The 115,343-nt window shown below is 28.3% G+C and carries 98 protein-coding genes, 18 tRNA genes and 1 other RNA gene (2 of these 117 cut by a window edge); 107 read left to right on the top strand and 10 right to left on the bottom strand.

The window, feature by feature from the left end:
* Together ESOMN_RS03350 and ESOMN_RS03345 are read right to left on the bottom strand one after the other, a co-directional pair.
* A protein-coding gene (locus tag ESOMN_RS03350; protein WP_024863535.1) for an IS3 family transposase crosses the window boundary here: on the bottom strand, window positions 1-535 show its 5' portion. The gene continues 146 nt to the left of window position 1, outside the view; the window shows 535 of its 681 coding nt (coding positions 1-535); the start codon lies at window positions 533-535; the stop codon falls past the left edge of the window.
* Entirely contained in the window at window positions 535-810 is a 276-nt protein-coding gene (locus tag ESOMN_RS03345; RefSeq protein ID WP_024863534.1) for a hypothetical protein, read from the bottom strand. Before ESOMN_RS03345 ends, ESOMN_RS03350 begins: the two co-directional genes overlap by 1 nt.
* 169 nt (window positions 811-979) lie before the next feature.
* Between ESOMN_RS03345 and ESOMN_RS03340 the strand changes: the two genes are divergently transcribed.
* From ESOMN_RS03340 to ESOMN_RS03205, 28 genes are all read left to right on the top strand, one after another.
* The gene (locus ESOMN_RS03340) at window positions 980-1,231 is read left to right on the top strand and encodes a hypothetical protein (RefSeq protein ID WP_024863533.1); all 252 of its coding nucleotides are present in this window, start codon (window positions 980-982) and stop codon (window positions 1,229-1,231) included.
* A 52-nt stretch (window positions 1,232-1,283) separates the two neighbouring features.
* Complete coding sequence (locus ESOMN_RS03335; protein ID WP_198511460.1) at window positions 1,284-3,881, top strand: PTS transporter subunit EIIC; 2,598 nt, start codon at window positions 1,284-1,286, stop codon at window positions 3,879-3,881.
* Between the two features lie 66 nt (window positions 3,882-3,947).
* Window positions 3,948-4,354: a transfer-messenger RNA gene (gene ssrA, locus ESOMN_RS03330) on the top strand.
* Window positions 4,355-4,499: 145 nt separating this feature from the next.
* The gene (locus ESOMN_RS03325) at window positions 4,500-5,009 is read left to right on the top strand and encodes a hypothetical protein (protein WP_024863531.1); all 510 of its coding nucleotides are present in this window, start codon (window positions 4,500-4,502) and stop codon (window positions 5,007-5,009) included.
* A 104-nt stretch (window positions 5,010-5,113) separates the two neighbouring features.
* Complete coding sequence (mgtE, locus tag ESOMN_RS03320) at window positions 5,114-6,523, top strand: magnesium transporter (protein ID WP_024863530.1); 1,410 nt, start codon at window positions 5,114-5,116, stop codon at window positions 6,521-6,523.
* A 10-nt stretch (window positions 6,524-6,533) separates the two neighbouring features.
* Complete coding sequence (gene trmB, locus ESOMN_RS03315) at window positions 6,534-7,202, top strand: tRNA (guanosine(46)-N7)-methyltransferase TrmB (protein WP_024863529.1); 669 nt, start codon at window positions 6,534-6,536, stop codon at window positions 7,200-7,202.
* Between the two features lie 25 nt (window positions 7,203-7,227).
* Window positions 7,228-7,626 (top strand): cytidine deaminase, encoded by a 399-nt coding sequence (gene cdd / locus ESOMN_RS03310; RefSeq protein WP_198511459.1) that lies wholly within the window; start codon window positions 7,228-7,230, stop codon window positions 7,624-7,626.
* A 59-nt stretch (window positions 7,627-7,685) separates the two neighbouring features.
* On the top strand, window positions 7,686-8,639 hold the full coding sequence (tsaD, locus tag ESOMN_RS03305) for a tRNA (adenosine(37)-N6)-threonylcarbamoyltransferase complex transferase subunit TsaD (RefSeq protein ID WP_024863527.1): 954 nt from the start codon (window positions 7,686-7,688) through the stop codon (window positions 8,637-8,639).
* 90 nt (window positions 8,640-8,729) lie between these two features.
* Window positions 8,730-9,506, top strand: coding sequence for a MurR/RpiR family transcriptional regulator (locus ESOMN_RS03300; protein ID WP_024863526.1), 777 nt, complete (start codon window positions 8,730-8,732; stop codon window positions 9,504-9,506).
* Window positions 9,507-9,605: 99 nt separating this feature from the next.
* Window positions 9,606-10,706 carry an alpha/beta hydrolase family protein gene (locus ESOMN_RS03295; protein WP_024863525.1) on the top strand — a complete coding sequence of 367 codons (1,101 nt, stop codon included), beginning with the start codon at window positions 9,606-9,608 and terminating at the stop codon, window positions 10,704-10,706.
* A gap of 24 nt (window positions 10,707-10,730) precedes the next feature.
* A complete protein-coding gene (locus tag ESOMN_RS03290; RefSeq protein ID WP_024863524.1) occupies window positions 10,731-11,576 on the top strand; it encodes a Cof-type HAD-IIB family hydrolase in 846 nt (281 codons plus the stop codon).
* 2 nt (window positions 11,577-11,578) lie between these two features.
* Complete coding sequence (gene asnS / locus ESOMN_RS03285; RefSeq protein WP_024863523.1) at window positions 11,579-12,946, top strand: asparagine--tRNA ligase; 1,368 nt, start codon at window positions 11,579-11,581, stop codon at window positions 12,944-12,946.
* A gap of 87 nt (window positions 12,947-13,033) precedes the next feature.
* Window positions 13,034-13,993, top strand: coding sequence for a glycosyltransferase family A protein (locus ESOMN_RS03280; RefSeq protein WP_024863522.1), 960 nt, complete (start codon window positions 13,034-13,036; stop codon window positions 13,991-13,993).
* Window positions 13,994-14,010: 17 nt separating this feature from the next.
* Window positions 14,011-14,904 (top strand): RDD family protein, encoded by an 894-nt coding sequence (locus ESOMN_RS03275; protein ID WP_024863521.1) that lies wholly within the window; start codon window positions 14,011-14,013, stop codon window positions 14,902-14,904.
* A complete protein-coding gene (locus ESOMN_RS03270; protein ID WP_024863520.1) occupies window positions 14,897-17,077 on the top strand; it encodes an ATP-dependent helicase in 2,181 nt (726 codons plus the stop codon). The genes ESOMN_RS03275 and ESOMN_RS03270 overlap by 8 nt, the downstream gene beginning before the upstream one ends.
* A 91-nt stretch (window positions 17,078-17,168) precedes the next feature.
* Window positions 17,169-17,438 carry an HPr family phosphocarrier protein gene (locus tag ESOMN_RS03265; protein WP_024863519.1) on the top strand — a complete coding sequence of 90 codons (270 nt, stop codon included), beginning with the start codon at window positions 17,169-17,171 and terminating at the stop codon, window positions 17,436-17,438.
* Window positions 17,439-17,520: 82 nt separating this feature from the next.
* Window positions 17,521-18,180, top strand: a complete 660-nt coding sequence (locus ESOMN_RS03260; protein ID WP_024863518.1) for a phosphoenolpyruvate-utilizing N-terminal domain-containing protein — start codon at window positions 17,521-17,523, stop codon at window positions 18,178-18,180.
* A gap of 40 nt (window positions 18,181-18,220) precedes the next feature.
* Window positions 18,221-19,213: a CPBP family intramembrane glutamic endopeptidase gene (locus tag ESOMN_RS03255; RefSeq protein ID WP_024863517.1), complete on the top strand. Its 993-nt coding sequence runs from the start codon at window positions 18,221-18,223 to the stop codon at window positions 19,211-19,213.
* An 11-nt stretch (window positions 19,214-19,224) separates the two neighbouring features.
* Window positions 19,225-20,142 (top strand): RluA family pseudouridine synthase, encoded by a 918-nt coding sequence (locus tag ESOMN_RS03250; RefSeq protein ID WP_024863516.1) that lies wholly within the window; start codon window positions 19,225-19,227, stop codon window positions 20,140-20,142.
* 21 nt (window positions 20,143-20,163) lie between these two features.
* Window positions 20,164-22,188 (top strand): hypothetical protein, encoded by a 2,025-nt coding sequence (locus ESOMN_RS03245; RefSeq protein WP_051445520.1) that lies wholly within the window; start codon window positions 20,164-20,166, stop codon window positions 22,186-22,188.
* Window positions 22,189-22,425: 237 nt separating this feature from the next.
* Window positions 22,426-23,577: a TSUP family transporter gene (locus ESOMN_RS03240; RefSeq protein WP_024863515.1), complete on the top strand. Its 1,152-nt coding sequence runs from the start codon at window positions 22,426-22,428 to the stop codon at window positions 23,575-23,577.
* A 15-nt stretch (window positions 23,578-23,592) separates the two neighbouring features.
* Window positions 23,593-24,780: a glycine C-acetyltransferase gene (locus tag ESOMN_RS03235; protein ID WP_024863514.1), complete on the top strand. Its 1,188-nt coding sequence runs from the start codon at window positions 23,593-23,595 to the stop codon at window positions 24,778-24,780.
* Between the two features lie 20 nt (window positions 24,781-24,800).
* A complete protein-coding gene (locus ESOMN_RS03230; protein ID WP_024863513.1) occupies window positions 24,801-25,766 on the top strand; it encodes an NAD-dependent epimerase/dehydratase family protein in 966 nt (321 codons plus the stop codon).
* Window positions 25,767-25,997: 231 nt separating this feature from the next.
* A complete protein-coding gene (gene ligA, locus ESOMN_RS03225; protein WP_024863512.1) occupies window positions 25,998-28,019 on the top strand; it encodes an NAD-dependent DNA ligase LigA in 2,022 nt (673 codons plus the stop codon).
* On the top strand, window positions 28,006-28,308 hold the full coding sequence (gene gatC, locus ESOMN_RS03220) for an Asp-tRNA(Asn)/Glu-tRNA(Gln) amidotransferase subunit GatC (protein WP_034942382.1): 303 nt from the start codon (window positions 28,006-28,008) through the stop codon (window positions 28,306-28,308). The genes ligA and gatC overlap by 14 nt, the downstream gene beginning before the upstream one ends.
* Window positions 28,308-29,753: an amidase family protein gene (locus ESOMN_RS03215; RefSeq protein WP_034942380.1), complete on the top strand. Its 1,446-nt coding sequence runs from the start codon at window positions 28,308-28,310 to the stop codon at window positions 29,751-29,753. Before gatC ends, ESOMN_RS03215 begins: the two co-directional genes overlap by 1 nt.
* Window position 29,754: 1 nt before the next feature.
* Window positions 29,755-31,194 (top strand): Asp-tRNA(Asn)/Glu-tRNA(Gln) amidotransferase subunit GatB, encoded by a 1,440-nt coding sequence (gatB, locus tag ESOMN_RS03210; protein ID WP_024863509.1) that lies wholly within the window; start codon window positions 29,755-29,757, stop codon window positions 31,192-31,194.
* A gap of 8 nt (window positions 31,195-31,202) precedes the next feature.
* Window positions 31,203-32,240, top strand: coding sequence for a hypothetical protein (locus tag ESOMN_RS03205; protein WP_024863508.1), 1,038 nt, complete (start codon window positions 31,203-31,205; stop codon window positions 32,238-32,240).
* Window positions 32,241-32,270: 30 nt separating this feature from the next.
* On the opposite strand, the gene ESOMN_RS03200 is transcribed toward ESOMN_RS03205, so the two are convergent.
* On the bottom strand, window positions 32,271-33,017 hold the full coding sequence (locus ESOMN_RS03200; RefSeq protein WP_024863507.1) for a potassium channel family protein: 747 nt from the start codon (window positions 33,015-33,017) through the stop codon (window positions 32,271-32,273).
* Window positions 33,018-33,108: 91 nt separating this feature from the next.
* On the opposite strand from ESOMN_RS03200, the gene ESOMN_RS03195 reads away from it, so the two are divergent.
* The 9 genes from ESOMN_RS03195 (at window position 33,109) to ESOMN_RS03155 (ending at window position 37,754) form a co-directional block, all read left to right on the top strand.
* On the top strand, window positions 33,109-34,785 hold the full coding sequence (locus ESOMN_RS03195; RefSeq protein ID WP_024863506.1) for a potassium transporter TrkG: 1,677 nt from the start codon (window positions 33,109-33,111) through the stop codon (window positions 34,783-34,785).
* A gap of 8 nt (window positions 34,786-34,793) precedes the next feature.
* Window positions 34,794-35,645 carry a bifunctional 5,10-methylenetetrahydrofolate dehydrogenase/5,10-methenyltetrahydrofolate cyclohydrolase gene (locus tag ESOMN_RS03190; protein ID WP_024863505.1) on the top strand — a complete coding sequence of 284 codons (852 nt, stop codon included), beginning with the start codon at window positions 34,794-34,796 and terminating at the stop codon, window positions 35,643-35,645.
* Window positions 35,646-35,716: 71 nt separating this feature from the next.
* Complete coding sequence (locus tag ESOMN_RS03185) at window positions 35,717-36,337, top strand: tetraspanin family protein (protein WP_024863504.1); 621 nt, start codon at window positions 35,717-35,719, stop codon at window positions 36,335-36,337.
* Window positions 36,338-36,471: 134 nt separating this feature from the next.
* Window positions 36,472-36,547 (top strand) — tRNA-Asn (locus tag ESOMN_RS03180).
* 9 nt (window positions 36,548-36,556) lie between these two features.
* Window positions 36,557-36,632 (top strand) — tRNA-Glu (locus tag ESOMN_RS03175).
* A gap of 8 nt (window positions 36,633-36,640) precedes the next feature.
* Window positions 36,641-36,716: transfer RNA gene (locus ESOMN_RS03170), tRNA-Val, on the top strand.
* 21 nt (window positions 36,717-36,737) lie between these two features.
* Window positions 36,738-36,813: transfer RNA gene (locus ESOMN_RS03165), tRNA-Thr, on the top strand.
* A gap of 52 nt (window positions 36,814-36,865) precedes the next feature.
* Window positions 36,866-36,941: transfer RNA gene (locus ESOMN_RS03160), tRNA-Thr, on the top strand.
* Window positions 36,942-37,118: 177 nt separating this feature from the next.
* The gene (locus tag ESOMN_RS03155; protein ID WP_024863503.1) at window positions 37,119-37,754 is read left to right on the top strand and encodes a hypothetical protein; all 636 of its coding nucleotides are present in this window, start codon (window positions 37,119-37,121) and stop codon (window positions 37,752-37,754) included.
* Between the two features lie 242 nt (window positions 37,755-37,996).
* Here ESOMN_RS03155 and ESOMN_RS03150 read toward each other — a convergent pair whose 3' ends face one another.
* The 3 genes from ESOMN_RS03150 to ESOMN_RS03140 are packed head-to-tail and all read right to left on the bottom strand — an operon-like array spanning window position 37,997 to window position 40,525.
* The gene (locus tag ESOMN_RS03150) at window positions 37,997-38,896 is read right to left on the bottom strand and encodes a hypothetical protein (RefSeq protein ID WP_024863502.1); all 900 of its coding nucleotides are present in this window, start codon (window positions 38,894-38,896) and stop codon (window positions 37,997-37,999) included.
* A 13-nt stretch (window positions 38,897-38,909) separates the two neighbouring features.
* Entirely contained in the window at window positions 38,910-39,815 is a 906-nt protein-coding gene (locus ESOMN_RS03145) for an ABC transporter permease subunit (RefSeq protein ID WP_024863501.1), read from the bottom strand.
* A complete protein-coding gene (locus ESOMN_RS03140) occupies window positions 39,815-40,525 on the bottom strand; it encodes an ABC transporter ATP-binding protein (RefSeq protein ID WP_024863500.1) in 711 nt (236 codons plus the stop codon). The genes ESOMN_RS03145 and ESOMN_RS03140 overlap by 1 nt, the downstream gene beginning before the upstream one ends.
* 110 nt (window positions 40,526-40,635) lie before the next feature.
* On the opposite strand from ESOMN_RS03140, the gene ESOMN_RS03135 reads away from it, so the two are divergent.
* From ESOMN_RS03135 to potCD, 22 genes are all read left to right on the top strand, one after another.
* Entirely contained in the window at window positions 40,636-41,820 is a 1,185-nt protein-coding gene (locus tag ESOMN_RS03135) for a hypothetical protein (protein WP_024863499.1), read from the top strand.
* A gap of 576 nt (window positions 41,821-42,396) precedes the next feature.
* Entirely contained in the window at window positions 42,397-43,716 is a 1,320-nt protein-coding gene (locus ESOMN_RS03130; protein WP_024863498.1) for a BspA family leucine-rich repeat surface protein, read from the top strand.
* A 214-nt stretch (window positions 43,717-43,930) separates the two neighbouring features.
* A tRNA-Lys gene (locus ESOMN_RS03125) sits at window positions 43,931-44,006 on the top strand.
* A 3-nt stretch (window positions 44,007-44,009) separates the two neighbouring features.
* Window positions 44,010-44,093: transfer RNA gene (locus tag ESOMN_RS03120), tRNA-Leu, on the top strand.
* A 352-nt stretch (window positions 44,094-44,445) separates the two neighbouring features.
* Window positions 44,446-45,276 carry a DNA adenine methylase gene (locus ESOMN_RS03115; protein WP_024863497.1) on the top strand — a complete coding sequence of 277 codons (831 nt, stop codon included), beginning with the start codon at window positions 44,446-44,448 and terminating at the stop codon, window positions 45,274-45,276.
* 2 nt (window positions 45,277-45,278) lie between these two features.
* Complete coding sequence (locus ESOMN_RS03110; protein WP_024863496.1) at window positions 45,279-46,856, top strand: ATP-binding protein; 1,578 nt, start codon at window positions 45,279-45,281, stop codon at window positions 46,854-46,856.
* Entirely contained in the window at window positions 46,856-48,151 is a 1,296-nt protein-coding gene (locus ESOMN_RS03105; protein ID WP_024863495.1) for a Z1 domain-containing protein, read from the top strand. The genes ESOMN_RS03110 and ESOMN_RS03105 overlap by 1 nt, the downstream gene beginning before the upstream one ends.
* A complete protein-coding gene (locus tag ESOMN_RS03100) occupies window positions 48,144-48,902 on the top strand; it encodes a hypothetical protein (RefSeq protein ID WP_024863494.1) in 759 nt (252 codons plus the stop codon). The genes ESOMN_RS03105 and ESOMN_RS03100 overlap by 8 nt, the downstream gene beginning before the upstream one ends.
* A 255-nt stretch (window positions 48,903-49,157) precedes the next feature.
* Window positions 49,158-50,006 carry a Cof-type HAD-IIB family hydrolase gene (locus tag ESOMN_RS03095; protein ID WP_024863493.1) on the top strand — a complete coding sequence of 283 codons (849 nt, stop codon included), beginning with the start codon at window positions 49,158-49,160 and terminating at the stop codon, window positions 50,004-50,006.
* An 11-nt stretch (window positions 50,007-50,017) separates the two neighbouring features.
* Window positions 50,018-50,329, top strand: a complete 312-nt coding sequence (trxA, locus tag ESOMN_RS03090; protein WP_034942378.1) for a thioredoxin — start codon at window positions 50,018-50,020, stop codon at window positions 50,327-50,329.
* 239 nt (window positions 50,330-50,568) lie between these two features.
* The gene (locus tag ESOMN_RS03085; RefSeq protein WP_024863491.1) at window positions 50,569-51,894 is read left to right on the top strand and encodes a DUF2130 domain-containing protein; all 1,326 of its coding nucleotides are present in this window, start codon (window positions 50,569-50,571) and stop codon (window positions 51,892-51,894) included.
* Window positions 51,878-52,141 carry a KTSC domain-containing protein gene (locus ESOMN_RS03080; RefSeq protein WP_024863490.1) on the top strand — a complete coding sequence of 88 codons (264 nt, stop codon included), beginning with the start codon at window positions 51,878-51,880 and terminating at the stop codon, window positions 52,139-52,141. The genes ESOMN_RS03085 and ESOMN_RS03080 overlap by 17 nt, the downstream gene beginning before the upstream one ends.
* A complete protein-coding gene (locus ESOMN_RS03075; protein WP_024863489.1) occupies window positions 52,134-54,023 on the top strand; it encodes a hypothetical protein in 1,890 nt (629 codons plus the stop codon). Before ESOMN_RS03080 ends, ESOMN_RS03075 begins: the two co-directional genes overlap by 8 nt.
* 48 nt (window positions 54,024-54,071) lie before the next feature.
* The gene (locus tag ESOMN_RS03070; RefSeq protein WP_024863488.1) at window positions 54,072-54,899 is read left to right on the top strand and encodes a Cof-type HAD-IIB family hydrolase; all 828 of its coding nucleotides are present in this window, start codon (window positions 54,072-54,074) and stop codon (window positions 54,897-54,899) included.
* Window positions 54,900-54,935: 36 nt separating this feature from the next.
* On the top strand, window positions 54,936-55,748 hold the full coding sequence (locus ESOMN_RS03065; protein WP_034942374.1) for a Cof-type HAD-IIB family hydrolase: 813 nt from the start codon (window positions 54,936-54,938) through the stop codon (window positions 55,746-55,748).
* Window positions 55,749-55,956: 208 nt separating this feature from the next.
* A complete protein-coding gene (locus tag ESOMN_RS03060; RefSeq protein WP_024863487.1) occupies window positions 55,957-56,712 on the top strand; it encodes a MurR/RpiR family transcriptional regulator in 756 nt (251 codons plus the stop codon).
* 100 nt (window positions 56,713-56,812) lie between these two features.
* On the top strand, window positions 56,813-58,822 hold the full coding sequence (locus ESOMN_RS03055; RefSeq protein WP_024863486.1) for a PTS transporter subunit EIIC: 2,010 nt from the start codon (window positions 56,813-56,815) through the stop codon (window positions 58,820-58,822).
* Complete coding sequence (locus ESOMN_RS03870; protein ID WP_024863485.1) at window positions 58,812-60,203, top strand: glycoside hydrolase family 1 protein; 1,392 nt, start codon at window positions 58,812-58,814, stop codon at window positions 60,201-60,203. The genes ESOMN_RS03055 and ESOMN_RS03870 overlap by 11 nt, the downstream gene beginning before the upstream one ends.
* Window positions 60,204-60,206: 3 nt before the next feature.
* Window positions 60,207-61,652: a glycoside hydrolase family 1 protein gene (locus ESOMN_RS03865; protein ID WP_024863484.1), complete on the top strand. Its 1,446-nt coding sequence runs from the start codon at window positions 60,207-60,209 to the stop codon at window positions 61,650-61,652.
* Window positions 61,653-62,089: 437 nt separating this feature from the next.
* Window positions 62,090-63,145: a spermidine/putrescine ABC transporter ATP-binding protein gene (gene potA / locus ESOMN_RS03040; protein ID WP_024863483.1), complete on the top strand. Its 1,056-nt coding sequence runs from the start codon at window positions 62,090-62,092 to the stop codon at window positions 63,143-63,145.
* Between the two features lie 27 nt (window positions 63,146-63,172).
* A complete protein-coding gene (gene potB / locus ESOMN_RS03035) occupies window positions 63,173-64,162 on the top strand; it encodes a spermidine/putrescine ABC transporter permease (protein WP_024863482.1) in 990 nt (329 codons plus the stop codon).
* Window positions 64,123-67,149, top strand: coding sequence for a spermidine/putrescine ABC transporter permease/substrate-binding protein (gene potCD / locus ESOMN_RS03030; protein ID WP_024863481.1), 3,027 nt, complete (start codon window positions 64,123-64,125; stop codon window positions 67,147-67,149). Before potB ends, potCD begins: the two co-directional genes overlap by 40 nt.
* 622 nt (window positions 67,150-67,771) lie before the next feature.
* Here the strand turns inward: potCD and ESOMN_RS03025 are convergent.
* Complete coding sequence (locus tag ESOMN_RS03025; RefSeq protein ID WP_024863480.1) at window positions 67,772-68,851, bottom strand: hypothetical protein; 1,080 nt, start codon at window positions 68,849-68,851, stop codon at window positions 67,772-67,774.
* Between the two features lie 317 nt (window positions 68,852-69,168).
* Between ESOMN_RS03025 and ESOMN_RS03020 the strand changes: the two genes are divergently transcribed.
* The 3 genes from ESOMN_RS03020 (at window position 69,169) to ESOMN_RS03010 (ending at window position 70,798) form a co-directional block, all read left to right on the top strand.
* Window positions 69,169-69,489: a PadR family transcriptional regulator gene (locus ESOMN_RS03020; RefSeq protein ID WP_024863479.1), complete on the top strand. Its 321-nt coding sequence runs from the start codon at window positions 69,169-69,171 to the stop codon at window positions 69,487-69,489.
* On the top strand, window positions 69,482-70,651 hold the full coding sequence (locus ESOMN_RS03015) for a DUF1700 domain-containing protein (RefSeq protein WP_024863478.1): 1,170 nt from the start codon (window positions 69,482-69,484) through the stop codon (window positions 70,649-70,651). Before ESOMN_RS03020 ends, ESOMN_RS03015 begins: the two co-directional genes overlap by 8 nt.
* Before the next feature lie 72 nt (window positions 70,652-70,723).
* Window positions 70,724-70,798 (top strand) — tRNA-Cys (locus ESOMN_RS03010).
* 62 nt (window positions 70,799-70,860) lie between these two features.
* Here ESOMN_RS03010 and ESOMN_RS03005 read toward each other — a convergent pair.
* On the bottom strand, window positions 70,861-71,742 hold the full coding sequence (locus ESOMN_RS03005) for a lipoprotein (protein ID WP_024863477.1): 882 nt from the start codon (window positions 71,740-71,742) through the stop codon (window positions 70,861-70,863).
* Between the two features lie 446 nt (window positions 71,743-72,188).
* On the opposite strand from ESOMN_RS03005, the gene ESOMN_RS03000 reads away from it, so the two are divergent.
* The 32 genes from ESOMN_RS03000 (at window position 72,189) to ESOMN_RS02845 (ending at window position 98,189) form a co-directional block, all read left to right on the top strand.
* A tRNA-Arg gene (locus ESOMN_RS03000) sits at window positions 72,189-72,265 on the top strand.
* 53 nt (window positions 72,266-72,318) lie between these two features.
* A tRNA-Pro gene (locus ESOMN_RS02995) sits at window positions 72,319-72,395 on the top strand.
* A gap of 5 nt (window positions 72,396-72,400) precedes the next feature.
* Window positions 72,401-72,476 (top strand) — tRNA-Ala (locus ESOMN_RS02990).
* A gap of 10 nt (window positions 72,477-72,486) precedes the next feature.
* Window positions 72,487-72,563 (top strand) — tRNA-Met (locus tag ESOMN_RS02985).
* Window positions 72,564-72,578: 15 nt separating this feature from the next.
* Window positions 72,579-72,655 (top strand) — tRNA-Ile (locus ESOMN_RS02980).
* Window positions 72,656-72,700: 45 nt separating this feature from the next.
* A tRNA-Ser gene (locus tag ESOMN_RS02975) sits at window positions 72,701-72,793 on the top strand.
* Window positions 72,794-72,812: 19 nt separating this feature from the next.
* A tRNA-Met gene (locus ESOMN_RS02970) sits at window positions 72,813-72,888 on the top strand.
* Window position 72,889: 1 nt separating this feature from the next.
* Window positions 72,890-72,966, top strand: a tRNA-Asp gene (locus ESOMN_RS02965).
* A gap of 10 nt (window positions 72,967-72,976) precedes the next feature.
* Window positions 72,977-73,052, top strand: a tRNA-Phe gene (locus tag ESOMN_RS02960).
* Between the two features lie 237 nt (window positions 73,053-73,289).
* On the top strand, window positions 73,290-74,204 hold the full coding sequence (locus ESOMN_RS02955; RefSeq protein ID WP_024863476.1) for a lipoprotein: 915 nt from the start codon (window positions 73,290-73,292) through the stop codon (window positions 74,202-74,204).
* 94 nt (window positions 74,205-74,298) lie between these two features.
* Window positions 74,299-75,018: a glucosamine-6-phosphate deaminase gene (nagB, locus tag ESOMN_RS02950; RefSeq protein ID WP_034942369.1), complete on the top strand. Its 720-nt coding sequence runs from the start codon at window positions 74,299-74,301 to the stop codon at window positions 75,016-75,018.
* 106 nt (window positions 75,019-75,124) lie between these two features.
* On the top strand, window positions 75,125-75,871 hold the full coding sequence (gene tpiA / locus ESOMN_RS02945) for a triose-phosphate isomerase (RefSeq protein WP_024863475.1): 747 nt from the start codon (window positions 75,125-75,127) through the stop codon (window positions 75,869-75,871).
* Between the two features lie 4 nt (window positions 75,872-75,875).
* Complete coding sequence (locus ESOMN_RS02940; RefSeq protein ID WP_034942366.1) at window positions 75,876-76,706, top strand: Cof-type HAD-IIB family hydrolase; 831 nt, start codon at window positions 75,876-75,878, stop codon at window positions 76,704-76,706.
* Between the two features lie 13 nt (window positions 76,707-76,719).
* Window positions 76,720-78,315, top strand: coding sequence for a 2,3-bisphosphoglycerate-independent phosphoglycerate mutase (gene gpmI / locus ESOMN_RS02935; RefSeq protein WP_024863473.1), 1,596 nt, complete (start codon window positions 76,720-76,722; stop codon window positions 78,313-78,315).
* A 411-nt stretch (window positions 78,316-78,726) separates the two neighbouring features.
* Complete coding sequence (gene mgtA / locus ESOMN_RS02930) at window positions 78,727-81,549, top strand: magnesium-translocating P-type ATPase (protein WP_024863472.1); 2,823 nt, start codon at window positions 78,727-78,729, stop codon at window positions 81,547-81,549.
* 24 nt (window positions 81,550-81,573) lie between these two features.
* Window positions 81,574-81,990, top strand: coding sequence for a tRNA (adenosine(37)-N6)-threonylcarbamoyltransferase complex ATPase subunit type 1 TsaE (tsaE, locus tag ESOMN_RS02925; RefSeq protein ID WP_024863471.1), 417 nt, complete (start codon window positions 81,574-81,576; stop codon window positions 81,988-81,990).
* A 1-nt stretch (window position 81,991) separates the two neighbouring features.
* Window positions 81,992-82,561: a tRNA (adenosine(37)-N6)-threonylcarbamoyltransferase complex dimerization subunit type 1 TsaB gene (gene tsaB, locus ESOMN_RS02920; RefSeq protein ID WP_024863470.1), complete on the top strand. Its 570-nt coding sequence runs from the start codon at window positions 81,992-81,994 to the stop codon at window positions 82,559-82,561.
* A 53-nt stretch (window positions 82,562-82,614) separates the two neighbouring features.
* A tRNA-Ser gene (locus tag ESOMN_RS02915) sits at window positions 82,615-82,705 on the top strand.
* 98 nt (window positions 82,706-82,803) lie between these two features.
* The gene (locus ESOMN_RS02910) at window positions 82,804-83,460 is read left to right on the top strand and encodes a hypothetical protein (protein WP_024863469.1); all 657 of its coding nucleotides are present in this window, start codon (window positions 82,804-82,806) and stop codon (window positions 83,458-83,460) included.
* Window positions 83,461-83,486: 26 nt separating this feature from the next.
* The gene (gene proS, locus ESOMN_RS02905) at window positions 83,487-84,908 is read left to right on the top strand and encodes a proline--tRNA ligase (protein WP_024863468.1); all 1,422 of its coding nucleotides are present in this window, start codon (window positions 83,487-83,489) and stop codon (window positions 84,906-84,908) included.
* Window positions 84,909-84,933: 25 nt separating this feature from the next.
* Window positions 84,934-85,587, top strand: a complete 654-nt coding sequence (locus ESOMN_RS02900) for a ribonuclease H1 domain-containing protein (protein ID WP_024863467.1) — start codon at window positions 84,934-84,936, stop codon at window positions 85,585-85,587.
* Window positions 85,588-85,589: 2 nt separating this feature from the next.
* Window positions 85,590-86,522: an alpha/beta fold hydrolase gene (locus tag ESOMN_RS02895; protein ID WP_024863466.1), complete on the top strand. Its 933-nt coding sequence runs from the start codon at window positions 85,590-85,592 to the stop codon at window positions 86,520-86,522.
* Window positions 86,523-86,539: 17 nt separating this feature from the next.
* A complete protein-coding gene (lepA, locus tag ESOMN_RS02890) occupies window positions 86,540-88,342 on the top strand; it encodes a translation elongation factor 4 (protein WP_024863465.1) in 1,803 nt (600 codons plus the stop codon).
* A 101-nt stretch (window positions 88,343-88,443) separates the two neighbouring features.
* Window positions 88,444-89,247, top strand: a complete 804-nt coding sequence (locus ESOMN_RS02885; RefSeq protein WP_024863464.1) for a hypothetical protein — start codon at window positions 88,444-88,446, stop codon at window positions 89,245-89,247.
* A gap of 75 nt (window positions 89,248-89,322) precedes the next feature.
* The gene (gene typA, locus ESOMN_RS02880; RefSeq protein ID WP_034942361.1) at window positions 89,323-91,164 is read left to right on the top strand and encodes a translational GTPase TypA; all 1,842 of its coding nucleotides are present in this window, start codon (window positions 89,323-89,325) and stop codon (window positions 91,162-91,164) included.
* Window positions 91,165-91,263: 99 nt separating this feature from the next.
* A complete protein-coding gene (gene eno, locus ESOMN_RS02875; protein WP_024863463.1) occupies window positions 91,264-92,625 on the top strand; it encodes a phosphopyruvate hydratase in 1,362 nt (453 codons plus the stop codon).
* Window positions 92,626-92,697: 72 nt separating this feature from the next.
* Complete coding sequence (locus ESOMN_RS02870; protein ID WP_024863462.1) at window positions 92,698-93,546, top strand: phosphatase PAP2 family protein; 849 nt, start codon at window positions 92,698-92,700, stop codon at window positions 93,544-93,546.
* A gap of 2 nt (window positions 93,547-93,548) precedes the next feature.
* On the top strand, window positions 93,549-93,983 hold the full coding sequence (gene ruvX / locus ESOMN_RS02865) for a Holliday junction resolvase RuvX (RefSeq protein ID WP_024863461.1): 435 nt from the start codon (window positions 93,549-93,551) through the stop codon (window positions 93,981-93,983).
* Between the two features lie 35 nt (window positions 93,984-94,018).
* Window positions 94,019-94,591 (top strand): hypoxanthine phosphoribosyltransferase, encoded by a 573-nt coding sequence (gene hpt, locus ESOMN_RS02860; protein WP_024863460.1) that lies wholly within the window; start codon window positions 94,019-94,021, stop codon window positions 94,589-94,591.
* 109 nt (window positions 94,592-94,700) lie between these two features.
* Window positions 94,701-95,675, top strand: coding sequence for a 6-phosphofructokinase (pfkA, locus tag ESOMN_RS02855; RefSeq protein WP_024863459.1), 975 nt, complete (start codon window positions 94,701-94,703; stop codon window positions 95,673-95,675).
* 42 nt (window positions 95,676-95,717) lie between these two features.
* The gene (gene pyk, locus ESOMN_RS02850; RefSeq protein WP_024863458.1) at window positions 95,718-97,154 is read left to right on the top strand and encodes a pyruvate kinase; all 1,437 of its coding nucleotides are present in this window, start codon (window positions 95,718-95,720) and stop codon (window positions 97,152-97,154) included.
* Window positions 97,155-97,214: 60 nt separating this feature from the next.
* Entirely contained in the window at window positions 97,215-98,189 is a 975-nt protein-coding gene (locus ESOMN_RS02845; protein WP_024863457.1) for a nicotinamide mononucleotide transporter, read from the top strand.
* Here the strand turns inward: ESOMN_RS02845 and coaBC are convergent.
* Window positions 98,186-99,361, bottom strand: coding sequence for a bifunctional phosphopantothenoylcysteine decarboxylase/phosphopantothenate--cysteine ligase CoaBC (gene coaBC / locus ESOMN_RS02840; protein WP_024863456.1), 1,176 nt, complete (start codon window positions 99,359-99,361; stop codon window positions 98,186-98,188). The two genes, ESOMN_RS02845 and coaBC, sit on opposite strands and share 4 nt — an antisense overlap.
* A gap of 143 nt (window positions 99,362-99,504) precedes the next feature.
* Between coaBC and ESOMN_RS02835 the strand changes: the two genes are divergently transcribed.
* From ESOMN_RS02835 to ESOMN_RS02790, 10 genes are read left to right on the top strand one after another with little or no spacing between them, the layout of a single operon-like run.
* Window positions 99,505-100,983: an FAD-dependent oxidoreductase gene (locus ESOMN_RS02835; protein ID WP_024863455.1), complete on the top strand. Its 1,479-nt coding sequence runs from the start codon at window positions 99,505-99,507 to the stop codon at window positions 100,981-100,983.
* A complete protein-coding gene (locus ESOMN_RS02830) occupies window positions 100,983-101,984 on the top strand; it encodes a lipoate--protein ligase (RefSeq protein WP_034942355.1) in 1,002 nt (333 codons plus the stop codon). The genes ESOMN_RS02835 and ESOMN_RS02830 overlap by 1 nt, the downstream gene beginning before the upstream one ends.
* Before the next feature lie 12 nt (window positions 101,985-101,996).
* Window positions 101,997-103,109, top strand: a complete 1,113-nt coding sequence (gene pdhA / locus ESOMN_RS02825) for a pyruvate dehydrogenase (acetyl-transferring) E1 component subunit alpha (protein ID WP_024863453.1) — start codon at window positions 101,997-101,999, stop codon at window positions 103,107-103,109.
* Complete coding sequence (locus tag ESOMN_RS02820) at window positions 103,109-104,098, top strand: alpha-ketoacid dehydrogenase subunit beta (RefSeq protein ID WP_024863452.1); 990 nt, start codon at window positions 103,109-103,111, stop codon at window positions 104,096-104,098. The genes pdhA and ESOMN_RS02820 overlap by 1 nt, the downstream gene beginning before the upstream one ends.
* 18 nt (window positions 104,099-104,116) lie before the next feature.
* Window positions 104,117-105,442 (top strand): dihydrolipoamide acetyltransferase family protein, encoded by a 1,326-nt coding sequence (locus tag ESOMN_RS02815; RefSeq protein WP_024863451.1) that lies wholly within the window; start codon window positions 104,117-104,119, stop codon window positions 105,440-105,442.
* Between the two features lie 19 nt (window positions 105,443-105,461).
* Window positions 105,462-107,285, top strand: a complete 1,824-nt coding sequence (gene lpdA, locus ESOMN_RS02810) for a dihydrolipoyl dehydrogenase (RefSeq protein WP_024863450.1) — start codon at window positions 105,462-105,464, stop codon at window positions 107,283-107,285.
* 12 nt (window positions 107,286-107,297) lie between these two features.
* Complete coding sequence (gene pta / locus ESOMN_RS02805) at window positions 107,298-108,269, top strand: phosphate acetyltransferase (protein WP_024863449.1); 972 nt, start codon at window positions 107,298-107,300, stop codon at window positions 108,267-108,269.
* Window positions 108,269-109,456, top strand: coding sequence for an acetate kinase (locus tag ESOMN_RS02800; RefSeq protein WP_024863448.1), 1,188 nt, complete (start codon window positions 108,269-108,271; stop codon window positions 109,454-109,456). The genes pta and ESOMN_RS02800 overlap by 1 nt, the downstream gene beginning before the upstream one ends.
* A gap of 12 nt (window positions 109,457-109,468) precedes the next feature.
* Window positions 109,469-110,473 (top strand): NAD(P)-dependent oxidoreductase, encoded by a 1,005-nt coding sequence (locus tag ESOMN_RS02795; RefSeq protein WP_024863447.1) that lies wholly within the window; start codon window positions 109,469-109,471, stop codon window positions 110,471-110,473.
* A 23-nt stretch (window positions 110,474-110,496) separates the two neighbouring features.
* On the top strand, window positions 110,497-111,696 hold the full coding sequence (locus ESOMN_RS02790; protein WP_024863446.1) for an AEC family transporter: 1,200 nt from the start codon (window positions 110,497-110,499) through the stop codon (window positions 111,694-111,696).
* A 47-nt stretch (window positions 111,697-111,743) separates the two neighbouring features.
* On the opposite strand, the gene ESOMN_RS02785 is transcribed toward ESOMN_RS02790, so the two are convergent.
* Complete coding sequence (locus tag ESOMN_RS02785) at window positions 111,744-112,466, bottom strand: type III pantothenate kinase (RefSeq protein ID WP_024863445.1); 723 nt, start codon at window positions 112,464-112,466, stop codon at window positions 111,744-111,746.
* A gap of 62 nt (window positions 112,467-112,528) precedes the next feature.
* Here ESOMN_RS02785 and coaD point away from each other — a divergent pair, with 62 nt between their 5' ends.
* From coaD to ESOMN_RS02770, 3 genes are all read left to right on the top strand, one after another.
* Window positions 112,529-112,945, top strand: a complete 417-nt coding sequence (gene coaD / locus ESOMN_RS02780) for a pantetheine-phosphate adenylyltransferase (protein WP_024863444.1) — start codon at window positions 112,529-112,531, stop codon at window positions 112,943-112,945.
* A gap of 269 nt (window positions 112,946-113,214) precedes the next feature.
* The gene (gene thrS / locus ESOMN_RS02775) at window positions 113,215-115,152 is read left to right on the top strand and encodes a threonine--tRNA ligase (protein ID WP_024863443.1); all 1,938 of its coding nucleotides are present in this window, start codon (window positions 113,215-113,217) and stop codon (window positions 115,150-115,152) included.
* A gap of 114 nt (window positions 115,153-115,266) precedes the next feature.
* Window positions 115,267-115,343, top strand: the 5' portion of a protein-coding gene (locus tag ESOMN_RS02770; RefSeq protein WP_024863442.1) for a glycoside hydrolase family 1 protein. It continues 1,336 nt past the right edge of the window; the window shows 77 of its 1,413 coding nt (coding positions 1-77); it begins with the start codon at window positions 115,267-115,269; the stop codon falls past the right edge of the window.

Below are 115,343 nucleotides of genomic sequence, written 5' to 3'. Positions count from 1 at the left end.
TAATAGCTCCGTTTAAATTATCTAAAACCAATTTAAGATCATTAATTTTAGAAATTTCAGCATGCACAATTTCTTTTGTATGCCCATCAATTATTGTAGATTGATAAAATCTTTTAGTTCCTCATATGTGGTAAGTAACATCAGTGTATAAAACTGAAAATCTAGTTTGAACTTGATTAAATTTTCTTTGAATTAAATCCGGATAAGCATCAATATAACTTTCCATCACTTTATGAATTAAAGTTTTTTTAATCATTTTTTGAACATATTGAGCACGAATACCGTAAGTATTCATTATTCTAAGAATCTTTTTGTGGTTAATTATTATTCCTTTTTGCCTAAGTTCTTTATCTATTTCCTGATAACCAAACTGTTTTAAATTTTCATTAAAAACTTTTTTAATTTCTTGTAAAGCAAATTTATCTTTTTCTTGTAAATTAACGTGTTTATATTTATCTCAATATGATTTTTTCAACTCTAAAATCTTTATCATCAAGATTAAACTATAGTTTTTAAGATTTTCTTTAATAAACATTATTTTAAACCTTCTTGGTTTGCCAAGAATTCCATGAACTTTTTTAGAATTTCGTACCTCTCTTTATAATTTTTTTCAGTATTTTTTTGTCTACCTTTTTTATTTTTGATAGCAATTTGATGATTTTTGTATTTATATCTTCATGTTCCGATAGTGTTATTTGTTATCCCATATTTTTCTGCTGTTATTTTATTTCCGTATTTTCTGCTAGACTCCAAAACTTCGTTAATAAAACTATCTGTGTATTTGTTAAATTTTTGCCCTTTACTAACCATAATAAAAGAACCCCTTTCTTTAAAGTATTATACAAATTTTTTATTTGTACTTACTTTTCGGGGTTCACTCTATTTAAACCACATTTTTTTATTTGCCTAATTTTTATTTATATTTATCGCATGAATATTTTTAAATAAATTATAATAATAAAGTTAGGGGGGTTTTGTCGTGTTTTTATCTAGCTTGAATGTCAATCAAAATATTGGATTAATTATAATGATTATTGGAATCATTCTTTGTGCAATTTTTACATTTTTACATTTTTATTTTAAGAATAAAACGAGTAGATCAAAATTCGGAACAACGAATAGAGAATCTCAATCAGTTTGAGAATTCACTAAGAAAAACTTTTTTGTTTTCGTTGCTTTGTTTTCGGTTGTTTTTATAATTTCTGGAATAGCCATGATGATCACTGGTTAGGTGCGACAGAATTTCTATAACAAAAATTTGTAAATTTTTGAAAGGAGAACTTATGGCTCACTTATCCGTAAGAAAAGATAGTGAAAGTAGTTTAGCATCTACAGAGCATAAAGACCACAAACCTGGAAAAGTTAAACATTTTTTCAAAGGTATTATGCCAACACTATCGAAATTAAGTAAAGCTTTTTTATTGCCAATCGCTTTACTACCAATCGCCGGAGTATTCTTGGGTGTGGGAGCAGCAATCGCAAATGCTGCTGATTCACAAACAGCTTTATGATATTTTGGTACAGTTTTAAATAAAATGGGGGATGTATGCTTTGGTAACCTTCCTATTCTATTCACCATGTCAGTTGCTATGGCATATACAAAAGACGCTGGAGTTGCAGCATTAACTGCAGTTGTTGGTTTCTTGGTTATGAATGGAATGCAAGCAGCATTATTGGGTGTAGGAACACCCGATCAATATGGTAACCCAACATGAACTTTATTGTTTCACAAAGATATTCCAAATGGTTTAATAACTTCAAATATTGGGGTTAATTCACTAAACACAGGAGTTTTTGCCGGAATCTTTGTTGGTGCTATTGCTGCTGGGGTTTACAATAAATTCCATAAAACACAATTACCCCAAGCAATTTCTTTTTTCAGTGGAACAAAATTAGTTCCAATTATAACTTTCTTTGCGGTTATTCCGTTATCATTTATTTTTATGATTTTATGACCATGAATTGGTAAAGGTTTAGCAACATTTGGAACTGAATCTGGAAAATTACCAATGGGATTGGATTCTTTTGTATTCGAAATTGCAGAACGTTCATTAGTTCCTTTTGGGTTACATCATGTATTTTACGCTCCATTGTGATGAACTAATGCCGGTGGTTCAATTTCTCAAACATTTAACAATGCAAATGATGTTTGATCAGCTGATCTTAATGCGATGTTTAATGGAATTAAGGGTACTCAATGACTTACTAATTGAATAGGATCTCATTCTGAATGAGCATCAACATATTCAGTTACACTAGATCAAACAGGATGAAATAATTTATACCAATCAATATCAAATAATCCAAGTAAAGATGTTCAAGACCTTTGAGCAGCAATGGGTGATCAAACAATGATGGCTAAAACATTAGCTAATTTAAAAGTTATTAACTTTACTGATTTACAGGATTTGGGATTAAACTTAGGTCGTTTCCAATCTGGTAAATTTGGATTTATGTTATTAGGATTGCCAATGGCAGCATTAGCAATGTGATTAACAGTTCCAAAACAAAATCGTAAACAAGTAATGGGAATTTATATTTCAGCTGCGTTCACTTGTTTCTTAACAGGTATCACAGAACCAATTGAATATACTTTCTTATTCTTAGCACCATGATTATTCTATGGTGTACATATGCCTTTAGCTGCTGTTTCATTCTTGTTAGCGGGAATGTTACATACTCACGTTTCGATGACAGTTTCTGGAGGATTTATTGATTACATCGTATTTGGTGTTATTCCTTACTTCTCAGGAGCAGTTTCAGGATCAGATGGATGATTATCAATGTTCGGAGTTCTATTTGTATCAGTTGGAATGGGACCAATATACTTCTTTGCATTTTACTTTGCAGTAAAATACGGAAAAGTTATGGTTCCAGGACGTGATACCTCAACAGATGGAGCAGACGCAAAATTATTTACAAAAGACGATTACAAAGCTCAACATGGTCAAAACCGTGATGGTTCACCTCTGGAATCTAATTCATACACATCTTCAAAAAGCGCTGTTGAAACAGCAAGATATGATAAAGCAGCAAAAATTATTCACTTCTTAGGTGGACAAACAAATGTTGTTGATGTTGATGCTTGTGCATCAAGGTTACGTGTAACAGTTAAAGATTCTTCGATTGTAAATAAAGATGGAATTATGTCACTTGGTGGTTCTACAGGAGCACTAATTAGAGGAACAAGCGTTCAAGTTATCTATGGTGGAGAACAAGAAGCAATTAAACCTCGTATGATTGAAATTTTATCAATTCAAAGAAAACAAGCAAAAATGGGTGTTTCTGCAGTTTCAAACTCAAATACACCAATTGCATCAACTACACCTAGTTTAAAAGTTATGTTAGTTGATGAAAACATGATGGTTGATTGTCCAAAATGTGGAGAAAAATTCCAAGTTGAATTAATCAATGATCATATGAAACAAAAATCAGTCACTAAAAAACCAACCGCTAAAAAGATTGTTGCTAAAAAAGAAACAACAAAACCAGTTGTTAAAAAAGCCGTTGCAAAACCAGTTGCTAAAAAAGAAACAACAAAACCAGTTGCTAAAAAAACTGCTGCAAAACCAGTAGATGCACACAAAGAATCTGCAGATTTTCTAAAAAACGTAGAAGCTAAATATAAAAAAGAATTAGCTGCTAAAAAACCAGTTAAATCAGCAGACAAAAATATGTCATCTGCACAACGTGCTAAAGTAGATGGATCTGATTCAATTACTGAAGCTCGCTCTGAATTACAAAAACACGCAAATCAATTACGTAAAGTGGCTAAAGATCGTAAGATTAAAGTTAAAAATGTAAACTTACGTGATATGACTAAAAAAGAATTAATTACTTATATGCAAACAATTGCAAACACTATTAATTCTGCAAAATAGTTATTTAAAATCAATCTAGAAATAGATTGATTTTTTTATGTTAAAAAAGATTTATAATAAATATATGGGGGTGTCCTGGTTTCGACAGGATACGTTCAATTCGTAACTGCAGTGGTTTTGCAAACCTTAATGCCAGGTCTAATTAAACGCAGACAAAAAAGAAGAAAACTTTGAAATGCCAGCATTTATGTTCAATAAAGAATTTGCTGGAGCTGCAGCTTTTGCTGCTTAATTAACTTAAGTTAATTGCATTCAACTATCGTTAGTATTACAAGCTTTACTAATTGATTGACTATACCAAGTTTGTTAGGTAATTATTATCGTGATTTATAATTATTGAATCTCTATTACGAACGGTAGATAAACCTTTAGTTAAATTTAGTTTATTTATCGAGTTAGAAAATTAACTAAACTTGTAGACGTTGCGAAAAGATATATCTTGGACGCGAGTTCGATTCTCGCCATCTCCACCATTTATTTAAACTTTCTAAAACCTCGTATTTTACGAGGTTTTTTGTATCTTGGATATTTTTTGTTTGCAATACCTTTCTAAAATATGTATATTAATAGAGTTATAAAAAATGACAACATTTTTAAATACAAGAGGTATAAATATTTATGAAAAAAATTAAGTATTGAATATTGTCTTTAGACTTTATTAGTATTATTTTTGGTTTAGGAGGAATAATTTGCGGGATTTTAAGTGTTCTTGCTTTAAACTCATTCTGATCTCCAGACAAACATATTAGAGAGTCTGACTCATTTATGTTTTCGATTGCTACAGTAAGTTTAGACGTAGTTAGTGTTATTGCAGCTCTAGCTGCATTCTTAATCGGAAGAGCTGTCTACATCAAAGAGAAAAAGGCGGGTCATGTTTTAGATCCACGAATTGAAAAGTTAGAACAAAAAACTATTGTTGCCGATTTAATTAGTTTTATTTTAGGTTTAATCGGATTAATTTTTGGAATCATGAGTATTGTGTGACTATTGCCAACATTCTTAAATGAAAAACTATCTTATGATATAACAATTGCTTCGGTTGTCTTCGACTTTTTAAGTTCGCTATCAGTTGGAGTTGCAATTTATTTCTTTGTTAATATTAAAAAAATTAACGTTGCAGAGCATTAGTTTGGACTAATGCTTTTTTATTGCTTGCTTAATATAAATATTAATCTCGTAATCTTTATTAAGAAGTTTGATAAAATATATTTATTAAATTATAGAGGTATAAAATGGTCGATTTAAACGAACTCAAAATAAAATTAATAACTTTAGCAGAAACAAATGATTTAAAAGGAACACGAAAAATGGTTGAAGAAAACCAACCAATTGATTTTGCCGAAATTTTAAGTGAATTAGAACCAAAAATGATAGTACGCATTTTTAGAATGTTAGATTCAGAAGAAGCTGCCGAAATTTTTACATATTTAAAACCTGAATTTCAAGAAATTATTATTTCAGCATTTTCAAGTGGAGAAATTAAAGAAATAGTTGATGAGCTTTACAGTGACGACTTGATTGATGTCATTGATGAAATGCCTGCTGAAATTGTTAAAAAGATTTTAAAATCAACCACCCCAGAACAAAGAGCTGAATTAAATAGTATTTTAAAATATGAAGAAGAAACAGCTGGTGGTATCATGACTGTCAACTTTATCGAAATAAAACAAACTTGAACAGTTGAAGAAGCAATTGAAAACATTCGTAAAGTCCATGAAGATTTTGAAACAGTTGATGTTTTATATGTTGTTGATGATTTTGGTGTTGTTAAAGGATGATTAGAATTTAAAGAGTTAGTTTTTAATAGTTCAAAGGCAAAAATTGATAAAATAATGAATCCAAACGTTGTTACTGTAAGTATTGACACCGATCAAGAAAAAGTTGGTCAGATAATCAAAAGATATGATTTAAATACAATCCCAGTTATTGATAAAAAAAATAAAATGGTAGGCATTATTACTGTTGATGATGTTCTTGATGTAATTGAAAAAGAAACAACCGAAGATATTGCTAAATTTGCGGGAATTCAAAAAATTGAAGATGAATATTTTGAAACAGGAATATTTAAAATGATTCGTTCAAGATCGATTTGATTATTAGCAATGTTATTATTAGGGACTATAGGTCAAATTTTAATAATTATTTTCTTTAATATTTATGGAATTAATGAATCAACAATGGACCCTAAAGCCTTTTATGGAATCATGATGTTATCACCGCTTGTGATTGTGTTGGCTGCGATTATTGGAATTAGTGGCAATCAATCAGCGACGATGATGGTGAGATCACTAGCGCTTCACGAAATTAAAAGAGAAGATATTGGTAAAATTTTGCTAAAAGAATTTTTGGTTTCATTATTAATAGCTTTAATCTTAGTTCTTATTAATATTCTTCGTTTAATAATTGTTTATTCAATTCAATTCGAAGGATTAAATCATTCATCGATTTGATCAGCAATTGGTTCAAGTTCAGTTGCTATCATTTTAACAATTATTTTTGCAAATTTAATTGGATGTTTATTGCCGATTGCTGCAAAAAAAATTAAATTAGATCCTGCTATAGTTGCCTCACCATTAGTTACAACAGTTCTGGATATTTTAACCATTGGTGTCTTTTTCGGAATCGGATTAGCACTATACTAGAAAGAAAATTATGCGATTACGAAACAAACCTTGAACCGAAAAGTTTTTAGAAATTAATAAAGATAAATTAATTAATTGAACTGAAGAAAATAAAATAAGTAGTCAAGCATTTTTTAATAATAACAAACCAATACATTTAGAAATTGGTTGTGGTAAAGGTAATTTTATCTCGACTTTAGCAATCAATAATTCTAATATTAACTTTATTGGCATGGAAAAAGAGAGAACTGTTGTGGGTGTTGCATTAAAGAAAGCAATCAATATTTTTCAAGAAGCAAATTTAACAATGACAAATTTAAAATTTCTTAATAAGTTTGCAGAAAAATTAACAGATATGTTTGAACCAAAATCTATTGATCAAATATATTTAAATTTTTCTGATCCTTGACCAAAATCTAAACACGCTAAAAAAAGATTAACTAATGTAACTTTTTTAGATCTTTACAAAGTTATTTTAAAACCCGGTGGTGAAATTCATATGAAAACCGATAATGATGGTTTGTTTATTTCAACATTAGAACAACTAGAATTAAGACCTGAATGAATAATTATGCAAAAAACAACTGATTTATACGATAACCCCGAAATGTTAGAAGGTAATATTCCAACTGAGTATGAAACAAGATTTAATAACATGGGAAAAAATATTAATAAAGTTATTTTTAAGCAAAATAGTTAAGTAAATAATCTTATAATCTATGTGTATGGATAAAAAAGAAATATTCGATGAATTATTAAACTTAGCTAAACAGTCTTACTCGCCTTATTCACATTTTCGAGTAAGTTGTATTTTATTTTTAAAAAATCATCAAAAAATCAAAGGCGTAAATGTTGAAAATGCAGCTTATAGCCCAACTATTTGTGCTGAAAGAACTGCCTTATCTCAATTAATAACTCAAGGTTATAATTGTGATGATATTGAGGTTGTAGCTTTGTATACAGATGCTACTCAATTTGGTTCACCTTGTGGGGTTTGTCGCCAAGTGATGAGTGAGTTATTAAATGAAAATCAAAAAGTTTGAATTTTTAGCAAAAAAGGTTTTGCTAGTGAACATCAAGTTAAAGAATTTCTTCCTTATGCTTTTGGCAAGAATGAACTTTAATAAATAAAAAAATGTTTTAAAAAACATTTTTTTATTTTAAAAATTTAAGAGGAGTAACTATGAAGATATTAGCGATTGAATCAAGTTGTGATGAATTTTCAATTTCTATAATTGAAGAAGATAAAATTTTATGTAATATAATCTCTTCACAAATTAAAGATCATCAAGTTTATGGCGGTGTAGTCCCTGAATTGGCTGCTCGATTGCATTTACAAAACATGCATATTGTTTTACAAAGTGCTTTAAAAGAAACTGAGACAACAATCGAATCTATTGATTATGTGGCTTATACAGAAAAACCGGGTTTAATCGGTTCATTAATAGTTGGTAAAACGGTAGCTGAAGCCATCGCTCTATATATTGATAAACCTTTATTGCCTTTGCATCACATTGAAGGACATATATTTGGAGCTTCAATTAATCACAAGTTTGTTTATCCGGTTTTAGCGTTGGTTGTTAGTGGAGGACACACACAAATTGAATTAGTTCATAGTCCTAATGAATTTGAAATTATTGGCACAACACAAGATGATGCGATCGGAGAGTGTTATGACAAAGTAGCAAGAGTTTTGGGAATGGGATATCCAGGGGGACCATTAATTGACAAATTAGCTCAAACAGGAAACAGTAGCAAATATTTATTGCCGATTGCAAAAAATGATAATTCATTTGACTTTTCTTACTCTGGTTTAAAAACTGCTGCAATTAATCTAATTCATAACGCAGAACAAAAACATGAAAAATTAGAACTTAAAGATTTTTGTGCTACATTTCAATTTGCAGCAACAAGTATTTTAAAAATTAAATTAGAAAAGGCTGTTCAAAAATTTAAACCGCTAACTTTAACAGTTGCGGGTGGTGTTAGTGCTAATAGCTCAATTCGTAAATTAATAATGGAAATTGGAAACACTTATAATTTGAATACAATTATTCCAGATTTAGAATATTGCACGGATAATGCAGCTATGATAGCGAAGTTAGCTAGAGAAAAATTAATTAATCAAAATCATTAAGAAAATGGAAATTTTTTAAAATTTTATTGGTGATTTTTTCCAAACTCTTATGCTTTGTGCTATTCTTATATGTAAGAATAGGGTGAATTTATGAGATCATTTTTAGCTAAATTGGCAACTATAGATGAAAAAACTTTAACAAGCAGAGAACTGCAAATTGTTAGTTATGTTAAGTCTAATTTACAAACAATTGTTGCAAATAATATGAAAATCGAAAAATTAGCTCAAGAAGTAGGCACTGGTTATAGTGCCATTTATGGTTTGTTAAATAAACTTAATATCAAGGGTTATAGAGATTTTTCAATTTCTCTTGCAAATGACGCTGATTCAGCAGAAATTGAAGTAGCCAAAGATGATGAAAATGTTGTTAATAAATATATTTCAATAATTAAACAAAACTATTCATTAATTGAAAAACGTTCACTATTTGAATCCTTAAAATTAATTAAAAATGCTCCAAGAATTTTTGTGACTTATTGAGAAAACGTTTTAAGAGGTCCAGCAATGGAGTTAGAAAATTTCTTTTTTGAACAAAACCTATCAGTTGTTCTTTTAGATTCTGATTGAGACACGATTAATCAAAGAGTTGATCGCATTCAGAAAAATGATTTATTTATTTTTCTAACTAAATATGGAACTTCAAAACACTTAGAAAGAATTATCGAAAAAATTAAGTATCACGGAGGAAAAATTATTTTTGTTTCTGGAAGAATGCCAACTACAATGGTTTCAAGAATGACAGATTCTGTTCACACATTAATTATTGATAGTCCTAACACTGATATCAATACATTAATTTCTAAAACATTACCATTTCACTATTTCAATGATTTATTAATTTATCATTTTTTACACGCTAACAAATAAATATTAAAAACACCAATATAAATTGGTGTTTTTAATAAGTGAATAATAAGTGAAGTTTAAAAAATATAATATGATAAAAGAAAAGAAAGGCTAATTTCTATGAAGAAAAAAAGAAATATTTTTAAAAAAATTAATATCTTTTTTCAACACTTTTACAAGTATATGGAAACACCTTTTTCTTTGGGGAATAACAAATCACATATTTACATGTATCCTGAACTAAGAAAAATGAATAAGATTATGTCAAATTTTTATCGTCATAAAGATTTACAAATAATTGCTTTTGATAATTTAGTTCCATTCAAATTTGAAACAGAAGATGGTGTTGTAATTGACGCTATGGAATACATCACAGATCCTAAATCAGATAAGTGAATTATTTCTTCACATTGATTTGCAGGCAATAAATATTGAGCACTTTATTGAGCTAAACCTTTCATTGTTCTTGGCTATAATATTTTAGTTTATGATTTTCGAAATCATGGTGCAAGCGAAAAAAGTGATGTCACAATGGGACTTAAAGAATCTTATGATTTATTAGGTGCAATGAATTGATTAAAAAATAATAAAAAGTATAAAACTTTAGGTTTAATGGGTGTTAGCATGGGCGCATTTACTACTAATTATGTTTTAGCTAAACACCATGATAAGCTAGCTGATTATAAAGTTAAATTTGCAATCTCTGATGTTACATATGGTTCAATATCTACACTTTTGGCTCACGTAAGAAACACAAGATTTAAGCATTCTTTATGAAAGAAAAGTACAATTAAAGTTGTTAATGCTATCATTAAGTCTCAATCAGAAGTAACAAATTGTGACTGAAGAGATATTGATATTTTTAAATATTACGAAAAAGAAAATGTCCCAGCTAAAGTTCCAACCTTTTTTAGCGCAGGAGCAAATGATAAAGTTGTTCCGTTTGCTGATACATATCGGATTTTTGTTTTGAGATCCCAAAAAAATCATGACGATGAAATTTTGGTTTATGATTGATCGGCACACACATTAGCATTAAAAAGTCATCACAATAAACAAATTTATCATTGATTAAAATTTGAAAATAAAATTATTAAAAATGATATAGCTACAAAAAAAGCTTTAGAGTTTTTTGGTATTAGTGAAGAATTCATGAAGAAAAATCCTGAAGAAAAAAAAGAAATTTATACTTTACATTTTAATAGCAGCGAAAGCAAATAAGAAGTTGAAAGAGGAAAACCATAAATGCTTAAAAATATTAGATTAGTTGTCACAGATTTAGATGGAACAGTTTTAGAACATGGAAAAATAGCGAATCATAACGATTTAGACACACTTTTAAAGTTAGAAAAAAAAGGCATTGCTTTAACAATTGCGACAGGGCAAAATTGATCAAATGCAGTTACTAAAGCTCATATTTTTGAAATTCAAAACGGAGTTGATTATATTATTTGTAATAATGGAGCCTACATTTCAAAAGTTAGTAAATATGAACCTATTTGTGTAATTAAAATTGAAAATAATTTAGTGCAAAAGGTTTATAATAAGTGTACAGAAATGAACATAACTTTTTTTGCTTATTACAAAGAAAACAGACATATGTATTGAAACGGAGTTCCGTTAACATGCGAATCTTTAAATGCTAGAAATTGAACTGATAAATTCATTTTAAATGATATTTCCCAAATTGAAAATTTTGATTATGATAGTGTTTTTCAAATTATGATCTTTGTCCCAGACCAAGAAGTTAATTCTTTTGAACAATGATTTAAAGAAGAAGGTTTAGATCAAGAACTATTGTCAATGTCTAACAACATTGAATCAATGCCAATTTATGAGTTTACAAATATTAAAACCAACAAAGGTGTTGCTGTTAGAAATTTAGCTAAATTATTAAAAATAGATCTTAATGATGTGATTACATTTGGTGATAATTTAAATGACATGGAAATGATTAAAGATATGCCACATTCAGTTGCTGTAGGTAATGCTGTACCAAAAATTAAAGAAGCCGCAACTTATATTACTGATACAAACAAAAACGGTGGTGTAAGTAAATTTATTAATGAACATATTTTAGGAGGTAAATAATTATGAAAGATTTAACAAATATTTTTAAATCTTATCAAAACATGGAAGGCGCAGAAGTAACTTTTATAGCAAGGGTAAGATCCAATAGGCAAGGTAAGGTTGTTTCGTTCATGGTTTTAAATGATGGAACCACTTTTAAAGATGTTCAAGTTGTTTATAAATCTGATATTATTGGTTTTAATGATGCTCAAGAAGCAAGAGTATCATCGATTGTAGAAGTTGTGGGTAAAATAATTAATACTCCTGGTAAACCTCAACCTTTTGAAATCGTTGCAAGTAAAATAATACTTTTAGACCAAGCAATTGAAGAATATCCATTACAAAAAAAGGAACACAGTCCCGAATTTTTACGTGAAATTGCTCACTTACGAGCAAGAACAAAAACTTTAAGTGCTGTTTTTAAAATTAGATCTACTTTAGCTTTTGCAATTCACAAATTCTTTAATGAGCAAGGATTTGTGTATGTTAATACCCCAATAATTACTAGTAATGATGCAGAAGGTGCAGGAGAAGAATTTGTTGTAACGACTTTAGAAGATACTAACTATGAAGAAGATTTTTTTGGTAAAAAAGCTAATTTAACAGTTTCTGGTCAATTACATGCCGAAGCTTTAGCGCAAGCATTTAAAAAAGTTTATACTTTTGGACCTACTTTTAGAGCAGAAGAATCTTACACTTCTAAGCATGCTGCAGAATTTTGAATGATTGAACCAGAAGTTGCTTTTAATTCTTTAACAGACAACATTCTACTGATTGAAAAAATGTTGAAATCAATTGTTGGTTATGTACTTGAAAAATGTTTTGATGAATTACAATTTTTAGATAATAATTTGGAAAAGGGTTTAATTGAAAAAATTCAAGGAATAACAAGTTCTAATTTCAAAACACTTACTTATAGTGAAGCGATTGAAATTTTGAAAAAAGCTGTTGAACAAGGTGTTGCTTTTGAACAAAAAAATATTCATTTTGGTTTAGACTTAGGAACTGAACATGAAAGATATATTTGCGAGGTCGTTAACAAGTGTCCAACATTTGTAACTAATTACCCAAAAGATATTAAAGCTTTTTATATGAAACAAAATGATGACAACAAAACAGTAGCAGCCGTAGATTTATTAGTGCCAGGAATCGGGGAACTTATTGGTGGAAGTGAACGTGAATCTGATTATGACAAATTAGTGAAACGTTGTGAAGAAATAAAAATTCCTGTTGACAAACTTGAATGATACTTAAATTTAAGACAGTATGGATATTATAAATCGGCTGGTTTCGGATTAGGTTTTGAAAGACTAGTAATGTATATTACCGGAATTACTAATATTCGTGATGTTATTTCATATCCAAGAACACCAAAAAATTTATTATTTTAAGAAGAAATGCACTTTAGTGTATTTCTTTTTTTATATACTTTTATGGTGTAAAATTATAAAAGAACTAAGCCCCTAAGGAGAATTAAAATGTTAATTTCGTTTATTATTTTATCGGCAGGACGAGAAGAAAGAATTTTCAAAACTATCAACTCTTTAAAAAGACAATCTAATCTTGATTATGAACTGATTGTTATTAATGATGATCCATATGTTGAGAAAGAATCTTTGGATTTTTTGCGTGACCAATTTGAACAAAACGACAATATGCTTTTAGTTTTTAATAATAAATCTCAAGGTGCTTCAACTAATTGAAATACAGCTTTACAATTAGCCCAAGGCGAATATATTACATTCATTAAAGAAGGTGACATTTTAGAACCTAATTTTGTAGAAACAATTAATAAAAATTTAAAATCTGTACAAACTAAAATTGATATTATTCAATATAAACAAATGTGAAGCGGATTACATGAAGGTGTCACTGAATGCTTTTTAGAAGATAGTAAAATTTACAACTTGGGAGAATCAAAAGAAGTCTTTGCTTACATAAACCAAAATATCTATGGTAAACTTTTTAGATTAAATTATTTAAAAGATTTTAGAATTACTTTTAGAAGTTCTGTACGTTTTGACAGTTTATTTTTGTTTAAAGCATTAGGGCATGCTCGTACTTTTTTACAAATTCCTGAAGTTATTTCATCACACAGAATGGGGATCTTAAAATATTCAGCATTTGATTTGGTTAATCAATGACCGCACATTCTAAATTACTATCGAAGAATCGGGACATATAAGGAATTGCGCGATGAATTAAATTATGCTTATACTCGTGAATTAACTTACGACTTTTTATCACTTGTTTCTAAATTTGAAAACAAGCAATTATATAAAAAAGCTTTAAAATACGTTAATTCTAAAATGGAAAATAAATTGGAACAATTCGCTAAAAGCAATAAGAGCTTTTTAAAATCTTCAGATTATAAGTTTGTTAAATATATTAATGAATTTGAATCTTTTATTGCTAATGAACTTAAACATAATAAATAGAAAGAAGGTAAAGTTTAATGAGCAAAGTAAAAGTTAATAATTCAAATAGTTCTCTGACAACTTTGCCTAGGCTTTCTAAAAACAATCAAATTATTGATAACCCTGAAAAACATTATCGTCTAGCGAGCATTTATAAAGTAATGTTTGCTAGACTTTTTGACTTGTTATTATCCGCAATTCCTGGAATTGTTATTAATATTGTTTTAATGCAAAGAGATGAGTTTATTGGTAATTGGGGAATGTTGATTGGAATTATTATTGCAACATTTTGTTGAGTAATAATTTATTTTGTAGTTATGCCTTGATTTCTAAAGGGGCAAACATTAGGGAAATTACTTTTTAATATCCGTTTAATGAAAAAGGGTGAAAATAAAAAAGTAACTTTATTGGCTTTATTTTTGCGTGAAGCTTATTTTAATGTTGTTCCTTGATTGATTGTCGTTATAGCTCAAATTGTTTCTGTAATTTTGATGTCTAATTTTCAAACTGACGAAGTTTCTAAATCACCCGGTTTAATTCCTGCAATAATTATTGTTAATATTTCTAATCTTATTTATGCATTATGAATGGGTATTGTCGCTTTAACGATTAAAGTTCAAGCAGATCATCAAGCTGGTATAGATATGAAATTAGGATTATATGTGGTAGATAAGCTAGCTATTGAAGATGAAATTAAAATCGTTAGAGAAGATTCTAAAATGAGTAGAAAGCAAAAACATGTTTCTTTAGCTGAACAACCAGGTAATTTTGATCAAGATATGATTAATGATTTATACATCTCTGAAAGTGATGAACCACTTTCTTCAATTTATGTAGAAGAGTCTCAACACTTAGAAAATTTTCAAATCGAACAAGAACGTAAAAAATTTCTTGAGCAAAAAAATAGAAAAGATGAGGACAAGGATGAATAATTTGTTAGAAGGACTAAACGAAAACCAATTAAAAGCAGTTATGACAAATGATCGACCTTTAAGAATTATTGCCGGAGCAGGTTCTGGCAAAACTAAAGTTATTACAACAAAAATTGCTTATTTAATTAATGATTTAAAAATCCCTTCTTGAAAAATTCTTGCTGTAACATTTACAAATAAAGCAGCCAAAGAAATGAAAGATCGTGTTCAAAAAATTTTGAGCAATAATGAGGATAGATTGTTTATTTCAACATTTCACTCTTTTTGTACTCGTGTTTTAAGAGAAGATTTTATAAGTGCGAATTTAGAAAAAAATTTCTTAATTATTGATACTAACGATCAACAACAAATTATCAAAAAAATTATTAAAGAATTAAATTTAAACCAAGATCAAGATAATCGTAAACTTCAACGTTTTATTATTTCTAGAATTAGTTATTGAAAAAACCATTTAATTTCTCCGCAAGAAGCTCGAGATGAAGTGTTTGACCCAAATGAAAGAAATGCAGTAAAAGTTTATAGAGTTTATCAAGAAACACTTTTAACTAACAATCAAGTAGATTTTGATGATTTACAAGTCAAAGTTTATCAAATGTTTAATAATAACCCTGAAGTTTTAGAAAAATGAAGATCAAGGTTTGAATATGTTATGGTCGATGAATTTCAAGATACTAACGAATTACAATTTGATTTAATTAAATTTTTGACAAAAAATAAAAATAATTTAACTGTTGTTGGAGATCCTGATCAAACAATTTATTCCTGAAGAGGTGCTCAAGTAAATATTATTTTAAATTTTGAGAAATCTTATAAAAATGCTTTGACTGTCGTTTTGGATAGAAATTACCGTTCGACCCAACAAATTTTAGATCTTGCTAATAGTTTTATTTCACATAACAAAAATCGCGAAGAAAAAAATATTTATACTGACAATACTAATGGAGAAATTGTTGAAGTCAAAGAAGTTGCAACAAGATATATGGAAGCAAAAAGCGTTGGAGCTGAAATTCAAGAATTAATTAAAAGTAAAAAATATAATTACAATGATATTTTTGTTCTTTATCGAATGAATGCTTGATCACAAGAATTTGAAAAAGTTTTTGCAAATTTAAAAATACCTTTCCAATTAATTGGAGGAATTAAATTTAGAGAACGTAAAGTTATTAAAGATGCGATGGCTTTCTTAAAAGTTATTGCAGTTAAAGATAATTTATCTATGGAAAGAATTTTACATTTAACTCCTAAAGTTGGTGAAGTAACAATTGAAAAAATTATTTCATTAGCAAATGAACATCATTTAAATATTTTAGATTTAATAATAAATGAAGATCAATCTCTAATAAATTCTATAACTAAAAATTTGGATAAACTGCGTACAGTTTTGATTGAAGCACTCAAACTTTATAAACTTAATAGTTCATTAGAAGAGCTATTGAAATTTGTTTTGGTAGAATCAGGTTACGAAAATAAAGTTTTATTGTTAGATGATGATAAGGATGACATAAAAAACATTTATGCATTTTATGATCAATTAAACAAATTTGATTTAGATTTTAATTCAGAAACATTTGGGGAAGAAAATAAATTGTTAGCTTTTTTACAAGAGGAAGCTTTACTTTCTGAAGAAGAAGATGATTTACAACCAAATAAAGTAACTCTTTTAACAATTCATGCAGCAAAAGGTTTAGAAAGTAAAGTCGTTTTTATAGCTGGTTTAAATAGAGATGTTTTTCCAAGTAAATTATCAATGTTTACAATTGCTCAATTAGAAGAAGAGCGAAGAGCTTTATATGTAGCTTTAACCAGAGCAAAAGAAAAACTTTACATTTCTTATGTTAAAGGTGAGTTTTCTTATATTTCTCAAGGCGAACTTGGACCTTCTAAGTTTATCGGTGAATTAAACAAAAATCTTTATAGTTTGGAAACAAATATTTTTGTACACGGTGATGGAGTTATTACCTCTAATAAAACAATTGTTAGTTCTCGATTTGAAAATTTTAATAAAAACGATAGCTCTAAAGATTATCAAAAAGGAGACATGGTTTCGCATATGATTTTTGGGGATGGTGTTGTTGTTAAAATTGTTGATCAACAATTGCAAATAGCTTTTAATAATCCTAAATTCGGAGTTATGTTGATAGCTTCTTCTAATCCCGTGTTAAAGAAAAAATAGAAATAAATAAAACATAAATAAATTAATATTTTTTATTAAAACAGGTTTGTTTGTTATAAAATTATTAAGTATTAACTAAGGAGAAAAAATTATGGCAAAATTTACTGCAGTAATTACTGATAAAGTAGGATTACATGCTAGACCGGCTTCTGTATTAGCAAAGGAAGCTTCTAAATATTCATCAGATATCAAAATATTATCAGATGGTAAAACAGGAAATCTAAAATCAATTATGAACGTAATGGCAATGGCTATTAAAACCGGAACAGAAGTTACAATCGAAGCAACTGGTTCTGATGCTGATGCAGCATTGGCAGGAATCAAAGAAGCAATGATTAACGCTGCTTTAATCCAAGGATAGTTCAAATACATTCTAACAACTTCTCTGGAAGTTGTTTTTTTATCATTATGATAAAATATTATTAAATTAAAAGAGGTGTCGTATGTTTTCAAAAATAATAGGTCTATGTCTAAATGAAGGAGTAGGATCAGGTTTAACTTTTAAGCCTAGAATAATTTCAAAAGTAGAAACAGACATAGATGCAGACAAAGAATTATCACAATATATTAAAGCCATTGACACAATTAAATCTAATATTGCCAATTCTAATGAATACCAAAGTGGTGATCAAGAATCTAAAGACATTTTGATGGTTTTAGAAAATGAAGCTTTAACAGCAGATATTAAAAAATTAATTAAAAGTCAAAAACAAAGTGCTTCGCAAGCAACTAAGTATGTTGCTGATAAATTTTTTAAAGCTTTTAATATTATTGATACTAAAGAATCAAAAAAATTTGCTGATGAAGTTTCTTTTGCTGCGAGTTTAATAATTTCTGAATTAAGTGACCTACAAGCAGGTGTTTCTAGTTCACTAACATCAAATGATTTAGTTCTTTTAATTGAAGACATGAAATTTGAAAATTTAGAGTTAATAAAAAACAAAAAAGTTAATGCTATCATTCTTAAAGAAAACGTTGATAACGAAGATTTATTAAAAGAAATTCATAAAATTAAAAAACCATTTGTTGTTTTGGGCAAAAAATTTATTTATGTGCAGGAAAACACAAATGTTGCTGTTGTTGATGGGTCGGTAGCTTTATAAAAAGTTTTAGACTTTTTTTATATTAAGAGAAAGGAGTAGTATGACAAACATTATTGCAAAAACAAAGTTTCTAATTTCTAAATTACAAATTAAAGAAAATGAACAAAACAAAAATTTTGAGTTTTTATTTAAAGTTTATAATCCTAAAACTGATGGAATCATTTTTTTATTAACTGCTTTAATAATTCCTTTTACATCATTATTAATTTTTAGGTTTGCCGCAGGAATGGGTTATACAGACCCGGGTTCGCAAACAGATAGTTATTTAACAATGGGGCATATGTTAGTAACACTTGTTTCTGCGATTGCTGGTTTAATCATTTTTTTGCAAAGAGATTCTAAACTATTTATAAAATCAGGTTTAATAATTTTTTATTTATTTGAAATTGTTCCTGTGTTATCTGCATTGATTGGCTCGTTTATTTTATCTTTAATATACGGAACTGATGTTAAAGATAGTGCTGTAGCTAACATTATTGGTCTTTGATTTCAAATTATCGGAGAAATTTTTATCATAATTTGAGCTATTCAAAAAACGACAGATTTGAAAGAGCGCATTATTTCAACTTTTAAAAATGATTGAAAGCGTTTGTTATTAATTACAATAATTGGAATTATTACAATTGTTGGTATTTGTATTTTTCTTTGAAATGTATTGTTTACAACTGAAAAATCAAATAATCAAAATCAATTAGAAAGTCTTTTAAAATCTCCTAATTTAGCTATAAGAGTGTCATATACCTTGACATTATTTGTTTTAACGGTTTTGATTGCTCCATTAGCAGAAGAATTAACTTCACGACATGCTTGATATGTTGGAACAGGAAATCGAACAGTTGGTTGGCTCACATCGGCATTATTTTTTGGAATGATACATGTTAGTTCCGGAGATATTCAAAACATTGGTAACTATCTAATTGCTGGTTTGATTTTGTCTTCAATTTTTAATATTTCAAGAGGTAATGTGACTTATAGTTGACTAGTGCATGCCGGTTACAATTTAATAGCATTAATCTTAATTTTAGTTCAATAGGGGAGAACGATATGACAAAATTTGAAATCAACAATAATGATAATAACCAAAGTTTATTTAAGTTTGTGAAAAAGTCTTTTTCAACAACACCACTTTCTGTAATTTACAAATGGTTTAGGAAAGGTGATATTAAAATTAATGGAAAAAGAATTAAAGACCAAAAATTTTTATTAACTACAGGTGATTTAGTTGAAGTTTATGACACCAACAAACCGGTTGTTAGAGATGAATTTAAATATGTTGATTGACAGGGAATGATGGTCGCATATGAAGATGAGAATATCTTTATAATTAATAAAGCACCAGACATAGAAATGCATTCTCCAGTTAATGTCTCATTAGATGATATGGTTAAATCATATTTATATGATCATGAAGAATATAATCCAGAAGTTGAAAATTCTTTTGTTGTTTCTCATGTTCACCGATTAGATAAATTAACTTCAGGACTAGTTATTTATGCAAAAAATAAAGTTAGCTTAGATGTAATGCTGGCTGCTATTCAAAACAAAAACGCAATTGAAAAATATTACATTGCTAAAGTTTCTAAAAAATTTAACAATGATTTTAAAACTAAAGGTTGAATTAAATATGATCAGGAAAAACAAATTTCCATTTTTACTGAAGAAGACAAAAGTGAGCATAAAAATTTTAAATACTGCGAAACAGAATTTAAAATTTTATTAAAACAAGAAGAATTTAATATTGTTGAAGCTAAGTTATTAACAGGAAGAAAACATCAAATCAGAGCGACTCTTGCTTATTATGGTTTTCCAATTATTAATGATTTCCGTTATGGGGGTAAAAAAATTAACAATGAAAAAATGATTTTTTTGTCAGCATATAAACTTATATTTAAAAATTTGCCAGAGCCTTTAGAATATCTCAATGGTGAGAAAATAATTTTAGATTTAAATATTGAAAATTAAAATATAAAAAAGGAGGTACCTATGAAAGTTTCTGCGCGTCAAGGTGTAATTACAGCTTTAGTGGGAGTAATGATTTCCATATTTGGTGCGATTATTCAATTTTTAATGATTTATTGAATATTAAATGCTTATGGTACTGAGTTTAACGGGTTTGTCAGAATTGCAACAGCTCTTTCAATTTTAGGTGGTTCCACTGAAGGTGCATTAGGAATTACAACAGTAGTTATGCTAATGAAACCGATGGCTAACAATGATTGAATTGAAGCTAATGAAATTTTTTCAACAGCTAAAAAGAAATATAAAAAAGGAATGGTCACAGGGACTTTGTTGGTTTCTTTAGTTGCTTTAGTTTACCCTTTAGAATTAGCGTTAGCTCCAGTTATTCTAAATGGGGATCCTCTTAAATGAGGAATCCAAATCAGTAATGCCGCAAATGAAGGTGTTAATTTAGTTCCGATTTGACAATTAATTGGACTAATTTTTATTTTGGGATCTAAACAAATTCTTACAGCTGGTTTCTTTGGTATTTATGAAAATGTTTTAATGGCAGATCAAAAAAATATGGTTAGAAAAGTAGCGGTTTTACTAGCTGATACGATTGTTTATGGGACGCTGTTTTATTTGATGAATTTATCGATTGATAATGTCAATTACATGGCGCCCATTGTTCCATTTTTAATTTTGTTAATTTATGCTCCAATTCGTGGTTTTGCGATGAAAATTTACGTCAAAAGGTATTATCCTTTGTTGAAATTTTACCCCGATTTTAATTCGTACACTTTGTTGCGATCAACTACAAAAATGTGAAGAGCTAATTTGGGTAAAAGTGTTTTAATGAATATTGATTTAATTGTTTTATTTGTGGTTTTGGGAACATCTGGTTTGCGTACTACATCGATGCTTTCTTTATATTTAATTATTGGAGTTAATTTACGATTGATTCTTACTAATTTAATTGTTTCTTTTAGAGAGTATTTTATTGGAATAATTGCTAAAGATGGTAGATTATCTTGAGAATCATATTCAAAATATGAATTGTACACTTTTGTAATTGCTGCTTTTTCATTTATTATAATGAGCATCGTGGCTCCATATATTGTTACAGGACTTTATGGAGATGTTGTTGCCAATGACTTATCCAATTTACAAACAAACATATTAAATGCCCGTGATAGTAGTAAAGATTTATCAATTTCATTGTTTGAATTAAATGCACAAAAGGAAGCTTTCAAATTTATTTTTTCTGATCCTACTTTTTCTTCTCTATATGGAGCTGGAACTGCTTTCATTTTGTTGTTTGAAGGTCAATTAACATTAATTCAAGCCAAAAGAAGATTTGGAGATGTTGCTAGAACAATTAATTGAAGCGCTATAATTTATGTTTTGCTACAAGTTATTTCAACATTAACAGTTGTTCTAATAAAAGAAAATAATACTCATTATATTAAAAATGTAATTTTAGTTTTCTACATCCTTAAGTTAAGCTGCATGACATTTATTTATATATATATGTGACAGTACACTTGAAAAAGAGTTACATATAACTCAACTTTCAAATATTCTTTTACTAATATAATGTCATTAACTTTACCAATTGGGGTGGCAGTTATTGTTAATATGCTGCTTATTGTTCCTAAATTTCCGCTAAATGTAATGATAAGTGGAGAAACAATTCAGATAACGCTAGTTACAATTCCTTTATTGTTAGGGATGCTTACAACAGTTTCATTTTTAGGAATTGGAGCAACTTTGATTTTGCCGATTATTTTAAGACCTTCAGTAGGTTTGTCAATTTTGATTTTGCTTCCAATAATAAAACAATTAGTTAATAAAAGTAAAGAAAAGTCTAAATTGAAAAGATTGCAAACCGAAAATCTTAACATTAAACAGATTGTCGGTGATCAAAAAGAAACAATGTTAAAAGCGATTAATGGATTTGATGAAATTAATGATTCAGTAATTGATGAAAAGGAGTTTTTTAAAAAGTATCAATCAACAGAAAAACCGAAAATTTTTAAAGTTAAAGGTGTAAAAAAAATTGATTAAGATACCAAAAATGAAAGATAATAAGTAACTAATTAAAAGTTCATAGCACCAGTTTAAACTGGTGCTTTTAATTTGGTCAAGTAATGGTCAACAAAAATTATAACTAATTTAAAATTCCAAAAAATGGTTTTTTTATATGTCATTTCTTTCAAAGCAGTTATAATAGTAATTAGGAATATTTTCCAATTTGAAAAATTAAAAGGGAAATTATTCTAAAAGGAAATAAAGGTTTTATCTATGTTCAAAACATTTAAAAAAGCAGAAGCAACTTCTCAGAACTTAGACAATCTTCTAACAAAAGAAGACGCTAAAAAGAGAATGTTTAAATGACTAACTATGCTTGGTATTGCTCTAGCAGCAACAATTGGCGCAATGTTAATACAATTTTTAGTTATTATGCCTAAAAAAGGCGAACACTTAGATTTAGACACAAAAGATGGTGTGTTTTCACTAGCTATGGCTATTATATTGTTTATTGCCGGAACTGCCGTTAGTGTTATATTTATCGTTACTTCTTCAAAGGTTAAATACAATGATGAAGGAATTAACACAAAATGAGCAATTGCTGCTGGTGTAACCGCAGGATTCACTGACACTATCTCGGTTGGTTCTTTTGGAGTTGCAACTGCTATATTGAAAAAAAGTAAAACAATTAAAGATGACACAAAATTACCAGGAACTTTGAATGTTGCTTTCGTACTAAGTGGAACTCTAGAAGCTTCTTTATTTATTGGAACAATTAAAGTTGATATGCTAACAATTTTATTATTGCTAGTAGCAATTCTTATTGGGACTTTTGTTGGTTCATGATTTGTTACCAAAATCAACAAAGCACTTGTTGTAAAAGGTTTTATGGGTATAGCACTATTTATAGTTGGAATCTTGATGATTCTTGCTCACCCACAAGTTAATGTGTTTGGTGATTTAGGAGCAACATCAGGATTGACAGGTTGGAGATTAGGATTAGGAATTGTTGGATTTCTTTTATTAGGAATGATTCAGTCATTTGGAATTGGATTATTTGCACCAGCTATTGCTGTTCTATCATTTTTAGGAATGAAACAAGAAGCAATCTTACCAATTATGTCATGTGGATCAGCTTTAAGCATGATGCCTGCAGCTTTCAACTTTGTAAGAACCAAAAAATATAATCAATTAACAGGAAGTTTAATGCATATTTGATCTGTTTTAGGATTATTGGCTGCATTCTTGATAGTTTTTGCAGGACTTAAATCAATTCCTGGAATGGGTGATTTCGCTCCAAATACTACAACTCCATATTTTGAAGTTGTATTAAAATGAATTGCAATTCCTGTAATTTTCTATGTATCAATTACATTATTGTGAGAATTCTATCAAGCATTAAAAGCTGAAAAAACCAAAAAATAAAGAAAGGAATATAAAATGAAACTATACGAGAGATTAGTAAATGAATTGAAATCGGCTAAAGAAAGAAAAGTTTACAACGACATTAAATTGTTAGAAAGCAAGCAAAGCGATAAGATTAAAATCAATGGCAAAGATTTTCTAAATATGTGTTCAAACAATTATTTAGGATATGCCGGTGACAAAATTGTCGGCGATGCTGCAAAGAAATCAATTGATAAATATGGTTTTGGTCCAGGAGCTGTTAGAACTATTTCAGGAAGTTTTACAATTCACGACGAATTTGAAAAAGCACTTGCTAAATTCAAAGGTTTTGAAGCAACATTACTTGTTCAAAGTGGATTTCAAGCAAACACAGGATTAATTCCAACAATTACAACAGCTGCTGATTTAATTATTTCTGATGAATTAAATCATGCATCAATTATTGATGGTGTACGTTTGTCAAAGGCTCAACGTGCTGTTTTTAAACACATGGATACCGTTGATCTTGAAAGAGTTTTAAAAGAAAACAAAGACAAAATTCAAGGAAACATTTTTATTGTTACTGATGGTGTTTTCTCAATGGATGGAGATATTGCTCCACTTGATAAAATTAATAAATTAGCAAAACAATATGGTGCTTACACAATTGTTGATGATGCTCACGGAGAAGGTGTTATTGGTCCAAAAGGTCGTGGATCAGTTGCTCACTTCAATTTAGAAGGGCAAATTGATATTGAAACAGGCACACTTTCTAAAGCTTTTGGTTTAGTTGGTGGATTCATTAGCGGGAAAAAAGAATTGATTGAATATTTAAAACAAAATTCACGTGTATTTAAGTTCTCGTCATCACTACCACAAAGTTTTGCTGAAGCTGGATTAGCTGTTTTGAATGACTTAGAAAATGACGGAAAGCGTTTAGAAAAATTGTGAAATAACACTAAATACATTCAAGAAAAATTTAAAAAAGCAGGTCATTCAATTGGAACAACTCAAACTCCTATTACACCATTTATGGTTGGAGATGAAGCAACAACAACTGATTTAGCTAAAAAATTATTTGAAAATGATATTTTGGCTTCACCAATTATTTTTCCATCAGTTCCTACGGGGAAAGGCCGTATTCGTTTAATGATTTCTTCATTGCATACTAAAGAAGAGTTAGACCATGTATATAACGTGATTACAACCGAATATAAAAAATTAATTCAAAATAAAAAATAAAAATAGAAAAGAGGTAACTTATGAAAAAAGTATTAGTTACAGGTTCATTAGGTCAAATCGGTTCAGAATTAGTTACAAGGTTAAGAAAAGATTTAGGATTAAACAATGTTATAGCAACTGACTTAAGAAAAATAGAAGGTAGTCCTATTGTTGAAGAAGGTGTATTTGAAACATTAGATGTAATGGACCAAGAAGCATTCTTAAAAATGGCAAAAAAACATAAACCCGATATGATTGTTCACTTAGCGGCATTATTGTCAGCAACAACTGAAAAAAATCCTAAATTAGGATGAAAATTAAATATGGATGGTTTAATTAATGCATTAGATGTTGCAAAAGAAATTGGTGCAGGGTTATTTGCACCATCATCAGTTGCAGCATTTGGACCAGATGTGGATTTCCAAAATACACCTCAAGACACATTTATGCATCCAACTTCAATGTATGGTGTAACAAAAGTCGCTGGAGAATTATTGATGAATTATTATTACACTAAATATGGCGTAGATACTAGATCGGTGCGTTTCCCAGGATTAATGTCATACAAAACTGAGCCAGGTGGAGGAACATCTGATTATAACGTAGATATGTATTATCAAGCTTTATTAAAAGGTGAATATGAATGTTATTTAAAAGCCGGAACTTACATGGATATGATGTACATTGATGATGCAATTGACGCAATTGTTAATTTAATTAATGCAGATTCTAAAAAATTGAAACATCGCAATGCATTCAACTTAGCACCATTTACTGCTGAACCAGAAATGCTTGCAACTTCAATTAGAAAACATATTCCTAACTTTAAATTAAATTATAAAATTGATCCAGTTCGTCAAGCTATTGCAGATTCATGACCAGATCATATGGATGATTCAGCAGCTCGTGAAGAATGAGGATTTAAAGCTAAATACTCACTTGATGACATTACCGAAGTTTTACTAAGAGAATTGACAATTAAATTTAAAAAACAAGGTAAACTTTAATCTTAAAATATTTCCATTCAAAAATAAGTTTAAATAATTTGCATAACACCTAAGGATAATTATTCTTGGGTGTTTTTTTATTTTAATATAGTCAAAATTCAAAATATTATAATTTTAAGAAGATTTAACTGCTTTTGGACACTTGAATATTCTAACCTTCTTATTTATTATTTGTCTTTATTCAAATAACTAAAAAAGTTATAATTATTTAAGAAATGAAAAGGTGTCAATATGGATTTGAATAACGTTAAAAATTTAATTAATGAACTAAGATCCAAATTGAATAAATGAGGTCATGAATATTATGTTCTTGACCAACCTTCAGTAGATGATTTAGAATACGATCAAACAATGCATAAATTGATTCAACTTGAACATGATTATCCCGAATTAGTTACTTTAGATTCACCAACTCAAAAGATTGGTGGCAGAATTAGTGAAAAATTCGAGAAATACATTCACAAAAAACCAATGCTTTCGCTTGGGGATGTTTTTTCTTATGATGAAATTTTAAATTTTAATAAACAAGTTGCAAAAGAAACGGGTACAGAACAAAATGCTTATTTTGCTGAATTGAAAATAGATGGGTTATCAATTTCGTTACACTATGAAAATGGTTTTTTAATTGATGCAGTAACTAGGGGCGATGGTGTTGTTGGAGAAAACGTGACCGCAAATGTAAAAACAATAAAATCAATCCCATTATCAATACCTGATAAAAGAAGAACAGAGGTTCGTGGAGAAATTTTTTTATCTAAAAAAGAATTTGAAAAGATTAATAACGAAAAATTAATTGCAGGTGAACCACTTTTTGCTAACCCTCGAAATGCGGCAGCAGGAACTCTAAGACAATTGGATTCAGCTGTTGTTGCAAAACGCAATTTAGATGCCTATCTTTATTATTATTTATGTGAAGAAAACTTAACAATAAAATCCCAAACAGAGGCTCTTGAGTATTTAAAATATTTGGGCTTCAAAACAAATAGCGAAAGTATATTATGTAACAATTTATTTGAATTAGAAAATTATATAAATGAATACACAGAAAAAAGAACGCAATTACCTTACGAAATTGATGGCATAGTTTTAAAAATTAATGATTTTAATTTATACGAAAAAATTGGTTATACCGCTAAAACGCCAAAATGAGCAATTGCATATAAATTTCCAGCAGAAATTAAATCAACTAAATTACTAAACATTTTTCCAACCGTTGGAAGAACTGGAAAAATAACTTTTAATGCTCAATTAGAACCTGTAAAAATAGCAGGAACAATTGTTAGCGCTGCAACATTAAATAATGCAGAATGAATCGAAGCAAAAGACTTGCGAATTGGAGCAACTGTTAAAATTAAAAAAGCCGGAGATATTATCCCTGAGGTTATAGCAATTATCAATAATAATGATTTTAACAATCTACCCAAATGAAAAAAACCAAGCAAATGCCCTAATTGTGACAACTTACTTGAAAAAAGCGATGGTGAAGTTGATCAATTTTGTGTTAATTTTTCGTGTCCTGCTCAAATAACAAGATCATTAGAACATTATGCCAGCAGAGCAGCTACGAACATTGTTGGTCTTGGTGAAGCTATTGTACAAAAGTTTTTTGAAGAAGGTATTTTGCGTTCAGTTGCTGATATTTATAAACTTGAACAACATAAAGATAAAATTTTAAACCTTGAAAGCTTTGGCGAAAAAAGTTATCAAAACTTGATTGATTCAATTGAAAAATCTAAGACCAATTCTTTAGAAAAAGTTTTATTTGGTCTAGGTATTAGACATGTCGGCGCTAAAACAGCAAAAATTTTAGCTTCAAGATTTGGTGATATTGATAAGCTAGCAAAAAGTAGTTTTGAAGAGCTTGCTAATATTGATTCAATTGGTATTGTTTTGGCACAATCACTTTTGGATTGATTTGCAATCAATAGCAATTTACAATTAATTGAAAATCTTAAAAAATATGGAGTAAATTTAACCTTTACAGGACCCAAAGTAAATACTGATAACGAAATTAATAATAAAACATTTGTAATCACAGGAACACTAAGCAAATCGCGTGATTATTTCAAAGATATAATTGAAATGAACGGTGGAAAAACATCTTCAGCTGTTTCTAAAAAGACAGATTTTTTGTTAATGGGAACTGACGCAGGAACCAAAGAACAAAAAGCAATCTCGTTAGGTGTTAAAATTATTGGAGAAAAAGAATTAGAAGAAATGTTAGGAGAAAAAAATAGTTATGAACGATATTAATAATATTAACGATGAGCTGATTAAGGAATTAGCTTCCGATATCATGTTAGAACTTTCGCAAGGGGAAATTAATGAAATTATTGAAGCAGAAGAATCAATTATTAAACGTTTTAAACAAGTAACTTCAATTAATACTGATAACATAGAACCATTAAACTACCCTTTTGAAAATTCTCATGTTTTTTTACGTGAAGATGAAGATTTTTATACTAACTCACAAGAAGATCTTTTAAACAATGCTCCAACTGTTGACGGTGATTTTATTACGATTGTGAAGGTGATTAAATAATGAATATTAGAAATATGAGTATTGTTGAACTTCATGAAGCATTAAAGAACAAAAAAATAACAGTTACAGAAATTGCTCAACAAGTCATAGAATTTTCAAAAAAGGATTTAGATTCTAATTTTATGATTACATTGCCAGAAAAAGAAATTATGAAACAAGCTGAGGAGTTAAACAAAAATTTTGATGATAACAACTTTTTATATGGAATTCCTTATATGGCTAAAGATAATTTTGCAACCAAAGGGATTAGAACAACTGCTTCCACAAAAATTTTAGATAATTTCGTTCCAACATATGATGCAACTTTAATTGAAAAATTAAATAAAAATAAAACATTAATGTCAGGTAAAGTTGCTTTAGATGAATTGGGTTTAGGAGGAACTGGTTTACATTCCGCTTATGGCGAATTAGTTAATCCTCGTGATAGTAAAAGATTGTTAGGAGGATCATCTTCTGGTTCTGTTTATGCAGTTACTAAAGGATATGTTCCTTTTGCAACAGGAACTGATACAGGTGATTCAATTCGTAAACCAGCATCTTTTAATGGAATTGTTGGTTTCAAACCTACTTATGGTGCTTTATCAAGATACGGAATTTTTCCTTATGCTCCTAGTTTGGATCATGCCGGATTTTTTACAAGAAATGTTGATGATATGGCAATCGTTTTTGAAAAAACAGTTGGTTTTGATCCAAAAGATTTTACATCAATAAAAATTAATGATGAAATTTTTTATGCTAAAATTAACGATTTAAGTGCTACAACTACATTTGCTTACATTAAAGAAGTTCAAGAAAATTTACCTGAACCATTAAAAACACATTATGAAAGTTTTTACAATAAATTAAGTGCTCAAGGTTACCAAGTTTCGGAAATAAATTTTAGAAGAGACTTACTAGATGTTCTAGCGCCAGTTTATATGATGATTTCATTCCCGGAAGCTGTTTCAACAATTTCTAATTTAGATGGAATTAATTTTGGATTGAGAGAACCTGGTGATGATTTTACAGAAATAATGACTAAAACAAGATCGAAATATCTTGGCGACGTAGTAAAACGTCGTTTCGTTATTGGTTCATTAAATTTAAAAAAGGAAAATCAAGAATTATATATGAACAAAGCTAAAAAAGTACGTCGTTTAATTGTTGAAGAAATTAGTAAAATCTATAAAAATTTTGACGTTTTAATCATTCCTTCGGCTATTGGCATTGCCCCATTAATTGAAGTAGCAACAGAATTCGAAGATGATTCTAAGCAATTTTTAGAAGACATTTTAACTTTAGCTAATTTCTCAGGAATGCCTTCAATAACAATTCCTTTTGTTGAAGAACAATCAATGCCAATTGGAATAAATTTAAACACTGCTCCAGGTCAAGATTTAAAGGTTTTACAAGCGGCTAAAGTTTGTGAAAACATTATTGGAATCAAAAATAAGGTGGTGAATTAAAATGAATAATTTTGAAATTATTATTGGAATTGAAAACCACGTTGAATTGAAAACAAAATCAAAAATGTTTGCGCCAGCACCAGTTGTTTATGGAGCGAAACCTAATACAATGATTTCCGAAGTTGACATGGGTTATCCCGGAGCAATGCCAACAGTTAATAAAAAAGGTGTAGAGTTAGCTATCTTAGCAGCTCATGCTTTCAAAATGGAAATTGACCCATTATTAAAGTTTGATCGTAAAAATTATTTTTATCCAGATCTGGTTAAAGGATTTCAAATAACTCAACAATTTCATCCAATTGGAAAAAATGGAAGTATTGAAATTGAATTAAGCAATCATCAAAAAAAGATAATTAATATTGAAAGAATTCACATTGAAGAAGACACAGCAAAGCAAAATCATAAAGGTGATTTAACTTACATTGACTATAATCGTAGTGGTGTTGGTTTAATTGAAATTGTTAGTCATCCTGAAATTAGAAGCGCAGAAGAAGCGTGTGCTTATGTTGAAAAAATTCGTGAAATTTTATTATTTTTAGGAGTTTCGGATGTCAAAATGAACGAAGGTTCATTGCGTTGTGATGTAAATGTTTCAATTCGTCCATTTGGTGCTACAACATATTCAAATCGTGTGGAAGTTAAGAATTTAAATTCTATTGCAAATGTTAAAAAAGCAATCGATTTTGAAGTAGCTCGTCATTCAAAAATTTTATTGAGTGGTGAAATTGTTCAACAAGAAACTAGAAGATTCGATGAAAATCTTCAAGAAACAGTAGTAATGCGTAGTAAAGAAGACTCAATTGATTATCGTTATTTTGCCGAACCCAATATTGCCCCTATTCAATTGGATTTAAAATGAGTAGCAAATGTAATTAAGAATTCTCCAGAATTAGCCGAAAGTAAAAGAGCAAGATACATCAATGAATATCACATTAGTTTAGTTGACACTAATATTATTTTAAGTAATTTAGAATTAACAAACTTTTTTGAAAAAACAATTAAATTAACTAAGTCAATCTCTAAAGTTGTGAATTATCTAGTTGGTGATATTCAATCAGAATTAAACAAAGCTAACAAAGAAATTTATGAAACTAATTTAACTCCTCAAAATTTAGCAGAAATGATTAATTTAATCGAAGAAGGAACAATTTCTTCGAAGCATGCTAAAACAATTTTGCCAATAATTATTACAAGTGCAAATAAATCACCATTGATGATTGCCGAAGAATTAAACCTAAAGGTTATTTCTGATATTCCCACAATCACCAGTTACTTAAATAAAATAATTAACGATAATTTAGAGTTAATCAAACAATATGATGAACGTCCAGAACGTGTAACTAAAACTATCATGGGACAATTAATGAAAGAAACAGGTGGGAATGTTAACCCCGACATTGCAATGAATCAAATAATTAGAATTATAAAAAATAGACGTTAGAGGTTATTATGAAGGCGTGAACATTTATTGGTAATGATGATGAAATTTTGAGCAATGATTCACAAAATTGAAAAGAAATTGATATTGCTGATAAATTTAAAGCTAAAATATTAAATGAAAAAAAGATTGTTAACGATCTTTCTCAGGAAATTAAGAAAAAAGCTCTACTTATAAGAAGTTCTTTTTTTGAAGACAATCTTAGACAAATCATACATGATATTATAAGCAAAAAACTTATTAAATTAAATAAAGCTAAATTTAGAATCAATAATAATGGTAAAAACGAAATGGACTATAAAGCAACATTTGTTGATGTGAATGAAGAGGATAAAACAGAATTTCATAATCTTTTTACTAATTACAATATTTTAAGTTTTTATTTAACAAGTTATATAAACTTAATAGGGTGATCTACTAATGAAATTATTCAAGTTTCTAAACTTTCAAATTCAGATTCTGAAAATATTTTATTCAAAAAAATATTAATTGAAAATATTAATATGGTTTATGATCAAATTAAAAAAATGTTTTATTTTTTTGCTTATTCTGATTGGCTAAGTGAAAAAATTTCTACTAATATAAGCAAGAATATTTTAAACAAACAGGAAAAATGAATGCACAAATTTATGGAATTTTTTGATTTAGATGATTCAAAATCATTAGAAGAAAATATCTGATTTTTTGATTTAGCTAGAAATGTTATTCAACATAGAGATAAGGTTAATTCTTTTGAAGGTAGTCAAACTCAGTATACACCATCAATAAAAAATAGCCATAAATTGCAAATTGATTTTCAAAATCAAAAAAATAACAAATTATCATTTTATTTAAAAAATTCAGATAGATTAATTTTAATTTCAGATTCATTTGACTCCAAAACTTTTCTTGATAAGATTTTGGGTGAAGAAGCGGTAACGTCTATAAACTTTAAATGAATGCATTTCGATGTTTTTAATTTATCAATAGAAGCATTAAAATATATTGATATTTTTTTTAAAAAGTTAGAATTTAAAATACATAGAAAGTACATAAAATACTTTTTTTAAACAAAATAAAAGATGGGGTTAACTCATCTTTTATTTTGTTGTTGGTTCTTTTAAAGTGTTTTCTTCGCTGATTAATGTAGTCAATTCACTAATCTTTCCTTGGATTTTAAACACTAAATCATTAATAACTGTGGTTCTGGCAAAAATAACAATTGCGTCCCCTTCTTTAATAATTGTGTAGGCATCTGGTAATAAGATTTTACCTTTACGTTTAATTTGAATAATATTATAATCTTTAGTTCCTGTTAATCCTGATTCTTGGATAGTTTTATCCAAAATTTCTGGATTTAAAGCATTGATGGTTGTTGACATAAAATCTTCATCAATCGATTGTACATCAATATCAGCATCAATGTCAAAAACTGAGCGAATTCCAACGATTTTTCCTGAAATTGCATCAGGAATAATAATTTGATTTTCTTTTAATCCTAAGGCTGTTAGGACACGTTTATGTTTACTGTCGCGAGCTTTAACAATAATATTTACACAACCTAAATCAATTAAATTTAAAACTGTCATCATTGAAGCTTCAATGTTCGAACCAAAACCAACAATGACTCCATCATATTGATTGATACCATTATTTTTTAAAGCTGATTTATTGGTCGAGTCTAAAATAATTGAGTCAACTGATTCATATTCAGAAAGATATAATTCTAAACGATCAGCATCAGTATCAAAAACTGTCACTTGTTGTCTTTTCTCAACAAGGGTGTTTAAAACAGCTAAACTGAAGTTAGAAGCACCAATAATTGCAAAACTTTTTTTCTTGGCCATAGTATGACTCCTTTTTATTTACTCCTTAAATTATATCAAGTAAAAAGCTATTTATTGTATAATATAATGTGATTTTAGAAAGGGTGATTCGATGTCTAAAAACGAAATGAAAAGCAATCCATTAAGTAATCAATCACCCAATAGTGATCATACTTATACTCCTGATCACGATGAAAATAAGAACCGCAAATTTAATGAAAAATTATTTTTGAAAATGAAAAAATTATGACCTTTATCAAAAATTTCTGGTCGTATTTTTTTAATTTATCTTTTAGTTGTTTTACTTGGGGGATTGTTATTATCAATTCCGGGAGTTGTTGTTAATGATAATTTTCATTGAAGTTTTTTAACAGGAATTTTTACAGCATCTTCAGCTTTTAGCGATACCGGAATTAATATTGCGGATGTTTCTCATGACTATTCATTTTGAGGACAATTGTTGTGCGCGATTATGATTGAAATCGGGGGAATTGGAATTTTAACTTTTAAGATTGTTTTGTTCTTGGCCATTAATAAACGCATTTCCTTAAACGATACACAAACAGCACAATCAGAACGTGGTTCTTCAACAACGGCTTATACAATCGAATTAATTCGTGATGGTTTTATTTGATTAACAATCGTTCAAATTTCAGCAGCTATTGTTTTATTTTTTGCGTTCTTTTTTCAAGAACCTGGAACAATAACTCAAAATATGGTTGATATCGGTGGTGGTCAATACGAAAACACTGCTTTAAACACCGTTTCACCATTTCATGATTTCAAACTATCATTATGATTTGCTATATTTCATTCAACTAGTGCGATTAATAATGCCGGGTTTGATATTATCTCTTCTGGTTCATTGCAACCATATAACGTTCAAGGACACTATTCTTATTTAATTCAAGTTGTATTTTTAATGGAGTGAATACTTGGAGGTTTAGGTTACCCAACTTTCCATGATATTAAACGTAAAATTCGCGCTAGAAGAGCTGGATATTCTGTTAAGTTTAGTTTATTCGCTAAACTAAACTTTTGAGTTTATTCTTTCTTTTTAATCGCTGGGCCATTAATGGTTTTTGGTACAGAAATGATAAACCAAGATCAATCGATGATTTTTAATTATTACCAATATGAAACTGGAGCATTTGGAGTTACTAGTAATGTAGAAATTTTGAGTGCTAAACCAATGGGTGTCGCCATTATGGATATTATTTTTAATACAACTGCTTGTCGAAACGCAGGATTTTCAACAGTGCCAATTAATGATTTTAACGCTGGATCTAAAACTATTATGTCGGCATTAATGTTTATTGGTTCGGCTCCATCATCAACGGCTGGAGGGATTAGAACTACAACGTTCGCAATTATTATGTTGGCTACTTGAGCTATTATTCGTAATAACCGTCAAACAACTGCTTTCAAAAAAACTATTCCTGAAATAACCGTAAAACGTGCATTTGCTGTATTCTTTATTTCAGCAACACTAGTTATAATTTCAATTATTGCTATATATTCAGATTCCGCAAAAGTCTTGTCCCCAACTCAAACTGGTGATACTAGTGTGGTACAAATTTTAACATTAATTACAAGTGCTTTCGGAACCGTAGGGATGAATCCGTTCACTGGAGAGCAAATGGTTGCTTTTGGAGCACTTTCAAAAATTGTTATGATTATGATGATGTTTTTAGGACAATTAGGAATTTCTAATACTTTATTAGTTTTTGTTAAACCATCCACTAAGAAAATGTATGGATATCTTGAAGAAGATGTTGTGATTGGGTAGGTGACAAAATGATTATTTTAGATGGTAAAAAAGTTGCGCTTCAAAAACGTAAAGAATTAAAATTACAAATCGAAGAACAAATTAAACATAGACATCGTAAACCTAAATTAGTAGTAATTTTGGTTGGTGATAATCCTTCGAGTTTAGTTTATGTTGAACATAAAATGAAAACCGCGCAAAAAGTCGGAATCGAAAGTAAAACTTTACATTTTCCTGAAAATATTGCTCATGATGAATTATACAAACAAATAAATTATTTAAACAAAGATGATAATGTCGATGGTATTTTATTGCAATTACCTTTGCCTGCAAGATTTGTTGAAGAAGAGTACCTTCAAGCAATTGTTCCAGAAAAAGATGTCGATGGTTTTCACTACAAAAATCAAGGCAGAATGCTTCAAAATTATAATGCTACTTATCCTTGCACTCCGTTAGGAGTTATTAATTTATTAAAAGCTTATGAAATTAATTTAAAAGGTAAAAATGCAGTTGTTGTTGGGACATCAAACATCGTTGGTAAACCTTTAGGAATAATGCTATTAAATGCTGGAGCTACGGTTACTTTTTGTAATCAAGACACTCAAGATATTAAATTACACACCTCTCAAGCAGATTTGCTTATTTCTGCTACTGGTCAAAAATTTATTATAACTAAGGATATGGTTAAATCAAATGCAATTGTTGTTGATATAGGGATTATTCGAGATCTTGAAAACAATAAATTAGTTGGTGATGTTGATTATCAAAACGTTGCTCCAATGACAAGTTACATCACCCCAGTACCAGGTGGAGTCGGACCCATGACAGTAATTTCACTAATGGAAAACACTTTTAAGTTATATTTAGAACATCAAAAATAAAATTTTCTTTCAAAATTTTATTTTTTTATTCTTAAACATATAGCATATAATTACTTTAACGAGGTGTTAATATGAATAACTTTAAACAAAAATATAAATTTAGTCCAACATTTAAGATTGGATCAATGCTAATTCTAATTTTTTCTGGAATAGCTATTGCCGGAGGTTTTGCGCTCTTTATTTTCGGAATTTCTTGAGTTTTTATGGGAGTTTACAGTGGTGAAACAGTATCAGACAACCATGTAACTTGAGGAATCACAATGATGGTATTAGGTATGTATGTAATGTTAATGAATATTTTTGCCTTAACTTTAACTTCTTTAGCTGTTAATCGTAAAAATCCAAATAATATGATGATTACAGCAATTGTTTCTATTGCTGGGGTTGTTGCTATGTTTGGAGGAGTTATCTTATTATTTACTCCAGTGGCAACGAAAGAAGAAAATGGCAAAAGAGTTATTAATCCAGAACAAAAAGTACCAACAGTGATCAAACATCATGCTAGTGAAAAAGAATTTAGTCAAAATAACCATGAATTAGAAAACTTAGAAAAACAAGAACTTGAAAAGCAAAAATTAAAAGAAGAATTAATTGCTTTAAAACAAAAAATAACTGATAATTTAGCTGATGAAAATGAAAAAAACCTCTTTGTTGTTAAAACTAGAGAATACCAAGATAAATATTCAAAATAAACCGTAAACAAAAGTAGTGATTTTACTTTTGTTTTTTTATGAAAAGTCTAAAAAATAATATTGTCTTGTGTATGTTTCTATGATATTATTTAAAAGTCTTGCTGAAAGTAAGAACAAATCATTCAATAAATTTTGGCTTTTTAGCTCAGTTGGTAGAGCAACCGGCTGTTAACCGGTTTGTCACAGGTTCAAGTCCTGTAAAAGCCGCCATTATTTATTGGCCTGTTGGTGAAGCGGTTAACACACACGGTTTTCATCCGTGGATACACGGGTTCGAACCCCGTACAGGCTACCATTATTATTGGGGTGCTAGCTCAGTTGGGAGAGCTCCTGCCTTACAAGCAGGCGGTCAGCGGTTCGAGCCCGTTGCACCCCACCATTTTTTTTACTTATTTTATATGCTGACTTAGCTCAGTTGGTAGAGCAACTGACTTGTAATCAGTAGGTCGTAGGTTCGACTCCTATAGTCAGCACCATTAAAAAACACAATCACCATTTGGTGATTTTATTTTGTTAAAATTAATTTATGCTAATTTAGCTCAGTTGGTAGAGCAACTGACCCGTAATCAGTAGGTCGTAAGTTCGAATCTTATAATTAGCACCAGGAAGAATCGTTAAATCACCATTTTTATTAAATGGTGATTTTTATTTCGATAATTTGCTTAAAAGCATACACACTTATAAGTGTTAGTGTTAGCATATAAGTGAATAAGAATAATAGTAATATTTTTTAAATATTTCTTTGTTTTTATTCATATTTTTAGGAAAGGAGGTGAACAAAATGATTAAATTATTAACATTATTGGGTGCAGTTTTAACTCCGGCAGTAGGTGCAGCTCCAATAATTTCCACAGTACAAAATCACAATATTTTAAACCAAAAAGGAGACAAAGCAGTTGCTGAATCCAAAAACTTTTTTTGAAATGATCGACACATACCTGAAATTGCACTAGCTTCTTCTTCTCCTTGGGATAGTAATTCGCCAAGTGTTATAAAATCGCTTTATACTTTTGATTTAGGTACAACCAAACCGGATTATAAAACGATGAGTTTTGTTGGAGTTAGTTCTGAAGGTTTTTTTAATTGAAAAAACTTCGGATTTCACTGAACTTGACCCGAAAAAATTAACTTTTCATTAAATGATGTTACAAATAAAAAAATAAAAAGTATAGATGATAATGAATTCTTTACATTTTCATGTATAGCTTCTACAGCTACAAGTGTTGTAAATAAAGCATATTCACATCTTTTTGCTCAATGTGATGCGATTGTTAATGTTGGGTATACGTGATACCAAGAAAATGGTCATTATTATTTCCAATTTTTATTATGACAAGGAATTGAACTTAATGGTTTTGATTCGAATGACCAAGCTTTTTTATATTCTAATTTAGGTACTCAATTACATTTAGAATAATTAAAATTTTATAAATAATCTTAAAATGCTGTTGTATTAACAAAAAATTATTAAATAAACTTATTAGAGTGAATCCCAAAGAGTCAATGTTTTAATTTCCTTTGTATTTTCTTTTTGGAGTTCATTTTATTATGCCTAAATTTTTTACAGCATTATTATGTTTCATTAATTTATATTTTATAACCATCTTCATTTGTAAATAAAAAAGCATCGTCAACGATGCTTTTTTATTTAGTTTAAAATTACAATTTTGCAAAATCTTTTTTAGACCAAATTACTAAACCTAAAATAGTTGAAAACCCTCAAATTATTAAATTAATTCCAACACCTATTAAAACACTATTTAGTTTGGGTTTATCTAAACTAAAAATCGTTTGTTTAAATGTATCTGTTTGTATTGTGTCGCTAATTAAATCATTAGAATATAAAAACGATGGGGCAATTAATTCTAAGGAAAAAAATCGATTATACTGAAACATTTTTCAGTCATTTGGATTTGTTTTATAAATATTATATGTAAACGAAGGAATAAGCAACAAGAGCATTATAACACCAACCAAACAAGCAAATAAAATTCCGTTTTCCTTACATAATTGATTAATAAAAATAATTAGTGAATTAAATGTTAGTAAAACCAAAAACATTTCTAAAACAGTGAATACTATTTTATCTAAATTATTAGAATCATAGGCAAACGATCCAAAAATTATTACACAAACAAATAGAGGTAAAAACATCAAAGTTGTAACTAAATTAATTGTTAACAATTTTATTATATATATATGAGATCTTTTTAGACTTGATGACAATCAAAACGAAATTTCACCACTTTTAATTTCGCTTGTAAAAATTTTATTGATAAAAAAGATATTTATCAATAAAATTAGGCAAATCATAATTGGACCGAGTAATATTAAATTATAAATTCCTGAAAGAGATTGAAAACCTAAAACACTAGAATCTTCCATTCGTATTTCACTATTTGCTATTGTAAATTTTGCATTTTTTGGGACAGAACTTGTCACACTAAATGAAACTATTAGCGAAATTACTAAAACAGAAATTCCAAAAAAAATTAAATATTTATAATTTCTCTTTAAATTAAAATAAATAATGTTTCATAATTTATTTTTTAATTGCATATCACAACTCTCCTTAAATAGTAAATTCTAATTTATCTCAAATATATTGCTTTGTCGATCAAACAGTTATAACTGTTATGAAAGGCATTAACAGCCATGATGCAATTAGATGAATGTAACTAAAAGATTCGTGTTGATAAATATATTGGTAGTCGCCATAATTATTAATAGAAATTTGGTAATCTACTTTTGTTTTGTCGAATTGAAGAACGTGAGGAAAAAAATTCTCAATGTCAATATATCTAGTAAATTTATCACCCATCATAAAATTTAGTCCCATTATTAATAGTAAATAAATAATAAAAATTGCTCAAATTAAAAAATGCATTTCTTGTTTATCTTTTAATAAAAAAATAGAACCAATAATTAATGATGAAATCAGGGCCATAAGTATCAAAAAATTTAACATTTTTAAAATTACGTATCCAACATTTTTTATATCATAAACACTAAATAAAAAGAAAAAAGATATTAAACAACAAATAAATCAATAAAAAATAATTAATAAAAAACTTGAAATGGTTTTTGTTTTAAAAATCGTTTCTTTGCTTATTGGTTTCGTTAATCAAAATTGAATTGAACCATTGTCTATTTCTTTAGCAAAAATTCTTGATGTGTAAGTAAGAGTGAAAAGTGTCATTAAAATAATATTTGCTTTTCCGAAAATAACTCAATTATAAATTGTAGCAATAGATAACATATTTCTTGAATATAAATCCTTTGGATTTTCTCAAGTTGTTGTAGCGATTGTTGTTTTAGTTTGCGTTCCGTTCATAGTTGCGGCAACGTTTGAGAAAAGTGTCATTATTATAAATATAATTGAAAAAAAGATAATTATTTTTTTATTTATTTTAATTGTTTCTCACACAAGAAAAACAGTTTTGTGTTTTTTGGAATTAAAATGTTGAAACTTTTTCATTATAATTCAACCTCATCATTATAAAAAGCTTCAAATCTCTTTTTAAGTTCTTCTACTTTTTTTACATCTGTTCTGGGAAACTCATCAATTATTGAACCTTCCTTAATAAAAACGATATTGTCGCAAACAGAAATTATTTCTTCAAAAATGTGAGAACAAACAATAACCGTTGTTTTATTTTCTTTATTTAATTTTTTAATTAATTTATTAAATCTAATTTGCATAACTGGATCTAATCCAGATGTTGGTTCGTCCAATATTAAATATTTAGGTTTATTCATAACAGCCGCTATTATAGCTACTTTTTGTTTCATTCCTTTGCTCATTTTTTTAATTTTTCTTTTAACATCTAATTCAAAATAAGCTATTAATTTTACTAAAAACCCCTGATCAACATTGTCTTTAAATTTTGCTGTTAATTTTAAATACTCTTGACCAGTCATTGTGTCAAACAAATTAAGTTCTCCGGCAACATAACCAATTTGGGCCATAACTTTATCGTGGTCTTTAAGTGGATTTAATTTATCAAAAAAAATATTTCCACTATCTGAAGATATAAAGCCCATTACTTGTCTAATTAAAGTAGATTTCCCAGCCCCATTCGGCCCCAATATACCTAAAACATTTCCATCTTTAACTTTAATGTTAATATTAAAGTTTCCTATTTTATCTCCATATTTTTTACTAACATTTTCTATTATTATTGACATATTTGACTCACTTTCACTAATTTAATTATCTATGTTTTTTTGTTTTTTAAAACATGTTATATTAAATTTGATTAGAAGAAATTCTAATTAAATTGAAAGGAATTAGAAAAATGTTGAAATTATTAGGAATATTATCATTACTTTCGCCAGCAGCAACAAGCGCGGTTGTGCCAATAAATAATAGTAATAAAATTGAAATATCTAACAAAATTAGTAATAAAATAAATTTTGATATTAATGAAAATTTATACACAATACTAGAATTAGATAAATTATTATTAAAAAAAACATCGATAAATGTTTTTGATTTAGCTTCTTCTGGTGAAGATGTTGATCAAGATAAATTATTTAAAGAAATAATGGCAGAAGAGTTGAAAAATAACCCAGAGCAAAAAGTTAATATTACAACAATATTAGTTGATTGAATGAAAAACCCTACTGATTGATTATTTCTAGAATTTCCTCAAAATTATCCTGAAATAGGTAAAGCTCAAAATTATGATATTACATTACTTTATTTAGGTAGTGGTTCCTTTAATGGAACATTATCATTTGAAGTCATTCTAGACAATGATGACACATTTGAAAAAACATTTTTATCTAATGCATTTACAACTTCTGAACTAGGAATTTTGGAAGATGAAGAATTTTTAAATCCTGAAAAATACATATGAAATACTATTTTATCAGTTAATTTAAATACAGAAGTTAAATTTGAAGATTTGATATTTGTTAACATAGCTTATGATAAAACATTAGTTACCGCACGTGAGGAAAGTAACTTTAAAGGTTCATATGAATTTAAATATAAAACCAATTTTAATTTCAATGTTTCAACCTCTTTAAAAACAATGAGAGTAGATGCATATGATTCAACACAAAAAGATTCTGATTCAAAATCTCTTGAATTAACATTTAATCTCGGAAGAGAAAAACTTGTAGATATATATTCTTCTTTAGAATATAGATTAAGTGGTTACACATGAGACAATAAAAATTATACAGATGAAATAGATGTTTTTTCTGGAAGTGTTTCTCAAACAATTGGTAATACAAGTATTTATGTCCCTTCGATAGATTTATCTATTGATTCTTCTTCCGTTGAATTAGCGCATAGAAAATATGCAAATGTAAATTCGATGGAATCTCATTTAAATTTATCTTGAGATTGAATAACAAATAAAACTTTAAAAATAACTTTAAGTGGTAATATATCAGCGTATGCAACAGCGTGAAATGCTTATTGAGCAAGAACTGAAGCCATAGCATTGATTGACAATATTAAACTTAAATAAAAAATTTTAAGATTTTTTAAAATAAAGTTTTTCATAACAACAATATGTTTTTAAAATTTATTAATGCACTTTAAGAAATTTTGTTAAATTATTAAAAATTATTTTATAAAATATAATAAAATTTTTATACTAATTATTGTTTATTAAATTAAGCATGGTTTGATTGTCGCTTTGCTAAAAGTGCTGATTTGTAATTAATGTTTTGATAGCAATTTTAAATATTATAATTAATAAAATTTTTAATTTTAAAAGTACTACAAGCAGTGGTACTTTTATTTTTTGCGAAATTTTATAATCACAAATTTACTTAAAATATATAAAAATTGATATTATTTATTATTAAAAATTTATATATTAAATTTTTGACTTTTTTGTCAAATTTTAGAAAAAATTAAGTATCCCTTGTTTTTTTTTTTTTTTTGTAAAAATGAAATTACGGTCAGGTAAATATAAAAGATTGTTAATGTTTAGTTATAAAAGCATTTAAACCCTTAATAATTTTTTAAAACAAAATATTTTCATTTTTGTTTAACGTTTAATGACCTTATTTTTAGAAAAAAATAAAAGGAGCTAAAAATGAAAAAATTATTAAGTTTATTAGCCACAATAGGATTAACAGCAACTACTGGAGCTACAGTTGTTTCTTGTGGTGATAAAAATAAAGATCCAGACAAAGATATAAAAGACATTAGTGTAGTAAAAACTGATTTGCAAAAAGTATTAGATAGTAAAATTGATAAAACTAAAAATTGAGTTAAATCGGAATTAGAACAAGCAATTGTAAATGCTAACATTGATATTGTTGGTGGAATTACTGTTGAAGAAGTAAAAACAATTCAAGGCTATGCTTCGGTTACTTCGCAAATAACAACTTGAAAATTTATTGGTCATGGAACAAATGAAAATCAGTACAAGTACAAAGGAGAACTTGAACTAGAATTTCATTGAAACAACAAAATTGATGCAGTTTCAATTGATAATGTAAACACAAAAATGCAATTAAATGAGCTTCTAAATACAAAAAATCGCAATGAATCAAATTATTGAAGTTGAAGTAGAACTGAACTTGAGAAAGCAATTGTAAATGCCAAAATTGATATTGCTGGTGGAATAACTGTTCAAATTCTAAAAGAAGATGAAAATAATAGAATTCAAGAAATTCTATTTATAGGTAATGGAAATAGCAGTAATGATTTTTCGTATAGCGGGAAAATTACGTTAAATCACAAAGTTGTTACCAATAATATTGCCAAATTTCTTGATCAATATGGTAATTTATGAACAACGGATAATCTTAATTTGAGTCTTGCATCAGCTGAAGCATACATTCTTTTGAATTTTCCTTATGTGACTTCGTCGGGTACACAAGGTAATTTTGGTCAAACAATAAAAAATTTTAAGGGAATAAAAATTCCTAGTGTTTTACCAAAAGAAATTACTGATATTTCTCTAATATTTTATGGAAATCCAAATAAAAAAATTGAAGGAATTGAAGAATGAGACACTTCAAATGTAGTAGATATGAGTTGAGCTTTTACGAATGCTTCGAACTTTAATGGTGATTTATCCTCTTGAAACACTTCAAATGTAAAACAAATGTCCAATATGTTTGCAGGCGATTTTAATTTCACAGGTAAAGGAATAAAAAATTGAGATACATCAAAAGTTACTAATATGTTTGGTCTGTTTTCTGAAGCTAAAAATTTTAATGAAAATATTTCTTCTTGAAAAACTTCAAAAGTAACTGATATGAGTTCGATGTTTTATAATGCCGAAATTTTTAATCAAGATCTTTCAAGATGAAATGTTTTTGAAGTAATAAAATATACTGATTTTGATAAAGGGGCATCAAGTTGAAACGAAAAATCGAAACCAGTTTTTAGACCAACATATTAAATCAATAACTAATTTGAAAAAGTTATAATTTTAAAAAAGGCAATTATAAACCTTTTTTAAAATTTTTTATTATTTTTATTTTTAAAATTACTATTTTTAATTTAAAAATTTATTCCGTTTGTTTTTGCTATATTTATTTTGTAAAATTAAGCCTATTTAGCACTATTAAATTTTTGTTAAAAATGCTAATATTTAATAGTCGCCAAATCAATATGATTCGTTAGCTCAGTCGGTAGAGCAACTGGCTTTTAACCAGTGGGTCCGGAGTTCGAGCCTCCGACGAATCACCATTTGCGGGATTGGCGGAATTGGCAGACGCACTAGACTTAGGATCTAGCGTCTTCGACGTAAGGGTTCGAGTCCCTTATCCCGCACCATTTAGATTTTAAAAAAAACAAGTCTTTGACTTGTTTTTTTTAGCCCCAAAATATAAACTAAATAGAATTTCTAAACGTTATAAAAAATACAAAATTTATTTTCTAAAATAAAATAGTTTAAATTTTATTAACCCATTTTTCAATAGAGGGATATTAGTTTCATTATAAAATTAGGTTAACAAATTACTATATTTAATAATTTTTAAAAAATAAAATAGTTTAAATTTTTAAATAAAATGAATTCATAAAATTTTAATAAAAAATTACTAAAATTTGCAACTATAAAAAGTGTTTCTTTTTTATAGTTTCTTTGCATTTTTTCTTGATAAAATTAATTTTGTAAGGAATTAAAATGAAACCACTAATTAAATGAGTCGGCGGTAAAAGACGCTTTATAAAATATATCGAAGAAGAAATACCCGACAACATAAATAATTATTTTGAACCTTTTGCTGGCTCAGCGGCTCTTTATTTTCATTTAAAAATAAAAAACTCAAACATAAATGATTTGAATACTTCACTTATAGATTTCTATAAAACCGTTAGAGATAATCCCGAAAAATTATTGGATGAAATTAATAAAACATTTAATAATTCAAATCCACAACAACACTATTATGATTTGAGAATGCAATATAATGAGGAAAAAAAACATTTGGACAAAATAAGAAGATCAGCACTGTTTTTTTATCTAAATAAAGTAGGATTCAATGGAATTTATAGAGTTAATTTACAAGGTAATTTTAATGTTCCGATAGGAAAAAGCAAAACATACTTTATACCTACAAAAAATGATTTTAATGAAGCTTCTAAACTTTTAAAATCAACAAAACTTACTTCTAAGGATTATAAAGAAATTGTGAGAAAAGCTGGTTTTAACGATCTAATATATTTAGATCCTCCATATTATCCAGATGATTCATCTAAATTTGTCGGTTACACGGAGCCCTCATTTGGAAAAAAGCAACACGAAGAGCTAATAGAAGAATGTTATAAGGCATGAAAAAAAGGCTGCACAATATTAATATCAAATTCTAATTCATTGGAATTTAGAGAAAAAATAAACTATCGTTTTGGAGAATCAGTAATTTGCAAAAATATCTTTACTAAAAGAAGTATAAATCCAAATTCAATAGACAAAAAAAGATTTGTAGAAAATCTATATATAATCAAACAGAGGTAAATATGAAAAAACAAATGCAAACACCTTACGCAAGTCTTTTGGCTAAAAAAAACGATCCTTCCAAACCATATTATATGATTTCGGAACTAATAGATAACTCAATAGCGTCTTGAGATGACAATAAAATGAAACAATCTTTGAAAATAGAAATTTTAATAGATAATGTAAATAAAAAAATAGAATTAGTTGATAACGCGTTTGGAATGAGTGAAGATGAGCTTGCAAATTCAATAAAACTAAATCTTGAAACACCAGGAAATAAATTAAATATGTTCGGCGTAGGTATGAAGAATTGTGCATTTTGATTTGGCAAAGACCTTACAATAATTTCAAAAAAAAATAATTCAAAAATTGCTTATAAAACAGAAATATTGATTTCAAAAATTAGTGATATTAATGATGTTGTTACTTGAGAAGTTGAAAAATATAAAGGCGATATTACTGGAACAAAAATAATCATTGAAAATATATATGCTGAAAGAATAATTCAAAAAAGTGTCTTAGAAAAAGATATAATTCCAATTTTAAAAAGTAAATATTGTAAGTACATTTCTGAAAAAGGAGTTGGTATTGATATTAAATTTGTTGATGCCAGAAGTAATCAAAAGTTTAGTTATGAAATTGATAGCGAGGCGTATATATCTCAGGTAATTAGTGAAAAATTTAAAATAAAATTTTTAGAAAATGTTGAAAACTATATTAAAAAACCCAAAATACTAAAGGGCCTAAAGGCTAAGGTTATTGAAAAAGTGGAAAATAATGATCCATTAGATTTTGAGTTTGTAATACAAAGATTTGATAATGATATACATTTTAGATTTGGAATTTTGTCTCAAGGTTCAGTAGGGCAAGATGAAGTAAAACAATTTAAAAAAATGTACGGATTAACAACTTTTCAAAATGGTAGAGCAATTAATATTAATAATGTTAACGCAATTGAATTAGGAGAATATACTCGTACAAACATTAAAAGGGTTTATGGACAAGTTGAGTTAGGGCATATTTTTAGACCCGATAATAATAAACAAGCTTTTAATTTTGGAGAAAATGAAGAAGATTTTAAGGAATTAATAAAAGATATAGGATCAGATTTACTCGAACTTGCAAATTGTGTTAAAGTTACAATCGGCAATGAAATGAGAATAAAAAATGGCAACACAAAAAGTACTGCCAACAAAATTGAAAAAACACTAAATCATAAAACTAATTTAAATTTTGCTATAAATAATAATGAGATAGTTTTTATAGATAATATCAAGAATTTTAAAATTGAAATAGAAGAAGTCACAGAGAGTGATAAAAATGCTCCTTACTATTTTGTGAGAGCTGAAAACAAAGAATTTGAACCAGTTAGACATATTAAAATAACTTTTAATATAAATCATCCAATATGAAAACCTTTAACTCTTGGAAATAAAATAGATTTAAAAGAAGTTCTTTATCCTTTAATATCGGTTATCGGTATTTCTAACTTAATTTTTGATGATAAATTATTGCAATATATTATTGGTTCTAAAACCACAGGAAAAGCAGATTTAGAAGATGTCTTAAATAAAATAGCAAGGTATTTAATTAAATAATGACTAGGGCTATTTTATATTTGCCTCCCGAAAATGAGTTTCTTTTCAAAATAGACAATAAACAAACAGTGCTCGTAATAGGTCAGGTGCAGTCGGGAAAAACTAAATTTATGCAAGAACAATCTAGATTAGCTTTTTATAATGAATACGATACTGTGATACTACTTGGGGGGAGCAATAATAATTTATTAGAACAAACAAGAACTAGATTTGAACAGGTTTTTGAAAGAAATGACGAAATGGCAATAATCGAAATAGAAAATACTAAATATAGTCAATTGCCCGAAAAAAAATGTTTAATAACATCTTTGAAAGGTATTAGATCACTTGAAAAATTATATGAAATGTTGATAAATTCTACCAAAAGAAAAGTTTTAATCTTTGATGACGAATCAGACTTTGGAAGTATAAATATTAAAAATCCAGCCAATCCTTCAAAAATACACGCCCAAATAATAGAAATAAAGAATGCATTTAATGAAGGAACTTTTGTTGCTGTAACTGCAACACCTTTTGCCGATATAATGTTGAACAAAGATGATTTTTTTTCTTCTATTTTTTTGTTAAAACCAAATGATGAATATACAGGATCAGATTTTTTTCAAAAAAATAATATATACATCGAAACAGAAGTAACAAAAGATACTAGAGAAATTAAGGAAAATCAAGCTGATTGATTAAAAATAATTCTTAGTCACATTCAAAGAATATATGATTCAAATTTGCCATATACACAAATGGTTATAAATAACGATCTCTCAAAACAATTTCATAAATTAGCAGCCGAAAAAATTGCTGGCATTTTAATTTTGTTAAAAGAACGACATCCGCATTCTTATCTACCGAAAAAATATGAAATAAATGTAGTTAATAAAATTATTAAAGAATTATTATCTAACATTTATATTTTAAACGGTGAAAGCAATGCTTGAAACGACCAAAAGCATTCAATAATTATAGGTGGAACATTAGTTTCTAGAGGTTATACTTTTGAAAAATTATTAACCACAATAATGTACAATGAACCACAAAATAAAATGTCTGCAGATACAATGTTACAAAGAGCAAGGTGATTTGGTTATAGAAAAGAAATTAGTAAATTTATGCATGTGTATATTTCAAATAAAGCAATAGAATGTTATGCAGAGTGCGATAAATTAGTTAAAGAATTGGAAAATTTAATATACTTTCACAAAAATAATGTAAAGGAAATTAAAAAAGGTTTAAATAATTTGCGTTCTAAATTTGAAATTATAAATTTAACCGGTAAAAAAGAAAGGCCTAATCATGACTAAAAAAAATATCGATATTAATCAGATTGATGAGAATAATGGTTATTTATTATTTGAAAATATATTTGATCATGATGAAAATAAATTTTTTATTTTCAAAGAAATTTTGTTTAATGAAAAAATTAAAAATAAAATATTAGAAAATATAGATTATTATTCTATTGTTGAATACCAAGAAAAATATTTTGAAGCTATTAGTTTTAAGGGTTCTGCCGATATAAAATTGCTGAGATCTATATTTTTAACAATTTCATCTGAAGGTTGAAATCTTAAAGAGTCTCTGAATAAAATTAATGATTTATTTTCGAAATTGAATAAAGCATTAGACCTTAAGACGTTGCGTGGTATTTTTGCTGAAATTTATAGTGTTCTAAACTTAGATTGCAAAATAAAAGATTATCCTAATTCCATATATGATATGGAAAGAAATGGGGATGATATAGAAATAAAATCTTTTTCTAAAGTAGAAAAAAATATACAAGTTTCATATCAACAACTAACAAACAATAGCAATGCCGTATTCTATTTAATAGAAATAATAGAAAATAATCTAGAAGGAAAAACAGTATACGAAATGTATAATAACCTTTCCATTTCCGAAAGATTAAAATTCAAGAAATTTGAAGAAGAAATTAAAAATAATAAAATGAAATTTATAGTTGGTCAAATTAAAGAAACAACAGCAGAAAAATTGGCAGAAGGATTAGTTATGCCAAAAACGGCAACTGATGCTAAATTTACTTTTAAAGTATAACTATTTTTTACTAATATAATTATATTTTAAAAATTTAAAACAATTTTTATTAGAAAATAAACAATTATTTTATTACACACATTCTCGCTAGTATTTTAAAACGACATTTAATATATATTTATTTTAATTTATACAATATATTTTAGAGAACATATATATTTCTTTTATTTAAGAAAATGTGTTTCATTGCCAAATTTTTGGATATGAATTCTAATTAAAAGTTATAATATATCTAAGTCATAAAGGAGTATTTATATGCAATATAAAGCCAAGACGATAATTTTTTCAGATTTAGATTCAACTCTATTGAGATCTAATCATTATTTCTCTAAAAAGACTAAAGAAATAATTGAAGTCTTGTATAAACAAGGAATTTATTTTGTTCCAATTACAGCTAGAGCAACAAGTGATTTACTAGTTCAAGCTAAAAGGTTGGGTATTAAAAAAATGGGTGGAATTGCTATTGCTAATAATGGATCACAAATTTATGACTTTAAAAATAAAACTTGGGTTTTAAATGAATATATTCCAGCTGATATAGTTCAAGAAATTTTTGAAGAAAATTATTCAGAAATTGATGAAAAAAGATTAGCTAAAATTCATTTTTACAGTGATGATTCTACTTTTGTTTTTAATGAAGGAAAGAATTCGTTATATTGAGCACAAATGATGGCTAGTGATTATATAGTTGCCCATTCGTATGAAGAAATGGATGCAGCAATAACTCATCTAACTATTGTTTTAAGAAAAGATACGACATTAGAAAATTCAAAAAAATTTATTGATAATCTCAAATCTAAATATGGGGACAAAACTTTTATCCAAGTTTATACAGACCGGGTTATTGAGATAGGTCCTAAAAACATTAATAAAGGTTATGGCGTTCAAAAAGTTAAAGACTATTTAGGGATTGATGAATCTGTTACTGTTTATGGATTTGGAGATGGATATAATGATTTATCATTATTTGATGCTGTTGATATTGGCGTGGCCATGGAAAATGCGGCCAGTGAGTTAAAAGCAATTGCTGATGATCAAACAAAATACAACAACGACAATGACGGAGTTGCCCAATACATTATTGAAAAAATTTTAAAAAAATAGAGGAGATATTTATGTCAAAAATTATTACTATTACATCAAAAAAACAATTTGACGAAATTATTAAAGAAAACAAAAAAGTGTTTGTTGATTTTAAAGCTGAATGATGTGGACCATGTAAAATGTTACATCCATTAATAGTTCAAGTAGCAGAACAAACTAAAGATGTAACTTTTGTAGAAATTGATGTGGATCAAAATCAGGACTTAGCAATGGAATTCCAAGTTATGTCCATTCCGACTTTAATGATGTTTGAAGACGGAAAAAACACTAAGAAAAACATTGGGTTTATGCCATTACCAAAAATTCAAGAGATGGTTAAATAATATTTAAAAAAGAGCACCTGATTGGTGCTTTTTTTAATAATTTTAATTATAATTAAATTAGTGGGAAACCACCATTTATCTAAAATAATTAAAGATTCAAACGAATTAAAGGATTAATCGACCTATCTTTTAAGCTTTAGTAATTTAATTTAAGTTGATAAACATAAAGATTATAAAAGAGATTCATAACTTTTAAGTTGTGCTTTTTTATTATACAAATAAAGAAAGGAGATATCAAAATGGATATCCAAACTAACAACAAAAATTTAATGTTTACTTGTCCTCATTGTGGCAAAGAAACTAATTTATTAAAAAGTGATGAATTCAGAACTCATGTTGAAAATTATATTGTTCAACAGCAATTTGAGTTAATTGAAGCAACAAAAAAACAAGAACAACAAAACTCTGAAAATATATTGCAATCAACAATTGAAAATTTGCAAAAAGAATTACAGATTGAAAAATCTAAAATTGAGTTTTCATTGCGTCAAGAAATGTCAGAAAAAATTAATAATTTAAATCAAGAATTGCAAAAAAATAATCATCAATTTGAAATCGAAAAACAAAAATTAATTGAAGAAAAAACATCTGAAATTCAAGCACTTAAATTTGCTAATGAAGAATTTAAAAACAATGCAGAATTAAAATATAAAGCAGAATATCAAGATGTTATTAATGAATTAAAAAATAAAAATGAACAATTATCGTTAGCAACTCAAAATGAATTAGAAAAACTTGCTAGTCAATATTCGTTAGATTTAGAAAAAACAAAATCTGAAATTGATAACAAGTATCGAAACGAAATTGAATCTTTAAAAATTGCTAATGCACAAAATAAAATAATTCATTCTAAAACTAAGGGTGAAAATTTTGAAATTGAAGTTGAAACAGAGTTAAGAAAATGTTTTGGTATGAATGATGCAATTGATAAAATTAATATTTCAGTTGATAATACTAAAGCTGATTTTAAGCAATCAATTAAATTTAAAGGTGATGTTGTCGGAACAATTATTTATGAAGTTAAAAATGCAGTTTGATCAGATAATTGAGAAGAAAAACTAAATAGTGATATCGCTAAAATGGGTCATAAATACGGAATTCTTATTGCTACTTCGTTTAATGATAAATACAAAGGAATTCCTTTTACAAGAAGCATCAAATTTAACAACATTTGAATTACAGATAGCGAAAGTTTTGTCTTCGTTGCTCAAATCTTAAAAAATATGATTTTAGCTGAACATGAATTGCAAATGAAAATTAAATCTCTAAACAAAATTATTGATGATTCATCAAATAATGAACTTAATAATGCGATTAAAGCTTATGAAGATAAAATTAAAAAACTAGAATTATTTTGCACATCAGATATTCCTCAAGCACTAAAAATTTGTCGTAAAGAATTAATTAATTTAGAATCAGTTTCTAGAACATTAAATTCAGCATCACAAAAAACCGAAAAAGCAAAAGAACGAATTGAAAAACAATTGTTTAAAAAAATAATTGAAGGGTTAAGTAAAATTTTAGATAATATAGCCTTTGAGGTATTTGATGAAGACAAATATTAATTGAATAGAAACAAATTCTTCTGCTATTAAAAAAATTGGTTTTGAAAGTAATATCTCTCACCTATACATCGTTTTCCAACTAAATGAGAAAGATTATGAATTTTGTTTAAAAGGTATTGATACATATTATGCATTTTTAAAGTCATCTTCTAAAGGGTCTTTTTTTAATAGCGAAATAAAAAATAATAAACAATATAATTTAGATAATTGTTCACATAAAAATAGTGAAGGTGAACCAAATGATTAATATAAATGATTTCAAAATAGATCATGACTTGGAAACTATCATTTCTAATAACTCTATTTATTATGCTCCTAATGGTGTTGGGAAAAGTTCTATTTGTAGAGCGATAAAAAGCAAATTTACAAATACTGTTGAGCTTTTAAGTTACTCAGATCAACACGAATCTTATTTTGCATACAAAGAAGATTCTAAAGAAATTTTAATTTCTCCTCAAATTTTAAAATTTAACAAACTTAAAGAAGAAAATAACGAACTGATAGAAAATTTAAAATTAAAAAAATACAATACAAAATTTAATAAATCAAACATAATAAAGGAAAATGAATTCAAAAATATCTTAATAGAGGATTATTTAGAAAATAAGGATATTATTTTATTAGAAAAAAAAGAATTTGATCAAATTTTTGAAATTTTTAATTGAGAAACCGTTGATAAGGAAAAAGTTGGAAAGTATTTATTTGAAAACTTAACCAAAATTAATAATATAAACAATAATATAATTGAAAATAAAGAACTTTTAGTTCTAAAATTTTTAGAAGATTATGATTTTGGAAATTCATTAAACGAAAATAATTGTCCTATTTGTGGTAGTGAAAATAAAAGAAAAAAAATAATAGAAAAACTTGAAGATTTGCTACAAAAATATAATAAAGAACTACATTTTTTAGCTAACGAAATTAACATAAAATACCAAAATGTCGAAAAATTAGTAAATTACTATAAGAATAATAAATGAAAAGTTTTAAGTTTTATTGTTTTTAATGGTTTATATGAAAATCAGCAAGAAATGAAAAAAAACAAGGATAAATACGAAAAAAATAAAATATTAATGGAAGAAATACAAAAAGAAAGATCTAGTTATTCTGATTCAATAAAAAAAGCCAGCAAAGATTTAGAAATTATATTGTCGGAAATAATCGGAGAAAATGTATTTAAGTCTGAAATTAGTGATAATAATTTAAAAATAACGTTGCCAAGAAATGTTGCTAATTTTAGTACTGGTGAAAAAAACTTAATGTCAATTGTTGCTAGAATATTAAATTTTAAATTTAATTTAGAAATAGAATATTTGGTTTTAGATGACCCATTTACTAGTTATGATATTTCTAATAGACATTTAATAATGAAAATTTTAAAAGATACAATAGAATACTTTAATCATAATGATATTGATAAAAAAATAATTATCTTTACACACTCCTTTCATATTCTTAAAGAATTAAATATCAAAAAAGTTATAAACAATTTTTTCTGTATTGATTACAAAATTTTTGATGAAAGAAAAATTATAAAATTAGATTCGTTCTTTTTAAAAACTAATTTTAGAGATGAATTAATTAAAGATTGTAAAATTTTTAAATTTTTAATTTATGGTGATAAAAGCGCTGTAAACAACTTTTTTCATTGAAATTATGATAACGAAGAAGACTCCTATAGAGACTATGATCAAAAACGAATTTCTCCAAAAAATTTAATTGATTACTTTGAAAATTTTGATAAAAACCTTTTTGATGAACAACTTTTTTTTACTAATTACAAAGATAAAATTAAACTTCTAATATCTATAAGAGTTTGAATAGAATATAAGATCTGAAGTTCTTTAAATGATGAACTAAAACTCAAATGAAATGACCTTAATAAAAAGACTATAGGTAATAAAATTGATTTTTGTGAAAAAAATATTGATTTTTTTAAAGATATATATCCTAATTTAGAAAAGAATTTGCCTAATATTTTTGAAAAAATTCATGTCTTAAACAGCGAAAAGCATATTTTTGAGGACTTTTTGATAGATGAATTGTTTTTGTATTCGTTTGCTTTAAATACTCATTACTTTATTAAGTTGATTGAAAATCTTCAAAATGCATTTTCGAAAAAAATGTAATAATATAATAAAATATTTAAAAAATAAGATTGAGATTAGGGTGAAAGTATGATTAAATTAATTGTTTTAGATATTGATGGGACCATTATGCGTAATGGTAAAACTAATCCAGAGGATATACTAGCTTTAAAAAAAGCAATGGATCAAGGTATTGTGGTAACTTTAGCATCAGGAAGAAGTTCTTCATCAATGCATGAAATTGCTGCAAATATTGGTATTGATTTGGTTCAAACACCAATTATTGGTCAAAATGGTGGTCAAGTTTTTTACTTTCAAAAAGATTTAACTCCTAAGTTTGTTTACCGTAGTTTTTTTGTGAATGATGAAACAAACACACTTTTTGAATTAGCTAAAAATAAAAAAGTGAAACTATTTGCTTATACTGAAAAAGATAAGTGAGCATACGTTAATGTTAAATTTCATCCTTTTATTTGATTTATGAAAAAGAGAAGTCATCGAAAAGTAACTAACTTTAAACTTGATAATCCAAAAGCTTATCAAGTTTCAAAAATGGTAGCTTTTGGTTCAAAAAAGAAAATGAATAAATTTAGAAAAGAAGTTGAAGCTATGGGATTTCCTGCTTTTGCTTTTTCATATGTTTCTAATGCAGCTGCTAATATTGAAATTGTTCCGAAAGGAATTAATAAAAGTATTGGGTTGGCAAAAGTTGCAGAATTATTAAAAATTAACCAAAATGAAGTTTTGTATTTTGGTGATGGAGAAAACGATATAGAAGCAATTCAATGAGCCGGAACTGGAGTTGCAATGGGCAATGCCAAAGATAAAATTAAAAATGTTGCTAATGATGTTACTTTGTCATTTTATGAAGCTGGGGTAGCCCACTATCTTAATGAACAAATCTTTAAAGAAGATTAAGATATTTTGATAGAATTAGAAAATGAGGTATTAAACATGATTAAAATGATTGTCATCGATATTGATGGAACAGTTTATCAAAATAATAAAATTAATAAAGAAGATGCCATAGCTTTGCAAAAAGCTAAAGAACAAGGTTTCAAGGTTGTTATTGCAACTGGTCGTAGTAGTACAACCATTTATAATGTTGCTCAACAATTAGGAATTCTGGACGAAAATATTCCCTTCGTGGCTCAAAACGGTGGTCAAGTGTTTACATTTCAAGATAATGGTGAAGTTAAAATACACTATTCTGTTAACTTTGATAGTAATCAAACACAAACAATTTTTGAATTAGTTGAACAACATAATGCTGAAGCTTTTTGTTTTACCATTAATGAAGAAATTGCTTATGTAAATTCTGAAAACAATCCTTTTTTGAAATACAATGAAACTGAAAATGTCTATCTTTATAAAGATTCTCAAAGTCTAGAAGCTCCAATTTCTAAATTTATGTTATTTGGTGAACGAGATAATATGTTGCAATTGAAATTAAAAATTAAAAATCATGGTTTTGAAATTTATTCATTTAGTTTTTCTAGTGATCCTAAACAAAATATTGAAGTTAACCCTTCAGGAATTAATAAAGCTAAAGGTTTAGAATATGTTATTAATAAATTTGATATCAAACCAGAAGAAGTAATTTATTTTGGAGATAGTGAAAACGATCTAGAAGCAATTAAATGAGCCGGAATTGGAGTTGCGATGGGCAATGCAATTCCAAGTGTTAAAGAAGTTGCTAATACAATTACTTTAGATGTTGAAGAAGCCGGAGTAGCACATCACTTAAATAAATTTATTTTAAAATAGTCAATAGTTGATAAAACAGCAGCGAAATGAATTTTTTATTTCGCTGCTGTTTTATTTTGTGATTTTTTATTTTAAAGAATTTGTAAAATTTATTACATTTTTAAAAGCATAGTTTATAGATGCTTGCTAATTAATTTATTGGTTTTAACATGGTATATTAAATTTGTAATAAAATGTGAATTTAGATAGTTATTAGAAACGAGATTTTATGACTCTAAGAAATAAATTATTAGCAATTGTTCAAACTAGTTCAAATCAAGTTAAAGTTTCTATTTCCAATGTTCTTTTGAGATCTTATGATGATGGGGGAAAGTATACAATTTCTGAGCTTTCCATAATGTCCTACACTTCTAAATCATCGATAACAAAATTTGCAATAAACCTGGGTTACAAAGGATACAAAGAATTACAATTCGTTTTAGAAAATGATATAGCAAATTTTAATCAAAATTTTGAATTTAATAATGAGAAGAATATGTTTGATGAAACTTGAGATTCAATTAAAGAATTTACTATCAATATGGTTTCTTACATAGAAATTTTTAAAGATGATTTAATTAAAATCAACGAACACATTAAAAACAAAAAAATAAATTTAATTTGAAGTTATAGTTTAGAACAATCTATTAAAATCTTTGCCGGAATTTTAAAACAAAAAGGATATTATACAAACTATTCTCCAATAAATAATACTAATTTTTCTATAAATATCGATGCACGTGATGAATTGTTTCTCATTTTTGTAAGTGGAACAGATAATGAACGAATTTTTAATTTATTTAAAAAAATCAACGACAAAAATATAACATATTTGTTTCTGACTCATTCTGTTTCTAATTCATTTTTAAAACCTAAACCTAATTTTAAAATGAATATTGATTTTGAAAATGAAAGTTTAGGTTATACAAAACGACAATTATTTTTGTCGTATTTAATTACTCAAATTTCAAAAAACATAAAATAGTTTTTAATTTAGAAATTTTTTTCTAGTGTATTTTCCTTTTCCTTTTTATTTTTTTAAAAAAATAAAATAATGGTGAGTTTAACTCATTAGAAAGGAAAAAATGGAGAAGGAAATTTTTAAAAACAAATATTCAAAACAATTAGATTTGATATTGCCCTTAGTTGGTGGTGTTGAAAATTTTAATAATCATTATAATTGCATGACTCGATTAAGAATGAATATAATTGACAAGGAAAAAGTCAAAATAGATCAATTAACAAAATTGCCATTTATTAAGGGTAGTGTTTGAAAAGGGACAGAACTTCAATTAATAATTGGTGGTGAAGTATATAAATTAAAAGATGCTTTAGATGTCGTTATAAATGGCTATGTGCAATCAAAAACAATTTCAACAACTAAGGAAATCATTCCCCAAAAAAGTCTAAAAGATAAATTTATTGGTTCAATATCAGGGGTTATGGTTCCGATAATTCCTATTTTAATGGCATCGGGATTATTAATGGGATTAAGATCTATTTTAGTTCAAACAGGTGCAGTTGTTTCTCCTGGAAGAAATGTTCCAATAGAATCTTTAGATTGATTGTCTGCGTTATTTTACATAATATCTGAGGTTGGTATTGGATTTGTAGGAATATTTATTTGTATTAGTACAGTGAAATTTATGGGCGGAAACACAATAATGGGAGCATTTGTTGGATTGGCTATTGCCTCACCATATTTAACATGAATTTCGGGCTATGAATTATTTAATATATGAATAATAGATTTTAAAATTATGGCCTACAAAAATCAATTATTGCCTCATATAATTGCAGGAATTATATATGTTTTATCTGATAATTGAATTAAAAAATGAATGCCAACAACAGTAGATATTGTTTTTAGACCATTTCTAGCTTTTTTAGTTTCAGTAATTTCAATATTTTTAATATTGGGACCTATTTTATCAATTATAGAATCATTGGTAAATCAAGGTGTTACATGAATGGGTAATTTTCCTTATGGTATCGGTGCTGGAATATTTGCATTTTTGTGACAACCACTTGTTTTGACCGGTATGCATTTAGCTGTAGCTACTCCACTTATTGCAACTACTACTCCTGAAGCCCCTAATGTTCTTTATGGAGTAATGCAAATAGCCGTGCTTGCCCAAAGTGCTGCTGCATTAGCTGTGGCAATTAAAGCTCAAAACCCAGAAGTTAAACAAACTGCTTATGGTTCTATTCCGGCTGGTTTATTCGGAATTACAGAACCTATAATTTATGGGGTAAATTTACCACGAATTCTACCTTTTGTTGCAGCATCCATTGGCGCTGGTGTTGGAGGTTTGGTTGCTGCACTTTCTGGATTGGCGGCTTATACTCCTGGAGGAGCGGGCTTACTAGCTGTTACTAGATATATCTCTGGTGGCCCTGACATGATCGCTCTATTTTTTATGGGTGTAGGTATAGCTTGAGCATGCTCTTTTATTCTTACTTTTGTTTTTTACAAAGAAAGACAGTCTGAAAAACATGAAATTAAAAAAGCAAATAAATTATTAATTAAATATATAAAATCTATAAATGTTAATCTTTCTAAAGAATCAAACACTTTATTTAAAAATAAACTAGTTTTATTAGAACATTTTTTAACAAAACAAATTTTAATTTTAATTAAAGATTTTGAAAAAAATTTATGAAAATTTTTAAAATTAGAAATAAAAAAGAATCATTTAAAAGAAAAAGAAGAACTAATTAAAAGTAAATTTTTAAAAAAATCTGATAAATATATTGAAAAAAATAAACAAAAATATAATTACTTTTTAAAAAAATCTGAACAATTTAATTACAATGAAAAAATCCACAATATTGAAACCCAAATTTCAAAAATTCTAATTGAAAAAAAATCAAAACAATATGAATATAATAAAATGCAGCAAAACTTTTTAATCTTAGCTGAAAATATAATTAACGACATCGAAAAACATAATAAAAATTTTGTTTTAGATAATATTATGAATAATTATTATAATGCGATAAATTCTTTATATATTAGTTACAAAATGACAGAACGAAAAGATAATTTATTTGAACTACCTAAAAAAAGATGAGGTAAAAAACATGAAAAATAAATTTCCCAAAAATTTTTTGTGAGGTGGTTCAACTAGTGCATATCAATTCGAAGGTATGTTTAAAGATGAAACTAAAAAAGCAGATAGTATTATGGATAATTTCATTAATAATAATTTACAAAATTCGTATTTTGAAATTGCCTCAGATCATTATCATAATTGAAAAAATGATATTGCTTTAATGGCTGAAATGGGATTTAAATGTTATCGTTTTTCAATATCTTGACCAAGAATAATAAAAAATTTAAAAGGAGAAGTTAATGAAAAGGGAATTGAGTTTTATAAAAATATTTTTTTAGAATTAAAAAAATATAATATAAAATCTGTTGTTACAATTTTTCATTTCGATTACCCGCTTTTCATTAATGAAATAGGCGGTCTACAAAATAAAGAATTTATTAACCAATTTAAAAAATATTCAAAAATATTATTTGAAAATTTTGGGCAATTAGTTGATTATTGATTAACAATAAATGAATTATGTAATTTTTATTTTGCTGGAGAAATAATTGGTCTAAATGTTAAAAAAGATTCAAAAGAAATTTGACAAATTATTCATAATCTTAATGTTGCTCAAGCAGAAGCTATTAACTTGTGTCATGAAATGATACCAAACTCAAAAATTGGTCCAGCGCCTAATGTTAAACCCATTTATGCTGGTTCTACAAAACCAATTGACAATATAGCAAGATTAAATTTAAATAATTTTAGAAATTGGGCTTATTTGGATGTAGCATGCAAAGGCGAATATAATAAATTTTTTATAAATTATCTTAAAAAAAACAAGCAAATGTTTTCAATTACTGAAGAAGAAAAAATGATTTTAAAAAAATCTAGACCAGATTTTATAGCGTTTAATTATTATTCTTCAAATACAGTCAAAATATCAACACAAACTAATGACTTTAATAAAAAATGAGATCAAGAAAATGGAATTTTAATAGACAATTTTGCATGTCAAATTAAAAACGAAAATTTGGACAAAACTCAATTTGGATGAGAAATTGATCCAATCGGTTTGAGAATTATTTTAAGAGAAGTTTATGATAGATATAATTTACCAATAATGATTACCGAAAATGGGCTTGGTGCCTATGATGAAAAAACTTTAGATAATAAAATACATGATCAATACAGAATAGATTATTATAAAAAACACTTAGAACAAATGTCTTTAGCCATAGAAGAGGGAGTTGATTTAATTGGATATATGCCATGAAGTGCTATAGATTTGGTTTCAACTCATCAAGGAATTAAAAAGAGATATGGTTTTGTATATGTGGATATAAATGACAATGGTGAAGGTTCGCTTGAAAGATATAAAAAAGACAGTTTTTATTGATATCAAAAAGTTATTCAATCTAATGGAGGAGAACTTTAAAAAATGAAAAAACTTAAATTTGATAAAAAATTTTTAATTGGAGGAGCAGTTGCCGCAAATCAAATAGAAGGTGCTTACGATATAAAAAATAAAGGCTTAAGTATTGCTGATTTACGTAGATATAATTCAAAATTAGATAGAAAAAATATCAATACAGAGAGACCGATGACAAAGGAAAAAATTATGGATGCTTTGTCGTTTAATCCAAAATTTATTTACCCTAAAAGATTCGGAATAGATTTTTACTACAAATATAAGGAGGATATTGCTTTATTTGGAGAAATGAAAATGAATGTTTTTAGAACATCAATTGCATGAACAAGAATTTTTCCAAATGGAATAGAGGAAAAACCTAATCAAGACGGTTTAGATTTTTATAAAGATATTTTTGAAGAATGTAAAAAATATAATATTGAACCATTAGTAACTATAAGTCATTATGAAACACCATATTATTTGATAAAAGAATATGGTGGTTGAAAAAACAAAAAGCTAATTAATTTATTTATTCATTTTGCAAAAACAGTATATTCTGAGTATAAAGAAATTGTTAAATATTGAATGCCATTTAATGAAATAAATGCAGCTATTTATAGCAAATGAGCTGGGGCTGGATTAATGGATGATGAAGATAATTTGACAGCAAGCGTTCATCAATCAATGCATAATTTATTTGTCGCAAATGCACTTGCTGTAAAAGTGGGTCATGAAATAAATTCTAATTTCATGATAGGTTGCATGATTGCCGGGATGCAATCGTACCCAATAACCTGCAAACCCGAAGATGTATTAGCAACTTTAAAAGATCAACAACTAAAAAAATATTTTTTCTTTGATGTAATGTGTAAGGGTTATTATCCATCGTATTATAAAAAATATTTAAAAGATCAAAAAATTCAAGTAGACGCAACACCAGAAGAATTAGAAATTATTAAAAATAATATTGTTGATTATTGTGGTTTTAGTTATTATATGTCAGGAACTTCAGGTGAGCAAATTTCAAAAGAAAATGAAGGTAATTTAATAACCATGGGTAAAAACCCTTATTTAAAATCCACAGAATGAGGATGACAAATTGATCCTATTGGTTTGAAGATTATGATGCATGAATTATGAGATAGATACCAACTACCGCTATTCATTGCAGAAAATGGTATAGGTGTCACAGAAGTTTTGAATGATAATAACACAGTTGAAGATGATTATAGAATAGAATATTTAAAATTGCATTTACAAAATATTTTGGAAGCTATCGATGAAGGTGTAAATTGCTTCGGGTATACGATGTGAACACCAATTGACATAATTTCTCACGGAACTAGTGAAATGTCTAAAAGATATGGATTAATATTTGTCGATCAAAATGATTATTGTGAAGGCACTAAAAAAAGATATAAAAAGAAATCTTTTGAGTGATTTAAAAAATTTCGAGAAACAGGATATTTATAAAAATTTATTTAATTTTTAATGTTCGCTTTTGCGAACATTTTTAAATTATTAAAATCAAATTTTAGTTATAGTTTTAATAAAAAATATTAAATTATTGCACATTCTTGTAATAATATTGGAAATAATAAATTCTTAAAAGTTTAAAAAAATGATTTTTTTAAACTATTTATTATAAAATAAATGAGAACTAAATTGGAGGTGAAATAGTAATGTTGAAAATGATTAAAAATATATATTTAGCGAATGCAGAACAGTACTTAATTTTAGAATGATTAAACGTTGCTATTGCGCATACCAATCGCTATGAAATAGTATTAGAAACTGAAAGTCTCTCCCTTAATTAGAAGCTATTTATTTAAAGGCATTTTTTAATGTGCCTTTTTAGCTTCATTTTTTGTATTTAAAAATTAAAATATTAAAAAACTAGGAGAATTAACATGGAAAACAATATTATTGAAATTAGAAATGTGACCAAAGATTATGATGGTCGTGTCGTTTTGAAAGGAATCAGTTTCAATGTCCGTGAGGGTGAGTTTATTACTCTTTTAGGACCTTCGGGTTGTGGAAAAACAACAACTTTAAGAATTCTTGGTGGTTTTGAAAACCCAAATGCCGGGGAAGTTTTATTTGAAGGCAAGAATTTGTTACCAATTAAAATTAATAAACGTCAAATTAATACTATTTTTCAATCTTATGCATTATTTCCACATTTAAATGTATTTGAAAACATTGCCTTTGGATTAAAAAATAAGAAATCAAAAAAGGAATTAATTGAACGTGAAGTTATGAAACAAATTCGTCAAGTTGGTCTTGAAGGTTTCGAAGACAAAAGAGTTACTGATTTGTCTGGGGGACAACGTCAACGTGTGGCGATTGCTCGTGCTTTAGTTATGAAACCAAGAGTTTTATTGCTAGACGAACCAATGGCGGCATTAGATGTACATTTACGAAAAACGATGCAAGAAGAATTAAAACGTTTGCAAAAAGAAATTGGAATCACTTTTATTATGGTTTCTCATGATCAAGAAGAAGCTTTAGCAATGTCTGATCGTATTGTGGTTTTAAATGAAGGAACTATTCAACAAATTGGTACTCCAACAGATATTTATAATGAACCAGAAAATTTATGAGTCGCTAGATTTATTGGTTCATCAAATGTTATTCAAGATGCAGTTTTTATTAAAGATAAATTAGTTAATTTTGATGGCAAAGATTTTGAATGTGTAGATAATGGATTTGGAATTGATGAAGACAACATCGATTTAGTTATTAGACCTGAAGATATTGATATTCGTAAACCCAATATCGGATTTTTTAATGGGGAAGTTACTAACGCTATTTTTAAAGGTGTTTATTGAGAAATTACTGTTAATACCACCAAAAAGAGACAATGACTTGTTCATACAACTGACTTTTTTGAAATTGGAACCAAAGTTTCAATTAAATGAAATGTTGAAGATATTCATGTAATGTGGAAAGAAATTGATAATTAAAACTTTTAAAAAAGAAAGGAGCAAAATATGCCCAAACTTCGAAAAAAAGTGGTTGAAGAAAATTTCAACCAAGCAGAATTGGATACAGCAATTGATCAAGAAGTAAAACGTCAATCAAGATTGCAATTTAAAGATTTATCTAAAGCTTTTAGTAATACTAAAATATTTAACTTTGCCAAAGATAAAGCATGACCTATTTTATTACCATTTTTTATTGTCATGTTATTTTTGATTGTTCTACCATTAGTGTCAATTATTATTTATTCAGTTGTGCAACCAACAGGCAATGCAATTATGTTTAAGGTGACTTTTGAAAATTTTATTCAAATGTTTACCAGTTCATCAATTATGTTAGCTTTGTCTTTGTCAGTAGCTTATGCTTTAATAGCTGCTTTATTATGCGTTATTATTGGGTATCCGATTGCATTAATCATGGCGCAATTAAAATCAAAAATATTAGCAAGAAATATGTGAGTTTTAGTAACGATGCCAATTTGAATTTCGATGTTACTAAAAATTTTAGGTTTACAAACATTTTTTTACATGTTAAGTCCTACATTTATCGGAACTCCAATTTCAGTTATTGTCGGAATGGTATATATGTTTTTACCATTTGCAATAACTCCAATTTATGATTCATTAGAATCTCGTCAATTGGATTTAGAAGAAGCAGCCAAAGATTTGGGTGCTTCTAGTTGAAAATCATTTTGATCAGTTACTTTCAGATATTCTATTCCTGGTGTTTTAACAGCATTTTCGTTAGTAATTGTGCAAGCCGCAACTTCACTAATTGTTGTTCATTATCTTGGAGACGGAAAAGTTCAATTGATTTCTTCAGTAATTGAATCTTATTTCTTTAAAGGAAATAATTTTGGTTATGGCGCCGCTATATCTGTCGTTTTAACGGCAATGATTTTCTTATTAATGTTAATTATTCGTTTATTGAGTAATAAATTTGAAACGAAAGGTAAAAGAAAATGAAAAAATTCTTCAAAGGTAGTTACTTCGCAATTATAATGGCCTTTATTTACATTCCGATAATAATAATGATTATTTTTTCATTTAACTCGGGAGGAACAACTTTCTCATTTCTTGGTTGAGATACCAAATGATATGGAGAGTTTATTAATAATTCACCATTTGTAAAATCGATTATAACTTCATTATTTGTGGCTGTTATTTCAACAGCCGTATCGCTAGTCATTGGAACAATGGCAGCGATAGGACTTAGCAGAACTAAATCGGTGACTCAAAAATCATGATTTAATGTCGCTAACATTCCTCTTATAAACGCTGATGTTGTTACAGCCGTTTCTTTAATGATTATTTTTATTGTTTCAGGAATGAGTTTTGGAATTGGAACTTTGATCATGGCCCACATTTCATTTAACGTTCCTTACGTTCTAATTACTGTAATGCCAAGATTGAGAAAAATTGATAAATCTTTACTTGAATCAGCACAAGATTTGGGTGCTAAACCATACCAAGTTTTATTTAAAGTGATATTACCAATTTTAAAACCAGCAATTATCACTGCTGCAGCAATTGCTTTTGCAATGAGTTTTGATGATTTTATCATTTCTTATTTTACTGGTGGAAGTCAAACTAACGTATCAACATTTATTTATACAGCAAAAAAAATTAAACCATTTATTTTTGCTTTTGGAACTATTTTGGTTGGAGCTATTGTTTTAGTAATAATTGGATGAAATGCATTTGCAATTTTTAAACAGCACAAAGAACAAAACAAAGAAGCAATTAAATCTGGTTTATATAAACAAAAACAAATTCATAAATTAAATTTAGCAATTGATGAATTAGTAGCAATTATTGAATCAGGACAAATTATTAGACCAACAAAAAAAATCAATCTTTGAGTTAAGTATTGATTTGTAAATTTAAAATTAAAATGAATTGCTTCAAGAAACTTTGATAAAAAAATTGCTAAATTAGAATGAAAGCAATCACGAATTAAATCACAAATAAATAAAGAAAAGCGTTATTATTCACGTCGTGATAATACAAAAAAACAATTGAAAAAATTAAATGCACAATTAGCAAGAACTAAGACAGATGTTAAAAAAGCAGCTAAATTAACTCTTCAAATTGAAAAACTTGAAGATAAATTAATTTTTTTAAATGAAGAAATTGAATACATTGAAAATCGTGATGAATTATCTAAGCAAAAAGCCAAAGAAATTCAAAATGATATCAAAAAGTTAAAATACAACTTTAAAAAAGAAATTAAACCTTCAAAGAAAACTATTTCTTGATACAACAAAAAAATTAAAGAATTAGAACAATGAAAAATTGAAGTTGAAGAAGGTAAAAATCATTACAAACTACGCTTGGTTGTGGAACGTTTAAAAAATGTTAAAGAATTAAACTATAACCAAATTATTTTATTAAATGAAAAGTCTTTACATTTATACAATTTAACTCATCCTAAAAAATCTTTAACTTCAAAATTAGATTATCAAATTTTAAAAACTAAAAATGAAAATGAAAAACAAAATTTAATAATTGAAAAACAAGCTCAATTATTAAAATTCAATAATAAATATTTTTTCACAATAGATAAAAAGCTTCAAGATTTGAATTTTTTCTATCGTAAAGTTGAAAAATTGAAAAACAAATTAAATCCTCCCGATGATAGAGAAATTATTCATACTAAAGGATTTATTGTTAGAAGTTGAAAAATAATTGCTGTTTCCTTAATTGGTTTATCAGCTTTTGCTGGCTTAACAGTTGCGTATATTAAAAACAATATTTATGATTTAGTAATTGGTAATTGAGGAGAGTATATTGATCCAGATATTATTACTGATTTTGAAAAAAAATACGGAGTAAAAGTTAATTATCAAGAATATGATTCTAATGAAACTTTGTACAACAAGTTATATACATTTAACTATGATGTTATGGTACCAAGCGATTATATGGTTCAAAAATTAGCTCAAGAAAACGCATTATTAAAATTGGATTATAGCAAATTAAACGTTAAAGGTACTATTGATGGTAAGGATTTAAATCCTAATAAACCCCAAGAAGGTCAAGAACAGGTTGAACTTGTTAGTGGACTTTTAGAAACAATGCACAGCTCAAAGGCTAAAGAAAGTGAAGAAGATTCGAAGTTATATCCTGAACAAACACAATCAACAGGAACAATTTTGAGTTATGCTATTCCATATTTTTGAGGTGATTTAGTAATGGTTGTTAACCCTACAGAAGCTAATAAAGAATTTTTAACAAGTAACGGAGTAAACATAGATCCAAATACTAACGAAATAATTTCGACAACTTTATCTTGAGATTTGTTATGAAAAGCTAAAGATGCAAATAAACGTTTAGCACTAAATTCTGATCCTAAAAACATTTTTATGTTGGCTGCTGAAAAAAATTATCAAAAAGTTAATTTAAATAAAATTACAGAAGTAGATGTTGCAGCTAAAGATGTTAAAAATTTAATTTTAGCAAACAACGTTTCTTTAAATGGTGATGACTTAATTACCAAAGTTTCCTTAGGTCAATTCGATTTTGCCCTAATGTATAATGGTGATGCTTTGTATGCAAATCAAGTTTATAATCATGAAGATGATGAAGACGATTCAAATGATGGTGAAACTAAATTTATATATGGACGCCCCAACAAAAAAAATGTAACAACGGGTTATAACGAAGGAACTAATATTTTTTCCGATAATATGGTTATTTCTAAAAAGTCTAATCACCAAGATTTAGCTTACTTATGAGTCAATTTCATTTTAGAAAATATGAATCTTATTACAAGTTATGTAGGTATTCCTTCTCCATCGCAAAGTGCAATGGATGAAATGTTGGCAGAAGATGGAGATTTCGCAGATTATCCTGATTTGTACAAACCTAAAGATGTTTATGAAGGTCTATCCGAAGAAGGGAAACAATTATCTTTCCAATATCAAGAAGGTATTGATGATTACTTAGTTGATCAATATAACAATATTGTTTCAGGAAAAATAGGTTAAAAAGTTAACTGAAAATGATAATTATTGAACATTTGAAATAAAGTGTATTATTCGAAAGTGATATTTTTGTAGTTAATATACTTTTATGATAATTTTCTTTCTTTGACAAAAAGTGTTTTTATTTAAATATCAAGGTCAAAGATTCCATGATAAAACGCAAATTACTAATGTTTAAATATAATAAAATTTACATTGAAACCTTTAAAATTTTAAAAAACATAAATATTAAATAATAATATAAATACATCCAGTTAATAATGTGTCATCCACTTTATTTTCAGCATACAAATTTTCTCCTAAAACAAATGGTTTTAAATAATTTTGAAAAAATAAAATATTTACTAGATAATTTAGAATTAACATTTTTTTCAGATTAAAAGCAAAAAACTTAAACAAAATAATTTTAAAACAGTCAAAAAATTTGTCGATAAGTGTGTTTTAATATTAAAAATATTAAAAGTTTTTTTAAAAACAAAAAACAAAGTAAAGAATTTTTTATTCAAAAATTTATAAAGATAGTTTTTTGAATAAATTTAAAAACCAATATATAAAACAAAAAGCAGTTTTCACTGCTTTTTTACATTTTTAGATAAATAAGTTTCAAATATTTTTACAAATTTATTTATTCTAAACGAACTCCTACTCCTATATCAGCAGATAGAAAAGCATCAGAACGTGAATTAGAAGTTATAACGGCTTGTTCTAATAAAAATTGTAGATAATAATTACCCTTTTCTTCATATCATGTATATCCTATTCAGGTTTGCACTCAACATTTGGCAAGAGTTTCACTCACTTCTTTATCAACAATTGTAGTCGAAGTGTATTTATCAAAATTTTCTTCGTTTACACTATTGATTTTTACATTATTGTAACTTTCGAACGCTAAATGCAGATTTTTAGGTCAATCTCAGTGACCTCTAGTTTTATCTCATCTTCATTCTACGTTCCTTCCAGCCTCTACAAAATTGAAGTATTTGTAATTAGGTTTTTGTTTTCCTAAATTTAAGGTTAACATTGAATTTAATTTTGGTTTGTCTTTTGTAGTTCCTATTATATCATAAGCTGTTTTAATTTCTTTAGTGTGATTAGAATTCCAATAAAATGTTTGCGGCACTGGCACTACGGATCCTTCTTTTTGATATTCTGTTTCAAAAGAAATTTTATATCCGCTTAGTATTTGATATTTTGTTAATTCTAAACTCGGAATGTAAGAATAAAGATTCCCTACAATTGATTCATTGTCTGCGATTGCTGTAAATATAATAGAATATTTATAAACTTTTTCAGTCACATTTGATGAAAATTCAACATCTACTGTTGCGTTTTCTATTTTTCAAGTTTTTGCATTTAAAATTTTTCCCATTGCAGTATTTGATAATTCAATTTTTCCTGCTTCTGATAAACCATTAAATTTACCTTGGCTAGATTTTATAATTAAATTCCCCGCGTCATTACTTGCAACTTCTTCTTTTATTTCTTTAACAAAAGAAGAAAATTCATTTGTATAATCTTTAATTCCTGCAATAAAATTTCCATTTGAATCAATAAATTTTTTATTATCAATATTCAATTCAAATTTTTTTTGAATAATTTCTTTGTTTTTATTAATTTGATTAATATTTTGTGTTTCAAAAATAGCTGGTGCAATAAAACTTGTCGGTGTTATCATTGCACTTATCATCGTAATTAATTTTATCATTTAATAAATCCTCCATTAAAAATTTATGTTAAACATTTTTGTAAAAAAATTATCTTTTCCGCATTTTAATAAAATCCTCAAAAAATTTAGATTTATTCATATTCTTTAACGCCCTCTCCCTTTAGTAAAAAAAACTTTTTCATTTTCTATAATTTTCTATAAAGTTATTTAATATGTAAGTTAAATATGAATTTATTATAAGACCAAATTATTGCAAAAACATTAAAATAATTTAAATTAAAAAAAATATTGATTTTTTTATTTTACTACTTGATAATATATAATACTTGATATAGTATAGTAGTGGAGAAAAAAGAATGGATATTCAACTTAAAAAAGGAATTTTAGAATTAGTCATTCTTAAATTCCTAAGTAGTAGAGATTATTATGGCTATGAATTAAATAAAGATATTAACGAAATTTTACAACTCAATGAATCAACAGTTTACGCTTTGTTAAAAAAATTAATTGAAAAAAATTTATGTATTCAATATATTAAAAATTCCGATAATGGTCCATCTCGCAAATATTATCAAATTACGACATTAGGAATGCAACATCTAAAAAATTTAGAGCAAGAATGAATTGAATTTAATATGAAAATATCAGTTCTACTAGGAGGAGAATATTATGAATAAAGAAAAAAATATGAAGATAAAAACTTTTCAAAATTACCAGATCAATGTTAAAAAACATGCTAAATTACATAATAAATATAAGAATATGTGATTAAAAAATTTAAACAAAGCTTTATTCTTTTTAGAAGATGCTGATCGCCAAGATTTTATTAGTTCTTATGAAGAAATGATTCGTGACAAAGTAGAACAAGAAAACATTTCTGTTGTTGATGCCATTAATAGCTTTGAACCAATTCCTGCAATTGCAAATTCTATTTATGAAGAATTTAGAGACACTGATAAAATTAAAAAAAATGAAAGTGTTTATAGAGAAAGCAAGGAATATACTTTCTCAAATGCTTTTACAAGAATTTGTTTAGCAATTTTTGTGGAACCTTGAAATATAGTGCTGTTAGCTTTTTGAGCAATATCGATATTTATTTTAGGTTTACTTTTGATTGGGATCATAGCAATTCCTGTTTTCGGAATCTGGTCATTCTTCATTTTAGAAACAATGCCTGCAGCTGGAATATTTGTATTATCATTATTTGTGACCCCGTTATATTTTTTTACTGTTTGAACATTATTTTCTATTTTTTTTATTTTGTTTAGAGAACAATATGTTTTTACTGTTTGAATTATTGATAACCAAAATTCTACAATCAAGAAAATAAGAAAAAGAAATTTATTTAATCTTTACACAGTTGTTAAACCTAAAATTTGAGTAACTATTACAATAATCTTTTTCATTGTAACAGCATCGTTATCATCAATAACTTTTGCAACTAGTAAAGGAATTTTCGTTTTTGATAATAACGCTTTCGAACACAAAACTATTACAAAATTTAATGATAATGAATTAATTGAAGGAGGAAATAATGAAGGGAATAGTCAACATTTTAATCTTCGCATCACAAGTCCTTATGAATTTAAAGTTATTGCAGAAACGAATATGCAAAGTGATGAAATTGAAATAATTGAATATTCAAAAATGCAATCACAATTCAAAAACAGAATTGCACACAAATCATCTACAAACAATGATGTAACAGATGTTAGCATTTCTATTAATCCAGAATCTTGAACCTACTACACATTCGGTTGGCCAATAGTTGTCGTTAAATTTGAATTGCATATCAATCCCGAAAATAAATTTTTCAACAATATTATTTTTAGACATTAGAGTTACTTAAACTTTTTTATTGGCTATTTCAAAAAGTTCTTACTTGTTTTATAATAAGTAAGTAATTTTATTGGTACCATGGCCAAGTGGCTAAGGCATAGGTCTGCAACACCTTGATCGTCGGTTCGAATCCGACTGGTACCTCCAGTTAAAAAACAAAACCCTTTAGAAATTTCTATTTCTAAAGGGTTTTTAATTAATTATTTGTTTTATTTTTGTGCTTGGATTAAATGTCATAGTGTAAATTCACTAAAATCATAAGTCCCTACTTCATATGTTGTGTTAGTTCCAATTTGATCTTCTGGGACCTCGTTTTCTGATTCTAAATTTTGTCTTTCATCTCTAATTGTGTGAACACCTTCTGCAAGTATTAATTGTGCCCCTTCAACTTTAATTTTTTCTCCCTTTAACTTTTGACCTGCTTCTTCGTGTGTTGAAGGGATAGTTACATCACCTTTTTCTTCCATAATGTTTTTGGCTGCTTTATTTAACTCTTCTAATATTTCATTTTCATTATTAAAAGTTATTAAATCCTTAACTTCATTGAATTCTATATCAAAATCAGTTTCGTTATGTGAAAGCATTGTTCAAACACCATATTTTAAATCATCTATTGTAATTGCTTTAATTTGATCACTGGGTACGTTTAAATCTAGTCACATATTTTTTTGAATCATTATTTCAATAGATTCTTTACCGTAAGGAACTTCGAAGCCATTATATTCAACTTTTCTTCCTGAAAGTTCTGTATATTCTTCTTTCGCAATTTCTAATTTTTCATCAATTTTTGCTTTTTCATTTTCCAATTCTATTTTTATAGCTTTTAATTGATCAAGATCAAGTTCATTGATATTTTCGATATTTTTTGTAACTTTTTGATTGTTATTTTTACTTAATTCCTCGATCTTTTCATTTACTCTATTCAAATCGTTTTCTACTTCAGTCTTTTGTTCAATTAATGTTTGAATTTCGTTTCAAATACTTCTTGATTCTTCTTCGATATTTTTAACATCATCTGTACATGCCAAAACAGTAAATCCACTTGATGCAACAAGACCTAATGATCCCATAATTGATAATAGTTTTTTCATTTATTCTCCTTTGAAATTTAGATAGATACCTGACCTATTAATTTCCGATATCACCCCTATATTAATACATTGGTTTTTACTTTTTACAAGACTATAAAAGTGTTAAAAATGAAAAAAAATAAATTTGTTTAAAATATTCATTTTATAAGTGTTTTCATTCATTTTATAAGTGTTTTTCAGTGTAATCTGTATTATTTTCAATGTTATTTTTGTCCTTAAACTATTATCAAAATTTAGATTCTCAATATATAAAAAAACCAATTGTTTTTTTCTTGGCAAAAATTATGTAATTTAACACTTTTCTATTTAAAAATGAAGTATGATTTTATTGTGTGCTTTAATGTAGAAAAGTTAAAAATACACTTGATATAATGTTTGTTTATTTGCTATAATGTAAAAGTCGTTGTTGGACACTGCGACAAACACTAAATATCAAAAGCGCTTATGCGCCCTTAGATCAATTGGATAGATCGTTTGACTACGGATCAAAAGGTTAGGGGTTCGAGTCCCTTAGGGCGCACCATTTTGAAATCAAATTGATATTTATTGTTTTACATAACCATAAATATCATTATTCGGGAAATGGCTCAGCTTGGTAGAGCATTCGGTTTGGGACCGAAGGGTCGCAGGTTCGAATCCTGTTTTCCCGACCATTTATGGGCCCTTAGCTCAGCTGGGAGAGCACCTGCCTTGCACGCAGGGGGTCGACGGTTCGATCCCGTTAGGGTCCACCATTTTATTAACGGCGGGGTAGCTCAGTTGGTTAGAGCGTTCGGTTCATACCCGAAAGGTCGGGAGTTCAAGTCTCCCCCCCGCTACCATTTATCATTATTATTGGACCTTTAGCTCAGTTGGTTAGAGCATCCGGCTCATAACCGGACGGTCATTGGTTCAAGTCCAATAAGGTCCACCATTTTTTGAAAACAAACATGGTTGGATGATGTCGGATAAACATAACGGAAGATTACCCAAGTCCGGCTGAAGGGATCGGTCTTGAAAACCGAGAGTCGGGGAAACCCGAGCGGGGGTTCGAATCCCTCATCTTCCGCCATTTAAAAATTAAATAGTGTCGCGGGATGGAGCAGTTGGTAGCTCGTCGGGCTCATAACCCGAAGGTCGTTGGTTCAAGTCCAGCTCCCGCAACCATGGCCCCATAGCGAAGTTGGTTATCGCGCCTCCCTGTCACGGAGGAGATCACGAGTTCGAGTCTCGTTGGGGTCGCCATTTTTTATAAGGTCGTGTAGCTCAGTCGGTAGAGCAGCAGATTGAAGCTCTGCGTGTCGGCGGTTCAATTCCGTCCACGACCACCATTTGAAATTAAAACACAGTATCAATAACTGAATTTAGATTAAAAGCAAGACATTCTATGTATTTTAGAATGTCTTGCTTTTTTTATTTTTAGATAAAAATCAAATTTTTAAATTCATACGATAAGTGTTGTTTTTTGTTTTTTTAGTTTTAAAATAAAAATCATAACATAGTGCACTTGTTATACAAAAACCAATCTAACATTCATGTTAAACATATTAGAAAAGAGGATTAAAATTATGAAAAAATTACTAACAGTTTTAGGAACCTTAGGATTGACAGCAGTAGCTGGTGCTACTGTTGTTTCTTGTGGCGATAAACATAAAGATGCAAAAGATTTATCAACTTTATTAAAAGATTTTAAAGCAACAAATGAAACAACTGAAAATCAAATCATATCAGCATTAAGCAAAATTGAGGGATTAAGTAAAATTAAATTAGACACAGATGTAACAATCAAAATAACTAAGGCAACAAACAAAGCTGAAGGTTCAATTTTAATTAAAGCCACCGAAAAATCTAAACTTGTTAAAGGACAATTAACATTAAAAATCGAAAAATTGTCAAATACCAATACTGAACAAGGTGCCAATGAAATTATTGATTTGAGTGAATATTTTCAGCAAATGGTCAGTAAAGTAAACTTTTTCAAAAAGAATGGTGAATCTATTATGGCTGAACTTCCAGACCAAATTTCTTTTATACCAGGATTATTAGTTTCTTTTGGTCCAACTAATTCTGCTATATTAAATTGAGAGCCTGTAAAAGATGAAGAGGGTCAACCTACTGGTGAATACGCATTAAAAGGATTAAATTCTACAGAAGAATGAAGTAAATTAAAAGACTCAATCATGAGTAATCAAAGTGAGTGAATGAGTTATGCTTTAAGAGTATTGGAAAATGGAGGATGATCTTCGGATCAAATTAAAAATCTACCACAATCCGTTATAGAAGAATTAGAGATAGATACTTTAAAAATTGACAGCGACAAAATTAGTTCAATGCAATCAATTTTAATGGATGCAATTCAAGTTATAATAGATGACTCAATAACTGTTCAAATTGAAACAGACAAAAATGGTGAGCAATCTTGAGTTATCTCTTCATCGAATTCCGATAAATTCAAAGGAACTTTTAAATATTCTGTTTTATAATTTTGTTTTTTAATTAGTTATTTAAAAATTTTTTAAAAACCCTTTAAAGAGTATTCATAAACCACTAAAATATAAAAAGTAAGAGGTAAAAAGAATGAATATTATTAAAGTAAAAAATGATGCAGAAGTCGGAATTGAAGCAGCAAAAATTATAATTAACAAAGTTAATACTCAACATAACATAACTTTAGGATTAGCAACTGGTTCAACACCACTTTCGACATACAAAAATTTAATTAAAAATTATCAAGATAAAAAGGTAAGTTTTTCCGATGTTAAAACATTCAATTTAGATGAGTATAAAGGTTTAGATGGAAATCACGATCAATCATATCGTTACTTTATGGATCATAACTTTTTTAATCACATTGATATTAAAAAAGAAAACACTAAAGTTCCATCAGGAATTGATACTTTACATCCCGAAAAATATGATGAATTAATTGCTCAAAATGGAGGAATTGATTTACAACTTTTAGGAATAGGAATTAATGGACATATTGGCTTTAACGAACCAGGTGCTAGTTTTGACTCATTAACTTCGGTTGTTGATTTAACTCCTTTAACAATTGAAGCTAATGCCCGTTTCTTTGCTTCAAAAAATGATGTTCCAACTCAAGCGGTATCGATGGGATTGAAAACAATTATGCAAGCTAAATCAATTTTATTATTAGCAATTGGTGAAAATAAAGCAGAAGCTGTTAGTCATTTGGTTAATGGCCAAATTTCACAAGAATGACCTTGTACAATTTTGCAAAATCATCCAAATGTAACAATCATAATTGATGAAGCTGCAGCTTCAAAATTAAAATAGTTGATAACATTTAAATAACCTTTTAAATAGTGCTTTTTAGCACTATTTTTAGTTATCAATAAGTATTATAATTAATGAGTTGATATACGAGAGGAAATTATTTACGATGAGACAAAAAGTTATTTTTGGGAACTGAAAAATGAATGGTACCCAAGTAGAAGTTAAAACTTTCTTAAAAAAAGTTGATAAAGCAATTAAAAAATCAGATGTAATTGCTGGATTAGGGTTACCATTTACGGCTTTAGCATCAGGAATTAAACATGCAAAAAATGTAATGATTGCAGCTGAAAATGTTTACTTTGAAAAAAACGGAGCATTTACTGGAGAAGTTTCAATCGAAATGTTACAAGAAATTGGAGTTAAATATGTGATTATTGGGCATTCAGAAAGACGTGAAATGTTTAATGAAACTGATAAAAACGTTAACCTAAAAGCTAAAGCTTTATTAGCAAACCAAATGTTACCAATTATTTGTTGTGGAGAAACTTTAGAAACTAAAGAAGCAGGAAAAACTGTTACTTTTGTTAATGCTCAAATTAAAGCGGCATACAAAGACATTAATAAAGAAGATGCACTTAATACAATTATCGCTTATGAACCAATTTGAGCAATCGGAACTGGTAAAACAGCAACTGCTAAAGATGCTCAAGAAGTATGTAAAGCAATTCGCGATAACTTAGCAAAAATTTATGACAAAAAAACCGCTGATAAAATGATTATTCAATACGGTGGTTCTGTTAAACCAAATAACATTAAAGAATTGATGTCACAAAAAGATATTGATGGAGCATTAGTTGGTGGAGCTTCATTGGTTGCTGATGATTTTATTGCTTTAATTAACTATAAAAAATAATTTAATGGATATTAAACTAATCGCTTTAGATATGGATGGAACAGTTTACTACCGAATGGGTGAGATCGTTCCATCTAATATCCCACCACTTCATGCAGCAATTGCCCAAGGTATTGATGTTGCAATCGTTACTGGTAGACCTGTTTTAGCACCACCAAATAAATTAAAAAAACATGGGTTAGTTTCTGATAAAACAGTTATTGTTGGTTACAACGGTGGATGTATTTATCACGTTGAAAAAGAAGAAGTTATTCATTCTAATCCAATTGATTCTGAGATGGCTAAAAAGGTTTTTGAACTAATTGAAAAACCAGAATATTCTCAAACAATTTTCTGAGGTTATGTTGATGATTTAAAACAGAGTGTTTTAGCTCATAATTTTAAATCAGAAGACGAAATAATTATTCCTGTTTATAAAGCAGAGAAAACTTTTTTTGAAGGAAAATATTTATATTTTAAAGATATAAAAGATAATTTTAATTTTAAATTTTTTAAAATTTTAGCATTTAATTTACAACCAGGACTTGTTGAAGAATTGAAGAAAATTGGTTTAGAATTTTCGATATCAAGTCAAGCAATAGAAATTAATGCTCCAGGCATTAATAAAAAATTTGCTGTTGAATGATTAAGTAAAAATTGAAATGTTTCTGTGGAAAACATTATGGCTATTGGCGATGGTTCAAACGATCTACCAATGATCGAATATGCTGGAGTCGGAGTTGCTATGAAAAATTCAATTCAAGAAATTAAAGATATTGCGCAAATTTATATTGATTTAACTAACGAAGAAGGTGCTGTCGGAGAAGTTATTAACCAATATGTTTTGAAAAAATAAATAAGGAGAAAATATGAAAGTAAAACAACCAGTTTTATTAGCCATTTTAGATGGTTGAGGAATTGCTTCTGAAACCGATTCAGGAAATGCAGTTGCTCAAGCTAACATGACTTTTGTTAAAGAATTAGAAAATAAATATCCATGAGTTAAAGCTCATGCATCAGGGGAATGAGTCGGATTGCCAGATGGACAAATGGGTAACTCAGAAGTTGGACATATACATTTAGGTGCAGGAAGAATTAATTTTGAATCGCTTGCTAAATTAAATAAAGAAGTAAAAACTAATGATATTGCTAAAAATTCTGAAATTGTTTCAGCTTTTGAATTTGTTAAAAAAAATAATAGTTCATTACATTTAATGGGATTATTTTCTGATGGTGGAGTACACGCTCACATTGATCACATGTTCGCAATATATCAAGCTGCTGTAAATTACGGTTTAACTTCAATTAAATTTGATTTGATTACAGACGGAAGAGATACAGCTCCCAAAGTTGCTACAACTTATTTACAAAAATTATTAGATTTAATTAAAAACAACAATGGAATTGGAAATATCGAAACAATTAATGGTAGATATTTTGCTATGGATCGTGATAAAAGAATGGAAAGATCAGCAGAGGCTTATGACGCCATCGTTGATCGTAAAAAAACCCTTTCTTTTACCGACCCACTAAAATATCTTGAAGAACAATATGCAATGGGTAAAGATGATGAAATGATTATTCCTGCATATAATGCAAATTCTCAATCAGGCTTAACAACTAATGATGCTTTAATTTTTTGTAATTTCCGTCCTGATCGTGCAATTCAAATGGCTTCAATAATGACTAATCAAAAATATCAAGCATGATCAGACCCTGCTTTCAAAGAATTAACTTTTTTAGGTGATTCAATCAGATTTGTATCAATGATGAAATATGCTGATTCAGTAATTTCAAAACACATAGCTTATCCACCAAATCCTTTAGAAAATACTTTAGGACAATATCTAGCCAATAAAGGATACCGTCAATTGCGTATTGCTGAAACTGAAAAAATTGCACATGTCACTTTCTTTTTTGATGGAGGCAATGATTATTTTAAAAATGGTTTAGCTAAACCTGAAGAAGTACAATTAAAAGGTGCAAGTATTGATTTAATCGCTTCACCAAAAGTTGCTACTTATGACTTAAAACCAGAAATGGCAGCTGTGGAAATAACTGATAAACTTTTAGAAGAAGTTGCAAAAAATGAATTTGATTTAATCGTTTTAAATTTTGCAAACTGTGATATGGTAGGCCATACAGGTGATGAATCAGCAACTATCAAAGCTGTCAAAACATTAGATAATCAATTACGTAGAATCTATGATGAATTTGTTGTTCGTCACAACGGAATTATGTTGATAACAGCTGATCATGGGAATGCAGAAGTTATGATTGATGAAACAAATAATGGGCCAAACAAAAAACATACAACTTCCTTAGTGCCGATTATTATTACTGATGATAAAATTAAACTTCGTGAAAATAATCCCGGAATTGCTGATGTAGCTCCAACGATTTTGGAATTAATGGGTATAGAAATTCCTTCAGAAATGACGCAACCTTCATTAATAAAAAAATAAAAATTTTAAAAAGTGATTTAATCACTTTTTTGTTTTTTATTAAATTTGTAATTTAATCTAAGATCAGGAAAAATATATTATAAAAAATTTTAACAAAGAAAAAAATTACAAATTTATTCACGATATATTTTAAATCACTTTTTGCCAACAAGTTTCTCTTCAGGTAAGCCAAAATAGTCTTTCAAGGCTATTTTCATTTAAACAATAAAAAAATGGAGTTTCTTTCACAAGTTTAAAAGGTTATAATTTTTAAAGAAAGTAAAGAGGTGATAACTTATGGCTGAACAAGTAAATTCAATGTCCGATAACCCAGAACCCTATAGTAAAAATAGTTTATTAAACAATGTCAAAAGTTATGCCGCTTTTATGAGCAACTAATTTTTAACTTTGTTTAATCTTAAGGAGGAAAAAATGATTAAAATCAAATCAAAATTGATTTCCAAAGATAAACAAAAGAATAAAAGAAAAAACGGATTTAGCAATGAAGGTTTAATTAAAAAAGTTTCAAAATTTAATCAAGATGAGTTAAAACATGAATTTAATCTAACTCATTTTGGTTTGACACATGATGAATACACTGAACGTGAAGAAAAATATGGTCGCAATGAATTGAAAAAGTCGCGTTTTAATTGAGGTCTAGAATTTTTTAGAGCTTTTTTAGGACCCTTTAATTTAATTCTTATTGCGATTACAATTTATTATTTTACATCTTATGCAACTTATTCGTTCGGAACTGAAGAAACTCGCACTAGCTTTGATATCGTTGGAGCAATTATTATTACAATTATGGTAATTCTTTCAGGAACAATTTCATTTGTTCAATCTGCAAGAAGTTACTTTATAACTAAAAAAATTAGTACAATAGTACAAAGTACAACTAATGTTATTCGTCATAAATCTAACGAAGATTTATTGAATTTCTTAAATGTAGATCAAAACAATCAAGTAGAACTTGTGCGTCTTGGTGAAGAAATTGACATTAAAACAATTGTACCTGGTGATTTAATTTATTTATCAAGTGGAGATATGATCCCAGCTGATGTAAGAATTATTCAATCTACAGATTTGTTTATTAACCAATCTTCGTTGACTGGGGAATCTTTACCTGTTGAAAAGCATGCTAATAATTTAGTAGAAACTACAAATATTTTAGATTTACAAAATATTTGCTATATCGGGACAAGTGTTGTTTCGGGTTCTGCTATAGCTTTTGTCATTGCAACTGGATCTAACACTTACTTTTCAACAATTGCTAAAACAATTATGGAAAAAAGACCGGAAGGAAGTTTCACCAAAGGAGTTAAAAATGTTACCCATGTTTTACTTGGGTTTATGCTGGTAATGGTGCCTATCGTTTACTTGATAAATGCCGGTGTTCATTGAGCTGGTTTAAGTTCAACTGCTGATTTAACCTTAAAAGATAATCCATGATTTAATGCAATCTTTTTTGCTGTTGCTGTTGCTGTTGGATTAACCCCAGAAATGTTACCGATGATAGTAACCACAAACCTTGCTAATGGTGCAGGGAGAATGGCAAAACAAAAAGTTGTTGTAAAAAAATTGGATGCAATCCAATCTTTAGGAGCGATTGATGTTTTATGCACTGACAAAACAGGGACATTAACAAATGACAAAATAGAATTAATAGACTTTTTAACAACTGATAAAGTTGTAGATCCCCGTCTTTTAGAATATTTATATATGAACGCATATTTTCAAACTGGTTTAAAGAATCCTATGGATAAAGCAATTATTGACTATGCATCAAAAAACAATATTAATTTTAATACTCATAAAGAATTTAAAAAAGTTGATGAAATTCCCTTTGATTTTAATCGTCGTAAATTAACAATTGTTTTTGATTCACAAGATGACGGAAGAGTCATGGTCACTAAAGGTAGTACAGAAGAAATTTTGTCTTCTTGTGACAAAATTTATTATCAAGGCAAAATCCAGCCGATTAATGAACAATTCAAAAGACAAGCAATTGCTTATTATGAAAAAATAAACAGCCAAGGTAAAAGGGTTTTAGGAATCGCTTACAAAGAAATTGCTAATGAACAAAAACGCTTTGCTGTTAGTGATGAAACAGAAATGATTTTTTTCGGTTTTGCATCTTTTTTAGATACTCCTAAACCAAGTACAACAAAAATGATTAAATTATTAAAAAAATATGGAGTTGACTTAAAAATTATTACCGGAGACAATGAATCAGTAACTAGAGCTGTATGTAACATGATTAATTTAGAAATTAGAGGAATTTTAACCGGTGTAGATGTTGATAAAATGTCTGATGAAGAATTAAAAAAAGCAGTTGAAAAATGCAACATTTTTGTTAAATTAAATCCACTTCAAAAAGTTAAAATTGTAAAAACATTAAAAGAGAATAATCATATTATTGGTTATATGGGTGACGGAATTAATGATGCTCCTGTTTTAAGACAATCTGATGTCGGAATTTCGGTAAATAATGCAACTGATATTGCAAAAGATGCTTCTGATATTATTCTTTTAGAAAAATCATTATTGGTTTTAGAAAAAGGAATTATTCAAGGACGCACTATTTTTGGAAATATTCTTAAATACATTAAACTAACTACTTCATCAAATTTTGGTAATACATTATCGTTAATAGTTGCTTCTGCATGATTGCCGTTCTTGCCAATGTTACCTGTGCAAATTTTATTTCAAAATTTATTTTATGATTTATCACAATTTGCAATGGCTGTGGATCGTGTTGATGAAAGTTTCGTTCATAAACCACAGAGATGAAAAGCTAATGATATCATTCCGTTTGTCTTATTTTTTGGACCAATAAGTTCAATGTTTGATGTGATAACTTTTGCAATTGTTGGTTATGGTCTAAATGTAATTCCTGAATACAATTCAGCAATGAATAACGGATTTGTTGACCAAGCGAATCAATTAGCCGCTAAATTCCAAGGATCATGGTTCTTAATTGGTTTAATCACTCAAGCAATGGTTGTACAAATTTTAAGAACAGAAAAAGTTCCTTTAATACAATCAAGATCACCATGACCAGTTAACGTTACTATGGTCGGAATGATTGTGTTAGCTTATGCAATTCCGTATAGTCCAATCGGAGGATTACTAAGCATGAATAGCCCTTCGCTTTGATTCATTTTAATATCATTTGGAATCATTTCTGGATATTGTATGACGGCTCAATTTGGGAAAGTAGGATATAAAAAGATTTTCAAACATTGACTATAAAAATAGAAAAGGAAAAACTTGCATATGCGTGAATTTTTAGTTAATAATCTTGAAGAAACTTTAAAATTTGCTCAAGAAATGATAGCGTTTGTTCGCTCTGATTTTTATTTTTTATTGGAAGGAGATTTGGGAAGCGGTAAAACAACTTTTACAAAACAACTTCTAAAATTACTTGGAGTTAAAGAAAATGTTACTTCACCAACTTTTGTAATTATGAATCAATATGAAGGAAATCAAAAATTAAAAATTAATCATGTTGATGCTTATCGCTTAATTGGTGATTCAGAAAATGAAATGTATTTTGATGAATTTAAAAATGCCTTTAATATTATCGAATGATACGAAAATTTAAATTTAGATTTTAACGAAATTAATTATCTAAAAATTTCTTTTATTAAAACTGGTGATAATTCTCGCAAAATAACAGTTAAGGAGAAATAAAATGAATTTATTTATAGACACATCTAATTGACAATTAATTTATATATTAGAAAAAGATAACAAAATTATTGATTCGTTAAATATTCAAAATTTAACAAAAATTAGTGATTTAGCCATGTCTGAATTAAAAAAATTTCTTAAAAAAAATAGTTTAAAAATTCAAGAAATAGAAAATTTTTATGTAACAACAGGTCCCGGAAGTTATACAGGGGTCAGAGTTGGTTTAACCATGGTTAAAACTTTTTTAACATTGAATTATAATTATAATGTGTTCACAATTAATTCTTTAAAATTTCAAACTGAAGGAGCAAAATCAGCTATCTCAATCCTTGATGCTAGAGGTAATAAAAGCTACTTTGCAATTTATAACGAGACAAAAACCATCATTTCAGAAACTGTTTTGTCAAATTTAGAAATTGAAAATTTATTAAAAGAGCATTCTGATTTACCATTTTTTAAAGATTATAAAAATCTTAATTACTGTAATGCATTTTTGAATTTAAAGCCTTTTTTCATAAAAGCTAAAAAGTTGAAAGATTTAGTTCCGTTATATATTAAGAGTTTTATCTAAAACTTAAAATAAAAACCTACCTAATAATTGTGTATAATTATTAGGTATCTATTGGGCTGATACTCAAGTTGGTGAAGAGGGCACCCTGCTAAGGTGTTAGGTCGTTTACACGGCGCGAGAGTTCGAACCTCTCTCAGTCCGCCATTTTAAAAGATATTAGACAACCTTCATAAGAAGGTTGTCTTTCTTTTTTAATGAGGTAAAAAATTATATAATTTTAATAGTATTTAAGGAGAATTTATATGAAAAAAATATCCAATAAATGATTTCTTAAATTCGCCTTTAAAAAAGAAGTTGTTGAAGAAGGGGTTTTTGCAAAATGACTTGATAAAGTGTTTGCAATTAATAAAACAGAAAAACAAAAAATTTTATCTTTATTAGAAAAAGCAGATGTCAAAGATTTATTGTTTTATACTGACGTAAGAAATGTGAACAATATTTTAATTAATGGAATTAAAACAGTTAATGATATTAAAGTTACCGATGAAGAGATTTATTATGTGTGGTCTTTTGCACAACATGATAATTCTATTGATTTAGAATTTGATAATTCAACAAGAGCACATTTTTGAAAGTGGTCAAAAGACATAGAATTTGACACAGATTTAATTGCTGTGTTTGCGATTAACCCGCAGCATTTAGCGGAAATCACAAGAAAAGATTGACTATTGGATCGAGCTCAAAACTTTGTTAACATTTCTGAAAACATTTATCCAGAAACGTTTTCTTGATTGATGGTCCAAGATATAAAATTCTTTAAAGAAGCTGAAAATGTTATAAAATTAAATGGTCTAAACATGGAACTATATTTCGGAGATCAGGGGATTGTTAGAAAATCAAATTTGCAAAATAATACTAAAGATATTTTTAATTCAAAAACACAAGATACAAATAAATAATCAAGCGAAAAAAGAGGAACAATAAAATGGCAAAACAATTAGATAAAATAACCCCAAGAGATGAAGATTTTTCCCAATGATATACCGATACAGTTATTAACGCTAAATTGGTTGAGTATGGTCCAGTGAAAGGAACAATTATCTTTCGACCATATGGATATGCTATTTGAGAAAATATTCAAAATTATTTAGACAAAAAATTTAAAGCTATCGGAGTTCAAAATGTATATTTTCCACTTTTGATTCCTGAATCTTTATTTAATAAAGAAAAAGAACATATTGATGGATTTAGTCCTGAAATCGCAACAGTTACTCAAATTGGCGATAAAAAATTACCCGAAAAATTGTTCATCAGACCAACGAGTGAAGTTCTTATGGCTGATTTTTTTCAAAAAGAAGTAAAATCCTATCGTGATTTACCATTAGTTTATAACCAATGGTGCAACGTTATGCGATGAGAAAAAACTACAAGACCTTTTTTGAGAACATCAGAGTTTTTATGACAAGAAGGACACACGGTGCATAATTCTCCAAGTGAAGCTAAAAATTTAACATTACAAATTTTAGATATTTACACTAAATTTGCTCAAGAGATATTATTATTGCCAGTTGTTGCTGGAAGAAAAACAGAAAAAGAAAAATTTGCTGGAGCTCAAGAAACATACACTATTGAGTCGTTGATGCACGATGGACAGGCATTACAGTGTGGAACTTCGCATTTCTTCGGTGATAATTTTTCAAAAGTATATGATATTAAATTTCAAAATAAAGATGGTAAACTAGAGCATGCTTACTCAACATCATGAGGGGTATCAACTAGGCTAATTGGTGCAATTATCATGACTCATAGTGATGATTCTGGTTTGGTTTTGCCTAGCCAAATTTCACCAATACAAGTTTCAATAATTCAAATCAAAAAAACTACAGAAATAACTAAAGTAACTAATAAAATTGTTGATTCAATTTCTGATTTAAGAATAAATGTTGATAATAGTGATAAAACCTTTGGTTTTAAAATTTCTGATGCAGAAATTAAGGGTGTTCCAATTAGAATTGAAATTGGACCACGTGATTTAGAAAATGGACAAGTAACTATTTCTCGTAGAGATACAAGAGAAAAAAATCAAATCAAAATTAATGATGTTGAAAAAACAGTACATGAAATGCTAAAAGAGTATGATCAAAATTTATACAAAATAGCTTTAGAAAATAGAATGAAAAGAACTTCAACAGCAAGTACTATTGAAGAGTATCAAAAACAATTGGAATTAAATACTGGTTTTGTTTTGGTTCCATTTTGCGGAAGAATAGAATGCGAAACAGAAGTTAAACAAAAAACTTCAACTAATTCTAGATGCATTCCATTTGACATTGAACAAGTAGAGGGCAAATGCTTCAATTGTGGTCAAGAATCAAAATTGAGAGTTTATTTTGGTAGAGCTTATTAATAAATAAAAGAAATGAGGTGAGATTATGGCTAAAAAGTTTTATGCAATTCGGGTTGGTAAACGAACTGGAGTTTTCGATGATTGAGACTTTGTGAAGAAACAAGTTAATAATCATCCTGGAGCTGAATATAAATCTTTTTCTAATCCTAAAGATGCATGAGATTTTGTAAGATCTGATGTTAATTCTTTAAAAAATATAGATAAGTCGTTACCTTCACCTGATACTGTTATGAGCCTTAAAGATTTAGTTTCTGCTGTCGCTTATACCGATGGTAGTTTTGACCCACTTACTAATACATATTCTTACGGAGTTGTAATTTTATGAAAAAATAGAACTTTTAAAATTTCTAAAAGATTTGATAATCCTCGTGATTTAGAATTGAGAAATGTTGCAGGCGAATTAGAAGGAGCAAAACGTGCAATGCGTTTTGCTCAAGTTAATAAAATCCAATATTTAAAACTTTATCATGACTACGAAGGTATTTCTGCTTGAGGAGATAATGAATGAAAAGCAAATTTGCCTTTGACTCAGGAATACAAAGAGTTTGTAAAATGTATTAGAAAAACTGTTAATGTGGATTTTGTTTGAGTTAAAGGTCATAGTGGTGATTATTATAACGAAATGGTTGATAATTTAGCATCAAAAGCAACATTTAAAGAATACAGAAAAGAGGTTTAATCATGAGAGAATTCCAATTAAGAATGATTGATGGCAAAGAACTAAAAATCTATGAATGAACTAAAGTCGAAAAACCAATTGCAATTTTGCAATTAGTTCATGGTTCAGCAGAGCACGCCTTGCGTTATAGAAAATTTGCTGAAAAAATGAATGAACATAGAATTATTGTTGTTGCTGACGACCATCGAGGACACGGTCAAACAGCCGATTTAGCAAAACAAGAATTAGGTTTTTTTGCTGTCAAAAATGGTTGAACTAAAATTGTTGATGATTTAAAAATGGTTAATGACTATATTCACAAAACATGAAATGATGTTCCCGTTTTTATGCTGGGACACTCAATGGGTAGCTTTATGGCAAGAACATACGCAATTAAATACTCAGAAACTATAAACGGAGCTATTTTTATGGGTGTTGCTGAACATAATCCGATTGAACTATTTTTTGGTTCGACATTAGCAAAAATACAACAATTAATTCTTGGACCAAAAAAACCAGCTGTATTTCTTTGAAAGATTTCATTTAAACCTTTAAACAAAGCTTTTAAAAGCGTTAAAAATGCAAATGGTAATGAATGATTAACTAAAGATGAAAAAATCCAAAAAGAATTTGCTATTGACCCTTTGTCTAGACAAATTTTTACAACATCAGCATTCAAAGATATGTTTAATGGTTTAACTTTTATTCGTAAGTCTAAAAATATTAAATTGATGCGCAAGGATTTACCAATTATGATTATGAGTGGTGAAGATGACCCGGTTGGCAAATATGGTCAAATGCCACTAAAAATTCAAGATAAGTTTATACATTTTGACTATAATTCAGAATTAAGATTATATCCAAACTCAAGACATGAAATTTTAAATGATGTTGAAAAAGAACTTGTGATCAACGATTTAATACACTTTATCAAAATTAATTTAAATAATTTATAAAAAAGAAAGTAGGTCTCATGGACAAAAAAAGAATTCGAAATTTTAGTATTATTGCCCATATTGATCACGGTAAATCTACTTTAGCCGATCGTATCTTAGAAATGACAAAAACTGTTGAAAAAAGAGAAATGCAAGAACAACTTTTAGATTCTATGGATATTGAACGTGAACGTGGGATTACTATCAAATTAAACTCTGTGCAATTGGAATATAAAGCTAAAGATGGTGAAACATACACCTTTCATTTAATAGATACTCCGGGTCACGTTGATTTTTCATATGAAGTTTCAAGATCATTAGCTGCTTGTGAAGGAGCGATTTTAGTTGTAGATGCAACACAAGGAGTTGAAGCTCAAACGTTGGCTAATGTTTATTTAGCTCTTGATAACGATTTAGAAATTATTCCGGTAATTAATAAGATGGATTTACCAAGCGCTGATGTTGATAGAACTAAAGAAGAAATTGAAAACACAATTGGTTTAGAAACTAGTGATGCACCATTAATTTCAGCGAAAACAGGATTGAATGTTGAAGATGTTTTAGAAGCTATTGTAGCAAAAATTCCATACCCTCAAGATGCCGATGATGAAGCTCCGCTTCGAGCATTAATTTTTGATTCATATTACGATAAATATCTTGGTGTAGTTATGTCAATTAGAATTAAGCAAGGAACTATTAAAGTTGGTGATAAAATTCGTTTAATGGCAGCTGGAGTAGAACATGAAGTTACTGAAGTTGGAGTTAAAACACCAAAAATTTTAAAAACAGAAAAACTTGAAGCTGGTGAAGTTGGTTGAATTGCAGCAAGCATCAAAACAATAAAAGATATTAACGTTGGTGATACAATCACTAATGCCCTTAACCCCGCTAAAGAACCTTTACCTGGTTATAAAAAAATGAAACCAATGGTTTATTGTGGAATTTATCCAATGGATACTAACAAATATCAAGATTTTAAAGAAGCGTTAGAAAAAATAGAATTATCAGATTCTTCATTGGTTTATGAACCAGAAACTTCTCAAGCCTTGGGATTTGGTTTCAGATGTGGATTTTTAGGTTTATTGCACATGGAAGTTATTCAAGAACGTTTAGAACGAGAATATAACTTAGCTTTAATTGCTACAGCACCATCTGTAATTTATAAAGTTTATCTAACTGATAAAACAATGATTGAAATTGATAATCCAGCAATGATGCCTGATCCACAAAAAGTTGATCATATCGAAGAGCCATTTGTTAATGTTAAAATCATGACACCAAAAGAATATGTTGGTGATTTAATGAATTTATGTCAACAAAAATTAGGTGTCTATAAAGATTTGGAGTATGTCGATGATCAAAGAATGATTTTGATTTATGACATGCCATTAGCAGAAATTATTTTTGATTTTTTTAATAAATTAAAATCAATTTCTAAAGGTTATGCTTCTTTTGAATATGAATTAATTGGTTATCGTGAATCAAACTTAGTTAAAATGGATATTCTTTTAAACGGTGATATGGTTGATGCGTTTTCAATGATAGTTAATAAACAATTTGCTTATCATCGCGGAGCTGCACTAACTAAAAAATTAAAAGAATTAATTCCTCGCCAAAATTTTGAAGTTCCAATTCAAGCAGCAATTGGCAACAAAATTTTAGCAAGAGAGACAATCAAAGCATATCGAAAAGATGTTATTTGAAAACTCCACGCAGCAGACATCTCACGTAAGAAAAAACTTTTTGAAAAACAAAAAGAAGGTAAAAAACGTATGAAAGAAATTGGTTCTGTGGAAGTGCCTCAAGAAGCATTTATTGCAGTTCTAAAATTAGATGATTAAAATCGGCTTTTGTCGATTTTTTTAATTTTAAATAATTATTATTTATTTTGTTTAAAAGCATTAGTGGGTTAAAATATTTTTAGAACGGAGGGCTTTATAGAATGAATAAATTTCCATATATGAGCGAAATTAAAAATTTGTTAACTGAAGAAATTTTGATGATTAAATACTCTCCCGAAAGTAAAGATCGAGCTATTGCGACTACTCTAATTAATTTGTACAACTCAACTCCTGATTTAAAAGCTTTTTTTGAAAAAGTTAAATTTATGTACGAATCTTTAAAACCTACTTTTTTTATTTTAAGCGATGAAGATAATGAAACTATCCTTGATCACATGTACATTGTGAGAATTTATTCAGCTTTAGCAGCTTTCTACAAGTTTTATAATAAATATCAAAAATTAACTGAAGAAACTAATTTCACAAAACAAATAAATGAGTTTGGATTTGATGCTAAAATAGATGAATCTATAAAAATGATTATTGATATTTATAATGATAAATTTTTATCTTTAATCGATACTCATGCAATTCCACTAATCGCTAAAGCTTGAGTTATCAAATTAAAAAAATTAATTGGACTTGTTAAGCAACAATCTCACACTAAAAATAATTGAGTAAACTTTGTGAATTTATTGAGTGAACACATTTCTAACTTTATTGATGAAATTGATGATGTTGAATTCGAAATTGAAGATCACGAAATTAATCAAACTAATGCCTTTTTTGCACGTCTAGTTTTCTTTGATGGTTTTTACTATAATTGTTTGTTACTTAGAGAGAAACTTATTGAAAATCAAGAACAAATTATAGGCTATAAATATTTAGATAATAAACAATTACTAATTGAGCGCGAAGATCGTTTGGAATATATGAAAACAATTGCTGATTCTATTAAAAATTAAAACCGAGTAATCCTCGGTTTTAATTTAATTTGTGGTATTATTTATTAGTTATTGAAAAGAAGGAAAATTTACATTATGACCGACAAAAAGATTATTAATATCGCGGTGATTGCTCACGTTGATGCAGGTAAATCAACATTAGTTGATGCATTATTACAACAAGGTGGAGCATTCCGTGAAAACCAAGAAGTTAAAGCTCAAGTTATGGACTCTAACGATCAAGAAAGAGAACGTGGAATTACAATTTATTCAAAAAACTGTGCCATTGAATATAAGGGAATCAAAATTAATATCGTTGATACTCCTGGACATGCTGATTTTTCAAGTGAAGTTGAAAGAATTATGAAGACTGTAGATACAGTTATTTTGTTAGTGGACTCAAGTGAAGGACCAATGCCACAAACTCGTTTTGTTTTACACAAAGCATTGGAACTAGGATTGCGTCCAATTTTAATGATTAACAAAATTGATAAAAAAGACCAACGTGCTGAAGAAGTTGTTGATGAAGTTTTAGAATTATTTATGGAACTAGATGCTACTAATGAACAAATGGAGTTTCCAACACTTTACGGAATTGCTAAAAACGGAATTGCACAATTTACAATGCAAACTTCAAGTACTGATTTATCACCATTATTTGAAACAATCATTACTCAAGTTGGATCGTATCCAATTGAATTAGCAGAACAACCAACTAGAATGCAAGTATCAACTTTAGCTTATGATTCATTTATTGGTCGTTTAGGAATTGGGCGTATTTTTGAAGGTACTTTAAAAGAAGGTCAAACTGTAACTATTGTAGGAAATGATGGAGTTAATAAAACCGGAAGAATTTCAAAAATTATGGTTTACCAAGGATTGAATAGAGTTAGTGTTACTGAAGCTTTTGCTGGGGATATTGTCACTATTGCTGGAATTGAAGGTATTTCAATCGGAGATACTATATGTGATCCACAAAATGTTAGACCAATGGAAGCCATAACTATTGAAGAACCAACAATGTCGATGAACTTCTTGGTTAATACTTCACCATTCGCTGGAAAAACAGGAAAGTTTGTAACTTCTCGTAATATTCGCGAACGTTTAGAACGTGAATTAGAAGTTAATGTTGGTTTAAAAGTTGAACCTTTAGAAAATTCTCAAGTAGAAGGATTTAAAGTTTTGGGTCGTGGAGAATTGCACTTATCTGTTTTAATTGAATCAATGAGAAGAGAAGGTTTTGAATTAGGAATTTCTAAACCAGAAGTTATTTTTCATAAAGATCCTGTAACAGGAAACACATTAGAACCAATGGAAAAAGTTATTATTAACGTACCTACAGAATATGCTGGAACTATTATTAATAAATTAAACCAACGAAAAGGTTTAATGTTAGATATGGATTCAGATGGAGTTAGAGATAAAGTAACTTACAACATTCCAATGCGTGCTTTGATTGGGTTTAGAAGTGAATTCACAAATGACACTCATGGTGAAGGAATTATGGTTAGATCATCAAACGGATTTGAACCTTACAAGGGTGATATTGAATCAAGAGCTAATGGAGTTATGATTTCGATGGCAAACGGAAAAACTTTAGCTTATGCTTTAGGAAATTTAGAAGAACGTGGAATTTTATTTGTTGGTCCTCAAACTGAAGTTTATGAAGGAATGATTGTTGGCCAACATTCTCGTGATAATGATTTAGATGTTAACCCCACAACTGGTAAAAAATTAACAAACACTCGTTCATCTGGAACTGATGATGCTGTTAAATTAACCCCATATAAAAATATGACTTTAGAAGAAGCTTTAGAATATATTGAATGAGATGAACTTGTAGAAGTTACACCAATTGATTTAAGATTACGTAAAAAATGATTAACTCAAAATGAACGTAAACAACACAGAAACGATAAACGTAAAGCAACAGAATAATTTTTGAACCTTTAATGGTTCTTTTTATTTCTTAATTTCTTTATTACATTATTAACAAAATTAGTTTTATAATTATTAAGTATTAAGAGAGGTAAAAAAATGTCAAAAATTGTTAAAATTTTAGGTCGTGAAATTTTAGATTCACGTGGAACACCAACTGTTGAAGTTGAAATTTGAACTGACTTTGGTGGATATGGAGTTGCTAAAGTTCCATCAGGAGCATCAACTGGAGCTAACGAAGCTTTAGAATTGCGCGATGAAGATGCAAAACGTTACAATGGTAAAGGAGTTTCTAAGGCTGTTGTTAATGTTAATACTAAAATTGCACCAAAATTAATGGGAATGGAAGTTCAAGATCAATTAGAATTAGATCGTACAATGATCGCTTTAGATGGAACTGAATTCAAAAAAAACTTAGGAGCAAATGCTATTTTAGGAGTTTCATTAGCAGCAGCAAGAGCTGCAGCAGATGAATTAGAAATGCCATTATGAAAATACATGGGTGGAGTTTCTGGTCATAAATTACCAGTACCAATGTTAAATGTTATTAATGGAGGAGAACATGCAGATTCTGCAATCGATTTCCAAGAATTTATGATTATGCCAGTTGGAGCAAAAACTTTTTCTCAAGCTCTACAATGAGCTAGTGAAACTTTCCAAGCTTTAAAATCTTTATTAAAATCTAAAGGTGATATTACAGCCGTTGGAGATGAAGGTGGATTTGCGCCTCACTTCTCATGAGCATATAAAAAAGAAGATTTAGCATCATTCCAAGCTAAAACACCTGCTGAAGTTGCTTTGGATTTATTGGTTGAAGCAATTAAAAAAGCTGGTTACAAAGCTGGTAAAGATGGAATTATGATCGCAATGGATTGTGCTTCATCAGAATTATATTTATCAGATAAAAAATACCACTTCAAAAAAATTGAAGCAAGAACTGGTAAAAAATGATCAATTACAACAGATGAAATGATCAAATACTTAGAAAAATTAGTTTCTAAATACCCAATAATTTCTATTGAAGATGGTTTAGCAGAATCTGATTGAGCTGGATTTACAAAATTAAATGCAGCAATTGGAGATAAAGTTCAAATCGTTGGAGATGACCTATACACAACTAACCCTAAATATATTAAAGAAGGAATTTTGAAAAAAGCTTCAAATTCTACTTTAATTAAATTAAACCAAATCGGAACTTTAACCGAAACTATTGAAGCAATTCAAATGACACAAAAAGCTGGTTGAACAGCAGTTGTTTCACACCGTTCAGGAGAAACAGAAGATTCAACAATTGCTGATATTGCTGTTGCATTTAATGCAGGACAAATTAAAACAGGATCAATGTCACGTTCTGACAGAATTGCAAAATACAACAGATTATTGCAAATTGAATCTGAATTAGGAAAAAATGCTAAATATGACGGATTAGCATCATTCTACAATTTAAATTTAAAAAAATAATTATTTAGTAATTAATTAGAGCACGTTAATGTGCTCTTTTTATTTATGTATAATTATTTAAACGAGGTTTAAATGAAACGTAAATTAAGATTATCTATTGCTTATTTTCTATTGTTAATCTTGCTAGTTTTTTTCTTGGTGGGCACTTTTTTTGATTATCAAATATCAAGCGTTTTTGTCGCAGGAAAAGATAAAAATTTTTTTGGAGCTTTTTTTGAAGTATGAGGTATGGCCACTTTTACAATTCCCTTGATGGTGATTGCTGCAATTTTTATCAATTGGCTAATTTATACAAAAGTGAAAAAAATATTACTATGACAAAAAAATCTTTATTATACAATTATATGTATTTTGCTATTATCTATTTTATTTATAACATTTAATTATGATTCTGCTAATACAATGGCATATTGATCTTTAGGAATTTCTTTTTTTAGTTATGTTGTAATTTTTATTTTAATCGCCTACTATTTTGAACACAAAAAGGCAAAATTTATAAATGGTGAGTTTAAAATTAGTAGTTTGTTGTGAATGATTATATTTATAGTTGCTTTATCTATCTCGGTAGAAATTTTAAAAAACATATTCTCAAGGGTTAGAATGGTCCAAGTTATTAATGGTTCAACTTATGAACCTTGATGGCACATCAATTATTCTAGTAAAGGAAAATCATTTCCTAGCGGTCATACATCTAGCGCTTTATGTTTATTAAGTATTTTATTTATTATTGATAAAAATCTAAAACAATATTGGATAACAGTAGCAATAATTTGATTAATAATTTTTATGGTAGCATTTTCAAGAATTGTTTTTTTAAAACACTTTTTAACAGATGTTATAATGTCTAGTTTTTTAGGATTTGGTTATTTCTTTTTGTTTGATAATTTTAAAAGAAAAAAATGAAAGGTAAATAAAATATAGTTATGAGTAAATACATTGGTTTAGATGTTGGTTCCAAAACAATTGGGATTGCTTCAAGTAATGGAAAAGTGGCTCAACCACTTTTGACAATTAAATTTACAGAATGAGAATTTGAAGAAGGTATTCAAAAACTTACGGAATTGTTAAAAATAGAAAGCCCAGAATTGTTAATAATTGGTTATCCCAAAAATATGGATGGTTCAATTGGTGAAAGAGCAGAAATGGTTGACTATTTTATTGAAGGAATTAAAGTCTACAATTCACATTTTGATGATAAAAACATAATTAAAATTGACGAAAGACGCACTACAAAAATGGCTAAAGCAATTATGATTGAAGCTGGTCTAAGAAGAGATAAACAAAAACAATCAAAAGATTCTTTGGCTGCACAATTAATTTTAGAGTTGTATTTAGATAGCGAAAAAAATAAGATATAATTTACTTAATTCATTCTTTTAGAAAGGGATATGAAATCATGAAAATCCATCCATTGGTTAAAGATGTTTTGTTCACTCGTGAACAAATTCAAGCACAAACAAAAAAAATTGCTCAAGATATTGTTGCTTATTATAAAGGGCAAAACCTTAAAAATAACACAATAGTTTTAATCGGTTTAATGAAAGGTTGTATCCCTTTTATGGCTGAATTTTTAGCAAATTTCGAAATGGAATGTGAAACTGATTTTATGGTTGTGTCTTCTTATAAGGGTGGTTTAAAAACTTCGGGTGATCCTAAAATTGTTTTGGATATTAATACTTCTTTAAGAGATCGTGATGTTTTAATAATTGAAGATGTTATTGATTCAGGAATTACTCTTGAATATATGAAAAATTATTTCAGTTCTAAAGGTACTAATTCTGTTAAAATAGTTACGTTAATTGATAAAAAGGGTAATCGAGAAGTAGATATTGTTCCTGATTGAACATGTTTTGAAATTGGACCAGAATTTATTATCGGTTTCGGTTTAGATTACCAAGAAAGATTAAGAAATTTACCTTACGTTGCAACTTGTGATACTAATAAATTAAAAGACTGAAAATGATAATATTTGAAAGTAGTTTTACTACTTTTTTATTTTAAAAACAAAGATTATAAAAACCTAGTTGTTGTATAATTATTTTGTACTTATTATTCGTGTTAGAAGGGAATATTTTATGATTAAAAAAATTGGGGTTTTAACTTCTGGTGGTGATGCTCCAGGAATGAATGCCGCAGTAAGCGCTGTAATTAAAGCTGCTTATGCAAAAAATATTGAAGTTTATATTGTCAGAGACGGTTATAAGGGTTTAGTTAATAATTGATTAGAAAAAGTTGATATCAATTTTTCTCAAGACATAATTTCTCGTGGAGGAACAGCAATTGGATCTGCTAGACTTCCTGAATTCAAAGAAGTGGAAGTTCGCGAAAAAGCTGTAGCTAATTTAAAGAACGCCGGGATTGAAGCATTGGTTGTAATTGGTGGAGATGGAAGCTACATGGGTGCGCAAAGATTGACCGAAATGGGAATTAATTGCATTGGATTGCCGGGAACAATCGACAATGATATTGTTTCATCTGATTACACAATTGGATTTGATACAGCACTTAACACTGTTATGGAATCAATCGAAAAAATTAGAGACACAATGCAATCACACAATCGTTGTGCAGTTGTTGAAGTTATGGGAAATCGTTGTGGAGACTTGGCGTTATATGCAGGAACTGTAACTGGAGCAGAAGTTATTTCAACAAGTGAAGGGCAATTAAGCGAAGAAGAAATTGTTAACGAAGTTGCTAGATTATCTAAACTTGGTAAACGTTCGGTTATTATTGTTATTTCTGAAAAAATTTATGATGCAAATGAATTAGCAAAAAAAATTGAGGCAGCTTCTGGATATGTTACTAGAGCAACAATTTTAGGCCACACTCAACGTGGTGGAACACCAACAGCAATGGATCGTTATTTGGCAATTACTTCAGCAATTTATGCAGTTGATCAATTAGTTGCTGGTAAAGGTGGTTTATATGTTGGATTGGATGGACAACAACTAATCGCTCGCGATATTAATTCAACTTTGAACATACCAAGAAAAGATCGCACTCAAGAATTAACAACTATTCGTTTATTAAATTCACAATTTAAAAAATAAAAGTTAAAATATTATAGATAACAAATTTTATGGGAGAAAAATATGAATAAATTACTTTTAGCAGAAAGAGTTAAGCGTACTAAAATTGTTACAACTTTAGGACCAGTTACTCATGAACAGGATGCAATTGAAAAATTATATGAAGCAGGAATGACAACAATTCGTTTAAACTTTTCACACGGTGGTCATGAAGAACAAGGATACCGTATTGTTGGTGCAAAAGCAGTGCGTGAAAAATTAGGTAAACCAATTTCAATTTTATTAGATACAAAAGGACCAGAAATTCGTGTCGGAAAATTTAAAGATGGAATTCAAGAATTTTCAGCAGGACAAAAAATTACAATTTACACTGATCAAAAATCATATTTAAACAAAGAATGTGGTCAAGGCGAAATGACAGTTGGCTACGATATGTCAGTAGACTTAGTTAAGGGTAACCAAATTTTAATAGATGATGGAAAATTAGAATTGACAGTTGATGAAGTGCAACCAGGAATTATTCAAGCTACTTCATTTAATCATCACATGGTTAAAACTAACAAACGTGTTAACTTGCCTGGTGTAGATTTCTCAATGGCATTTTTAGCTGAAAAAGATCGTGAAGATATTTTATTTGGTTGTGAGCAAGGTGTTGACTATATTGCAGCTTCATTTGTTAACTCAGCTGCAAACGTTGAAGAAATTCGTGAATTATTAGTTCAAGGAAATAAAACAGATATTCAAATTATTTCAAAAATTGAATCTCAAGTCGGAATTGATAATATCGATTCAATTATTGCAGCTTCTGATGGAATTATGGTTGCGCGTGGAGATTTAGGATTAGAAATTCCTTACTACGATGTTCCATATTGAGAAAAAATTATTATTCGTAAGTGTAGAGAAGTTGGAAAACCAGTTATTGTTGCAACTCAAATGTTAGAATCAATGACTGAAAACCCAGCCCCAACTCGTGCAGAAGTAACTGATGTTTACTTCGCAACAGAATTAGGAGCTGATGCAACTATGTTATCTGGTGAATCTGCTGCTGGAGATTACCCATTCATCACAACTGGAGTTATGGCAACTATTAACAAACGTGCAGAAGTAGAATTTTATAATAAAGGTTACTACCAAGTACAATTAGAAAATGCTAGAAAAACCACTTCAGGACCACGTGCTGAAATAGCAGATAACTTAGCTGAAATGACAAGAGAAGGAAAATATCAATTCGCTGTTGTTTTGTCAAGAACAGGAACATTATTGAAAACAATTTCTAAATACAGACCTAATGTTACTATTTTAGGAGTTTCAGAATCAGAAAGATTATGAACAGCATTTGGGGTTTGACATTCAATTTTTATGAATATAACTAAAGATATTACTAAACTTGAAGATGATATTGTTGAACTATCAAAAATTGCAAAACTTTGAGGAGCTAAATCAGGGGAAACAATTTTAGTAGTTAGAAACAAAGACATTAGAGAACTAACTGTTGATTAATAACAAAAAAGAGACACAAGGCTCTTTTTTTATGTTAAAAAATATCTTAAGGAGTTATTTATGGCAGAAACACGAAACGGCTGAAACGGCTATTTTAAAAATTTTTTAGGCGCTAAAACTTGTATTCAAGATTTTAAAGAATGACCTAAAGTTTATAAATTGGTTTTTTTAGTTTATGCAATTGTTGTTATCATTTTTAATTTTTTTAGCATTCAACCTTTAATTATTAAAGAGGATGTTTGAAACGTAGCTGACCAATTAGATTTAATAAAATACAACGGTACACATTTTTTGCCATTTATTAAGTTTGTTGATGCAAGTCTTTACGGTTCGGCAATCGCTGATCCTTCGCGTGGTTTTGCCATTCTTACAACTGTTTTTTATTCTATGAACGGAATTGTTGCTATCAGTGGACTTTTATCATTGATATCAATAATTAATAATAAGAAATCTCAATACTTATGAGGAGCTATAAATTCTTTTAGTTATTCTTTGTTTGCAATTACTGTTGGATTTACAGGAGATTTTATTGTTTATACTTTTTTCTTTTTAACAGCACCCTTAGGGTGATATTTGTTCGAAATCAAAAAACGTAATCGTAGAATTATGATGTATTCTAAGTCCTGAAAAAAACAAGTTCCTTTTTATTTGATTAGTGCAGCTTTAATTGCGGCAATTATTACAATTTGATTTTTCATTATTCCGCTTATTTACAATGGCATAACTGGAAAAAATTATGCAAACGATATTTTGGCAACAGCTCCAAATAAATTAATTTTTGACGCAATAGCCACAGGATTAATTTTCAGCGGCTACATTATGCAATTAATAAATATCACTGAACAATTTTTTATTTGATCAGTTTTAAATATCTTAAAATTGTTGCAGTACACACCCCTAGGGTTTGGAACAGAAAACGCAATCCCAATTAATATGATTATTCAATATACTTGTTGATCAATTCTTGGATTAATGGGTTTATATCACAACATAATTCAACCAATTATGAGACAAATTAAAAAATCAGAAATTTAATTCTGATTTTTTAATTTTATAAAGTCATTAATCATCTTTCAAATTTCATGAGCAGCCGCACTTTTAGTTAGTGAATTAAATTCTAAAATATTTTCGTTTATTGAATTTAAAATTTTAATAGATGTTTTTTGATTGTTCATGCTATCAACCAAATTAATTATTAGAATATCTAAGTTTTTTTTACGCATTTTTGTTTTAGCAATAATTAAATCAAAGTCATTTGCTAAAGAAAATCCTACTAAAATTTGTTTTGTTTTTAATGAACCTAAATGTTCAAGTACATCAACTGCCTTTGATAATTGTAAATTTAAATTTTCGTTTTTTGGTGTTTTGATTAAACTTGGATTAGTTATTTCGTAATCATTTAATGCAGCAGAACATATTACGATATCTTTTTCTTTAAAATGCATTTTCATAGTTTCTAACATTTCTGCATTGGTGTTAACTTTTTTAGTTATTTTAGAGATATTAACATCATGGTCACCCGCAATAATTGATATTTCACTTGTAAAAACATTTGCTCATTTAACTAGTTCAGAACCCATAAGCCCGCTAGAACCATTGGTGATATATCTAACAGGATCTAAATAAGCTTTTGTTCTTCCTAGATTTATTAATATTTTTTTGTTTTTTAAATTAATAAATTCTTCAAAAAAAGAATTAACATATTGAACTACTTCATCTGGTTCTCAAGCTCTTCCTAAACCTAAATCTCGACTTGCAAGCATTCCGTATTTTGGTTCTAATCAAATATTTTGTTTATTTTCTAAAAGGGTGTTTTTACTTTTTTGTAAAATAGGATTTAAATACATTTTTTCATTCATAGAAGGAAATCATAAAGTTTTACTTTCGTTAGCTGCTAAAGTTAGCGAACAAATATCATCAGCAAAACCATTTGCAACTTTGTTTATGAAATCATAAGTTGCTGGATAAATAATTGTTAAATCAGAATCTTTATTTACCTCAATATGTTTACCTGTAGCATGATTGTCATATTGCTTAGTTGTAAAAATTTTAGTGTTTATGTTTAATGTTTCTAAATCAAAAAAATGAGAAACATCTTCACTTGCAAAAACATTTATTTTGTAATCAATTTTTAGTTTATTTATAGTTTCTTTTGCTTTTGTTGCAGCGATTCCAGCCGTTATTATAAAATTTATTTTTCTTTGCATAAATTATCTACCTTTATTTTATATTTTACCCTAATTTATTTGTCAAAAATGTCAGCAAACACATTGTAATGAGTTAAAATAATAATAGAAATATTTCTAATAATATTTTAGTTTTTAGAGATATTTGTGCGAAAGAGGTAAAAATGAAAACTATTGTTTTGGGAACAAATCACGCTGGTACTACAGTTGTGAGAACTCTTAAACGTCTAGATCCAAAAATGGAAGTTGTTACATACGAAAAAAATGACAACATTTCTTTTTTAGGGTGTGGAATAGCTTTATGAGTTAAAGGTGAAGTAAAAGACCCAAATGGATTATTCTATGCAACACCTGAAATTTTAAAATCAGAGGGTATTAAATCAAAAATGAATCATGAGTGAGTTGCGATTAATACTAAAAAGAAAACAGTTACTATTAAAGATTTAAAAACCGGAAAAGAATTTGATGACAAATATGACAAATTAGTTCTTGCAACAGGATCTTGACCAATTGTTCCTCCAATTCCTGGAATTGAATCAAAAGGTGTGCAAATTTGTAAAAACTATGGACATGCCAAAAAAATTCAAGCAGCTAACAATGATGCAAAATTGAAAAAAGTTACAATTGTTGGAGCAGGTTACATTGGTGTTGAATTAGTTGAAGCATTTAGAAGTAAAGGAAAACAAGTTACTTTAATTGATATTGCTGACAGAATTATTCCAAATTACTATGACAAAGAATTTACAGATTTAATGGAAGAAAAAATGACTAAAGCTGGTGTTAAATTAGAATTAGGTCAAAAAGTTATTGAATTTAAAGCTGACAAAAACGGAAATGTGAAATCAGTTGTTACTGATAAAAAAGAAATTCCATCAGATTACGTTATTTTTTCAGTAGGAATTAAAGCACAATCAGAATTGTTAAAAGGACAAATTGAACTTTCTGAACGTGGAGCAATTAAAGCAAACGAATTTATGCAAACATCAAACAAAGACATTTATGCAGTTGGTGACTGTGTTGAAGTATTCAATAAAGCAATGGATCAAAGTATGCAAATTGCTTTAGCAACAACCGCTGTTAGAACAGGTATTATTGCTGCAATGAACATTGTTAAAGGAAACAAAATGGCATCACCTGGATTTACTGGGGCTAATGGTATTGAAGTGTTTAACCTTAAAATGGCATCAGTCGGAATTAGTGAAGAATCAGCAAAAAGATTTAAAATGGATGTAGAATCAATTAGTCTTTCAGATAATGATCGTCCTGAATTTATGTCAACAGTTAGTCCTGTGTGATTTAAAGTTATTTGAGATAAAAAAACAAGAAAAATTGTTGGAGCTCAAGTAGCATCAGAAAAAAACCATACAGAAATTATGTACATGTTTGCCTTAGCAATTCAAAAAGGATTAACAATTGATGAATTGCCATTGGTTGATATTTTCTTCTTACCACACTTTAATAAACCATATAACTTTATTACATTGGCAGGTTTAGAAGCAGCAGGTTTAAATTACTTTAAGAAAGATAAAAAATCAGCAACAAAAAAATCAGCAACAAAACCTTCTACAAAAAAACCAATTTCTAAAAAAGCTCCAGCAAAAAAATCAGCAACAAAATCAGTAAAAAAGTCAGTTAAAAAATAATGAATTTATTAGTATCAAATAGTTTTGATCCAAAAATAAATTTAGCTATTGAGGAATATTTAACTAATAATTTAAATATTAAAGCACCAATCTTATTCATTTGACAAAACGACAACACTATAGTTGTCGGTCGAAACCAAAATACTTTGCAAGAAGTTAATTATGATTTGGCGCAAAGAAATTTTGTTAATGTCGTAAGAAGAAATACCGGGGGTGGAACAGTGTTCCAAGACCTTGGTAATTTATGTTTTTCAATCATTGTCGATAAGCAAGAAAATAATAATGCTTCATTTAATGAAATTTTTGAAAAGGTCTTATCACCAATAGTAAATTATTTGAAATCAAAAAATTTGAATGCAGTTTTTACTGGAAGAAATGATATTGAAATTGATGGATTAAAAGTATCGGGGAATGCACAATTACAAACCAAGGATAGAATTTTAGAACATGGAACGTTATTATTTGATATTGACATGTCCAAACTTAGTCAATATCTAACGGTTAACGAAATCAAAATGAAATCTAAAAAGGTTTCATCTGTTGTTTCTAGAGTTGGAAATATTAAACAAATGTTAGCTGAAGATATTAATATGGAACAATTTAAACAAGAAATAATTAATTTTTATACAAAAGGATCAAATGTTAATTTTATCAATTTAACAATTGATGATTGGAATGTCATTAATGATTCTGTAACTAATAAATATTCTAATTGAGATTGAACTATCGGTAAAAATGCTTCCTTTGATTTTAAAAACGGAAATTACATACCTGGTGTTGGTTATATCGAAGTTAATTTAAAGACAAATAAGGGAAAAATTGAAGAAATTAAGTTTTATGGAGATTTTTTAGGTTCAAAAGGAACTGAAGAAATTGAAAAAAAATTAACAAAAACAGTTTATGATTCAGCAAGTGTTAAAAAAGTTTTAGAATCACTAGATTTAAAAACAGTTTTTGCTGATGCAATAACAATAGAAAATATTTTAAATTTAATATTTTAAGATGGAGGTCTAATGAAATATATTAATAAATTTGATCCGTTAAAAAACGAACGTGTTGAAATAATGGATGCAAAGGGAAAAATTATCAATCCTAAACTTATGCCTGAAATTGATAATGATAAATTAATTGAAGCTTATAAATTAATGAACTTATCAAGAAGACAAGATGATTTTCAAAATAAAGCTCAAAGACAAGGGCGTTTATTATCATTTTTATCTTCTACAGGGCAAGAAGCATCAGAAGTTGGTTATGCAATGAATTTAATTAAAGGTAAAGATTGATTCGTTTCTGGTTACAGAAATAATGCCGCATGATTAACTGTAGGAATGCCAATTAGAAACATAATGTTATATTGAGCAGGAAATGAATTTGGAGCAAGATCGCCAGAAGGTGTTAACTCTTTACCACCAAACATCGTAATTGGTTCTCAATACTCACAAGCAACAGGGCTTGCATTTGCTGAAAAATACAACAAACGTGATGGTATTGTATTAACAACTACAGGAGATGGAGGAACAAGTGAAGGGGAAGTTTATGAAGCAATGAACTTTGCTAAATTGCATGAAGTTCCATGTATTTTTGTTGTTGAAAACAACAAATGAGCTATTTCAACTCCAGTTTTCCAAGCTACAAAATCACTTAACTTTGCAGTTAAAGGAATTGCTGTAGGAATGCCATCAATTAAAGTTGATGGTAACGATTTTTTAGCAGTTTATGGAGTATTTAAAGAAGCTGCAGAATGAGTAAGAAAAGGAAATGGACCTATCTTGGTAGAATGTGATACTTATCGTTTAGGAGCACACTCTTCAAGTGATAACCCAGATATTTATCGTTCACCAGAAGAATTTGAAGCAGCAAAATTGCGAGATCCTTTAATTAGAATGAAACAATATTTAAAAGATCAAAAACTTTGAGATGACAAAAAGCAAACTAAACTTGATGAAGAACAAGACGCTTTTGTTGCTGCAGAATTTGAATGAATGGAAAAAAACAAAAATTACGGATTAGAAGATATCTTTAACTACACATACGAAGAAATGGATAATGACTTAAAAGAACAATATTCAGAAGCTAAAGCTTTCTTTGAAAAATACCCAGAATCAAAAGATGGAGGACACCACTAATGGCAGTTATTAACAATATTAAAGCTGTAACAGAAGCTCTAGACACAGCGATGTCGCAAGATGATCAAGTAGTAGTTTACGGTGAAGACGCAGGATTCGAAGGTGGAGTTTTTAGAGCTACCCAAGGATTACAAGCAAAATTTGGAGAAGCAAGATGTTTTAATGCTCCAATTAGTGAAGCTGTTTTTGTCGGGGTAGGAATCGGAATGGCAATTAACGGAATGAAACCAGTTGTTGAAATGCAATTTGAAGGATTAGGTTGAGCTTCGTTACAAAACATTTTTACTCACATGGGAAGAATGAGAAACAGAACTAGAGGAAAATATACAGTTCCGATGGTAATTAGAATGCCAATGGGTGGAGGAATCAGAGCTCTAGAACACCACTCTGAAGCAATGGAAGCAATTTATGCTCACAACCCAGGAGTTAAAGTGGTTATCCCATCAACTCCATATGACACAAAAGGACTAATCTTAGCTGCAATCGAATCAAAAGATCCAGTTATTGTTTTTGAACCAACAAAATTGTATCGTGCTTTCAAACAAGAAGTACCAGATGGATGATATACAGTACCAATTGGAAAAGGTTACAAAATTACTGAAGGTAATGATTTAACAATCGTGACTTACGGTGCTCAAACTGTGGATTGTCAAAAAGCATTAGAACTATATAAAAAAGAAAATCCAAGTGCTTCAATTGAATTAATTGATTTACGTTCAATTAAACCTTGAGATAAAGAAATGGTAATCGAATCTGTTAAAAAAACAGGTAGATTGTTAGTAGTTCATGAAGCTGTTAGATCATTTTCAGTATCAGCTGAAATTATCACAACAGTTAATGAAAAATGTTTCGATTTCTTAAAAGCACCATTATCTAGATGTACAGGTTATGATGTACCAATTCCTTTTGATAGAGGAGAAGGTTATCACCAAGTTAACCCATACAAAGTTTTAGAAAAAATTAAAGAAGTAATTAATTACAAATTTTAATTACAGAAAGGTAAAAATATGTTTGAAGTAAAATTTGCAGATATTGGAGAAGGTTTAACTGAAGGTAAAGTTACTGAAGTCTTAGTAAAAGTTGGAGATCAAGTAAAAATGGGTGACAGCTTGTTTCACGTTGAAACCGATAAAGTTAATTCAGAAATTCCAGCTCCAGTTGCAGGTAAAGTTAGTGAAATTTTAATTAAAGCTGACCAAGAAATTAAAGTTGGTCAAGTTGTTGTTTTAATTGATGATGGATCAGCTTCTGCAGCTCCTGAAAAGGAAACAAAAAAAGTTGAAGTTGAAGAAGAAAATGCTAGTGTTGTTGGTTCAACACCTGCATCAAACGAAGTAATTTCTCGTAGAGAAGAAGTTCAAGTTTCAACTAATAATAATCACCAAATCAAAGCAACACCTTTAGCGAGAAAAGTTGCTGCTGATAAAAACATTGATTTAAAAAATGTTACAGGAACAGGACCAAACGGAAGAATTTTAGTAGCTGATTTAGCAAATGTTAGTGTTGCAAAACCTATTGCATCTATTGCACCAATTAACCATGTTTCTGCCCCAGAAATAGTGGCAGCTAAACCTGTTGGAAAACCAGGACCTGATTACAATAACCCAAAAATTTCTGTAAGAGAGATTAATGAACAATTAAGTTTTGACACTAAACCAATGAACGGAATTAGAAAAGCAACAGTTAAAGCAATGACTTTAAGTCATACTAAAAATGCTGCTTTCACCGGAATGAAATCAATCGATATTACCAATTTGGTAGAAGCAAGAAATCAATTAAAAGTTTATGCTGATTCACAAAATGTTAAATTAACTTATTTAGCCTTTATTGCTAAAGCTGTTGCGAGAGCTTTAAAAGAAATGCCAAATATTAATGTCAGAATTGATGAAGCAAACAATTCAATCCAATATTTACAAAATGTTAATATTGGAATTGCAGTTGATACACCAGATGGTTTGATGGTTCCTGTTATTAAAGGTGTTGATCAACTTACTGTTTTAGAAATCGCAGTTAAAATAACAGAATTAGCAAATAAAGCTAAAAATAAAAAACTAGGAATGTTAGATATGAAAGATGGAACTTTCACAATTTCTAATTTTGGAACTGTTGGTTTAGATTTTGCAACACCAATTATCAATTCTCCAGAATCAGCAATTTTGGGAATCGGAAATATGGTTAAAACTCCAATGTATATTGGAGAAGAAATTAAACCTAGATGAATAATGCCATTTTCAGCAACAGCTGATCATAGAATCATTGATGGTGCGGATGCAGGTAGATTTTTATCTAAAGTAGAATATTACTTACAAAATCCTTTGATTTTGTTAGTGTAGTTAAGTGGAGTTAAAAAATATGTTTGAAGTAAAATTTGCAGATATTGGAGAAGGTTTAACTGAAGGTAAAGTTACTGAAATTTTAGTTAAAATTGGAGACCAAGTAAAAATGGGGGATAGTTTATTTCACGTTGAGACTGATAAAGTTAATTCTGAAATTCCAACTCCCGTTGCAGGGACAATTGCTAAAATCTTAGTTAAACCCGATGAAGAGATTAAGGTTGGACAAGTGGTTTTTGTAATCGATGATGGTTCAACATCATCACCTGTAAAAGAAGAAAATAAATCAGAAGCAAAATCTGAACCAGTTGAAGAAAATGCTAGTGTTGTTGGTTCAACACCAGTATCAAATGACGTTCTTCCAAGTCGTGCACCAGAAGCTCAAAAACCTTCTCAACCAACAATTCAAAAATCAAGTGTTAAATATGACACAAAAGAAGATTTTGATGTAATTGTTGTTGGAGCGGGAATTGGAGGATACGTTTCTGCAATTAAAGTTGCGCAACTAGGTTTAAAAGCAATGATTGTTGAAAAACAATATTATGGAGGAGTTTGTTTAAATGTTGGATGTATTCCAACCAAAGCATTATTAAAAGCAGCAAAAGCCTTTGATATTGCTTTAAATAAAAATGATGTTTTTGGAATTTCATACCCAGGGAATGTTAAACCTTCTTTAGATTGAAAAAAAGTTCAATCTCGTAAAGATGATATTGTTGGTAAATTAACTGGAGGAGTTCGTTATTTACTAGATAAAAATAAAGTTAAACGCATTGAGGGAAAAGCTCAAGCTTTAGATCCAAATACTGTTGAAGTTGATGGAATTAAATATGGATGTAAAAATTTAATCATCGCAACTGGATCAGTTCCAAATTCATTACCTTTACCAGGATTTGCTGAAGCAGCTAAATCAGGTTATTTAATCAATTCAACTGGTGCTTTATCTTTACCTACTATTCCTAAAAAATTAGTAATTATTGGTGGAGGAGTTATTGGTGTTGAATTTGCTTGTTTATATGCAAATGTTGGCGTAGAAGTAACTATATTACAAGGATTACCTACAATTTTAGAAATGCTTGATAAAGATGTAATTACTGAAATGACTAAGCAATTAAAAGAACGTTACAAAATCAATGTTATAACTAATGCAAAAATTAAAGAAATTAAAGATAAATCAGTTATATATGAACTTGATGGAAAAGAACAAAAAATCACAACTGATTATTGTTTAGAATCTGTTGGAAGAAAAACTGTTATTGATGGTTTTGAAAATATGGGATTAGACATAACTGATAGAAAAGCAATTAATGTAGATGATTATTGTGAAACTAACATTGAAGGAGTTTATGCAATCGGTGACGTTATTGGTAAAGCAATGTTAGCGCATGTGGCATCACATGCAGGAATTGTTGCTGCAAATAGAATTGCTATGAAAAATGGAAGTTCTAAAGCACATGATATTAAAATGGATTTTGCAAAAATTCCAAGTTGTATTTATACATCTCCTGAAGTTGCAATGATTGGAAAAACTGAGCAACAACTTGAAAAAGAAGGCGTTGAATACAAAGCATTTAAATTTCCATTCTCAGCAATTGGAAAAGCTTTAGTTGATGATCATCCTTACGGGTTTGTTAAACTAATTGTTGAACCTAAATATAAAACTGTACTAGGAGCTCACATAATTGGTTCAACAGCAACAGAAATGATTTCTGAAATTACAACATTAATTGAATGTGAAGGAACAATAACTGAAGTTGCAAGAGCAATTCACCCTCACCCAACTATGAGTGAAGCAATTGGTGAAGTTGCAGAAGCTTTAGAAACAGGTTTACCAATCAATTTATAATCGGAGGTTTTAATGATTAAAATTGAAGAAATAAAACAAGAACTTATTAGTAACAAAAATAAAAAGAAAATCGTTTTTCCTGAGGGACAGGAAGAAATTATTCAAAAAGTTGCTAATTATCTTGTTGAAAACAAAATTGCTGAACCAATTTTGTTATTTAATGATAAAAAAGATATCCCAAAAACTTTAAATTCTCAAGTTAAAATTTTGAATTTAGAAGACATTGACACAACAACTTTAGCAAATCAATTTTTTGAATTACGTAAGGGCAAAGTGACAATTGAAGATGCTAAAAAATTAATGCGTCAAAGAAATTATTTTGGTGCAATGATGATGCAAAATAACGAATCAGATTCAATGTTGTGTGGTCTTACATTCACAACCGCAGATACATTGCGACCAGCTTTGCAAATTATTAAAACAAGTCCGTCTGCATTGCTTGCTACATCAGTATTTATAATGAAAAAAGATGATCAAACTTTCTTTTTCTCAGATTGTGCTTTAAACATTAAACCAACCTCAGAGCAACTAGTTTCAACTGGAAAAATGGTGGCAAAGTTCGCCAAACAAATGCAAGTTAAGAATCCTGAAGTTGCTTTCTTGAGTTATTCAACAAACGGTAGTGGGGCAGGAGAAGATGTTGATCGTGTTAATAAAGCGGTTGAGATTTTAAAAAATGAAAATGTCGATTTTATAATTGAAGGAGAAATGCAGTTTGATGCTGCTTTTGATAAAAAAGTAAGAGATAAAAAGTTCCCAAACAATAAACTTACAAAAAATACTCCTGATGTTTTCATTTTCCCTGAAATTCAATCCGGGAATATAGGTTATAAAATCGCTCAAAGAATGGGTGGTTGAGAAGCTGTAGGTCCATTTATCTTGGGGTTAAATAAACCCGTTAATGATTTATCGCGTGGAGCAACTTATGAAGATGTTTTACAAACAGCAATCATCACAATTTACCAATCTATGGAGGTAGAATAATGATCTTAGTAGTTAACTCGGGAAGTAGTTCAATCAAATTTAAATTATTTGCTATAAAGAAAAATGTACCAATCGCAATTTTAGACGGATTAGCTGAAAGAATCGGTGTGGACGGATTTTTAAAAATTGAATTCAATGGTGAAAAACATCAATTTAATCAAAAAATGAGTAATCACAATGAAGCTATTCAATTTATTTTAAAACAATTTGAAGAATTAAAAGTTATCAAAGATAAAAAAGATATTGCAGCTGTTGGATTTCGAATAGTACACGGAGGTAAAATAACAGAACCTGTTGTTATTGATAAAAAAGTCTTTAAAGAAATTGAGGCTTGCGTTAAATTAGCACCACTACATAATCCAGGTGCATTAGTTGCAATTGAAGCTTTTAAAATAGAAATGCCAAAAGTTAAATTAATTGCCTCATTTGATACTTCGTTCCACCAAACAATGGATGAAGAAACTTTCTTATATTCTGTTCCTTATGAATGATACAAAAAATATCAAGTTAGAAAATTTGGTTTTCACGGAATTAGTTACAAATATATAACAGAAAAATATGCAAAAATGATTAAAAAACCTGTTGGCAAATTAAATTTAATAATTTGTCATTTAGGAAGTGGAGCTTCTGTTGCTTGTGTAAAAAATGGTAAATCCATTGACACAACAATGGGATTCACTCCTTTAGCTGGACTAATGATGGGAACAAGATCAGGTGATATTGACCCATCAATTATTCAATATATGGTTAAAGCACTTAATAAAGATGTGTTTGAAATAACTTCTATATTAAATAAAGAATCAGGACTAAAAGGGTTTTCTGAAATAAGTAGTGACATGAGAGAAATCATTGCCGAAGTTGAAAAAGGTAACAAACACGCCGTATTAACATTGAATAAATATTCACAAAATGTAGCGGATTTTATTGTTAAATATGCAAACAGATTAGAAGGAAAAATTGATGCTTTAATTTTTACTGCCGGAATTGGTGAAAATTCTGACACAGTACGTAAAGAAATAATTAATAGAGTTAACATTTTAGGTTTAAAGTTAAATCCAAAAGAAAATATCAAACGTTATGACGACTTTTTGAAAATATCAAACAAGGATTCAAAATTTGACATTTATGCAATTAAGACAAATGAAGAATTAATGATTTGTCAGGAGACTATGGATTTAACTAGCTAAAAAAGGAGCTATATGAAAATTTTTTGCTATGGTATTCAAGATGCCGAAAAATCAATCTTTGAATTAGAAAATAAAAAATTTAAAAACGAATTATTTTATACAAACGATTTATTAAATAGTGAAAACATTAAAAATTTTCCAAACGGAATGGATGCAGTAATTTTATTTGTAAACTGCAAAGCCGATGAAAAAGCATTAAAAACCTTTAAAGAAAAAGGGGTTAAATATATTGTTACAAGAACAGTAGGTACCGATCATATTGATTTAAAAACCGCTGCTTCGTTGGGCTATAAAGTAGGGCGAGTTCCATCTTATTCTCCAACAGCGGTTGCTTCTTTAGCGTTTGCTGGTGGTATTGAATTATTACGAAGATCTGGATGAATGTTTAATCAAACTAAAGATTTTAATTTTAAAATAGATGGAAATATGTTTGCCAAAGAATTAAAAAATTCCACAATTGGAATTATTGGAACTGGAAAAATTGGTTACGAAACAGCTAAGTATTGAAAAGGTACAGGAGCTAAAGTTTTAGGATTTGATCTTTTCCCTAATGATAAAAATAATGAAGTTTTAGAGTATACAGATTTAGAAACTTTAATTAAAAAGTCTGAATTAATTTCCTTGCATGTTCCTTACATTAAAGGTGAGAATGAAAACTTAATAAATGAAGCTTTAATTTCTAAAATGAAAGATTTTGCTTCAATTGTTAATGTTTCGCGTGCTCCATTAGTTGACACAAAAGCAATTATCAGTGCAATTAAATCAAATAAACTTTATGGTTATGCTGGTGATGTATTTACTAATGAAGGTGATTTAATTAATAAAAAATTAACTGAAGCCGATGTTATGAAGATTAATCCTGAAATTGTTGAATTACTAAAATTATATCCAAGAGTTTTAATCTCCCCTCATGTTGCCTATTTTACAGATGAAGCTGTAAAGAATATGGCAGAAATATCATTCCAAAATTTAAAACAGTTAGTAGAAACAGGAACTTGTGACACTGCTGTTAATTAATAAGGAAATGGGAGTGATCAAAAATGTCTAATGTTTTAATTTTAAGCGAAGCTACTGATGCAATCAAAACTGCATTATCTAGTCTCATATTTTGAGGTTCAATAATTGCTGCTTGTTTTGTTATTTTTCTTGGATTTATTATTCAAAGAAAAAAAATAGCCAATGACGGATGAGAAAAACCTTTAGTTAAAGTTTTACTTATGATTGGTTTACCGGCATTGATTTTAAAATCATTTATGGTTGATTTAAGCAAAGATAATGCTTTAGAAATGTTTATGATCATGCTCGTGGGTCTATTATTCTTTTTTGCTCTAGCAGTTTTTAGTAAGTATTTTTATATTAAAAACTCTAGATCAATTCAAGACACATTATCGATGTGTGTGGCATTTGGTTCAACAGTTTATTTCGGTGTACCAATTGCATTGTCAATAACACCAGAATCTTTAACTAAAACGGTTGAAGCTTCAGCAAATATGTTTAATGTAGGATTTTGAATCTTTATGTGTTCATGAGCCTTATTTGTTATTAAAAGACCATTACCGGGGACCTCGTTAGATGGTAAAAATTTAAAAGGAAAAGAAAATGATCTTGTAAATATTGAACATCGTTCAAACAAAATTAAATGACTTGATATTAAAGGGGTTATTTTAACACCGATTATTATTTCATTGATTGTTGGTATTGTTCTATGAATTTTACAATTAATTCCTGGAATAGATGTTATTCATGTAACTGATGGTGGTTGAAACACGATTAAACCAGGATATTATTCAATTACAAGAATTGATGCATTAATACCGGGGGTTGACAAAATTTTAATAGTATTATCAGCATTGCCAACACCTTTAGCTTGATTGGCTGTTGGAGCCTTAATAGGTAAAAGCGATATTAATGCAGCAATTAAAAACAAAACTGTTTGGTACACTTTTGCTTTAAAAAATGTTTTTGCAGGTTTGTTCGGAATAGCTGTAGTGAGTGCTATTGCAGCTATTGGTAATGCAACTGGATCATTCGAAATTAGTAAATACGCATTTGTAATGATTGTTTTATCGGCTGCATCACCAATTGCAACAACAATAGTAAGTTATTCAATTATGTACAATAAAGAACCTGTCTTAGCTTCAGAGGCAACAACATTGTCTACAGTGGGATCAGTTGTATCAATGCCGTTGTGAACAATTATTGCTTTATTTGTAGGCTTTTCATCTCCAATATTTGCATAATTAAAACAATTAAAATTAAAAAACCAAACAATTTAATTGTTTGGTTTTTATTTATTATAAATATTTATGATTCCTTTAAAAATTAAATCTTCATCTAATATGTACTTTTCCTTAATTTTTTCATTTAAAAGATAGGCATTACCACCTGTAAAAATTACTTCGTCTATTTTCATGTTTTGTTTAATTAATTCAATATTTTTTTCAATTGCATAATAATGAGAATTTATAGATCCGATATTTATTGCTTCTGCAGTGTTTTTACCAATAATTTGATTAGAAAAGTGAAAATTACTTGTTTTTAGCAAAGCTGCTTTATTTATTAAGGAATATAAACTTGTCTTAATTCCTGGCATAATTATTGCTCCTTCAAATTTCTTGTTACAAATTACAGAAAGAGTAGTTGCTGTTCCTAAAGAAATAATTATGTGATTTTTTTTATTGTTCATAGCATGAAAATAGGCGACAAAATCAGCTCCTAATTCGTTGGTGTTTTCTATATTAAATTTTTTATAATTAATAGATTTAAAATCTTTAATAGATCTAATTTTAATTCCTTTTTTATTTGCAAAATTAATTAATTTTTTGCTCAATTTTGGCACCACAGAAGAATAAACAATTTCATCTACAATTCCTTTGTTAATAAAACTTGAAAATTTTATTTTTTCGTTAATGTAAAAACGATTTTCTGTTAAATAAATATTTTTTTGCTCATCATAAAGTTTAAAATGAATTGATGTATTTCCTATATCTGTAAGTAGTATTTTTCCCATAATTTTACCTTCTAAGTATAATTATAAGATAAAATATATATTATTATTCTGTGAGGTAACAAATGAAAGCTATTTATCCAGGGAGTTTCAACCCTTTTCATGAAGGACATTTAAATATTTTAACGAAAGCTTTAAATATTTTTGATGAAATATATATTGTTGTTACAAAAAATATAAACAAAATTAATGATTCTAATTTTTCTTCAAGAATGGAAAAAATTAATAAAGCCGTTAATAATCCTAAAGTTCATGTCATTATAAATGAAAATGAATTAACAATTGAAATTGCTAAAAAATATCAATGTTCACACATTATTAGAGGATTAAGAAGTGATACTGACTTTAAATATGAGTTAGAATACTATGATGGTAATAAATTTTTGGATCCTAATATTGAAACCATCTATTTTATAAGTGATCATGAAAAACGCAAATTATCCTCAACAATCATAAAAGAAATTGCAAACTACAAAAAATAGTAATAAAATTAATTTGTATAACTTAATATTAATTAACATTGTTAGACATGGTAATATAAAAGACCTTAAAGAGAGTTGTCGTTTGGTGCAAGACATCGGGAATATATATTGCTACTACTAACAATAAATGTTACGTAAAAAGCCCGTTAAAGCTTAATCAAGATATGTTATTTATATGACATAAATTAGGATGGTACCGCGAATAAAACTCGCTCCTATTAATTCAGGGGCGAGTTTTATTTTTTTTAAAAAAAGAAAGGATTAAAATTATGAAAGTTAAATTATTAGACGGAAACATTAAAGAATATCAAAAACCAATTTCAATAAAAGATATTGCATCAAATTTAGGAGTAAGTTTAGGAAAAAGTGTTGTTGGAGCCTATGTTAATAAAATTCCCGTTGACTTAGACTATGTGGTAGAAAAAGATATAGAGTTAGAATTAATAACAAATAAATCGGATGATAAATACGATTTATTTATCAATCATACTTCAGCTTTACTAACCGCATTTGCAATTAATGATATTTTTGGAGCTAAAATAGCTCAAACATTTTACAAAAAAGATGGTGAAGAATTTGCCGTTACTTTTGAAGTCGAACCAAGAATTGGACTTGATGAGCTAGAAAAAATTCAAAACAAAGTTAATGAGTATTTGGCAAACAATGACAAAATAAATATTGAATATGTCGACTTAGAGACTGCAACCAAAATTTTAAAAAATAACGAATATCAACTTTTTTTAGCTAAAAAACAATTTGCTGAATTAAATTATGTAACTATTTATTCATTGAATAATTTAAAAATTGTTAACATCCAACCAATTATTACTGATTTAAAACATATTAAAGCAATAAGAGTTCAACAACTAACGGGTTCATATTGATTAGATGATGCAAAAAACATTATGTTACAAAGAGTTCATGGGATGGGTGCTGATTCACTTAAAGAGTTAAACTCAAAAATTGCTTTAATTGAAGATAGAAAAAGTCGTGATCACCGTACAATTAATAAACGTTTAAATATTTTTGGTTTTGATAATTTAATCGGTGCTGGTTTGCCATTGTGATTGCCTAATGGGGTTATAATTAAAGACGAAATTAAAAAATATTTAAAAGAAAAAGAATGAGAGTATGACTATATTCAAGTTCAAACACCAATTATGGGGACTGTTGATCTTTATAAAACTTCAGGTCACTGAGATCATTATAGAGAAGATATGTTTCAACCTTTTAATGGTGGTAGAGGTAGTGAAGAACAATTTGTTTTAAAACCAATGAGTTGTCCTCACCACGTGTCATTATATAAACAAGAACAAAGATCTTATCGTGATTTACCTTTAAGAATGGCTGAACACGCCCTACAACACCGATACGAATCGTCGGGATCATTGACAGGGTTGGAACGTGTTCGCGCAATGGAATTGACTGATTCTCATATTTTTGTTAGACCAGATCAAGTTAAAGAAGAATTTAAAAATGTTTATAAACTAGTTCAAGAAGCTTTAAAAGGATTAAAAATTGAAATTGACTATGTTTCTTTTTCTGTAAGAGATCCTGAAGATAAAGAAAAATATTTCCAAGATGATGAAATGTGAAATCATGCAGAAGAAGAACTTGAAAATGTTTTAAAAGATTTAAAACTTAACTATACTAAAATGGTTGGGGAAGCTGCATTTTATGGTCCTAAACTTGATATTCAAATTAAAACTGCTCAAAATCATGAAGTTACGATTTCAACGATTCAACTAGATTTCTTACTACCTAGAAAATTTGATGCTACTTATGTAGATCAACATCAAAAATTACAAAGACCTATTATGATTCACCGTGGTTTAGTCGGTACTTACGAGAGACTTGTAGCAATTATTTTAGAACAAACTAACGGAATTTTACCATTGTGATTATCTCCAACACAAGTTGAAATAATTCCAATTGGTGATGATAAAAATTTTGAATACGCAGACAAATTGCGTGATAAGTTCAAAAATGAATTCATTAGAAGTCATATTGATTTAAGAGATGAAAGACTTGCGTGAAAAATTCGTGAAGCTCAAATTCATAAAATTCCTTACCAATTAGTTATTGGGGATGAAGAAACTAAAAACAATACTATAACTTATCGTCAGTATGCAAGTGAAGAAGAAATCACAATGCCTACATCAGAGTTTATAACTAAAATAATGAAAGAAATAAAAGAAAGACAATAGGTTATCGGCCTATTTTCTTTCGGAAAAAGTTCCAAAAATTTTGGAACTTTTTAAATTTATTTTTAAAAATATTTAAAGTAATAAAATAATATTAACAAAGACAAAGGGTAAAAAATGGAAATTAAATTTAAAGATGATTTTTTATGAGGTTCAGCAACTAGTGGACCACAAAGTGAAGGAGCATTCGCTAA

The sequence above is a fragment of the Williamsoniiplasma somnilux genome, from assembly GCF_002804005.1.
Lineage (GTDB): Bacteria > Bacillota_I > Bacilli_A > Mycoplasmatales > Mycoplasmataceae > Williamsoniiplasma > Williamsoniiplasma somnilux.
This window is presented reverse-complemented; position numbering and strand designations above follow the sequence as displayed.